Origin of the sequence: Shewanella sp. DNRA4 (assembly GCF_012843185.1) — a bacterium.
GTDB classification, from domain to species: domain Bacteria; phylum Pseudomonadota; class Gammaproteobacteria; order Enterobacterales; family Shewanellaceae; genus Shewanella; species Shewanella xiamenensis.
This window is the reverse complement of record NZ_JABAIP010000006.1, coordinates 1-115,343: the sequence shown is the minus strand read 5'-3', so window position 1 is coordinate 115,343 and position 115,343 is coordinate 1. Positions and strand designations below refer to the sequence as shown.

Here is a 115,343-nt window from a genome sequence, read left to right as displayed (position 1 = left end):
GCAGAACGCTCTGCAGCGGGTTGTACTATCAAGTTAGACAAAGAGCCAATCATCGAGTACCTGAACTCGAACATCATTATGCTGAAGTGGATGATCGCTGAAGGTTACGGTGACCGTCGCACGATAGAGCGTCGTATCAAAGGCATGGAAGAGTGGTTAGCGAATCCTGAGCTGATGAGTGCTGACAAGGATGCTGAGTACGCAGCAGTGATCGAAATCGATCTGAACGAGATCAAAGAGCCAATCCTGTGTGCGCCAAACGATCCAGACGATGCCGTGTTACTGTCATCTGTTGCGCAAACTAAGATTGACGAAGTGTTCGTGGGTTCTTGTATGACTAACATCGGTCACTTCCGTGCGACCGGTAAGATGTTAGACAAGTTCGCTAAGACGCTACCAACACGTCTGTGGATTGCACCACCGACTAAAATGGACAAAGACCAACTGACCGAGGAAGGCTACTACGGTATTTTCGGCCGCGTTGGTGCGCGTATCGAGATCCCAGGTTGTTCACTGTGTATGGGTAACCAAGCACGAGTGGCTGAAGGTGCAACTGTAGTATCGACTTCTACCCGTAACTTCCCGAACCGTTTAGGTACAGGTGCTAACGTATACTTAGCGTCTGCGGAATTAGCGGCAGTGGCAGCACTGTTAGGTCGCCTGCCTACGGTTGAAGAATACCAAGAATACGCGAAAGAGTTAGACGCAACTGCAGCTGACACTTACCGTTACTTGAACTTCGATCAAATCGATTCTTACACTAAGAAAGCATCACAAGTGATCTTTCAATCAGCTGTATAATCGATTGATATGATAATGAAAAAGCCAGCGAAAGCTGGCTTTTTTGTTTCTATTGAATGCTTTGCTGTACTGTTAATGCGCAAACAATCACATAGCAACTTAACGAAAGATAGAGGATAAATTGATTATTTATCGGTCAGGTATCTCTTTAGCGCAGTGTTCAGCGTGGCTTATCATGCCGTATTAAGCTTGCTGGGCGTGCTCTGAGTATTTGCTGTGCAGCACTTCGAGGAGTTTATCCTCTAACTCGAAACGCGTTTCCATGGTATGCGCCAGTTCGGAGAGATCTTTATCGAGCTGATACATCACTTGATCGTCCTGCGTTTCAGCATACTTATCGTTAAAGTCTAGCGCTGCGTTGGTCGTTGGGGTGATTTTAGGCAAAACCTGTTGAATAGCCGCTTTGCAAGGGGCGCCAAATTTTTCGCAGGCGTTAATCACTTGGTCATACACTTCGAAATGACCTTCAGAAACGTAATCCACTAATAAATCACAAAATGACTTTACGTTCTCAAAAGAGGGAAGCGATTTTTCCGCATTAGTGTAGGGCGGCAGCCCAGCAATTTGGCAATAATGCACCAAGAGTTTGCGACGATTTTCTAGCCATTGATCTATAAGCTTATTTGAACCGCCCCACTTTTGTTCTGCTTTTTCGAGTTCTCTCAGCATGATGCATTCCATTTAAGTGCTAGGACATAACTCTAATGTAGGGGAGAAATAGCTCTTCGATCAACCCTTTTTATCGGGATTTGCGATAATTGGTAAATGGACAAACCAGCTGTTTTGTATAAAAAAATGTGGAAATAAAAAGCCCAACGATAGAAACCTATCGTTGGGCGAGTAATGTATATAGCAGGCTCGATGCGACGAGCTTCTTGATTGTTCTTGCTAGCGCAGACTTTTTATACCAAAGGCGGGGAACTGGTGCAACTTTTTTCTGTCTGACTGTGACTTTGAGTTCGATTAATAAACAGTATGTTATCTGGCTAGCATTTTGAGGATAACTGCTTAAATGGACAGCAATGATGGGGAATAGCTCACATAAATTATCTCATATTGGTTACATTATTCGCGTAAATGCTAAACTACCGACCCAGCGGATCTCAATAAAAGTCTAGGAATCAAGCCAAATGGCAGAATTAAAGAATGATCGTTATTTACGCGCCCTATTAAAACAGCCTGTCGATATGACTCCGGTTTGGATGATGCGTCAAGCAGGCCGCTACCTTCCTGAATATAAAGCGACTCGCGCTCAAGCGGGTGATTTCATGTCTTTATGTAAAAACCATGAATTGGCCTGTGAAGTGACACTACAACCGCTGCGTCGTTATGAGCTGGATGCGGCGATTCTGTTTTCCGACATTTTGACTGTTCCCGATGCAATGGGATTAGGTCTGTATTTTGAGGCGGGTGAAGGCCCACGTTTTGAGCGCCCAACAGATACTATCGATGCCATCAAAAAATTATCAATCCCTGATCCAGAAGATGAGCTGGGTTATGTGATGAAGGCCGTTAGCACGATTCGTCGTGAACTGAATGGCCAAGTGCCATTAATCGGCTTCTCTGGTTCGCCTTGGACTCTAGCCACTTACATGGTTGAAGGCGGTTCGAGCAAAACCTTCGAAAAAATTAAGAAAATGGCCTACGCCGAGCCTGCTGCATTGCATATGTTGCTTGATAAGCTTGCAGATTCAGTGACCTTATATTTAAACGCACAGGTGGCTAATGGTGCGCAATCTTTAATGATTTTCGACTCTTGGGGCGGCGCGTTATCGCACACTGCTTACCGTGAGTTCTCACTGCGTTATATGCAGAAAATTGTTGATGGCTTAACTCGCTTTGCTGATGGCCGCCAAGTGCCAGTGACCTTATTCACTAAGGGCGGTGGTTTATGGTTAGAAGCGATGGCTGAAACGGGCTGTGATGCTTTAGGTTTAGACTGGACTGTCGATATTGCTGACGCCCGTCGCCGTGTTGGTCATAAAGTTGCTCTGCAAGGCAACATGGATCCATCCATGTTATATGCACCAATCCCACGTATCGAAGAAGAAGTGGCTCAAATTCTGGCTGGCTACGGTGAAGGTACAGGCCATGTGTTTAATTTAGGCCATGGTATTCACCAGCATGTGGACCCAGAGCATGCAGGTGCCTTTATTAAGGCGGTTCACGCTCAATCTAAGCAGTACCATAAATAAGCTGCACTAAATAACAAACGGACCTGAGGGTCCGTTTTTTATGGCGTTTATTACAGCGTCAGAAACTTCCACTTGGGTGTTGTTAATTGGGTATTAACTTGTGGTTTAGCGAGTGCATTAATTAATCGCGTGCTTTATAGCGTATGTCTCCGCGGTGTTAGTGCATTGGAGCTCGGTTACCATCTAACTTTTTAAAACTTTTTATCGAATAGCTGCGTTAAATCAAAGGCGTTTAAAGCAATTAAATGCATGCTATTGCCTACTTTAGCAACGGATAAAGCAAAGTGATATTTAATACTATTTGCAAATGAGATATGTTGCATGGCGCTATAAGGGACTAAATAAAGCCGTTTGTTAATTTAATTACGTAAGCCGTGGTAAAAGATGCGCATAGGCAACAAAATATTGGTATTTATTGCAGGGTTCTGTTTACCAGCCGTTGTGCTTGTCTCCTATTGCCTCGGGGTTTGGTTTGACCATAGGGTCGAATTGTTACGTCAGGATAATGTACAGCGCGAGCTAGCGAATATTCAGCAGCAGTTCCGCATCGATGTCGATCGGTTAGGGTTTCTCACTAATATTTATGCCTCCCCATTAGCTCATCTCGATAGCGAGCAGTTAAAATCCCTCGAGTCTTCGTGGCTTGAGAGCTCCATGTCTGCCAATTTAAGTTGGTTTATTCTGCGAGATGGAAATTTGCAGAGTGTTTTTCAAAATGAGCAATCAATAGCTGATGTGAATCGGCAGGAAATCGCCAAGGCGATAACGACGCAGGCTAAGCCTGAGTTTGCCAGCGCCTATTTAATTGGCGATAAAGGATATGTCGTCACTGCGGTCGCTTCACATTTGGGTGAGTATGTGCTGTTAGTGCGGCAACTTACTGAGCGCGATCTACTGGAATACGCCCAAACCTCCCTTGTCGCGCGGATCAGCATGTCTAATGCTGTAACAACACATAATACCTTACATCCAAGTTCGGTTGCGCTGCCGAGTCTCATTAGTCAACAACCAATCTATCTTCAGGTTGAATTTTCTGATGATCCTTTTCGAGATGTAAAGCTTAGTCTCGACTGGGTGTCGCTTGCGGTGATATTGCTGGGGGTATTCATTGTCGCCTTGGGTTATGTTTGGTTGCGTTCAGGCCTGTTACAGCCCCTTAATAGCTTGATGCAGCAATTAGCGCTCGTTGATCCTATGGCGAGTGTATATCGGCCTGTGACCAGCGAGGGTAATGAAGAGTTATCTGTATTGGCGAATCGCGTAAACAGCTTACTCGCGAGGATTTATCAGCAGAAAGAGCGCGGTAAAATAACCTTAGAGTCGATTGCTGAAGCCGTTATCTTGACCGACATCGATGCAAACGTCATTTACATGAATCCAAAGGCTGAAACACTGCTTGATGTGGCCAGTTGTGATGCCGTTGGTGAGAGTCTTGCTAGCTTATTAAAGGCTGGAGAGCAGTTAAATCAAGCGGTATTTCACTGTATTCGCCTTGGCGAAACGACACCTCAAGTCGCTAAAATCAAACTGCTAACCACAACGCCACGGATTATTGAACGTAGCATTAGTAATGTGCTTAATCATGAAAAAGAGATTGTCGGTACTGTAGTGGTACTGCGGGATATCACCCAAGAAGAACGCCTTAAGCACCAGCTACAAAAACGTGCAAACTTTGACGGTATTACCGGGTTACTTAATCGCCAAGCGTTTGAAGAACAACTGCCCGAGTTCGCCGGTCAAACGAGGAGCCTTGCGGTATGTTATTTGGATTTAGAGCAGTTTAAGTTGATCAATGATAGTTGTGGCCATACTGCAGGTGATCGCATGCTGGCCATGGTCGCTAAGGCAATCCAATCATGTCTTGGGCCTCAGGAGTTATTCGCTCGCTTAGGTGGGGATGAGTTCGGACTGGTGATCTGCGATCGCTCGGCGTTAGCCGTTGTGCAGTTGCTAAAACACATTATTACCCAGGTATCGTTGCAAGTGTTACACGATAAAAATTGCAACTACAAAGTCGGCTTAAGTATTGGTGTTGCCTTTGGGCGTGCGCCCTATATCAATGCGCAGGAATTACTCAAGGATGCGGATATCGCTTGTATTGCCGCTAAAGCTAAGGGCGCCAATCAAATCCATATTTATGATGATAAAGATAAAGAACTGACCTACCAGCGTAATGCGCCTAAATGGGCGATGCGTATTGCCCAAGCAATTGAGGAAAATGAACTCTTGCTCTACTACCAGCCCATCCGAGGATTAGGTGCGAGTTCTAAACGCCAACGGATGGAGATTTTGCTCAGGATCCAAGAGCCTTGTGGTCGCATTTTGGCGCCTGCCCAGTTTATTGCTGCCGCGGAGCGTTTTAAGTTGATGCCTGAAATTGATAAAGAAGTGATACGTAAAGCCTTTTTATGGCTGTCGCTAAATTCGCAGCTTTGGCCGGATCACTGCATTTCAATCAACCTTTCGGGCAATAGTCTCGGCGCCGAAGGCATGGTGGAATATATTGCTAAGCAGCAGCAGATTTTTGATATTCCTAGCCAATGCGTTTGCTTTGAAATAACCGAAACGACTGCGATTCAAAACCGTCACCGCGGCATGGAAATGCTCAGGCAATTGCGCAAACTCGGTTTTTCCTTTGCATTGGATGATTTTGGCAGTGGCTTTGCTTCCTACGGCTATTTACGCGAACTGCCCGTGGACTACGTCAAAATCGACGGCTGCTTTGTTAAAAACCTTGCCGTCAATGCCAAGGACTATGCCATCGTGAAATCTATTCAAGACGTTTGCCGAGTAATGGGAATTGAGACGGTTGCCGAATTTGTAGAAAACCAAGAGATTATCGAGAGATTACAAGCGATTGGTATCAACTATGCTCAAGGTTATGCGATAGGACGGCCGCAACCTCTAGCAAGTTATTGTGAGCAGTTTGAGATGAGCTTAGCGCAACGCGCATAGGGGATTGCGCTTTTTAGGTGATTATGCCAATTTACCCTTAACCAAAGTTAACATATTAGTAACAAGGATATGGTTATGGATGGACTGACGGGTAAAGTGGTTATTATTACAGGGGCTTCTGAAGGTATTGGTCGTGCGCTGGCGATTGCCATGGCGCGGGTAGGATGCCAACTTGTATTGAGTGCTCGCAATGAAACGCGTCTTGCCTCACTTGCCCTCGAAATTGCTAACTATGGTCCTACTCCCTTTGTTTTTGCCGCTGATGTTAGCAGTGCCTCCCAGTGTGAAGACTTAATTCAAGCCACGATTGCCCATTATGGCCGTCTCGATATTTTGGTTAATAATGCGGGCATGACGATGTGGTCGCGTTTTGATGAGTTAACCCAACTAGCGGTTCTTGAAGATATCATGCGCGTTAATTACTTAGGCCCTGCCTATTTGACCCATGCCGCCTTACCCTATTTAAAGTCGAGCCAAGGTCAGGTAGTGGTGGTGGCTTCGGTGGCTGGGTTAACAGGCGTACCGACTCGTAGTGGTTATGCGGCGTCTAAGCATGCAGTTATCGGTTTTTTTGATTCGCTGCGGATTGAGCTTGCTGACGATAATGTGGCCGTGACGGTGATTTGCCCTGATTTTGTCGTCTCGCAAATCCATAAGCGAGCCTTAGATGGTGCGGGTAAGCCACTCGGTAAATCGCCAATGCAGGAAGCTAAAATTATTTCCGCAGAGCAATGTGCCGACATGATGCTACCCGTGATAGCAACCCGAGGCCGGCAGCTTATCACTTCTCTTCGCGGCCGGCTCGGGCGTTGGCTTAAGCTGATTGCACCGGGCTTAATCGATAAAATAGCCCGTAAAGCAATTGCCTCAGGCCATTAGCTTTTATTGAGGTGTTTAACGATGGCTTGTTCAGCTTCATTTTGGGTTGCCTTATCACCATCAGCTTGGATGTTGGCTGTTGCCTTATGGCCTGTGAGATCCTCGGCAATATGAAGCCAGTCAGGATGCCAGTAAAAATTCTGTCCCGACAGTGTTTGCCAATTATGCACGCCGGACTTTTCGCCTTGATAAATAATGTCTTTGATTGAATAACCCATAGAAAACCCCTGATTTATTATTGGATATCATTATAGAGGTCAAATAGTGCGCTATCCACTTCGCAACTTGTGTGCGTTAGATCACGCTTTTAGGCAAAAATAAACCTCGCATTTGCGAGGTTTATTTTTTATTGCACTTAATTTTCAGTGTCTTAACGTCTAGTGTTTTAACGTCTAGGGTATTAAGGTTTCGCGCATTGGTTAGGTGAGCCTGTGCCTTTCCAAAGTGTGCTGCTATCGCTCAGTGACAGTGGGATAAAGGTTAAGCCTTGGCTCATATTAGCGGGTGGTAAATCAGTTTCGAGCTCATACATACCCATTGGTACCGTGCCAAGGGTGGCGTTTGCTGTGACTTGCATGGCTGCAAGACTAGAGTAACGCAGTCCTAGCATATCGAAATGGCTGCGCCAATCTTTGCCTGTGAGTTTGCTTAAGGAAACCAACATAAAGTCATTGCCAGGAATATCTCTGACCGTTTTACCACCGTAGACGCTATGGCCATCGAAGGGGAACAAGTCAAAACCGAGTTTATTGCGGTTTGCCTCCCAATCGCTGGCGTTATTAGCGTATTTACCGAAAATACGGCTGTGCTGATACAGCAAGGTAAAGAGATTAAAGCCATTACTTAAGGTTGTGCCATCACTTAGCGTCATGCCATGGGCCTTGAGGGCCATTTGGATATAAAACCCCATGCGATAGCCATTATGTACCGCATAATCATTACTTGCCCAAGGTGCGGTATATCGGTCTTCGCCGATATCTAACACTTTACAGTTAGCGCCAAAGACTACACGTTTGCCACTGGTATCCTTAGTGCCTATGGCATCGGACATAAACACATAAAAGAGATCTTTGTGATTCATATGACCATCATTGATGGTGTTGGTATTACCATCACGCAAATAATGGGTCTTCCATAGCACCACATAGGGGAAGATATTGTTGGAGTTTTCTCCTGCACGGCTGCCATAACCTGTCCAATTATCGCTATTGGCGACAGTGGCATATTGCACATTGAGGCGGTTGGTTTGCAGATTATGGCCAAGTTCATGGTTATCTCCCCAACCCGTGGGTGAAATATTCCAGGCGGCATCCCAAGGATTGCCACTGCAACCCGATCCACATTGGGCATTCTGGTCATAGTTAGCGTGTTGGATGATGCTGCGGGTATGCAGACTGGCATCGGTGCAATCGGCGCCAAACTGCGCCTGACAGCTTGATAGCACCTCGGCGGGTAACGACTCACTTAAGCTTTTACCTTGGATCTTAAGTCCTGCTAAGGTGTAAACACTATTGATATGGTCCTCGACGATGCTTTTGAGCAAGGCGGTAACATCGGGGATCTTACCGCCAATGGCATTCATAAAACGGTCGCGGCGTAAATGCTGTTCAGCGCCATCGGTGCGCAGATCCACATGGGGCAGCTCAGTGTTTTGAATTTTGTCATTGAAGGCTGTGATTTCAGCAGGATTAGAAAAATCCATGATGCTCGGGTGCTTAGCCACATTTTTTGCTTGCACATCGACACTGAGCGCGCCTTCGCCGCCACTGATATAGAAATAAATCGGGCCGCCATAGGGGGTTGAAAACTCGATGCTTTGCCCTTTGGCGAGCTTAAGGCGCTGCTGCGCTAACTCAAGCGGCGCGCGATAAACCTTTTGTTCAAAGGCGCGGTTGGTATTGCGTCTATGATAATTGAGCTTAATTTCGACGTTGGCATTGGTGCTATCCAAACGACTGAGCGTGATGGTTTGTCCCGGTAAGGCGTACCAGCCTGAGCTGGTCCATTGACCCGTATAAGGTACGCTAATGGTTTTGCGCTCTGATACTGTGGCCGGATAAGCGTAGTGAGCATTAGTGCCTTTACTTAGATTGGCTCTGTCGGTGACATATTCCCCTAAATCGGCTTGGGCAAGGTTATGGGCGCGGGCGTAGCTCACTGTCCAATCGGCAAATAGTGCTTGCTGCCATTGGGTGAACTCGCTGTAGGCGATGGGATAATCAATTTCACTACGGTATTTATCGGCGAGCAGTAAACCGGCCTTTATCAGTGGGAAGTTAGTGCGACTAAACACATCAATGCCATTGATATCTAAGGTTTCAGCGCTGCTGCGATACCAGTCGGCACCCGCTTTAAAGGTCTCAACAAAGGCGCTGCTATTACAGCTTAAGTAATTGCCTGTGCAGTCATTTAATACCTGCGTGTCAAAGCGCTGCTCCCGCAGATTTGCCAGTAGTTTTTTAACATCTTCAAGAGCTTTATCTTCAGCCAGAATGCTACTTACACTCAGATTGTCGGCGTTGAGTTTCGACCAATAGTTGCCCGCAGTCGATAGCCCCATTTCAAGGTAAAGGGGAGAGAGCATTGGGCTCTGTTCGCGTCGATAATTTGAGAGTAGCAGGGGAATACCCGCAGCCTTGGCTTTGGCAATCGCCGCTTGAATGCCCGCGTAACCTAGGTTGTCGCGGTCAATATCGCTGATAACGATTAAATCGGGTTTTAAGGTATCGATACAGCTGGCGAGGGCGCTGTAGTCGCAGCTATTGGCGGTATTGATACTGTGAGCATCGGGATAGTACTTGCTTAGCCAAGTGCGGATCCCTTCGTTATGGGGGAAATACCAACTGTCGGCACGGCTCGGCATTTGGGCCGTGACTATGCTGAGTCCATCCTGTTGATCGCCACCTTTAGTCAGCCATGAGATGAGATTTTTCAACAGTATATCTGTCTGCGCAGAAGTGTTGACGCTAAATAAGTTGCCGCCCATAGCGGCATAACGTTGTCCCTGTTGCTCGCCCGCCATCACTAGGCCGCGAACAGCACTGGCACCACTGCCATCCACATTTGATGGCAGTAGGGTAAAAGTGTTTTCCGGCATAAAGCTCGAAAAGGTAATGGAGTCGTGGGTCGGATGCCAGCTAATGCTGCTACCTACACCTTGATAGAGCTGGGTGATTTGCGTTTTACGCACGGTATCAATTCTGGCCAGTTCAGCAGTGCTGAAGTCAATCAGCTCAATAGCGCTGGCAAGGGTATGATCTTGATGCCGAATGGCATTTTCAGCATTGCTGATAAAGGCTGGAGTAATCGTGCAATCCGCCGACATCTCCGCTGTGGTATAAGTTAACTCGGCTAATGAACCGCCACAGCCACTAATATTTTCTAGTACAAAGCCTGCGTCCGCTTGAACACTAAAGCTGGCTCTTTTGCCCGAATCGACTTTTTGGCTTGCGGGAGTGAGTTTGCCGCCCGATACCTGACTTGCACTGGCGGTATATTGGGTGATAGTCGGTGGCTGAACGGGTGGTGTGGTGGTGCTCGCATCCTCAGAGCCGCCCCCGCAACCGCCAATCAGTAAGGCGATGGCGGTAGATATAAGTCTAATCTCCATAGGGAGTCCTTATTATTTTTGGAATTAACAATTATGCAGCATTGTAGCGGAATAATACGGGCTAAAGTAGATAATATCTTAATAAAATTTATATAAATCATTACCTTAAATTTGACGATCGTCAAATTTAAGGCATAAAAATACCGGCATTACGCCGGTATTTTTAGTGGGATTAACCCTTAGCTCTGTTGTTCGCGGGCAATGGCGCGATAGCCGATATCGGTGCGGAAATACACGTCATCCCAGTGGATTTCATCAACCAGCAGATAAGCAGCTTTTTGTGCTTCGGTCACAGTGTGTCCTAGGGCTGTAGCGCATAACACGCGGCCGCCATTAGTGACTACATGGCCGCCTTTCATTTCAGTACCGGCGTGGAAGACCTTGGCATCGTGATTACCTAGGCTTAGGCCGTCAATCACATCGCCTTTGCGGTAGTCGTCTGGGTAACCGCCTGCGGCCAGTACTACGCCAACTGCGGCGCGCTCGTCGTACTCAGCGGTGACTTTATCTAGCTCGCCGCGGGTTGCGGCTAAACAGAGTTCAACCAGATCTGATTTTAAGCGCATCATAATAGGTTGGGTTTCTGGATCGCCAAAGCGGCAGTTGTATTCCAGTACCTTGGCGCTACCGTCTGGTGCGATCATTAGACCTGCATACAGGAAGCCTGTGTAAACATTGCCTTCGGCGGCCATGCCATCAACCGTTGGGCGGATAACATTGGCAATCGTCCAATCGTGTACGCTTTGGGTGACCACGGGCGCAGGGGAGTAAGCGCCCATGCCGCCAGTGTTTGGACCGTGATCGGCATTATCGCGAGCTTTATGATCTTGGCTAGTCGCCATGGCAAGGATATTTTTGCCATCGACCATCACGATAAAGCTGGCTTCTTCGCCTTTTAAGAACTCTTCGATGACCACGCGTGAGCCGGCATCACCAAACTTGTTGCCCGCGAGCATATCATCAATTGCAGCATCAGCTTCGGCTTGGTCTTGGGCGATAATAACGCCTTTACCTGCGGCTAAACCGTCGGCCTTGATCACTACTGGATAGCCTGTCTTGCCCGTCAGTTCACGCACGAAGGCTTTAGCGTCTTGGATTTCGGTACAGTTTTTATAACCGGCGGTAGGAATATTGTGGCGCGCTAAAAAGTCCTTAGTGAAGGCTTTTGAACCTTCGAGCTGAGCTGCCGCCTTCGTTGGGCCGAAAATAGGTAAACCCGCAGCGTTAAAGGCATCGACCACGCCTAATACCAGTGGCGCTTCCGGGCCGACGATGGTGAGTTCGATTTGATTAGTTTTTGCAAAATCGAGCAGTGCAGGAATATCCGTCGCGCTGATGGCGACGTTTTCGATGTTGGGTTCAAGGGCTGTGCCCGCGTTACCCGGTGCAACATAGACTGTGTCTACCTGAGCCGACTGTGCCGCTTTCCAAGCTAGGGCATGTTCGCGGCCGCCGCCACCAATAACTAATACTTTCATGTTAAGTCATCCCTTTGAGTTTTAAATTCTTGTGGTTAGATTCTTAGCGCTACAGAGTGCGATAAACGAAACAGCCAGCACATGGCGTGCTGGCTGTAGGTGGCATTAGTGACGGAAGTGGCGCATGCCCGTCATTACCATGGCCATGCCGTGCTCGTCGGCAGCAGCGATGATTTCAGCATCGCGCATTGAGCCACCTGGCTGGATGATGCAGCTGATGCCCGCCGCCGCTGCGGCATCGATACCGTCGCGGAATGGGAAGAAGGCATCGGACGCCATCACAGAGTTAACCACTTCTAAGCCTTCATCGGCAGCCTTGATACCCGCAATCTTAGCGCTGTAGACGCGGCTCATTTGGCCGGCGCCGACACCGATGGTCATGCCGTCTTTGGCGTAAACAATCGCGTTAGATTTAACAAACTTAGCCACTTTCCAGCAGAACATTAAGTCCTTCAGCTCGCTCTCGGTCGGTTGACGTTTAGTCACGACTTTAATGTCATCTAAGCCAACCATGCCCTGGTCGCGGTCTTGCACCAGCAGGCCACCGTTTACGCGCTTATAGTCTAAGGTCTTGGTCTTAGTATCCCATTGACCGCACTCTAACAGACGCACGTTGGTTTTCTTGGCCACTACATCGCGGGCTGCTTGGCTCACGACTGGCGCAATAATCACTTCAACGAATTGACGCTCAACGATAGCGCTAGCGGTTGCTGCATCTAACTCGCCGTTGAAGGCGATAATGCCGCCAAAGGCTGACGTTGGGTCAGTTTGATAGGCGCGGTTATAGGCATCGAGCAAGTCTTTACCCAGTGCAACACCACATGGGTTAGCGTGTTTAACGATAACGCAGGCGGGCTCGCTGAACTCTTTCACACACTCAAGGGCGGCATCGGTATCGGCGATGTTGTTGTAAGACAGTGCCTTACCTTGCAGTTGAACGGCAGTTGCGACTGAGGCTTCATCGATCTTAGTGTCAACATAGAAGGCAGCAGTTTGGTGGCTGTTTTCACCGTAACGCAGATCTTGCTTCTTCACTAATTGAGTGTTGAAGGTGCGTGGGAACTTTGAGTCTTCGAAGCACTCATCAGTGCTATGCGCTGGAACCATAGTGCCGAAGTAGTTGGCGATCATGCCATCGTAACTAGCGGTGTGTTCGAAGGCGGCAATCGCTAAATCGAAACGGGTTGCGTGAGTCGTGCTGCCATTGTTGGCGGCCATTTCAGCTAATACGCGGTTATAGTCGGCCGCATTTACCACGATAGTCACGTCTTTATGGTTTTTCGCCGCAGCGCGCACCATAGTCGGGCCACCGATGTCGATGTTTTCAATCGCATCTTCTAAGGTGCAACCGGCTTTAGCAACGGTATCGGCAAAAGGGTAGAGGTTAACCGCAACCAGATCGATTGCATTGATGTTGTTGGCAGCCATGACATTTTCATCAAGACCGCGACGCGCCAAAATGCCGCCATGCACTTTCGGGTGCAGGGTCTTAACGCGACCATCCATGATCTCAGGGTGTCCTGTATAGTCAGATACTTCGATAACAGGCACGCCGTTATCCGCTAACAAGCGAGCGGTACCGCCCGTTGACAGCAGTTCAACGCCTTGGGCGTGTAATGCTTTAGCGAATTCGAGAATTCCGGTTTTATCTGAAACGCTTAACAGCGCGCGACGAATGGGTGTGGCATGATTTGCAACAGTCATTTGGGTACAGGGTCCAGTTATTTTAGTTTCAAGGATCTTTCGGAAAATAGAACAACTTCAATCGGTTCTGCTTTCCAAAAGCCCCTTGGTCCTACTTATATTTTTTGTCCCAACGTCAGGCGCGCGTATTCTACCGTAAAACGGGATTTACGGGTGTTTTTTCTGCGCGATTTCACAATATTGATATCAGAACAAAGTGGAATGATTTTGGGGTGAAGTGTAAATTTGAAAATAGCCCTTGACCTTGGAGTAGGCTCTAAGGTTTATACTCGCTCCATCATATTGATTGTCAGTGTTGCTTGAGAAGATTCGAGTAAAACTGCAAAGGATTAACTATGTACCGAATTGGTGAGTTAGCCGATTTATGCGAGGTGAAGGCCGATACCCTCAGATTCTATGAGAAACACGGTCTACTTTCGCCTTCGAGCCGAACCGACTCTGGCTATCGGGTCTATACCGATGCCGACGCGGCGCGGCTGCGTTTTATTCTGCGGGCGAAGGCGGTGGGTTTTACCTTAAGTGAAATCAGTGAGCTGTTGTCTATCGATCTTGATAAATCCAATTGGGCCTGTGCCGATGTAAAGGGCATGGTGGATCTGAAGCTGGCGCAGGTACAGGCGAAGATTGCCGAGTTACTGCATTTTCAAACCAGTTTGCAGAGCTTGTCGGATGCCTGCTGCGGCGGGCCTCGTAGCGCCGAACATTGCTCGATTTTAGAGGCGCTAGAGTCGAGTACCGAGCGAGTACGCGTTGAGCATGATCATGGTGCAGTCCACAGCGCTACAACCCTAGATAAGTCAGGGAATTAATTATGTTACTGAAAAACTTTATCGATCTGTTTTTAGATTCCGCTCCTTGGCTGCTACTTGGCTTGATTCTGGCGGGTTTACTTAAAGTATTCGTGCCTATGGCCTGGATGCAAAAGCAGCTCGGCGGACATGGCTTTAAAACTGTGGTCAAGGCAGCGTTATTGGGCGCGCCTTTACCTCTGTGTTCCTGCGGTGTGATCCCCGCTGCCGTGGGGCTGCGCCGCTCTGGGGCATCGAAAGCGGCAACTACCTCCTTTTTAGTCTCCACCCCTGAAACTGGCGTCGATTCTGTGACCGTTTCCTACGTGTTACTCGGCCCTTTTATGGCAATAGTGCGCCCAATTGCGGCGATCACCAGTGCCATTGTTGCGGGCTTACTGGTGGGACGTGATGATGACGATGGCAAACCTGCGGTTAAGGCCGATTCCCAGTCAGACAAGGTTCAGTCAGACAAGGCATTAGCTAGCGCTGCGCCTGTCGCTTCATGCTGCGCCACAAAATCCCCGTCGCCAGAGACAGTGGTAAAAGCCGAAGCGGTAAAAAGCTGCTGCGCCTCGACTAAGGCGCCTGCAATTACGCCGGTCAAATCTTCCTGTTGCGGCAGTGATAACGCGAAAGCGCCATCAACCGAACCGAAAATCAAAATGACGCCGATGGCTAAGCCTAGTCTAATGGCGGCTGGCGGCCCAAGCATGGGGGCTGTCGGTATGGTTAATGCGGCTAAAGTCAGTGCGGTCAAGGTTGAAAATGCTGGTTCATGCTGTGGTACGCAAACTGCCGCGCCTGAAAAAATAGTCGTAGTGAAGAAGGGCGCTTGTTGTGGTAGCTCAAGCGCGAAAACGGCTGATAGCCATCAAGCCGAAGGCGAGAGCTGCTGTGCGTCGACTCAGGATATGGCGACTGAGTTGAAGTCTGAATCTGTGATTGCACGTATTGGTATTGGGCTTAAATATGCGGCGACGGATCTGGTGCGTGATACTACCCTCTGGCTGCTGGTGGGTTTATTCTTCGCAGCATTAGTACAAACCTATGTTCCTGCTGACTTTTTGGCTAAGTGGGGCGATGGGTTGCTGGCCATGCTGGTTATGGTGCTAGTGTCTGTCCCCATGTATATCTGCGCAACGGCTTCGACGCCGATTGCAGCGGGCTTGTTACTCGCTGGCGTGTCCCCCGGCGCCGTGCTGGTGTTTATGATGGCAGGCCCTGCAACCAATATCGCTACTTTAGGTGTAGTGACTAAGGAGCTGGGTAAGCGTGCGCTCTACGGCTATCTTGGCGGTGTGTTAGGTGTTGCCTTAGTAGCTGGTGCCTTAGTGAACTATCTAGTAGCGAACTTTGGCTTTGAGGTAATGCCACAGATTGGTCATGAACACCAAATGCTACCAAGTTGGTTAGTGGCCACCTCGGGCATAGTACTGGCGTTGTTGATGGCGAAAGTGGTGTTTGAGAAGATCCCAAGAAGCTGGTTACGCCGCAGCGATTGCTGCTCATAGCAATAGCGATAAATAAAAATCCCCAGCAATGACTGGGGATTTTTTATGGTAAAGCCTAATGCGTATCGCTAGTGGCAAACAACTGACTTGCGATGCTTAGTCGTTTGTTAGTTCGACTTCTTAGCATCGATAAAGGGCAGAGTGCCGGTTGGTAAGACTGTGGTTGGTAGTTTTCCATCCCATTTCTCGGCCTTGGTCAGTTCGACAAGGTTTTGATTTTGTGCGAGCGCTTCGGCGCGGCTCTTAATCGCAGAGGCTTCTGCATCCCCTTTAATGCGGATACTTTCAGCTTCAGCCTTCGCGCGGGCGAGTTGCGAGTCTGCTTCCGCTTGCGCTTGGGTCACGGCGATTTGGGCGCTGACTCTTTCTTTCTCTAAGTTTTGCAGTTGGGTTTGCACTTCAACCTCTGCGCGCATCCTGTCTTCAACAGATTTCTCATAAGCGTTGGAGAAATCGATATTTTCAATCTGTACCGAGGTGATCTCGATTGGCCCTTTCACCGATTGGGTGATGGCATTGGTCACATCGATACCAAATTTGATCCGCTCCTGTACCACTGAAATTGCGGTGTATTTACCAAAAATGTTTTCAACTTGCGTTGGCACTTGGCGGTCGAGTAAGCGCGCCACCATGGCATCGATACTTTTGAAGTTGGCATAGACTTCTTCGACCCGATCCGGCGGTACGCTAAAGGTGACTGAAGCGTTAAGTGTCGCGGGTTGTTGGTCACGGCTATAGGCTTGTAGTGAACTGTAGCTAGTCGTGTGGGTTTGGGTTGAGATTTTTACTACGGTGTCAAAAATGGGCAGTTTAAACCCAAGTCCCGGCTCTGCTGTACCAATGATCTTACCGTTACGTAGAATCACCCCGCGTTCACCTTGGTCAACCGTGTACCAACTGCCAAAGAGTGAGATAAATAGGATGAGTAAAATCACTAAAGGAATGATTTTAGATAGGCCAAAGGAACTTGGCAGGTTGAGTTCATTTTTTATCATTTAGCTTCCTTTGCTAGGGTCGTCGAGATGGGGTTGGAGTGAGCGCGGATCGTGTTGATGATTATTTATATCGAGACGAAACGGTTGCTGCAAAATGTATCTTAATGGTTAACGGCTGGCAACAATAGGGTATCTAGCTTATCAATATGTGACAGTAATATCACAACTCATCCTTACACTGTAAATCTTATTGCGAATTATTCTCACCATGGCTAGAGTCCTGAGATTCAAATTCTTCCATTGCTTTCATGCGTTTATCTTTTTATAGGATATACACCGAGCATAGGCAAATGGACTCGAATGCTAACGCTTTGTGGTGAGAGGAAAACATCCCGTGTTGCAACTTATATCTGTGTTAGCGACGCTGTTGGCCTGCTTGTTATTTTATTTGACCAACAAGCAGCAAAAACTATTGGCAAGCTCCCTTCCTAAGCGGCCTTGGCGTTTACTCGCCTACGGCATGGCTGTCGCTAGCCTTATCGGCTGGCTCAGCCTATTTACCCTAGGCGCGGCAATTTTTATCTGGATAGCCCTGTTGATGCTGCTCTCGGGTTTAGTGCCTTTTATCTCACTTATCGGGCGGAAATAAGCCATGTCTCGTTTAGCGGAAAACGACAAATTACAGCCAGACTGGTGGACTAAGTCACTGGCGGGATTGATTTTAGGATTTACCTTAGCGCTTGGATTGGTGGGGTTATTTGCTTGGTTTGGCCCGGGTGGAATCGATGCCGACACTAAGGTGCAATTCAACATGTGGATGATTACACCCATTTGGTTGCTGATATTAAGTTTTAGCTTTCTGTTTAAAACCGGACTCAGAGCAATCGGCTATTTGGGCCTGTTTAACATTTTGACTTATATAGTGTTATATACCTTTAGGTGACAAGGATGAAAGTTCGCAGTGATGTGTTACGGGTGTATCAGTCTATCCATATTTGGACTGGGATCATCGCCGGAATCGTATTGTTTATCGGCTTTTATGCTGGTTCGCTGACTATGTTTAAGGGGGCGATTGACGCTTGGTCAATGCCGCCTTCTGTGACTTTGCCGCAAGTCTCAAGCGATAGGCTCGATGATTTAGTATCGCAGGTGTTAGCGCAGGACGATAAGGCGAAAAACGGCTTTAGTTTGCATTTGAATGATGAGCATCAGTCGCCGATGACCTGGTATCAGCATGGCTCGGAGCGCGAACTTAGCATGAGTAATCAGCTTTGGCATGCTAGCCTCGACGAGCAGGGGCAAGTAGTCACCCAACTCAGTACGCCAAGCGAGTTGGCTGAACTGATTGACCAATTACACCGTACTGCGGGGATTGCCGGTGAGGTCGGCCACGATCAAGCGGGTGTCTATGTGCTGGGTGTTGCAGCCTTTCTATACTTCTTAGCACTCGTTTCTGGGGTGATTTTTTTATTGCCCACTTTAACCAAAAGCTTTTTTGCCCTGCGTAAAGATAAGGGCGAGAGCCGTTTCTGGCTCGATGCCCACAACTTAGTCGGCATTACTAGTTTGCCATTTCATATAGTGATCAGCCTGACTGTGATTGTGTTCGCCTTCCATGACCAGCTTTATGATGGGCTTAAACATGTGGTTTATGGCGAAAAACCACTGTTTACCCAACCTGCACCCGACAGAACGCCCTATACACTTGCCGATTTGCCAAAGATCACAAGCGTATTGGCCAAGGTGCAGGAGTTGGCACCTGACTATCAAGTGAATGAAATGACCTTTATGAACTTGGATAATCCCCGTGCGACCTTGCGCTTGGGGTTATATAACCCCAATGGTTTTATGCGTGGACCCGTTACCGATTTCTTATACCTGCATCCTTACAGTCTTAAGGTATCCAACAGCACTATTGACCAAAGTGATAAGGGGATTTGGGCCAGAACCGTTGCGGTATTCTTTGGATTACACTTTGGCAGTTATGGGGGCGATCTCGGGCGCTGGGTGTATTTCTTCTTAGGTTTGAGCGGCGCTTTTTTATTTTACAGTGGCAACTTGCTGTGGCTGGAAAAACGCCGTAAAAAGCAGGCCAGTGAACAAACCCGTGCTTGCCGTTTAATGGCCAGTGCCACAGTGGGGATTTGCTTAGGCTCCGTTGCCGCCTTAACGATAAGTATGTTGCTGGGTAAATGGTTTTACGCGCATGTGAGTAATATTAACCACGTCTATTTGTGGCTGTATTATCTGGTGTTTGGCTTGCTGGTGGCTTACGCCTTTTGGCGTGGTGCAGCCAAGGCGGCGCTGCTGATTTTGCCCCTATGCGGCTTGGCTACATTGGCGATGCCAATCACGTCTTTCGTTGCGGTATTCGCGCCAAGTTTAGGCTTATGGGCGCCTTATTCTTCAGCGACTTTGGGCGTTGATCTGGTGGCGTTGGCCTTTAGCGGGGTGTTCTTTTATGGTTACAAGCTGACTCGCCATCGGGTGCTTAATGGGCCGCAGGACAGTGTCTGGGCCATTTCCGCTACAGTGCCAGTGGCAGAACTCACCCAGCAAACATCGTAATACCAATGGGCGCCGTTATCGACGCCCATTACTATTTATCGGATGCAGATGACTCAACATTAACGGCCCTGGACTAAGCCTTCGCTGCGGGTAGGCGAGCTTTACTTCGGGCCAGTAAGTGCGCACTGAGGTAGCAAGCCGTGACTAAAAAACTTGCGGCTAAATACAGTGGTAAGCCATGTTCTACATCATCGAAACGACTGGCGGCAACCGGACCAATAACCGACCCCACAGAATAGCTGAGCAACATAATCTGAGTGGCGGAGACGATTTGGCTGCTGGGTAAATGATCGCACGCCAGACTGATGGCGATGGGATAGAGAGCAAAGGCGCAGGCACCGAGTAACACAAAACCCAACCATAATCCCACAAGCGATGTTTGCATCAGTAACAACAGCGCCGCGGCACCCACTAAGCAAAAGGCGGTCATCAACACACTCTTTTGAATGCGGGGAGATAAATAGCTCACTAAGGGCTGGACTATCATGCCGCCCAAGATAATTAGCGCCATAAATTGCCCCGTTTGCTGGGCAAAACCCATGTCCCGCGACACATAAACAGGTAATAAGCCGTAGATGGGGCCTAGTAATAATCCCGAGACTAAACAACCGACCACGGCGGGTTTACTTAAGGTTTTTAGGTCGGAAAGGGCAATTGCGTGTTGTTCACTGGACTGTGGTTGGCCACGTTTAACCAACAGTGCAGGCAAACTGGCGGCGGCTAGCAAACCTATTACTACCAAGTAGGGTAAATTACCCGTGGTACCTAAATAATCTACGGCGAGTTGACCAATGGCGGTGCCACCGTAGAGGGCGGTCATATATAAACCTAAACGTTTTGCCCGTTGTTTTTGGGTATCGGCCATTAGTAACCAGGATTCAACTACCACAAAAATCCCCGCCACGGCGATGCCTGCAATCAAGCGTGCTGCTAACCAAACACTGCTCTGTGGCAGCAAAATCATCACTACAACGCTGCACAGTAAGATATTTAAGAACAAAATAAAGGCCTTACTGTGCCCTATGCGGCTGACAATCGGTGCAATACAAGGTGCGCCCAGTAATAAGCCAAGGTAGAAAATACTCGCCAGCCAAGGAGCAAGATCAAGGCTCAAATCAAAGTAAGTGAGTGAGAGTGGGATCAAACTCATCAAGTAGCCTGACGCTAAAGCAAATAGACTAAGTCCTGCCACTGGAACAAAAAGCCCTGGCTTTTGATTGGGTTGAGCTAACAGCATATTTTCCACAAGCGGTACCAAAACAGGTAAAAAAATAAACAGAAGGCACGATTACGGTCGCGACTCTAGGCTGGATTGCTGACGGGGTAAAGTGAGTTAGATTGACTGAAATGGTGAATAATATTTGTGTTTATTATTCATATAGATATTGAAGTTTAAATGTTATTGGTTTGGGTGAAAAAGCAACATGCAACGCGTTGTTTGGTGATCACTTACTTATCAGAACGAACAAAATCTAATCTCGAAATATTAACACGCTCTAGTGCTCATAAGCTTTGTTATTAGCGATGAAAAGTCAGTGGGATGATTATCTGGATGTTATGCAATTAATTAGCATTTTATATTGTTAAAAATTAATATTAAATTAAGGCTTTTATCACTTTGAATTACGCCGTGATTTGATCTTTGTCACAGTTTTAAATATTTATTTAGTTACAGCTTTATCAAGCTTTTGCAGTATTTTTATCCGTTTGAAAGTTTTGTTCATCACTTAAGATCAAAAATAGGTGGTTTTTATCGCGAAAATGGTTTTTTTGCGTTTTAAGTCTTAGCATTTTGTTGTTGCTATGTAGCTAAAGTACAAAATAAACTGCTTTTACTAGTGTGACCTATGCCCTAAATTTGCTAGAAAAAATAATGGTATGAAGGTAGTAGTCACCATGTCCTTAACGCAATCAACGTCGGTTTCCCCTAATCATTCGCCCGCCAATACTGGGCTTGAAAAGAAAAATATGCTGGTCTTAATGGCGGATATTGTGCTGCTATTTGCACTGTATTACGGATTACCCTTTGAGCAGGGAGTGAATACGGGGCTTGCGATTTTAGTCTTTGCGGCCATTCTGTGGTTAACCGAAGCGATTCATATCAGTATTACTGCGATTTTAGTGCCTATTTTGGCGGTATTCTTTGGGGTATTTGAAACCAAAGAGGCCATGAGTAACTTTGCCAATCCAATTATCTATCTGTTTTTCGGTGGTTTTGTGCTTGCTGCTGCATTGCACAATCAAAAGATTGATACCTTAATCGCGCAAAAATTGCTGCTGGCCTCTAAAGGCAAGCTGAGTATTGCCTGCTTAATGTTGTTTGGGGTAACTGCGCTGCTGTCGATGTGGATCAGTAATACCGCAACCACGGCAATGATGCTGCCTCTGGCACTGGGAATTTTGCAGCAATTAGATCGTAAAACCTATCACAGTACCTATGTGTTCCTATTATTGGGGATTGCCTATTCCGCTAATATCGGCGGTATTGGTACTTTAGTCGGCAGTCCGCCCAACGCGATTGCCGCAGCGCAGGTGGGGTTAAGTTTTAGCGATTGGCTAAAATTTGGCATTCCAACCGTGATCTTAATGCTCCCTATGATGCTCATTGCGCTCTATTGGTACTTTAAGCCAGACTTGTCGGCTAAATGCGAGCTTGCACTTGAAGATCAAAAGCTCACGTTCCAAGGAAAACTGACGCTGGTTATTTTCCTTGCGACCGTATGTTGCTGGATTTTCAGTGTGCCGTTGGCAAAAGCACTTGGCGGAATAACTCAGTTTGATACCGTCGTTGCACTCGGTGCTGTGGTATTACTGGCGGGGCTCGGTTTAGTTGGTTGGAAGAAGATTGAATCGACCACTGACTGGGGCGTGTTGATTTTATTCGGTGGCGGTTTGACCTTGAGTGCCGTGCTCAAAACTACCGGTACCAGCGTGTTCCTCGCGCACTGGATGACGGATATTTTTGGCAGCACCCACATGTCGCTGTTTGTGTTTGCGGTGATCGCCTTTGTGGTAATGCTAACCGAATTTGCCAGTAATACCGCGAGTGCGGCGCTGTTAGTGCCTGTATTTGCGGCGATTGCCGAAGCATTGGGGGTATCTCCCGTCATGCTATCCGTGCTAATTGGTATTGCCGCATCCTGCGCCTTTATGTTGCCAGTGGCGACGCCGCCTAACGCTATTGTTTACGGCTCTGGCCATATCAAGCAGTCGGAAATGGTGCGAGTGGGCATGATAGTTAACTTCCTCAGCATGATAGTGCTGGGCATTATTGCTCACACCTTCTGGGAAGTGTAATCGCCTCTGATTCATCCAAATAAAAATACCCAGCTCAGCTGGGTATTTTTATGGGCGAAGCACACATTAACGATAACGTTTTAGCCATTGATCGAACGCTGGCTTAGGTAAGGCACCAGCTTGCTGCGCGAGGAGTTGTCCCTGCTTGAAAATCATTAAGGTAGGAATGGAGCGTATATTAAATTGAGCCGCAAGGGCTTGTTGTTCTTCAGTATTGATTTTACCGAAGCGGAATCTTGGCTCCCATACTTTTGCGGCCTCAGAAAATATAGGCGCAAAACTCTTACAGGGACCGCACCAGCTGGCCCAAAAATCAACAACTAAGGGCAACTCTGATTTATGGGCATGATTGATAAAATTGGCACTGGTGAGTTCAATCGGAGTCGCCGCAAACAGATTCTGTTTGCATTTGCCGCAGGTCGGCTGCTCAGTTAACCGCTCTTGGGGCACGCGGTTTAAGGTGTCACAGTGGGGGCAAGCAATAATCATAATCTGGCTCCTAAGCTCGGGGATGATCTAGATATGGGGTTGAATAAGTGGAATTTAAAGGAGGATAGGATCAAGCAAGATTGGTATAAGCCACAAAATCCCCACGGCACGCCGACAAGTAGGAGTGCCGATGTTAGAATAGACACTTTGAGAAATCACTGTGTTGAGTGAAGAGTAAGAGATTAATTAAATGACTGAATTAGAAATAATCGATCTGGTTGTCGGTGATGGAAAAGAGGCCGTAAAAGGCGCGTTGATCACTACCCAATACCGCGGTTTTTTGCAAGATGGTACGCAGTTCGATTCCTCCTACGACCGTGGTCAGGCATTTCAATGTGTGATTGGGACTGGCCGAGTGATTAAAGGTTGGGACCAAGGGATTATGGGGATGAAAGTGGGCGGCAAACGCAAGTTATTGGTGCCAGCTCATTTAGCCTACGGCGAGCGCCAAATCGGGGCTCATATCAAACCCAATTCTGATCTCACTTTTGAAATCGAATTGCTTGAAGTGCTGACTCGCGACTAAGTATGACAAGATAGTAAGAGTCTGTGTAAGCTCGATAGGGCGAGTATGATCTAGGGTTTTCTCGCCCTCCTCACTATGTCACTTCGGCATTGTTTGTTTTACACTGGACGAGGTTTCCCCACGTTAAGGAAAGAGATTTTTCTGTGGCATCGGATACGGCAGCAGAACAGATTAAGCAACTTCAGGCCGAAATTGCACAGCTTAAACGTGAAAACGCTCAATTAACGGCGTTGAATCGTCGTGCCGAAGAGAAACTATTCGCCGCCCTTGATGGCAATGGTTTGTGCTTATGGGAACAGCATATTCCAAGTGGGAATTTAACCATTTTCAATATGCGCTGGGGCGAAATGCTCGGTTTTAGCCCCGATGAGTTAGCAGCCCATGTTGATATCTGGAAAAGCAAATTACACCCAGAAGATAAAGACTGGGTAATTCAAGCCTTTGAAGATCATGTGAATGGCAAGGCCGATTATTACCAGGCCGTGCACCGAATGCTGCATAAAGATGGCAGCGTTACTTGGGTGTCGGATCGGGGCCGCATTGTAGAACGTTTACCTGATGGTACACCGCTGCGGATGATGGGCAGCCATATCGATATCACCCAAGAAAAGCGTTATGAACTCGATTTAGCGCTACTCGCCCATAGCGACCCACTTACCAACCTGATGAATCGCCAAGCTATAGCCAAGGCCTTCGATGAGTGCTTGCAGCCCGGCATGAGTGGTGCGTTATTTTTTATCGATCTTGATGGTTTTAAAGCCTTAAATGACCGTTACGGCCATAAATTTGGCGACAATTTATTAGTGCACGTTGCAGATTCTTTGGTCGCTCATTCGGGGGAGCAAGCGAAGATCGCACGGTTAGGTGGTGATGAGTTTGTGATCATACTGCCATCCACCGAAATTGAATCATTAAGCATGCTTGCACAATCCTTGCTTGATGTTTATCGACAGGTTTTTTTACTTGAAGGTCATGAAGTGGCGATTGGACTGAGCATCGGCATTGATATTTTTAGTGATGGTGATAGTTTTGCTGAAAGTTGCGAGCGTGCAGACGCCGCCATGTATCGCATTAAACATCAAGGGAAAAACGGCTACAGCTTCTCTCGTTAAGAGCATTATTGAGCGCTAATGGGCAGCATCGCGCTTTGCTTGCGCGCCTCTATAAAGTGATATTTCACTGCTCACAACTCCATACCTCAACAGCGGCATCTTGCTTATTTGGAGGGCCAAGCCAATGACTCATGGCTTGGCATTGCACTTTACCAGTGGCGTTGGCGAAACACAGCTCAAAATCTCCCGCTTCGGGGGTGCGACCTAAGCGTAATTTGGGCAGCACGGGCAGCTTGGGCTGATAATGCCAACTTCCATTGTTAAACACCGCATCATCAGGGATTTCCATACCCGCACCTGTGCCTTTCACTCTGGCTTCAACTAACACTAAGCCTTGCGGTGTGAGCAGATAATCTTCTTCCCAGCGGATTTTTTCGATGCTGTGGTTCCACGCGAGGGTGAACTGCTCTGTGGGCACTTGTGCCCACAGTGTGCCAGCTAGGCCTAAACATAGACCTAGCATGTTATTGCCTTACCTTCGCATAAAATTCCAAAACATTACCCCTGCTCGGCAAGACGTTTCAGTTTGCGGGCTCTGAGGCTGTGCTGCACGATAAACAGTAGCGCCAGTCCAAAGCCAATTTCATCACTGAGCGGGGTGGCAAGGATCAAACTGGCTCCCGCGAGGAAGCCGATAACCCGTTCCCACCAATAGAGTTTTTGCAGCAGGTAGCCGGTAAAGACCACTCCCCAAATCCCAATCGCGACAGTGACTTTGATCAGCACATAAATAGTGGCTAACCAGCTATCGCTTTGCAGCATTAGTGCGGGGTCATAAACCGCCATAAAGGGGATCACAAAGCCCGCGATAGCAATACGAATCGCCCACAGACTGATTTTCAGCCCCGACTCCTTTGCAATCGGCGCGGCCGCAAAACAGGCTAAGGCAACGGGTGGCGTTAAGTCAGCCATAATCCCAAAATAAAACACAAACATATGGGAGACGATCAGCGGCACGCCTAAATCCAGTAACGCCGGTGCGGCAATTGAGCTGGTAATAATGTAGTTAGGGATGGTGGGTATTCCCATGCCTAATACCAGACAAGTGAGCATAGTTAATACTAAGGATAAGAACAGGTTATCCTGCCCTACAGCGAGAATATAGCTGGCAAAAGTGGAGGCTATTCCCGTGAGCGAGACAATACCGATGATCACTCCCACTAAGGCGCACGCAATCCCAACTGGTACGGCATGGCGCGCACCTTCGACCAATGCATGTAAGCAAATGGTCAGAGTATCTTTACCGCCCTTGATAAACCAACAGATGGCCACGAGTATGGCAATGACTCCAAATACTACGCCAATCCCCATCTGGAAGAAGCCCGCGCACAGCACGCCAAGGGCAATCCAAAAGGCAAAACGCAGGGCATTAGAAGGCAGGCGCAGCACAATGGCTGAGCCTAAGATCACTATCGAGGTCAGCGCTAAACCGACCATGCCCGAGAACAGCGGTGTTCTGCCGGAAAACAGTAAATAAACCAAAATAAACAACGGAATAAGAAGATACCAACGCGCTTTAACCGCCGCCCAAGGATCGGGACACTGATCTTTGGGCAAGCCACAAAGATTGGCGCGTTTAGCTTCTAAATGCACCATCCAAAAAACGGAGCAAAAATACAGTAACGCTGGCAGCAAGGCGGCTTTGGCGATTTCAATAAACGGCACGTTAATTGTTTCGGCCATGATAAAGGCCACTGCGCCCATAATCGGCGGCATGATTTGGCTACCCATACTGGAGGTGGCTTCAACACCACCGGCAAAGGCGGGGCGGTAACCAAAGCGTTTCATCAGAGGAATGGTAAATTGTCCAGTGGTCACCACGTTGGCGACGCCCGAGCCTGTGATTGTCCCCATCATCGCCGAGGAAACCACGGCAACTTTGGCCGGGCCACCCAGTTTATGGCCGAATAAGCCCATCGCAAAATCGGTAAACAAACGGATCATGCCTGCTTGTTCTAAAAAGGCACCAAACAAAATAAACAGGAAGATATAAGTGGCCGACACATAAGTTGGAGTGCCATAAAGCCCCTCGGTGCCAAAGGATAACTGGTTGATAATTTGGTCAACGCCATAGCCGCGGTGCATTAAGTCGCCGGGGAGGTATTGGCCGAATAAGCCATAGGCTAAGAAAATACAGCAAATGATCGGTAATGCCCAACCCATCACTCGTCGCGCGGCCTCAAACACTAAGACAATCAACACCACGCCAATCACCATATCGGCATCGGTTAATTCACCCGAACGTTGGATCAGATCGGCCTCAAAAATCCATTGATAGGCGGCCGTTGCCATGCCCGCAAGGCCAAGCAACCAAGCTAAGGGTTGCCAAGGTCGAGCTTTGCCCACGGCGGGATAACTTAAAAAAACCACTAAAAGTAAAAAACCAACGTGGGTTGCCCGCAGCACTTGAGTCGATACGGGGTGAAATGCGGCGGTAATGATTTGAAAAATAGAGAAAATAAGTGCCGTATAAAACAGCGCTTTGGGCCAGTCACTGGTGCTTGCACCTAGGCCTTGTTCGGAATCGCTCATATTTATGCCTCACAGCATTAGACAACAGAGGGCGACGCAGCACTTGGGGAATCACCCAAGTGCTTAGTTGGAAAAGGGTCGCTCAGATTGAGGTTACACCCTTAGAGTGCGCCAACTTCTTTGAAATAACGCTCCGCACCTGGGTGCAGCGGCGCTGGCAGATTTTTGGTCGCTTTGTCTAATTGAATCGCTTTTGCCGCTGAGTGCGCATTACCGAGACGATCTAAATGTTCAAACATCAGTTTGGTCATCTGATAGGCTAAATCGTCCGACACTCCCGCTTGAGTGACAAATAGGTTTTGAATCGCAACCGTTGAGACATCAGCAGTTTGACCTTCGTAGGTCGATGCGGGGATGACTCCATGCTGATAGGCAGGATTATTAATTTTGAGGATCACATCTTCGGGGACTTCAACAAAGTTGATTGGCATCGTCGCAGCTAAATCACGGATCGCCGCCATCCCTAAGCCCGAGGACTGTAAGGTTGCATCTAACTGACGGTTTTTAATCAGCTCAACGGATTCGGCGTAAGGTAAAAACTCAACCTTGCCCATATCCTCATAGCTTAAGCCAGCCGCTTTGAAGATGGCGCGAGCATTGAGTTCAGTACCCGACTTAGGTGCACCGACAGAAATACGTTTACCTTTTAAATCAGCTAAGGTTTTAATGCCAGATTCTTTACTCGCCACTATTTGAATATAGTTAGGATAAGCGGCTGCGAGTACACGCACTTTATCTAACGGTTTTTTAAAGCCTGCATCGGCATCGCCCTGATAGGCCGCAGCCACTGAATCACCTAAGGCTAAGGCCAGCTCACCACGACCGGCTTGCAGCAAGTTGAGGTTTTCAACCGAGGCTTTTGTGGCTTGTACTGAGGTCTTCGCGCCTTCAATACCTGTACCATAAAGTTGCGACAGTGCCACACCAATCGGGTAATACACACCACTGGTACCACCGGTCAGAATATTGATAAAGGCTGGTGCGGCCGCCATCGTGGCTGCACTGAGTGAGAGGGTTAAAGCGGCGCCCACGGCGATAAAACGTTTGTTGATTTTCATGCTTAAATATCCTTATTTTTTATTGTGTTATATAGGGTAAGAACAATAGATATCATTGATTATTTATTTTAGTATCAGACCTTATATACCCAAAACTGTTCAAAATACAAGCTTTAACACGCCTTTCGATACAAGCTAGATGGTGATTTTTTACGGCTAATGTGCCGAGTTAATCAGTGTAACCATGAGTCGATAATGCGTAGATTACATCTGCATCTAGGAATATATCGGTAAGTGTGTTGCGTTCAGAATGTGTGGATTTGGGTGAAGAAAACCATAGCAAAATGCTCAAGCATTGTAGATATTGCTTTAGTCTAGGTAAGGTCCTAAATAAAGGCGTTCTAGCTTATTAATATTAAAAAAATCATTATGTTAGATTTTTTGTGTTTGCGGAATAAATTATCGTTAAGTGGGTGAGAATAAAAAACGGGCTAATAAAAAGGGCTAACCGTAGTTAACCCTTAATCAAGATATTGGAAGCGCACCCTAAGGTGTCACAATATTACTTAACGTTATCGAGGAGGCCTTTAGTCGCGTTTTTGGCGTGCTTTGCAGCGCGTTTTTCCTTGATCGACATTAACGGCTTTTTCTTGGCCTCTTTGCGATTTTTTTGCTCTTTACTCATAGTTAACTCCATGTACTTTCAGTGGTTGTTCATCAGGCTAATCATGTAAGCCATTTGCATAAAACCCGTTCCATGATGTCCTGATTAAAGCGAAACGTTTAAACTCGAATTACACCATTTTTAAATCACAACTATTTAAAACGATTGGTAATTTATTTGAATTTGTTTGCCTCTCTGAGCTGCACTCGCAAAATAATCTTATCACCGAAATCCTAAGGAAGATCCACTCGCTGCTTAGAATAATTCACGCTAATGCTAGTGCTAATCTGTATATAAAATATGCGGTTCAGAACACGGTATTTACACATTTCATTACCTTACCTGCGCGTCGATTTTCCGAGTATACCGCCGAGTAATCCGCGTAAAATTTGTTTTCCGAGTTGATTACCAACGGTTCTCGCTGCTTGTTTCGACAAGGTTTCGGCTAATCCTTGGCGGCGTTTATTACCAAAGATAAGCTCGCTAAACCAGCCTTGCTCAGCTGCTTTGGTCGTTGACGTACTGGTTGTTTGCGCAGTACCGCTGCCATTCGTTTGTTCGGTATGACGTTGATTCAGTCGCTCATAGGCGGATTCGCGATTGACTAAAGTATCGTATTTACCACCAATCGGACTCTGATGACGGATAGCGGTTAACTCCTCGGTCGTGGCTGGCCCCATCCGGCAGCGTGGTGGTGCTATTAAGGTGCGCTCAACCATAGTCGGCACACCTTTCTCGGCAAGGGTTGACACTAAGGCTTCGCCCACGGCGAGTTGTGAAATTACCTCGCTGACCACCAATTTAGGATTCGATACAAAGGTTTCGGCTGCGGTTTTAACGGCTTTTTGATCCCTTGGGGTATACGCCCTGAGGGCATGCTGAATGCGATTGCCGAGTTGACCGAGAATTTCATTGGGAATGTCGTCGGGGAATTGCGAGCAGAAATACACCCCGACGCCCTTGGAGCGGATAAGCCGCATAATTTGCTCTATGCGTTTAAGCAAACTTGCAGGGCAGCCCTCAAATAATAAATGTGCTTCATCAATAAAGAAGACTAATTTTGGCTTATCGAGATCGCCGACTTCGGGTAGGTTTTCAAAGAGTTCAGATAGCAGCCAGAGTAAGAAGCTGGAATAGAGGTTAGGGGTCAGGATTAACTTATTAGCGGCTAACAGATTGATAATGCCGCGCCCTTGTAAATTAGTGCGCATTAAATCTTCAAGCTGTAACGCGGGTTCGCCAAAAAAGTCTTTGCCGCCATCGCGCTCTAGCCCTAGTACCGAGCGTTGAATCGCTGCGAGGGATTGGGCGCTGATTAACCCATATTTGGCGGAGATGTCTTTACGCCCATCGGCCACTAAGTTCAGCATCGCGCGCAGATCGTCAAGGTCGAGTAACAATAAACCTTGGTCGTCAGCCAGTTGAAACACTATGTCTAAAATACTGCTTTGGGTGTCATTGAGCTCGAGAATGCGCCCGAGTAAGGTCGGCCCCATTTCACTCACGGTTGTGCGTAATGGATGACCTTGCTCTCCTGCCAAATCCCAGCAAACGACGGGGTTTGCCTCGGTTTGATAATCTACTATCCCGATTTCTGCCGCCCGCTTCAATAGCTTATCGTTTGGAGTGCCCGCTACACCGAGTCCTGAAATATCGCCTTTGATATCAGTAAGAAAGACGGGTACACCTTGGCGGGAAAAGCCTTCGGCTAGCGTCATCAGCGAAACGGTTTTGCCTGTACCTGTAGCGCCAGCGATCAGTCCGTGGCGGTTGGCATATTTAAGATTTAAGTGAACCTGTTGCTCACCTTTACCTAAGAGTAGAGTATTCAAGCGCAGTCCTTGTCTTAATTAACACCCCAAGGTGAATCAAGGGGGAGTTGGTCATGGGTGGATAAAAAAACATCACTCAGTGTTTGCCTTTCGTGGATCTGTGTCAATATCGTTGAGCACATAATCGATACAGCTCAAGTAAAGCTTGGCAATGTTAGTTTGGCTAAGTGTAGTTATTTTGTAGCATTTGTTGGGAGCCGAAGATGAAAACCCCATTGATTATGTTAGTCTTGTCCACATTATTATTGACCTCTGGCTGTGCTGAGCTAGCCTGTTCCGCTCGGACGGATGTCGACCCCTATGAACCCATGCTAGATAAACAGCGCTGCGTGGATGAGGCGGATAAGCAGTTAACTGCCCATGAAAAGGCCAAAAAGGCTGAAGAGGAACAACAGCTTAAACAAGCTGTAGATCGGGCGATTCAACAACGTCAATAGCAAGGATTGGTATGAAGGGAGCGGGAGGAACACAGGGCGGTATTGGCCAGTTTTTTATTGGACTTGCCATGATGTGTGCAGGATTCTATCTGTTATTCAATGCGATACAGGTAAGTTCCAGTTTTGGGCTAGGTTACGGCCTCTACCGCATGAATGCCTTTGGACAGGGATTATCGATCACCACAGGTATGGTGATGCTGCCGTTTATCCTCGGGATAGTGATGGTGTTTTTTGATGCCAAGACTAAGCTCGGTTGGCTGCTTACCTTAGGCTCCTTAGTCGCCTTAATTGTAGGCGTGATCAGCTCGATTCAGTTTCACTTTAAAGCCATGTCGGCCTTCGATTTGATCGTGATTTTAGTGTTAGCCTTTGGTGGGCTTGGCTTGTTTTTGCGCTCGTTAAAAGCGGCTCCTACTGAGCAGAATGATCCCAAATAACAGCTAAACTGAAATGTCTATTGCATACCCATAGCCGAGGAAATCCAATGCGTTGGCGTGACAGTGATCGCAGCTCCAATATCGAAGATAGGCGGGACCAACAGATGGCGTCGGCGGGTGTGCCCAGCGCGCTCCTGCTTAGGTTATTGCCTTTTCTGCTGCAAACTAAAATCGGCCGAGTGGTATTACTGCTGGGCGGGTTATATTTTACGTTTCAATATTTTACCGGCGGATTATCCCTCGAACCGAGTAATCAAGCGGGGTTTAGTCAGTCACAATCGGCCAGTAATACCGCGGCTCAAGATGAAAATGCCCAGTTTGTGGCGGCGATCCTCGGCACGACTGAAACCGTTTGGAATCAATTGCTACAAGGGCGATATATCGAACCTAAGCTAGTGCTTTATCGCAATATGACCTCAACCGGATGCGGTATGGGGCAGGCGCAATCTGGGCCTTTCTATTGCCCCGCTGACAGCAAAGTCTATATCGACTTGAGTTTTCTCGAGGAGTTGAAAAAACTCGGAGCGCCCGGTGATTTCGCCTTTGCCTATGTGATTGCCCACGAGGTGGGCCACCATGTACAGAACCTACTCGGCACCAGCACTAAAGTGCGTCAGGCGCAGCAAGCCGCTGGCAAGGCGCAGGCCAATCAACTGAGTGTCGCCCTCGAATTGCAAGCCGACTGTTACGCTGGCGTGTGGGGGCATTATGTCGATAGACAGCTCAATTTGCTTGAGCCTGGCGATGTAGAAGAAGGCATTGCCGCCGCCAGTGCTGTGGGTGATGATCGCCTGCAAAAAATGGCGGGTCGCGCCGTGCAACCCGAAGCCTTTACCCATGGAAGCTCTACGGACAGAGTGAAATGGTTTAATATCGGCTTTGCCTCCGGCAAACCTGCCAGCTGCAATACTTTTAATAGCAAATAGCGAGCTGGTAATCGCGCCAACGTAGGATGGGTAGATGGCATTTGAAGATAGGTTTCGGCTCAGTAGTCATGCAGTTATCACCAATGAATTAGGGCAAGTGCTGCTGCTCAAAGCGAACTATGGCAATTTTGCTTGGGGTTTACCCGGCGGCGCCTTAGAGCTTGGAGAGACCATTCACGAGGCCTTGCTGCGCGAATGCCAAGAGGAGTTGGGATTAGAGGTGAACATTCACTATCTTAGCGGCGTTTATTATCACAGCGCCTATCAATCCCAAGCCTTTATTTTTCGTTGTGAGTTTGCATCTGCCGATGCGCTGATTCGCTTAAGCCATGAGCACTCAGAGTTTGCCTTCCATGATATCGACACGCTTAGCGCGGTTCAGCAGCAAAGAATCAAAGATTGCCTTAATTTCAACGGTGTTGTGATAAGTGCGAAGTTTTAAGGCTTTGCCAGTAAACTTGGAGTTAATCGGCTTAGGTTTGCGCGATTGGATTTTTAAGCAGTTATCCCTGATGCCGAATTTGGTTCGCCATTTGTAAAATTAAAGCTTGCTGAGTTATGCCATGCTCACGGCATAACTCAGGGATGGGGGCGCCATCTTCTGCTTGTTCGAGGATTGCAGTTCAAACTCTTTTAGTGTTCTTTAATAAAATCAAAGTCGTGGGGCTTCACCCCACACCCGACCAAGGAGGACTGCTCGTCCTATCCTCCTTGGATGCTCCAAGACGCCCCTAGCGAAGTTACATGCATTGGTTAGTGGCTTCGTGCTTATTCGAAAATCACTAACGCTTCCGATGGTACATCCTGTACCCCGAAAGCTAGCGAGGCATCCATGCCTCGCTCACGCGATTTTCTTCAACGCCCTTCAGCAACTTCGCAGGGGAAGGTGAACTTCTGAAGCTTTTGCGTTGTTCGTTAGTATTTACAAAGAGTACCAACACTCCACCTTTCTAAAATTTAACTATGGGTGTCTCGTTAAACTATCTGTTTCTGTTGAAACAACTTAAGATTAATGTAATCCTCTAAAAGTAAAGGACTAACTTAGAGGAAATTGATGATGAGTAGCACAAGTGAAACTAATTTAGATGAAATGTCTAAAGCCGAAATTGATATCCTCATCAAACGAATTTGTACAGGAAATTCGGTATTGTTCACTGGTGCTGGATTTTCAAAGAGCACTATTAATATTTCAGACAAAGAGCCACCAATGGCATCTGGTCTTTCGCAAATGCTAGCTGATATTGCGGGTATAACTGACGAACGTGATGATCTTTACTACACTTCGGATCTTTGTCTCTCGCGAGGGTTAACGAGAGAAATAATAAATACTTTGAGAGAAAGTTTTGTAATCAAAAAAGTTAGTGACGCACATAAAATAGTAGCAAATTTTAACTATAGAAGAATTTATACAACAAATTATGATAATGCTTTTGAGCTGGCGAGTAGAGAGGTTGGGCATGACCGACTTGCGGTTTGCTTAGATGATCGGCCTAGTCAGTATGTTAATCAAGATATTTGTGTTCATCTGAATGGTTATATAGATAAATGCAATGAATCTGACTTGCAATCTAAGATAAGGCTTACTGATTCATCATATTTGTCCCCTGATTACTTTATAAACTCTGATTGGCGAAGAACATTTTTACACGATCTTGATTGTAGTTCAGCAATAATATTTGTTGGTTACTCACTATATGATGTTCAAATTAGATCTATTCTGCATAATTCTCAACATCTAATAGATAAAACATATTTTATTACTTAGGATGGGGCTTCTGATAAAGAAGTTTACAGTCTTTCTAAGTATGGCAGAGTGTTCAAGATTGGCGTGGGTGGTTTTGCCGACATATTGAGTTCAGTTCAGTGTGATGAGCCAAACACCTCGATTGAAATTTTTCCAAAGTCATTTGATAAATATGACTTGTGTAAGACACCTCCAGTGGTAACTGAGGAAGACTCACGAAATTTGCTGCTGTTTGGTTATTATAAAAAAGAAATGATTGATTCTGTTATTTCAAATGATTTTATAGATCCTTTTATATTTAAGAGATGTTCGGTTGAAATTATAAAGAGACAACTGATAAGTGGAAATAATATATTAATACACAGTGACCTTGGTAATGGTAAATCTATGCTGGTTGATGTCCTTGCCAAGTCTCTTACAAGGGAAGGGTATAATTGTTGGAACTTGGCCTCAGAAGATTTTAATCCGACGCAAGACTTAGATTACTTCATCGCGGATAACAAAGAAAGACATTATCTGTTTATTGATAATGCTCACAGGTTCACAGATTTTTTAAATATTTTTTTAACAATAAAGCCAGAGAATGTAAATTTAGTTCTTTGCGATAGAACTCCAAATATAGCTTTTATTGACGAAAAATTTAAATGGTCAGAATTGGACATTCATGACTTTTCGGTTGATCTTTTAGAAGAAGATGAACGCACGAATCTTATAAGAATGATAGATGACTCAAACCTTTGGAGAGAATTCTCTGCTGAGAGTCATGCAAAAAAAGATGAATTAATACGGGAAATATATAGCAATCAATTATCAGGGGTGCTAGTTGGGTTGCTCAAAAGTCCGGATATATCTAAAAGGATTGAGTCTTTAGTAAATGACCTAAAGTCCAATAGCAATTTTAAAACAACTTTATTCGCATTATGTTTGTGTGATGCGTTCGGTGTTGAAAAAAGCAACAGTATTGTTGCTGAAGTTGCAGATGACGAAAGTATTTACAAATCTGAGTTTAGGAATAATGCATCTTTCAAATTAATGTATAAGTCTGAACGCGGCATAATTAAAGCAAATTCTAGTGTGTTGTCACTTTTTATAATAAACTCATTTTTCTCTGAGAATTACATTGTTGAGTTCTGTCTTGGTTTGGCGGAGAGGTTGAACAGTAGGGCGGATCTTGATCGCGATTTAAATGAAGTCTTTAAAAAGTTGCTCCGTTTTAATCAGGTTGAAAAACTGATTCCCCAGAAACAAAGAGCTATTGATGGTTATTATATGGAGCTTAAAAGGAGATGCACTTGGCTTTTGAATCATCCACACTACTGGGTTCAATATGCTATGTGTAAATTAAGCTTTAACAATCTTGAAGATGCTCAGGTCTGTCTTGATACTGCATATCTGCATGCCGAAAAAAAACACGACTATCACACACAGAATATTGATACTCAACAGGCTAGATTGTATATTTTGAAGTCCTTGGTACATAAGAGGAACTCTCAGGAATCATATTCATATTTTGCAAAAGCGCACTCCATTTTGATGTCCATAGATGAAGATGGTTTTATGTTTAGGCAAGTGTTGAAGTATGAGGATGTTTATCAACAGGTTTATCCTAATTTTAATAGGGGTAACAAAGTTAATTTTGAACATGCGTGTAATGAGTTGTATACAAAAGCATTGAGATCAAAAGAAAAGTTTATAGGCGAAATAGAGTATATTCGCAGAAATGAAGCCGTTAGAAAGGGCGTAGATGTTTTGGAAAGAATCATTTCTAGTATTAAAAAGGGTAGAGAAACTTATTAGATTAAAATTAATCATTATGATTGGTTGAGTCGGTTGTTAATTTAATCTATCGGTACTTAATTTTGGATTGTCTCTGAACTTGTGCTGTTCGAGGAGTTAACGACCCACCCATTGTTAAATTTTCAGAGTGCATGCTTGTAAGAAGGGGTCAGATTACTGTAGGGGTTGGCAAGATTAAGTGCTGGCATGTAAGTGACCGTCCGTGACATGGTCGCTCTTTCACATCCATGTGATCGCGACATTCGTAAATCCTTTTACATCAGATGCCGTCGTCGAGCCTATAGGGACATATTCACGGCGTGTCACTGAAATGGTAGTGCTTAATCGTTGAAACAGAATGATGAACACCCTTTCTATGAGTAATTAATACCGCTGTGTCTTTGTTTAATTCCTACTCGAGACAAAGATCTGCTACCGAAAAGCTGGATTCCCGCTCACAAGCATTGCGGCAATGACAGTGCTTAAGAATGGACTGTGCCATACCGATCATCTTATGGCTACTGTCTCGTGGTTCTTGGCTTATGCCTCTTGTCTTATGGATCAGGCGCGCAGGTGGGATTTCTTCTGTTATAATGCCCCCTCGATTTTTTGGAGGCGAGAATGGACGTATCTTCTTTACTAGACGGCCTAAATGATAAACAGCGCGAGGCTGTCGCGGCACCGCAATCTAGCATGTTAGTGCTTGCGGGCGCAGGCAGTGGTAAAACGCGGGTATTAACCCACCGTATCGCGTGGTTAATGCAGGTTGAACAGCAGAGTCCTTACTCGATTTTAGCCGTGACGTTTACCAATAAAGCTGCGGCCGAGATGCGCGAGCGGGTAGAAAAAGTCGCGGGTACCAATATGGGGCGGATGTGGATTGGCACCTTCCACGGGCTGGCGCATCGTTTATTACGCACTCACTTCCAAGATGCGGGCTTACCGCAAAGCTTCCAAATTCTTGATTCGGACGATCAGCTGCGTTTGCTGAAACGCATCCTTAAAAGTTTGAATCTGGATGAAAAACAATATCCACCTCGCCAAGCGCAGGGTTATATCAATGGCAAGAAAGACCAAGGATTACGGCCTAAGCATATCGATGCGGGTGGTTTTCCGATTGAGCAGAATCTTTTAAAAATTTATCAGGTTTATCAAGAATCTTGCGATCGCGCAGGCCTTGTCGATTTTGCCGAAATCCTGCTGCGTGCCCACGAGCTTTGGCTCAATAAGCCGCATTTGCTGGCGCATTATCAAGAACGTTTTAAACATATTTTGGTGGACGAGTTCCAAGATACCAACGCCATTCAATATGCTTGGATTAGAGTGCTCGCCGGTCAAACGGCTAACGTGATGATAGTGGGTGACGACGACCAATCCATTTACGGTTGGCGCGGCGCTCAGGTTGAAAACTTGCACCGCTTCCTGCGGGATTTCCCGACGGCGACTACGATTCGCCTCGAACAAAACTACCGCTCCAAGGGCAATATTTTGAAGGCGTCGAACGCCCTTATTGCCAATAACCCCGAGCGTTTAGGTAAAGAGCTGTGGACCGACGAAGCCGATGGTGAGCCGATTTCCCTCTACTGTGCCTTTAACGAAATGGACGAGGCGCGCTTTATTGTCGGCCGTATCAATGACTGGTACGAAAAAGGCGGCAATTTAAGTGATTGCGCGATTCTCTATCGCTCAAACGCCCAGTCGCGCGTGCTCGAAGAAGCCTTATTGCACAAAGGTTTAGCTTATCGTATTTACGGTGGCCTGCGCTTCTTCGAACGCCAAGAGATTAAAGACGCTATGGGTTATATGCGGCTTATCAGCAATAAAAATGATGATGCCGCCTTCGAGCGGGTGGTTAATACACCGCCCCGTGGCATTGGCGATCGCACTCTAGATATTTTACGCACTACCGCGCGTCAGCAAGAGCTCACGTTATGGCAGGCCTGTTTACGGCTGCTGGATGAAAAAGTGCTTGCGGGCCGCGCAGCCTCTGCGGTACGTGGTTTTATGGATCTTATCGTCACCCTACAGGAAGAAACCCAGGATATGGCGCTGTACCGGATGACGGACACAGTGATCCAAGCTTCGGGCCTCAAAGCCATGTACGAAGCTGAAAAGGGCGAAAAGGCCCACGCTCGTATCGAAAACTTAGAGGAACTCGTCACCGCCGCGCGCACCTTCGAAATGCCAGAGGAACTTGAGGATATGGGCGAGCTTAACGCCTTCTTATCCCATGCGGCCCTAGAGGCGGGCGAAGGTCAGGCCGACGCCTTTACCGATGCAGTACAGCTGATGACACTGCACTCGGCCAAGGGGCTGGAGTTTACTATGGTGTTTATGGCGGGTGTCGAGGAGGGGATTTTCCCGAGTAAGATGGCGCTCGAAGAGGGCGACAGACTCGATGAGGAACGCCGCCTCTGTTACGTGGGCATGACCCGCGCGATGGAAAAACTCTATATCACCTATGCCGAGTCCCGCCGTATTTATGGCCGTGAAGATTACGCCCGTCCATCGCGCTTTATTAAGGAAATCCCGCCGCAATATGTGGACGAAATTCGCTTAAAGGCGCAGGTGTCGACGCCGATGGCCAATAATCGCTTCAGTGCGCAAAAGTCGGCGGTCGCCAACGATACTGGCTTTAGCGTCGGCCAAAGAGTGCATCATCCAAAGTTTGGTGACGGCAAAGTAACAAACTTTGAAGGCAGTGGCGCACAGGCGCGGGTACAGGTGAATTTTAGTGATTTTGGCAGCAAGTGGCTGGTGGTCGCTTACGCGCGCTTAGAGGCGCGTTGATTGGTATGAATGTCATGATTTTGTGACAGTTTCAGCCTATGCAAATTCGCTTAAAAGGGGGCTAGGGTATATGATGTTTACCCTAGCAACCGAGATAAAAAATTAGGTTTGGGAGTAGTTAGTTAATGAATCTAAAGCAGAAGTGGGACGTGTATTCCCGCCTGACTCGACTCGACCGCCCTATCGGCACCTTGTTATTACTCTGGCCGTGTTTGATGGCGCTGGTGCTAGCAGCAGGTGGTATGCCCGATCTTAAGGTACTCATTATCTTCATTATTGGTGTGGTGATTATGCGTGCCTGTGGCTGCATTATTAACGACTATGCCGATCGCGATCTCGACTCCCACGTTGAACGTACTAAATCCCGCCCCCTCGCCAGCGGCGAAATTAGCACCAAAGAAGCGTTATTACTGTTTGTGATCTTAGGTTTAGCCGCTTTTGGTTTAGTCTTACTGCTCAATGGTTTAGTGGTTAAATTATCCGTCGTGGGCATTATCCTCACCATTATTTACCCCTTTACTAAGCGGGTAACAAACATGCCGCAGATGTTTTTGGGTGTGGTATGGAGCTGGTCTATCCCCATGGCCTATGCGGCGCAAACCGGTGAAGTGCCCATCGAAGCCTGGTGGTTATTTGCGGCGAATTGGTTTTGGACCGTGGCCTACGACACTATGTACGCCATGGTCGATAGGGATGATGATTTAAAAGTCGGTATCAAATCAACCGCCATTCTTTTTGGCCAATACGACCGTCAAATCATTGGATTATTTCAAATTGCCGCGCTTTTATGCTTTGTTGCCGCGGGTTGGAGCGCCGACCGTGGTTTGCTCTATGGCTTAGGATTGCTCACCTTTGTTGGCTTTAGCACCTACCAGCAGATGCTGATTTTTGGCCGTGAAAGAGCCCCTTGCTTTAAAGCCTTCCTCAATAATAATTGGGCGGGTTTAGCATTGTTTGTCAGCTTAGGTGCCGATTACCTGTTCTAACAGCGTTACCCAATATTGTTATTGTTCCAATAAGAAGCCCGCACATTGGCGGGCTATTTTACGCTTACGCTTTTTAGCGACTTAAAAGCGCGTGCTTATTGCTTTGGCGCTTCGCTTATTTCGCTAGAATTGGCTGCTGCATCTGGCTCAGACGCTGGCTTGTCTATCAGCGGAACCTGTGAGCAATCGTAGGCATTACCCATTAAAGTGACTGAACTTAAAAATCCAAAATTTTCATATAGATAAACAGTATCTGCATTCAGTTTATGTGCTTTGATGCGCATTTCATTCAATGTTCCCCACACCATATCTTGGTCACTGTGGAGCCAATAGTCATAAAAATGCCCTTCCGAGCCGAAAATAGTGCCCTTATGGACACAGTTATTTAGCGCTGCAGGATTATTCCAAATCACTTTAACATGGCTAGATTCTGCCGTTGGAAAGGTAATACAGCCGCTTAACCCTAATGTCATTAAGGTGACTAGCGTAAATAAACGCAAATGTTTCAATTTAAGCTCCTAATGGATATTTAATTTTTAAGGTAATAGGTTATTTACGTCCTAATACTTTAATCCCTGCTTTACTACGATCTGAGTTTCCATATACTTCAATTTTTTTAACACAGCGGCGGGTGCCTAATGATTTCCATTCCGAGTGTTCATCTTTCTCGATATCGGTATCAAATTTGATGGTGCGGGTTTTATCATCCCCATAGGTGACGACAACGCGATCGATACTCACATCTCTTTCGGCCTTGATTTTGATGTATTTTGCCTGTCGGCAAATAACTAACGGAATGGTTGCAGGATGATCGCCAATGCCGAGTAATATGGTGCGGCCAAGGGTGATTTCATCGTCATTATCATCTTTTTTTGCATAGGCAACGGATGTGGTAAACATCAAGAGTAAGCAGATAATTATTCGATTAATATTGAACGTCGAAAATAGACTGGATTTTATTAACATATGGCCTCCAAAAAATGGGGGCGAATCATAAAGTATTTAATGTAACCTAAATAGTTTTTTTATCGCTTAGTGCGGTTGATATCACGGGTTTTATTTTAATAAGGTCAATATGTGTTTTGCATTATGATACAAATGTAATTTAAATTATGCCGATATTATTTTTACTTTTAATTAGACTTAAATATCCCTTAACGCATGACATTTTATGATCTAACCCAATTTACCGATTTTCAATATTTGGCAAATACTATAAGTTGCGTGCAGTTTTCTGGTAGATTGTGATAAATACCACTCAGTTTGGTGGTAATCGTTGTTTAAGCTGGCGGTCTCGGAGTGAGTAACTGCTGCGGAGTGAGTGACAGCAGGATTAAGTTCAAAGGAGGTGAAGTATGCCGTGTCGACTTACACGATTATTTGGGATTGAATTTCCGATTATTCAAGCGCCTATGGCTGGAGTGCAAGGCAGTACACTTGCTATCGCCGTGTCTGAGACGGGGGGTTTAGGTTCATTACCTTGCGCCATGTTATCCCTCGAGGCGCTTGAAGCTGAGTTAACCGAAATTCGAGCTAACACGACTAAACCTATCAATGTGAACTTCTTTTGCCATAGCGAGCCTCTGCCACAGGCGACCAAGCAAGCGAGTTGGCTCGAACAGTTAGCACCCTATTTTGCGGAATTTAAGCTCGATCCAAACGCGCAGCCTGCTGGCGCGCAGCGAACACCCTACAGCAAGGCGCAGGCCGAAGTGTTAGCCAAATTTAAGCCCGAGGTGGTGAGTTTTCATTTTGGGCTGCCCGATGAAGAATTGCTGCTGGAAATCAAATCCTGGGGCTCAAAAGTTATCTCTACGGCGACTACTGTCGAGGAGGCACTTTGGCTTGAGGCCCACGGCGCCGATGCGATTATTGCCCAAGGTCTAGAGGCGGGTGGGCACAGAGGACACTTTTTATCCGAGGATTTAACCGAGCAGCAAGGGACTTTTAGTCTATTACCGCAGGTGATTGCGGCGGTGGATATTCCTGTGATTGCCGCCGGCGGCATTGTCGATGTCACCACAGTGCGCGCCGCCATGGCGATGGGCGCCTCGGCGGTGCAAGTGGGAACAGCCTATTTACTCTGCCCCGAGTGCAATACCAGTGCAATCCATCGTGAAGCGTTGCAAAGTGAGGCGGCGCAACATACGGCGCTGACGAACTTATTTTCTGGCCGCCCCGCCCGCGGCATAGTAAACCGTTTTATGGCTGAAATGGGGCCGATAAATGAGGCTGTACCGGATTTCCCCTTGGCATCTTCAGCGGTTGCAGGCTTAAGGACGGCGGCGGAGCGACAAGGATTTGGCGATTTTAGTCCGCTGTGGTGCGGGCAAAATGCCAGTGGTTGCCGAACGATTCCCGCAGCCGAACTGACACGGCAATTGGCTTTAGGCTTTGGGTTTAATATCCAATAAATAGTTACAGGCGCAAAGCCTGCATCTACTGTTAATTCCAAGGCTCAAGGCCGCGCCATAAGGATTTTCAGCCATTTGGCCTTCGAGACATTTGAATACCTTTGGGGATGCAAGCACCACTGATACACTACTCACGCTTTTGTTAAATGTCGTTGCCCATGGAAAGCACTGCGCAATAAACTGGCTAACAAAATGGGGAACACCCAAAGGCTGGTTGTTGCTTGGCACTCTGCCGAGTTTTCCACCTTGTTGTTGGATTCTATTGTGGGAGTATGTGGATGGCACAGATTATCAGTAATGCTGCGGTGGGTCGTACCCTATTGATTTTATTGCTGTGTGCTGGTGTTTTCTTTTTTATCGATTTTTTAGTTCCCGCCTTGGCCGCCCTGATCGTCTGCTTCTCCAGTTGGCCGCTGTATCAAAAATTATTGGTTAAATGCGGTGGTCGCTCGGCGCTGTCTGCCACTATCGCGTTAGTTTTGATTATTGTCGGGCTAATTACGCCGCTGATATTTGTTTTTTCCTATGCTTTACAAGAGATTAGGATATGGGCTGAATGGTTGGTGTATGCTAACCAGCATGGCGCGCCCGTTCCCCTTTGGATTAAGGATTTACCTTGGGTTGGTGCGTGGTTTACCCAGCAATGGCAACAGTTTATCGGTGAACCCCATGAACTGGGCAAGATAGTCAGTGCAATTAGCGGCCAGAATTTGACAGGCATTTCCCGTTGGGTGCTGCAATTGGGCTGGAATACTTTAGGCTTGCTGCTGACCTTGTTGTTTATGCTGATCACCTTATTTTTCTTATATAAAGATGGCGCGTCGGTGGCGAAGCAGATTGATATTGTCGGTGAGCGTATTCTACCCGCCCGCTGGTATCGCTTTTCCCGCGTGGTGCCCGCGACGGTAAGTTCAACCGTTATCGGCATGACGCTTATCGCCATCGGTGAGGGCATAGTGCTGGGGATTGCCTACTGGATTGCGGGTGTGCCTTCGGCCGTGGCCTTTGGGGTGTTGACCGCGTTTATGGCCTTAGTGCCCGGCGGCGCGCCAACCATGTTCACCCTGATCTCACTATACTTAGTCGGCACTGGCGATATGACCGCTGGGGTCGGCTTATTCCTCTGGGGCAGTATCGAGCTGTTTATCGTCGATAAAACCCTGCGCCCTAATCTGGTTGGTGGGCCTATTAAGCTGCCTTTCTTACCGACTTTTTTCGGCTTGATTGGTGGGGTGAAAACCATGGGCTTTGTGGGTCTGTTTGTCGGCCCCGTGTTGATGGCGCTGTTAGTCGCTATCTGGCGCGAATGGTTAAGGGATGACCCTGATAGTTCGGTTGTAACTGCATCCCTTGAATCACCGCAGGAACAAGGCCATTCAAATTAAGGACGAGTGAGTGCCTGTTTGCGCTCCTCGGTATAAAACCACCAAGGTTGAGGATCGTCGCCCGCCATAAAGCGGGTAATCGAAATAAACACATCGAGCATGCAGGGATCGTGGATTTGCCCCGTTTTGTCACACAGGGTTTGATACATTTCATAGGGATTTCTCCCAAGCAATTGCACTGGCGTCTCTATGCCGAGCAGACGTAGATCCGCCGCGCTCGCTTTACCAATATTCGGTAAATCCGTTAATTGTTTTACTTGGGTTCTGACAACCTTTGCTGGATTCATTATTTATCCCTAACCAACTGAAATATTTCATCTTTAAGTATAGATTGTTGCGGTTTTCTGCTCGTTATCCGGCATGATCTTGAGGGCTGAAGGTGAGCTTATGTATAAAATCTAGGCTAGTTTGCCGCCTTTCTCTTCCTTGGTAAAGGCGGCAAAAGTTTAGAGCTTACTGATATCGACGTTCAAGCTGTCTAAGTGTTTTAGAATTTCAGGATCCACATTGGTGTCGACACGCCCACCTAAATGCTCAGCAAAAAACTGTTCGGTGGCGACAATCGAGGCTAGCTTGTTGGCACGTTTACTAAAGCCATGTCCTTCGTCTTTTGCCAGTACGTACTTAACGGGTAAAGACTTTTGATACATCTTCTTGGCGATATTATCCGACTCAATTTGCGTGACGCGTGGATCGTTCGCCCCTTGGATCAGCATCAATGGCGCCTTGATATTATCGACATAGTTAATTGGTGAGCGATTTTCCATATCTTGCTTCTGCTCGGCAATTTGCGGGTCGCCAACCGACTCAAACCATTGGCCTAAATAGGGACGCCAGTAGTCGGGGAAGGAATTCATCAGTGTCACTAGGCTCGATGGCCCTACATAGGCGATCACAGCATGGTACAAGTCAGGTGTAAAAGTCGCGCCAGACAGTGCCGCATAACCACCGTAGGAGGCGCCGAAGATCCCTAAACGCTGTTTATCGGCAATACCCTGTTCGACTAAGTAATTGGCACCATCGGTGAGATCGTGCTGCATGCTGCCAATCCCCCAGTTACGGTTGCCTAAGTTTAAGAACTTCTTACCGAAACCCGTCGAGGCACGGAAGTTAGGTTGTAATACGGCATAACCACGGTTGGCATAGAACTGGGCAATCGCGTGGAAGTAGCCCGAGTCGAGCGTCCAAAAATCCCGTGCCCAAGGGCCGCCATGGGGCAGGATAATGGTCGGTAGCTGAGTCTGTTTGCCTTTCGGTAGCGTTAAATAAGCTTGGATTTTCACGCCATCCCGAGCGGTATACACAATCGATTGGCGTGGCGAGAGTTGATCAGCTGGAATGCTGGCCGGAATATCCACTAACAGGTGGATATCCCCCGTGGTGGCATTGTATTGATAGTCAGCGCCTGCGGCTCGGTCGCTGGCGACATGAATTTGCCACAGATGGGTTTTCTCGTTCATCTCGCCAATCGTGATTTCAACATCTTGATTAAAATGACGATTTATCACATCCCAATGACGGGCAAACTCGGCATTTAAGGGATAAACCCGTAAGCGTCCACCATAGTAACCAACTGCTAAGGGCTCACCTGCGTCGCTAAACTGTACCCCAAAGACGTCGGCCTCGTTATCGGGATCCTTGTGAATGGTTTCATATTTACCCGTCATCAGATCGACTTTCAGCAATTCCTGCTTATCGCGATCGCCGATATTGGCGCTGATATAGGCGAGTTTTTGGGCATCATTCACTTTAAGAATATCGATGCTCTCACCCTTGGCACTTTGAATGATCTTGCGCCACTTACCGTCGATCAGCACATACAAGGCATTGGTGTTATCGAGATTACTGCTGCTGGCAATCACAGGTTGACCCTGCTTGTTAAATTTCACCTGAGTAAAGCTCTGCTCGTTCTTCAGGATAGGGGTTAACTTGCCGTCGTTGATATTGAGCAGATAAATATCCATGCGGCTCGAATCGTCGTGGTTGGCTTGAACAACCAACAAATCGGGATTGTCTTTTACCTGCTCGAGAACGCTATATTGCACATCGTCCTTATGGGTTAAGCGCTGCTCTTTGGCGGTGATCTTGCCAGCTTTTTCCTCAAAACTCAGCTTATAAATTTGCGTATTTTCGTTACCGCCTTTGTCCTTCATAAAGAATAAGTCATTACCCTTGGCGGACCATTCGAAGGCGCGGATGGGTTCTACCGATTTGGTCAGTGGTGTGGCACTGGCAAGGTCGGCCTTATCTTCCATCAGGAAGATATTGCTGGCTCCTTGGTACTCCTTCACAAAGGCAAGCCACTTGCCATCGTCGGACATTTTTAGATGGCGAATGCTTTGCTCATTGAAGAAGTTTTCGATAGGAATGAGCGGCGCCTCGGTTTGCTGCGTCGCGGCAACTTGAGGTTGCTCGTTGCGAACATCCGCCGTAGTGCAACCCGTCAGCAGCAGTGCGGCGGCAATGGCAGCACTGCATAACTGACTCGTAAAAGGAAATTTTTGCATTGTCGTAACCTTAGTTTAGGAAAATTGACATTATGCTAATACGAAAATTAATTATCGTAAAACAATAAAATTATATTTCTTTGTAATATTTTTTGTCGAAGGATTATACTGGTATTCGTTCGCTATGAACGGCTTGGGATGATGTTTGGGTGAGTGGATGAATCAAAATTTTAAAAAATTAATAAAAATCAGTGGCTTTTGTCGCTGGCTGGTGCTCTTGTCTGCTGTGGCGATTATCGCCCATCTGCTTTATAGCTATTGGGCCTATGATGAAATCCGCTTCAATACCAGTAATTCCCTGTTCCTCGAACTGTGGAACTTGCCGAACGCTAACCGAAACCTGTTGCTCGTCATGCTAACCCCATTATTTATATCATTTTTAGTCGGTGTTTATTGGCTACAACGGCTCTTATCCTGCTATCAACGGGGGTTATTTTTCAGTGATGAGAGTATGAAATGTTACTTGTGGCTCGTATGGCTGAAAGCCGCCGCTTTAGTGTTTGAAATGCTACAAAACTTAGGCATAGGCTATTATCATCAGTCATTTTTTGAGAATGGTCGCATCGAATTAGTGCTTGATTTTGGCAATATCACCACGATTTTATTGATGTTGCTTATCGTGTATTTGCTTAAAGCCGCCCGCGATTATGAGGCGGAAAACAAAGAGTTTGTTTGATCTTGAATATTATCGTTAATTTAGACGTCATGATGGCGATGCGAAAGGTGAGTTCTAAAGAGCTTGCCAAGGCCGTAGGCATTACCGAGGCTAACTTGTCCTTGCTTAAGCGGGGCAAAGTCAAAGGGGTGCGTTTTGATACCTTGGCGAGTATCTGTGAATACTTAGCCTGTCAGCCGGGGGATATTTTGGAATACCGAAAGGATGCTGAGCAAGATACGTCGGACTAAGGGAAGATGCCTAGGCTGCATGCTGTGCAGCCTAGGTTTGCGGTTTTACGCTTTTACTAACTGAGTTAAATCCGCTGGGCGATAGTACACCGACTTTAATACCTTGCCTTGGCGCACGACTTTACCGGCCATTTCTACATCTTTAGCGCATTTGGCGATGATAAATTCGCCCTTTTTACTGCCGACGATGTCAACGCCTTGCTCGGCATAAAAAGCAATGGTTTCGGCTAGCTCTTGCTCGTTGCGGCACACTTTGCTCATATTGCTCGAATGGACTTCGTCCCAGCAGGCGATAAAGTCAATTTCACGGTTTTTGGCGACACACAGCAGCAAGTCGATAAGGTAGCTGATTTCTAATTTGTCATGCATGTGCTCGGCGCCTAAGTGCACTAAACGCCCCATCAATACATACACTGAATCGACAATGGCATCGGCTTGTTCGATACGGCTATCGGCTTCGGCAAGTTCAGTTAACTCTTCAATAATCAGCGAAGTATGTAAGGTGTCAGCCTTATCATCCAATGAGCTGGCATCGTTGACGGCGAGGTCGAAGGTACTGCGAAACTCACTGATATCACGATACAAGTGGTCATAAATAGGTTGAGTTAAACAGCTGAGTTTCATCGGAGTGCCTTAGATTTTATCAATAGGTTTTACAAATAGATTGGTGAAATCGATTCATGGATAACTGCGGCAATTCTAAAGAAAGGTGGCGCAGAATACAAAGTGTGCTGGCCTTGAAGTAAAAAATACCCGCTGCCAAATCGGGGAGCAGCGGGTTTCGGCAAAGATTAGGGTGGACACCGAATGGAGATTTGATTAACTGGCACGGACTAAGTCACTAAAGACCTCGTCATTGACCGCTGGGTTAACGGCTTATTGCGCGTATTTGGCGATCAGCTTATCCAAATAAGGGGCAACCTCTTTGTCAGACCAATCTAAATAGCCACGAACAAACCCAACAAGATTACCTTTTGCATCAAATAAATAAGTCGCAGGAACCACATTGGCAGGAATGATCTGCTCGATATTTTTGTTGGGGTCGAGCCAAGTGCTGTATTGATTAAAACCATGCTGATTAAGAAACGGGCGTACTTCTTTTATCTCTTCATCAATTGAAATTGGCACAATAGCGATTTTTTTATCGGCAAATTGCTGTTGTAGTTTTTGCAGCTCGGGGATTTCCCTTAAACAAGGGACACACCAGGTTGCCCAGAGATTGACTAGCGTAAGCTTACCTTGATGTTGCTTGAGGCTTTGTGCTTGCCCTGCTTCATCCATAAAAGGCACTTCGGGTATCCCGCGGGCATGTTGCATCTCAATAAAGCCCGTCATGACTCGTGGTTTTGGAATTGCTTCGCCAGTGTCATAGAGTTTGTTTTGCAGAGAATGGGCCTGCACGACGCAGCTCAGCAGCAATGAAGTGCAAAGGAGGGTGAGCTTGGCTGTGGATGATTTCATGGGTTTATCCTTATATTCAAACTGAGCGAGTCGCGTTGTTAGCGGAAGGTGACTTGCGTTTTATCAGGGTAAGACCTAAGCCTAACCCTATGATTAATAACGCCAGCGGACCTAGCCAAAGCGCCAGTGTTGAGGGTTTTAATTCCGGCTGATAACGAATTTTTTCACCGTAGCGCTGCACCATAAAATCGAGGATCTCATCCCGTTTATAGCCTTGTTCTAGCAGCGAAAAAATTTGCCCCTTGAGCTCATGGGCGATAGGTGCCTGCGACTCGAATAAGGTTTGGTTGGTCGCCATCGGGCAACGCAGCACTTTGCTGATCGCTATTGCCTGTTGCTGATAGGATGTGCCCATATCCGAGCTTTCCTGTGCCGTCGCGAGAAAGGTTGTCCCGCCAAAACAGAGGATGAGTGACAACAACCAAAACAATAAACTCAAATAGGGGGAGCGAAATAATGGATTCATGGGGTTATAGTCTCCCTAGCTGAGGGGTACCTGCTGCCCTCAGTGCTTCTGTGTGTTCGACATGGCGAACTTGTCTGACGGGCCACGCAGCGATTGCTCCTGCGAGCATCATCAACATGGCGCCTAGCCAAATCCAAGTTGCCAATGGTTTATAGCTAATGCGGATCAGGTACTCAGTGTTGCTCAGTTGCAGTCCCATTGAGACGTAAATATCGCGCCAAAAACCGTGGTCGATGCCCGCGTGGGACATCTCCATACCATTGCTTTTAAAGGTTTGTCTTTGTGGTTGGATATAGCCCAGTACTCGATCGTCCTGCTTGGCATCGCGTACACTGATATTGGCCTGAATAGCAGTAAAACTTTGGCTCTCAACTTGCTCGGTACTCTCATACACCAGCACATAATCCGCTAACGGTTTACCTTGGCCTGGCCCCATTCGTAGCAGGGCTTCCTGTTCGAAAAAAGACACCGATGTTGCGCCGATAATCGTCACTACAACCCCGAAGTGTCCGAGCATCATGGCGACCCTTGCGCGCTTTGATGCTGACGGCTGGATTGGTCGTGCTGTGGGTAAGCGTTCTGGAGCGCCGCGTGGTGGCTTGAGTATCATCTTTAGACTCAAACCAAGGCATAACAATAAAAATAACGCGCTGGCACTGCCAAGGACGAGGAATAATGCGCCATCGCCTTTCGTTTGATAACCCAGCACTGCTGCAATAATGGCAATGGCTACAGTGGGGACGGCCAATACCTTGAGTGGTTTGTGGGTGGATTGTCCCCAATTGAGTAGCGGGGCGAGGCCCATTAAGACGACAGCGATAAAGGTCAATGGGACAAAAATCGCATTAAAATAAGGTGCGCCCACCGACAAAGTACCTAGGTTTAACAGCTCATATATCAGGGGGTAAAAGGTGCCAAGTAGTACGGAAAAAGCCGCGACTACCAGCACGATCACCCCAAGCAGTAAAAAGGTCTCTTTGCTTAATAGCGCATGGGTGACTTCTCGTCTCAGTGCGGGGGCTTTTATCGCAAAAATAAATAGGGCCGCACCAACAAAAAGCACTAATAAACATAGGATTGACATACCTCTGGTTGGGTCAGCAGCAAAGGCATGTACTGATTGCACGATACCGGAACGCACCAAAAAGCTGCCTAACAAACTGAGGGAGAATGCTAATAAACATAAAAACAGTGTGGTAATGGTAAAGCCCTGTGTTTTTCGGGTGAGCACTAAAGAATGCACCAGCGCGGTCGCGACCAGCCAAGGAATAAATGACGCGTTTTCAACGGGATCCCAAAACCACCAACCGCCCCAGCCCAGTTCGTTATAAGCCCACCAAGAACCAAAGGCATTGCCCCCTGTGAGGAAAATCCACGCCAATAGCACCCAAGGGCGCATGTATTCGAGGTGGCGAGTCGGTAACTTTCCTCCCAGTAACGATGTCAGTGCTGCGGCAAAGCAAACCGTTAGCCCGACATAACCCAAAAACAGCATAGGTGGATGCAGTATTAAGCCTATGTCCTGCAATATGGGGTTAAGGTCGCGCCCTTCGACTGGAATATTCGGTAGCAAGCGGGCAAAGGGATTGGAGGTAAAGAGTAAAAACAAATTAAAGCCGAGGATCACTAAGGCCAAAATAGCGAGGACTCTGCCAAAGTAAGCCTTATCAGCCTGTAAACTGGCACTATCGAGATTAACCTTATTTGTTGCTTGGCGCCAATTGATCACTGCGCCCCACAGGGCAATGGCGAATACCCAAAATAACATTGAGCCTTCATGGCTGCCCCACACGGCCGCAATTTTATAGCCCACAGCGAGTTGACTATTAGAATGGTTGGCAACATAGGCGACTGAAAAATCATCGCTAATAAAGCTAAATATTAAGCTACACAGTGCGGCAAATAAGGTAATAAATAGTGCGTAAAATAATTTATTGCCAAAGTGGATTAGGTAGAAATTATTCCGGTAACTACCAATTAAATGATTCGTCGCCGACAATAATGCAAAAACAGTACTCATGATTAGCAATATGTGCCCTATTTCTGGAATCATATTTATCATTGATATTTCCTGCATGGCATTAGTTATCGATTTACATTAATACTGAAATTAATGAGAGGTTATTTTTTTAGCGGTTAATCGGTACAGACTTATTTGTTTTTATCTAGGTAAGTTAGATGTGAAGTCTTTACCCATTCCACGATTGGCTTGCAGGGTAACTGAGTTTTAACGGAAGGAATGTGATCTGTCTCGGTATTAAAATTGTCATATTTGGCTTTGGTTCTTTTTGAAAAATCAAAGCTGTTTTTAGGTTTTTTTAGATGTAAAAAAACAGATTTAAAATCTAAAAAATCACTAATAAAATTTTATCAAATTTATGATTTATATGTATTTTTTGATTTTTATCTCTATTGATTTCTGAATCAAAATTTAATGTGCTCTAGCGCAGATTTTTTGCTTTTTCTCTCATTCATTATGCCGTCACTGGTCAATTGTTTATGTCGTTCAGTGAACAGTTAGGTTCAGTGGAAAATATAAAACTAATGATAAATTAGGAGTGAATGATGAAGCGATGGAAAACCAAAACAGCCTTAGGCGTGCTGTTTTGTTTAGGTTCTGCCGTAAGCGCTACCACAATCGCATCCGATGCTAAATCGGATGGTAAAGTGGTCCCTGGTGTGGGTAATAAACAACAAACTCACTATACTCAAGATATCTTGGCTAACCCCAATTTAAATGAAAATTTAATGGAGAAATCCCGTGGTGTTAAAACACTGCAGGATTATATTGTTCAAGAGCAAGAATTGTTTGATTTTCTATTTGAAAATCACCCAGTTTTTAAATATGACGCAGAAGGTCGTTTAAAAGGCACTTATAAAGTCAGTGACCGTGGTGAAGAATATTTACACGGTGGTGACAGTGTTGCTTACAGTAAACACAGTAAAGAAGTGAACTCAACCGATGGCACCGCTGTACGTTATAGCTCTTATAACGATGGTCAGCGTCCAAAAGCACTGCAATACCGTTTAGGGGCAAAATCGATTTTAGATTTCCCTAACAAGTTTGTGGGCCCAGAAAAATGCGGTGAGTGTCATGGCCCGCAATACGAAAAATGGAGACGTTCACGTCACTCTAAGACGATTCGCTTCCCTGGCGAACATCCAGAAGTCGATAACGACCTGAAAAAAACCATGTATACCACCAAAGATACCACGATTCTGCCATCGGGTATTACGCCAGACGCTATCTACGCGACTGTGGGTACGCCACGGACTAAATATGGTTTTATCGACGCCTACCTAGTGCGCGGTACTTACCATGTGAAAGACGGTCTGTTGAAAGATGGCACTGGTACTATGGTCGCTGGTGGTAACCAATTCTCCCGCGGTTGGGCTGAGTGGTTAACTCCTGAAATGGCTGCAAAAATTAACAAAGCTATTCCAAGTTTCCCCGTCAAAATGGAAGATTTTGGTACCAGCGGTTCACACCAATGGGGCATGAGCTCATACGGTGCTAAGTATGAGAAGGAATTCCTATTCCAACCTGCTAGCTCCTATTGCGAAATGTGCCATAGCTTCAAGTTTGACTTCCAAACGAAAGATGAATTCTTTGCTGCTTTAGGTAACCCGAAAGAGCTGCAAAAACACACGATTTCTAAAGGGATTACCTGTGAAGAGTGTCATGGCGCAGGCGGCCACTTAGACGGCGGTATTGGTGGCGGTATGCCATCTAACTGTGAACGTTGTCACCAACGCTTCAACTTTGTTGAAGAGTTAGCTGAAACGCCACAGGGTAAAGAGAAGCTGGAATATGCCTTCAACGTGAAGATGAAATCTTCTTGCCCATCTTGTGGTACTGAAGGTTCACAAATGTTTGCCTCTGCTCACTATGACAAAGGTATGCGTTGTTCAACCTGTCACGATCCTCACGAAGTGACCGATGGTGATTGGAAGTCAGGCATTACTAAACCAAAAATCATCAAAGAGTGTACTGAGTGTCATACGGCTCAAGCCGAGATTGCTAAGAACACCAACACCCACAGCAACCAAACTTGTCAAAGCTGTCACATGCCAAACATGGGAAGCTGTGAAAACTTCACTGCGATCCAATTCCCAGATATGGCGGGCTTCGACAACGTTCGTAAGTCACACATGTGGAAGATTGATGTCGATCCACTGCGTAAGACCCTTAACCCACCAGAAGGTAAGTCTCGCGATGCGACGACCAAAGGTTGGACTGTGGCGAAAGATGAAAACGGCTACAACTACCTCGACTTGATGTGGACCTGTGCTCGTACTTCGGCTTCAGACCACGATGTAGTGGAAAACAAAGGTTGTCACAGCCAGTTCCAATCTGAACTTGAAGTGGGTCTGCACTTTGAAGACCAGATGGAAATCTACGGCGAAGTTCAAAAGTGGCAAAAACCAGTTAAAGAAACTTTTGCCCAAGTAGAACAAGCCCTTGCCCGTATCGACAAGCTGTTAGAAGTCACCAAGCTGTCGGTAGAAGACAAGACGCAAGTGCTGATGTTGACCGACAAAGCCCAAGATGTTGTTCGCCTGATCAAGGCTGACGGCTCATGGGGTGCGCACGGCCCAACTTACTCACTGAAACGTCTCGATGCAGCCTTAACCTATGTCACTCAAGCCCAAGCCATTATCGATGGTAAAGGTCTGAGCGCACAGAAAATCTAGTTCGACTCGAGTCTAACTTGTCCCCGGCACATCCGTGCCGGGGAATATACGAGGCCAAATAATGAATAACGTGATCCGACAAAGCCTGATAGGCGGCTTAATGGCACTGAGCTTGGGTGGCATCAGCCTTCCAGCCATTGCAGGGGGCGGTTCTGATATTTCTGAAGCACCCTATAACGAAATTCAGTTGAATCCTATTTCCATGCGGGAAGCAGAGACCTTAGTCGGTAAGCAAGGGGTTTATTTTTTCGACGTAAACACGCTGGAAATCTGGGCGGAAGGTTTTATCCCCGGGGCGGTTTTTTTCAATGTTCAAAATTGGAGAGAGTTACTTCCAAAGAATAAAGATGCGGTGATGGTGTTCTATTGCGCTAACCGCCTTTGTACCGCCAGCAACATGGCTGCACGGGAAACCATGAAGCTAGGTTACACCGGTGTACGCCATATGGCCGATGGCATTTTCGGTTGGCGCATGTCTGGAAGAGCAACAGAAAAACCCTAGTAATCAAATAAATATATTAATCGGTTATGGGCAATGTCCATACGTTTTCGGCTAACGCACCAAGCCCCAGGGCTAAATTGTAGAGAACATAAAATGAAAACATCTATGCCAACGTCTTTTATCCCAAAAACCATCACAGTGGCGACCTGCGCTGCACTGTTTGTGTCTATGGCGAGCTTTGCCGCCCCAAGCCTTAAAACCGATGCAGATAAAGCGTCTTACAGTATCGGTGCCTCTGTCGGTAACTACATTTCTGGCCAGGTTTATAACCAAGTGGAACTGGGCGCAGAAGTGAATGTGGACTTAGTGGTTCAAGGTTTTGTGGACGCGCTGAAAAAACAACAGCAATTAACCGATGAAGAAGTGGTGACGTATCTCAATCAACGCGCCGAAGAATTAAATCAAGTGAGAAAAGCCAACGCTGAAAAATTAGCTGCTGAAAATACCAAGGCGGGTGAAGCCTTTCTTGCTGAAAACAAAAAGAAAGCTGGCGTGATTGTGACTGAATCTGGCCTGCAATATGAAGTGTTAACCCAAGGTACCGGTAACAAACCTAATCCTGAGGACGTGGTCACCGTTGAATACGTTGGCAAGCTTATCGATGGTACTGAATTTGAAAATACCGTTGGCCGCAAAGACCCTACGCGTTTTGCCTTAATGACGGTAATCCCTGGTTGGGAAGAAGGCTTAAAACTGATGCCTATGGGCTCTAAATACCGCTTTGTTATCCCAGCAAACTTAGCCTATGGCAATGAATTTGTGGGTGAAATTCCACCGCAATCTACCTTGATCTTTGAAATCGAACTGAAAAATATCGAAAAGCCAAGTGAGAAAAAAGAAGCCCGCATGATGGGCATGATGCCTGCTCACTAAGAGCAAACATCGGGGACTGAGCGTTCGGTTTTGTTCGCTCAGTCATAAGCTTGGAGCGGCAAGCAAAGAGGTTAGGTATGGCAAGTTTAGGGTTCACCATCGCACTCCTATTAAGCGGATTTGTTGCTTGGATATTTTGGCAACACGCACGCTTAAATCAACAGCAAACCGTTGCGGGGCTGCCTTTAGTCTCCCCTGGGTTGCCAGTGCTGTGCAGTGGTGTATTGCTTGCCATGACGCTCGCTATCTACAGCCAAACGGGGCGTTATCAGGATTGGGATAAGGGCATAGTCAATGAACATATTGACTACTTAGTGGCAGCCGACATTACCAAAGCCGTTCGCCTAGTTGACGATCAACCACAAAACCCGCTGGCATTGATGTCACTTGCCCAGGCCTATAGCGCGGGTGGTTTATATAGCGATGCGGTGCAGACCTGGGACAAGTTGCTTGCGTTGGTGGGAGAGGATGCCGAGGTGCTCGGTGCTAAAGCGAATGCACTCTATTACCGCGATGGTCGCCAAATGACGCCGCAAACCCAAGCGCTGATTGCACAGATCTTGGCGTTTGCGCCCTTTGAGCCGCAGACCCGCATGTTACAGGCCACCGATGCGTATCTTCATGGGCGTTACCAAGAGGCGATAGACCATTGGCAGGCACTACTGTCACAGCCAACGGCAGAGATTAATCGTGAGGCCATTTTAAACGCCATTGGCAAGGCTCAAAGCAAATTGAATGAAAGTGGATATTAATCAAGTCGCTAGCCATTTTCAGGCATGTAGGAACGATAACGATATAAATAAAAACGTCGGTATAAAACCGATAGATGGAGGATGTTGTGAGTGAAAATATAGAGAGACGGAGGTTCCTTAAAAGCGCTGGCATGTGCTCTTTGATGTTAACACCTTTAGCGGGTTGTTCGGTCAAAGAAGATGCTGACAGCGCCCATAAGTCCCATTACGTCATGGTCTTTGACCAAAATAAATGTGTCGGTTGTGGTGATTGTAAAACCGCCTGTAACCAAGCAAACAACTTACCCGCGGGTGTTTCTCGGGTGATCCTTGAGCAGCAAAGTGGTCGTGTTGAAGGTCAAGCCTGCCCTCATTGCGGCAAGATGAGTTGCGACTGTGAGCGTAAGTTTGTGCGGGTTTCCTGCCAGCAGTGTAAAAACGCCCCCTGTGTCACGGTTTGTCCAACGGGCGCGGCGCACCGCGACGCGAAAACGGGCATCGTGACTATGGATGCGAGCAAATGTGCGGGTTGTAAGTACTGTATTGGTGCTTGCCCTTACAACGCTCGTTACATCAACAAAGAGACGGATGTGGCGGATAACTGTGACTTCTGTTTGCATAGCAAGCTGTCTAAGGGCGAGCTACCGGCATGCGTGCAGAGCTGTAAGTACGACGCGCTGATCTTTGGTGATGCCAATGATCCTCAGTCCTATGTGAGTAAGTTATTGGCGGTAAAAGACTCAGTGCGGATTAAACCGCAGTTTGGTACTGAGCCGAGCTTACGTTACATACCAATCGTCAAACTGGGAGTGTAAATATGGATACCAGTATGGAATTTACCCTCGGCTTATCCCAAGGCGTTGCTTGGCCTTGGCCGATTGCAGTGTATTTATTTTTTGCGGGGATTTCGGGCGGGGCGTTAACCATTGCGCTGGCGCTGCGTTTTTACCTAGGCCAGGTTGAAAATACCGCCTTCTTAAAAGCCGCGACTTTGCTGTCCTTTGTAACCATTAGCTTAGGGATGTTATGTCTGGTACTCGACTTGACTAACCCCTTATTCTTCTGGCGAATTTTGGTGTTTTATAACTTAAATTCTGTGATGTCGATTGGTGTTATTGCGCTGTCGGTGTATATCCCGTTAGTGGCAGTGGTGGCACTTTTAGCCCTCGAAAAAGAGCTGATGGCCATCCCACAATTGAAGTTTTTAGCGCCGATTATTGCCAAGTTAAAAGGCTTTAGACGCCCAATGGAAGCGCTCGTTTTAATACTGGCGTTATCAGTGTGTGCTTACACAGGCTTCTTGATTTCTGCGCTGATCCGCTTCCCGCTGATCAACACCTCGGTACTCCCTGCGCTGTTTATTGCCTCGGGTCTATCCGCGGGTGGCGCTTCAGCCAAAATGCTGGCGGTGTGGTTATTTAAAGAGCCCTTGCACAGCGGCGAAATGAAGATTCTGCACGGCGCTGAGTGGCCGATTATGTTCGCCGAAGCCATGTTTATTTTTATGATCGCGACAGCACTATTAACGGGTAATGCCGGTGGTCAATTTGCTTTTGCCGCCTTCCATGAAGGTGTGTGGGCAAGCGTATTTTGGATTGGTGTTGTGGGTATCGGCTTTGCCGCGCCACTGCTACTGAACTTTGCGACGGGTAAACATTTTAGCCATTCGGCCAAAGCGTTTTATATGTCGGGAATGTGTGCGGTAGTAGGGATGATGTGTCTACGACTCTTTATCCTGTTAGCGGGCCAAAACTACGCGATTTAACGATGTACTAAGGCCTCGGCCTTTGATGAACCATTTTTTTATCAACCCTCGTCGCAAGAGGTCTGTCCCTGCAAGGTGCCTTGGCGAGGCGTTGATATTTTTCAAAGGATTAACAGCATGAAAAAGTTCTTTGGGTTGTTACTACTCGCTCCTTTGTTATTAGGCTGCAATAAGAGCGAAGCGACCGATCACCAACACAAAGCCGAGATGATCCACGAGCATGATCGTTGCCACCTATGCGGTATGGTGATCACTAAATACCCTGGACCAAAGGGTCAAGTACACCTTAAGGCCGAGAAGATGGTGCCTAAGTTTTGCTCTAGCCGCGATATGTTTAACTTTGCCTTACAGCCTGAAAATAAAAGACAAATTGCTTACATGATGGTGCATGACGCCGCGACAACCGATTGGGAACAGCCTGACGATGGCGCCTTTATCGATGCCGCCAGCGCATTTTATGTTTATGGCACCAGTAAAAAAGCCGTGATGGGGCCAGCAGTCGCACCTTTTAGCACTAAAGCCGCCGCCGAAGCCTTTGCAAAGGAATACGGTGGACGCGTATTAACCTTTGAAGATATCACTCTCGAATTACTCGCTGGCGATAAGTAGGCGATTGATCATGCTGCGTTTATTGCTCCTCTGTTGGCTCTGCACCTTATCCTTTATCGGTGTGACGCAGGAGTTAAGGGTTAAAGATACTACCTCTTTAACCCAAGCATTGGCGCAGGCGCAGGACGGTGACACACTCGTACTTGATACCGCAGTGTATGAAGGTAATTTCAGTGTCACCCGCTCCATTCATATTAAGGCCGAAGCGGGCGCGACCCTCGATGCCCTACGCCAAGGCAGCGCCCTCACCATTACTGCACCCAAAGTGATTGTCGAAGGACTCAATATCCGCCATTGGGGGCGGGATCTTTATTACCATGATGCAGGCATTTTATTGCAGCCAGGGGCAGACGAGGTGCTTATTAAGGGCAATCGGCTGGTGGGGGATGGCTTTGGGATTTATGGTGAGCAACTTGCTGCGCCCCGTATTCTTGAAAATAGCATCAGTGGCAATGGCGCTATCTATGTATTAGACCGAGGCGATGGGATTTTCCTTAAGCATGTGACCGCGCCCGATGTGCAACAAAATCATGTTATCTTTGTCCGTGATGGGGTATATCTCGAGTCGGTGACGGACAGCAAAATTCTCCATAATCAATTCACTAAGCTTCAATACGGCATCCACTACATGTATACCCGAGGTGATGAAGCCTCAAACAATCAAGCGATTAGCGTCGACGGCGGCTACGCATTGATGAATTCACAACAAATCTACCTGCACCATAATCGCGTCAGCCAAGCGCGGGACTTTGGCATTCTGCTCAATATCACCAACGACTCTCATATTCAGGCGAATATCGCCACAGACGTGAAGCATCCCCAAGGTTCGGTAGAACTCGGTAACGAAGGCAAGGGCATTTTTATCTACGCCGCGCAGAATAATCGCATTCAAGATAATGAATTTAGTCACAGTGATACTGGGATCAGCATGGCGATGGGCGGCGAAGCAAACCGCCTTTGGCATAATCGTATTTTAGCCAATCAGACCCAAGTTAAGTACGTCGGTGAAGTGCAGCTGGAGTGGAGTTATCAGGGGCAGGGCAATTATTGGTCTGAATACCGCGGCTGGGATGCTAATGGCGACGGAGTGGGGGATGTTACCCACAGACCTAACGACAATTTAGACAAGCTATTTTGGCTCTATCCCGAGGCGAAACTACTGATGGAAAGCCCAGTGGTATTGCTGCTGCGTTGGGTAGAGCGGCAGTTTCAGCCAACGAGTGTCAGCGGTGTGAGTGATAGTTTCCCCTTAATGCGACTGACCACAGAGGGAGATGGAATATGAGCCATTTTACCAACAACGCCATCAATCCACAGGCGCTGACATTAATGACAAAGCAAGCTGCCGCCCAAGGGCAAGTGGCTGTTAAGGCCGTGGGATTGAGTAAGCGATATGCCGAATTTGAAGCGGTAAAAGATCTTAATTTTGAGGTGTGTACAGGCCAAACCTTAGCGCTGCTTGGCCATAATGGTGCCGGTAAATCTACCCTGATAAAAATGATTTTAGGCTTGGTATCCCCAAGCGCGGGCCAGTTATTTGTGCAGGGGCAAGAGGTACAAGCCAAACGGGTGAATGCGAATTTATCTTTAGGCTATTTGCCTGAAAATGTTAGCTTTTATGACAATATGACGGCGCATGAACTCTTAAGCTACTTTGCCAAGCTTAAGGGCGTTGCACCTGTGCGAGTTAACCTTTTACTGGAAGAGTTTGGTCTGATGGCGGCTAAGGATAAACGGCTGCGCACCTTTTCCAAGGGGATGCGCCAACGTTTAGGCTTAGCGCAGGCGGTGCTTGCTGATCCTAAAGTGTTGCTGCTGGATGAACCGACTGTCGGGCTCGACCCTCTGGCATCGGCCTTTTTGTATCAAAAAATGGCGCAACTTAAGGCCCAAGGCTGCGCGATCATTATCAGTACCCACGAGTTAGGTTTAGTGCAAGATCAAATGGATAGCGCGCTGATTTTAGGCCAAGGCCAGATGCTTGCCTCAGGGAATTTGCTCAGTCTTAGGGCTGCAACCTCGCTACCCAGCCTGATTGAATTGCATCACTTTACGCCGCTGCAATATCAGCAGTTGCTAAGCCAAGCGTTGTTCGCCTCACTGTTAGAACCCTCAGCCTCAGACCGAGTGTGCTTAAGGGTGCCTGATGCGCTAAAAGCCAAGGTGATACAGCAATTACACTCCCTGAATATCCATGAGTTTTCTATTGTGCCGCCGAGTTTACAGGATATTTTTCATTGTTATATGGCGAATCTTCACCCCCAGAGCGCGTCCAGTTGCAACACCTTTGCGGGTACAGAAAACCTTAATTCGGAGTTAGTGGCATGAGCCAAATCTGTCAGTTAGAAAAGCAGCAAGGCTTGTCGAGTTTTCGTCCTCCTATGGCGCTGACATTGATTCAAGCCGTTGCGGTAAAAGAATTTAAAGACAATCTGCGTAACCGTTGGTTATGGCTTATGGCGGGTATGTTATTGATTCTTTCGCTGTGTGTGAGTTTTATGGGCAGCGCAGTATCGGGCAGTTTAGTGGTATTTGAGAGCGCGCAAATTTTTTCTGGTTTAGTCACGCTCGCGGTGTTTATTTTACCTTTGGGTGCCATTTTACTTAGCTACGATAGCTTTGTTGGTGAGCGGGAATCGGGCACCTTGCTGTTGTTGCTGACTTACCCCTTGGCTCGTTGGCATTTGGTTTGTGGCAAATTACTCGGCCACGCCTATGTGATGGCCACTGCCTGTTTATTGGGATTTGGCTTAACGGCCTTGTTGCTGCTTGTCCTTGGAGCCGAACACGCACGGCTGGCCTTAGTGATTGGCTTTATTCATCTGATGGGTAGCGGAATTTTATTGTCCTTAGTGTTTGTACTCTTAGGTTACTGCGTGAGCCTATGTGTGCGGGAAAAAGCCAAAGCCTTAGGTGTATTACTGCTGCTCTGGTTTGTGTTGGTGTTGGTCTACGATTTGGTACTATTAACAGCCCTCGTCAGTATGGCTGAAGTACTCAATCGTCAACTATTTAACCTATTGATTTTAATCAATCCTACCGATCTTTTCCGGGCTTTAAACTTACTCGCAAACCCTGCCGATACCTTATCGGCAAAGAGTACTCTCGCCCTAATTTCCCAAACGGGTATAGGCTTGCCCTTAATGTATGGTGTATTTGTGGGCTGGTTGACTGTTTTGCTACTGGTTTGTTGCGTTATTTTTAATCGCCAAGAAGTTTAGATACCCCTGCATTAGTTTAAATTTACGCTTAAAAAACAATAGGTAAACTGAGTGTAGAGTCACAGTATTTTATGTTGTTAAAAGGTAAAATAAGCCATCTTGATTTGGTAGCCACAAGTCACGGTTGCTCTCGGGTGAAACTGAGTTTCACTGTGTTTGCCCGTTGTTAGCGCAATCATAGTCTATTGTTTTGGCTTAGTTTTGGGCGCTTAACATGCATAAAATTACTTCATACCTCATGCTAGATGAACAGGCCAAGCTGCTTGTTGACCATGTTCATGGAACCGAGATCGGCCTGACTTTTTCAGAAGCCGCTGTACTCGTGTTGCTGCTGTCATCGCCGAATGCCATTTTTACCAAGGAAGAATTGCTGCAAGTAGGCTGGCCAGATCGCGTGGTCGCACCAACCTCTTTGACCCAATGCATCAGCACATTACGTAAAAAATTAGAGCCTTATACCGAGGTACAGCTCAAAACTGTGGCGCGCCGCGGTTATCAATTGCACGTCTCAGAACAGTCCCATGTAAAAATGTTGGCGATTAACGATGCCGATGCTATCCGCGATGCGATTGTGGGTGTCTCTGCTTGGACTAAGGTTGCTGGTATCGTCATGCTGGGGATGATCCTCACCTTGATCTGGTACTGGAGCGATCACCATGCTGTGGTGAAGCATGTCGCGAAATGGAATGCCGATAAATATATCAGCCTGAATATTGGTGGCACCTTAGGTACGGCGCAGGTGTTGTATATCGATGATGAAGAGCATTTACACCCCTCATGGTGGCAAAAACATTTAGCCCCAGAAGGCAATCATATCGATGGCTTACCTTATTTCAGTGCCTTTGCGTCAACGGATGGTAAAAACTATTCGATGGCAATATGCCCTGCGTTAGATGCCAAGGATTGTACTGGCAAAGGCATCATCAATATCACTTCGATTGATGCTAAACCCGCTGGCCTGAGTATGGCGGAATTTATTCCACTTAGTAAAAAGATGGAAGAGCGGATCCGCTACAACCGCGTAGTCTTACCCGTTGATGATAAAGGGGTTGGGGAGCTACTGGAGCATAACTACCATGCGGATATTTATTTTCCGGTGGCTGGTGAGTTATTGGTTCGCACGGATCTCAGCATGTCGCTGGTGTACGAGGGGCAAAGTCGAGGCAAGTTTTACTCCACCTCATGCATTACCGATCAGGACTGTTTAACCACACCGATTAAGTACACCATTCGGGGCGATTTTGAGCAATATCAAACCCAGATAGGTGATCTCAATGTGGATGTTTTTCATGTCAAAGTATCACAAAAAGAGCTGACCAAACCCGATGAGGTGAGCCACTCGGCCATGCAGTTTTACCGCGCGATTCGTAAGCACGATATTCGCGATGAAGATCTGTTCTATTATCGGGTTTATCAAAATAAGGACACAGCCGTTTGGATAGTCCCGCAAATGGGGCAACTGCTGGCGTGGACTCAGTACACCCAAGTCAAACTCTAACTTCGCATGTTATTAAAACAGCCGATAGTCATCGGCTGTTTTGTTTTGGGCTCGCCGCTCAAAAGCGTGTATTAAAGACTTTGCATTAACTTTCTATCATAAAGTGTGAGTTTCTTTTACATCCCACCATATCGCCAGTTACACTGCCAGACCATGCTAGCAAGCATCTAGATTAGCCAAAATACCAAAAATACAAGAATAACAACGGAAGGAGTCTCTTATGTCGGACCGCCTGATCCCCGCCTTATTACTGTCAACAACAGTACTGACGGGATTAACTGCCTGTGGTGATAACACCAATCAAACCGTCGCCAGCGATAATACAGCAAAAGTACAAACCAGTGCAGCGCCCGCCGCCAGCCAACCCGCCATGCCGATTGGCATTAACCTCGCGGCCATGTCGCTCAAGGTGAAACCCGGTGATGACTTTTATACCTACGCCAATGGCGAATGGATGAAAACCACTGAGATCCCCGCCGATCGCTCAAGCACGGGCGCCTTTTTAGTGGCTTTCCAAGAGACGGAAAAGCATAAAACCAGCCTGATCGCCGACTTAGTCAAGGCCGAACACGCCGCTGGCAGCGATGATGCGCGCATTGCCGATTTCTACAAGGCGTACACTAACACCGCAGCAATCGATGCGGCGGGCATAAAGCCAATGGAAGCCGATTTAGCCCGTTATCAAGCCATTACGGATAAACACACCTTATCGGCGGCGCTTGGTGCTAACCTGCGCGCCGATGTGGACCCGCTCAATGCCACCGACTTTTTCACCGAAAACCTCTTCGGTATTTTCGTCACCCAAGGTCTGGCGACTCCGGGTGAAGTATTACCTTATTTTCTCCAAGGCGGTTTAGGTTTACCCGAGCGCGAATACTATCTGTCGGACGATCCTAAAATGGTCGAGATCCGCACCGCTTACCGCGCTTATATCGAGACCCTGCTGACCGATGCGGGTATTAGCGATGCTGCTAGCCGTGCAGATCGTATTTTTGCCCTAGAACACAAGATCGCTAGCGCCCACGCCAGCCGTGAAGACAGTGAAGATTTCACTAAGGCATCGGGTGTGTGGAGCCGCGCCGACTTTGACGCTAAAGCCCCTGGCATCGACTGGACAGCATTTTTAGATGCCGCACAGCTTGGCAAGCAAGACAGATTTGCCGCTTACCATGCCAGTGCTATTACTGGCCTGTCGGCGCTGGTGGCCTCTGAGCCGTTGGATGCGTGGAAAGACTGGCTGGTGTTCCACCATATCAACAGCCACGCCGATGTATTGCCATCGGCTATCGATAACGCTTCCTTTGCCTTTAATGGCACTAAGCTGTCGGGCACGCCAGAGCAGCGCAGCCGTGATAAACGCGCCTTGAGCGCCTTGGATCAATACCTTGGAGATGCCGTGGGCCGCGCCTACGCCGAGCATTATTTCCCGGTCTCGGCCAAGGCCGAAGTTAGCACTATGGTGGATAACATCGTCAGTGCCTTTGGTAAGCGGGTCGAAAAACTCGAGTGGATGGACCCTACAACCAAGAAGGAAGCTTTAGCTAAGGTCGCGACCATCGCCGTTGGCGTGGGTTACCCCGATAAGTGGCGCAATTACGATGCCTATGCCGTATCGCCAACCAATGCCTATGCCAATGCTATCAATGGTGAAAAGGTGGAATATGCCCATCAACTCGCCAAAATCGGCAAACCAATGGACAAGGGCGAGTGGTGGATGACACCGCAAGTGGTTAACGCGGTTAACCTGCCAGTGCAAAACGCGCTTAACTTCCCAGCGGGGATTTTGCAGCCACCATTCTTCGATGCTAAGGCCGATGCCGCCTATAACTATGGTGCGATTGGCGCTGTGATTGGCCATGAGATCAGCCATAGCTTCGATAACAATGGTGCGGCGTTCGACTCGACTGGCGCTATGCGTAATTGGTGGACACCGGCGGACTTTGCCCAATTTGCTAAACAGGGTGAGGCACTGGCGAAACAGTTTGATGCCTATGCGCCATTCCCAGATCTGCATGTAAACGGCAAGCTGACCTTAGGTGAAAACATTGCCGACGTGGCGGGCTTAGCGGCAGCGCTCGATGCCTACCATGCCTCGCTTAACGGTAAACCTGCACCGGTTATCGATGGCTTTACCGGCGACCAACGCTTCTTTATCGGCTTCGCGCAAACTTGGGCAACCAAGATGCGTGACGAAGCCCTGCGTGCCCGCGTGGCGACCGATGGTCATGCCCCTGGCATGTACCGCGCGCTGACCGTGCGTAACTTAGACGCTTGGTACACCGCATTCGATGTGAAGCCCGGCGATAAGCTGTACTTAGCGCCAGAGGATCGTGTGAAGATCTGGTAAGTTCATCGTCTTAACCAACATCAACTAAGGGGAACATATTGTTCCCCTTATACTTTGCGCTATTCAGCTATTAGAATATTTAGCGGTTCGCCGAAGTCCTGTAAGATGATGCTTTAGTATTTACATTGTGATTAAGGGATGAGGCATGAGTGTAGAAAACCGCTATTTTTACGAGCCGAGTAAGGGACATGGGTTATCGCACGATCCCTTAAATGCCATTATTGCCCCTAGGCCCATAGGTTGGATCTCCTCCCGCAATGCACAGGGACAACGCAATCTTGCGCCCTATAGTTTTTTCAATTGTTTCAACTACAAACCACCTATCATCGGCTTTGCCAGCACGGGCTGGAAGGACAGTGTTGCTAATATCGTCGACACTGGCGAATTTGTCTGGAATCTCACTACCCGCAGCCTTGCCGAGAAAATGAATCAAACTTCCGCCATGTTACCCCGTGGGGAGGACGAGTTTGCCTTTGCCGGACTTACCCCAAAGGCTGGCACTATCGTTCAAGCCGAGCTGGTGGCCGAAAGCCCAGTGAACTTTGAATGTAAGCTTTCTCAATGTATTCAATTAACTGCTGCCAATGGCGACAAGATTGATACTTGGCTAGTCTTAGGAGAAGTGGTTGCCGTACATATCGCCAAGCATTTACTCGATAGTGAAGGGGTGTATCAAACCGCCCTCGCCGAACCCGTGCTGCGCGCCGGCGGCCCATCGGCCTATTATGGGATTTCGGAAGCGTTACGGTTTGATTTACATAGACCACAGGTGTAGGTGGTGGTACTCAAACTTCGTTTGAGTTTTTAAAGCTAAATCAACGTCGTGGGGCTTCACCCCCCTGATTTTTTATAATGAATCGACCAAGGAGGGATCAACAGCAATTCCCTCTTGCCCCTTCGTTAACAAGAGTCCTCGCCGAACAACGTCCATGTTTAACTGCCAGTTCGCCGTCCATGGCTCTCGTTCGTATAGCTGCGTTGCAGCACTCACCCTAGCGAAGTTACATGCATTGACTCTTTATTTATAAAGCAGGGGGCTTCGTGCTTATTCGAAAATAGCTAACGCTTCCGATGGGTCCGCTTTACATCCCTGTAAAGCACTCCAGTTCGGCAGTCCCTGCCTCTCGCTCATAAGCTCGAAAATCACTGATTTTCATTCGCCCCTTCCCCGAAAGCTACGCAGACTTCCTGTCTGCGTTACGCGATTTTCTTCAACGCCCTTCAGCAACTTCGCAGGGGAGGTGAACTTCTGTAACCTTGGTGTATTGTTCATTCCCAAAGGATTATGCAAATCCTATTTTATTTCTGTTAGATCCTCTTGCCCCATCCAATCCAGAGGGGATGCCAACTCGACAAAGTCTTTATATTCATCCATATCGATATTTTCAAACTGATTTCTAATATATAAAAACTTAGCCCACAAGAGTCCAGATGTTTGGAGTAGGCTAATACCTTGAGTGTGAGGTTTTTGATATTCTTCGATAAGAGCCTTGCAAAGTTTCTGTAAAGGAGAGTCTTCTCTTTCTAGACGCCGGGTCATGCCACCTATAAGAAGAAAATCTGAAAGATATGTGGTTGAAGAGCCAAAGTGAGAAGAGAAAATTTCATTCAGATATTCAAGTAAGTTAAAACAATATGTGTCTGAGCGATAAGGTATGCTTGTTTGCCGAAAATATGGACCGTATGTGAATTGACTATCCTCATATTGTTGTGGGTCGAAGTTCATTTCAATAAGGCGGTTATGGGAACTTTTTGGTATATAACTTTCCATCCACTCCGATAAATAGATGATTTTAGTACTATCACCTTTCTGGATAACTCGTTCAAATTTACCATTTACGATTTCTTCAAAAAGTTTATTGTCCTTTTCTTTAATACAAAGCAAAGTCGTCAACATCAATATATCGAGCTTGGAACCTCTGGGCATGTTTGATATGGTCGCCAGTATTCTATCTGTGATTTGAATTGCTGTGCGCGGAGAGGCATTAAAGGCCTCAAGAACAATTGATATATTTTTAAGTGTTATTTTAGCATCACTATTAGGAGGGAATATTTCAATGTTGACTCTCTTTAAATAATCCTCTGAAAGCTTGTTGGCATCGCTGTGTACGTCTAAAAAATTTTCTAAATTAGGTGACTTGAGGCTATAACGACTATTGAAGAAGCGCCCGAGGTAAATTTTAGCGTCAAAACCCTCGCCGTATACCGCTTTAACGGCATGCTGCAACTGCTCTGTGTCAGTTGCAATCACAAATACAACCCCATCAATATCAAAAATATGTTTAATGGTTTCTAGCATTTCAACAGCATAGCTAGGCCTACAACGGTCTAGTTCATCAATAAAAATGAAAGCGGGATAGCTATTTTGTTTATGGCCTACAACAGCTCCAACCCATTCAGATACACTTTTTTTAAGGCTATCAATCGCTTTGGATTTTGCATCATGTTCATCAATTAGATACTTAACCGCTTCTGAAGCGGCAAAGCTCATATCAATAGGGTTGCCATTTTTATCTAATAGATCTTGGCCATCTTCCCCCTTGATGTGACCAATATTTTCATTGTCGTCATCTGCATTCATAATTTCGACAGGATCTATGCCTACATATCGCTTAAATAATCCTCGACCAATACCAGGGGCCGCTGCCTTTAATAAGCCGATCAACGTACGAGGAGCTTTGAATACTGGAGAATTTTTATCTTTTCCTGCTTGCTTTCTTAATTGGTCAATGATGGATGAAATAACTGTCATTAAAGGGTCATCTGAGTAGTCCTTTTTCCATGCATCTACATATACGACAGGATAATGCTCTTTTAGGTCTTCGGACCAGCGCTTGAGAAAGTAAGTTTTGCCTGCTCCCCACTCAGCATTGAGATTAAGCACATAATTCCGTTTTTTGTCATCATCAGTTCTCTGGTCATCATAACCTTGAGATGCTAGCAGTTTAGTTAGAAAAGTAGCGTACTTTTCTCTTCCTAGCTTATCTTCTGGAAAGAATTCATCATCAATAATTTTTCCTTGAGACCAATCCAAGATAACTTGCTTAACCATTTAATTATCCGAACGTTATTATTTAATAAGTTCGGAGTTTATGACTATTTATAACAGGCTGCAAAATATATTTTTGACAGTTGATTGATACATCTTTGATGTTAAATTTCGCGCATATATTAAAATGGTTTCGTCCAAAGAAAGATCGGACTGGCACAACTCTTTTGAGATTTAGAGCCAATGCCGAGATCACAAAAGTTCACCATCCCCTCTAAAGGCCGCAGGTACTGGTCCTGCTGTATTTCAAACAAACCTACTGCAAAAAAACGGTATATCTGCAATCTTTTTTAGTGAAATGTTGTATTGGGTGTTTTTTCATATGAAAGATGTTGTGTTAGCGCTATGGCACATACCTAGTTTACAGATAAATGCTTGCGCGACTTTCTAATCGCTAAAATCTACGTTATTACTATTCTATCAGTAAGATAAAGTGCTGAACCCGTTTGATAAAGTGAGTTCTGTTGTCACTGTTTGAGTCGTCGTTACGGGCTGCCTTGTCGTGTCCACTGTGGAAGGCTGTTGGTTGGAATATTACTTAGGAGAAGGCCTGCTTATCGCGGTGTTCATCCTGAAAACAAATTATTAATCAGTGCAGGAGCAAATATGAACAAAGTGGTGATGATTGCTATGGCGACGGTCTTACTGGGGATGGGAGGGTGCTCGGTAAAGGAAAGGGCTATGAGTGGGTTTCAGGTGGTGCCCTTTGATGCGTTCAAAACGAGCGAAAGCAATCCCAATCAGCGTATTTATAAGGAGCAGGGCGTTGACCTGCGCCAGTACAATCAAGTGTTGCTCGATCCATTACAATTTATTCGTCAAGAGAATGGCCAGTGGTATCTATTAACGGCCAATGAGCAGAATGAGATTGGTCGTTATTACCATGCTAAGTTCCAAAATGAGTTGATGAAAAATGGGGTCAAGGTTGCTACCGCGCCAGGGCCTGGAGTTATCAGAGTTCAGGCGGCGGTGACAAATTTCGATTTAACTCGACCAGAGCTTAAATTACGCGATCTATTACCCGCGAAGATTGCCATTGATGTGACTAAAGAGGTGATTGGTAAAGAGCCTTACTTGCTGAAGGTCGGCAGCATGTCGCAATTGCTCGACTCGCAAAGCGGTAAGTTACTAGTTCGAGTATTAGATGCTCGCGAGAGTGATGATACCATCCAAAAAGATTCTCCTATTACAGCAAGCGAACTGGAAAAGATGATTGATAAGTGGAGTGCAGGTCGCGCTAAACAGTTAGCTGATAATTTGGGAAAATAAGCACAAAAATCTGTTTGAGGTTGGCTAAAATACTTAGCCTTTACGCATCCGGTTATAAAAACAAAACCCCAGTTTTCACTGGGGTTTATTGTTTGAGCTTAGGTTGGCAAAGGTTATCCTGCCAAGCTAATCAATGCGTTATTTGATAAACGCGAAGGCATCGCCGTAGAGATGGGCTTCTTCAACACCCATTTCGCGGAAGATTTCGCGGGCGGCACCGACCATATCGAAACGTCCTGCGATATAGATGTCATAGCCATTGAGGCTAATAAAATCCTGTCTGATTTGCGCGAGCAGATTAGCGGTTTTACCCTGCCAGTTAGCTGGAGCCTCTTCTACTACAGGCACAAAGTGTAACCAAGGGTGAGCGTCGTGCCATTGGCGGGCGATGGTCTCAAAATACATGGCATCTTGGGTGCGGCAACCCCAATATAAGGTTGTTTCGACCTGTTGGCCGAGGGCGATTTGTTGCTCGACAATACTCTTTATGTAAGAGAAGCCTGTGCCACCGGCGATCAATAAACGTGGGCGCAGGCTGTCGTGGCGTAGGTGAGCGTTGCCACCTGGCGCTTCGATGTCGATATGCGTGCTATTACGCAATCTTTCAACCACTTGCATTGGATAACTTTCGCTGACGGCCGCACCAATATGAAGCTCAATCACTTCGGCATTAGGGGCGGACGCGATAGAGAAGGGACGTTTATCTTTTTCACCCATCACAACACACAGGTATTGTCCCGCTTGAAACTCCAAGGGGGCATCAGGCTTTAACCACACCTGATATACGGCGTCGTTAAAGGGGGTTACTTTCTCTATCTTACAACGTATGGTTTTCATCAAACTTCCTTTGCACCTTTTTATTTTGTTAGAGGTGTCGCATTAGGGCCATTCGCGGCCAATTCTCTTGGCTTAAGTGGGTACGTCGTGCTTAAGCTGAATTATAGGGTTGGGCTGTCGTCTATGCCTAACTCATCCCAGATTGAGTCGATCTTTTGCTTAACCTTAGGGTCCATCACAATCGGCGTGCCCCATTCGCGGGTGGTTTCGCCTTCCCACTTATTGGTGGCATCGAGGCCCATTTTGGAGCCGAGGCCTGCAACGGGAGAGGCAAAGTCGAGGTAATCGATAGGGGTATTATCGATCATCACGGTGTCGCGTTTCGGGTCCATACGGGTGGTAATGGCCCAAATCACATCGTTCCAGTCGCGGCAATTCACATCGTCATCGACCACCACAATAAACTTGGTGTACATAAATTGGCGCAGGAAGGACCAAGCGCCCATCATCACCCGTTTAGCGTGGCCGGGGTATTGTTTGCGAATCGAGATCACTGCCATCCGGTAAGAACAACCTTCAGGAGGCAGATAAAAATCAATAATTTCAGGATATTGCTTACGCAAAATCGGCACAAACACTTCGTTGAGTGCCACGCCTAACATGGCGGGTTCATCCGGTGGACGGCCAGTGTAGGTGCTGTGGTAAATCGGATCTTTACGGTGAGTAATATGGGTCACAGTAAAGACGGGGAATTTATCCGTCTCGTTGTAGTAACCCGTGTGGTCGCCGTAGGGGCCTTCTTCGGCCATTTCGTCAGGATCGATATAGCCTTCAAGGATAATCTCGCTGCTGGCGGGTACTTCTAAATCACAGCTTAAGGCTTTGCAGACTTCGGTGCGTTCACCGCGCAGCAATCCCGCAAAGGCGTATTCGCTCATCGCATCAGGTACTGGGGTGACTGCGCCTAAAATAGTCACAGGATCTGAGCCTAAGGCTACAACTACAGGGTAACGCTCACCGGGGAATTGCTCTTTAAAATCAGCAAAATCAAGTGCGCCACCACGGTGGGATAGCCAGCGCATAATGAGTTTATTCTTGCCGAGCAATTGTTGACGGTAAATCCCAAGGTTTTGGCGATTCTTACGCGGGCCTTTAGTAATGGTTAAGCCCCAAGTGACCAGTGGCGCGACATCGCCCGGCCAACAATGCTGAATCGGCAGCTGAGTTAAATCGACTTCATCACCGGTTTTAACCACTTGCTGACAGGCTGGATTACGCACTGTCTTGGGTGGCATATTCAAGGCTTGCTTGAACATAGGGATTTTTGCAATTGCGTCTTTAAAGCCGCGTGGTGGCTCGGGTTCTTTTAAAAACGCTAATAGCTCACCGACTTCGCGCAGCGCTAACGGGTCGTCTTTACCCAGCGCCATGGCGACACGTTTTGGAGTACCAAAGAGGTTGGCCAGCACTGGCATGGAATGATTAGTTGGATTTTCGAACAGAAGTGCAGGGCCTTTGGCACGCAGAACGCGATCGGCGATCTCTGTCATTTCTAAATGAGGATCAACGGGGTAGCTAATGCGTTTGAGTTCGCCATTGGCTTCCAGATGATCGATAAAGCTGCGTAAATCCTTAAAACTCATGTGGAAATAGCCTCTGCAGTGGAAATCCGTGTGGCGCGCACTATAGCATTTTTCTGTTTTAGGGTTAACCTATTCAGTGATCTTCCAGCTTTGGAAGCGTAAAATACTTGTCCTAGGTCGGTGTTTATTTGACCAACGCCCGGTATATCGAGGTTTATATGAGATTCTATTCATTCCTTGCTAATGATAAATGCCTTCAACATCAATCGGTTTGCTTAAGTAAGCACGCGGAGCCTTGGCATAAAACAGGCTTGGCTTTGTCTTTACTTGGCGCCTTGTTGATCGGTGGTCTTGCCGCGCCAGATTGGGCTATTGCGGGGGATCGAGGCACAAATGATCGCTATAGCGAGAGTTATGGGCGCCAAGATAATCACTATAAAAAGCATCATAAACATAGTGATAGCCATCGTTACTATCGCCCATATTACCGTCCCTATTATCCTTGGGGATTGGGTTTAGGAGTTGGCTTAGCGACGGGCTGGAACCTTGGCTATGGCTGGAATGATGGGATATGGAATGACGACTGGCGTTGGAATCGCGAGCGTTACTGGCATTCGCCTTATTCGGGCATCGGTTTGTCGATCCCTACGGGCTATGATGATACGCCAGTGGCCATTTCTGCGCCTGTGCGTGTTACCACCAGCATGCAATATTCGCCGAGCGAAGGTCGGATGGTGTCGAATATGCCAACCAATAGCGCAACTGTAATGTCGGCGGCCTCGACGGCGAGAGCTTCAACAGTCTCAGCGGAGCCAACTGCCGCAGTTCCCCGGGCGCGGGCGGCGCGCAGTGTGTCGAGTCTGCCGAGCAATGCCAGAATAGTGCAGCAAGATGGCCGTACCTTATATGAATGGCAAGGCACGCTTTATGCCTTTGATTGGAATAGCCAAACCTATCAAGAACAGTTAGTTAAGTAATCCATTTTTATCAACGCTTCTATCACTGGAGCCCCGAGTGGGCTCCTATTTTTTTCTTAGCCAGTTGTCGTTTTATAGAATCGCGGAGAAATCGTTTGCAAGCAGTTCAGCCCAACTCTCAGCCCCCAGCTCAAAGCAGCGCGCTTTGGGTGTTACTCGCCTTGGCATTAGGCACCTTTGCCCTAGGCACCACAGAATTTGCCGCCATGACCTTAGTGCCTTATATCGCTAGCGATTTAAGTGTCGATGTCGCCCATGTGAGTTATGCCATCAGCGCCTATGCCCTTGGGGTGGTGGTAGGCTCGCCCATCATCATGGTGCTGGGGGTGAAGATTAAGCGGCGCACGTTGTTAATCGCCTTGGCCGCCATGATGGCGGTTGCCAATGGCTTAAGCGCCTTGGCACCCAGCTTGAATTGGTTAGTTTTTTTCCGCTTTTTAAGTGGCTTGCCCCATGGTGCATATTTTGGGGTGGCTATGTTACTGGCAGCGTCCTTAGTGCCGCCAGAGATGAAGGCTCGAGCGGTTTCTCGGGTGATTATCGGCTTAACCTTGGCCACTATCGTTGGCGTGCCCTTCGCGACTTGGATGGGGCAAACCGTCGGTTGGCGCTCTGGTATCGGCATAGTGGCGATTATTGCCACCGTTACTGCCGTGATGCTGTATTTTCTCGCCCCGAACGTCGCCGTACCGCAAAATGCCAGCCCGAAAAAAGAGCTGCAAACCCTGAAGAACCGCGAAGTTTGGCTCACGCTCGGCATTGCGGCTATCGGTTTTGGCGGGATTTTCTGTGTGTATACCTATCTGGCCGAAACGCTGATCCAAGTCACCCAGGTCGAGCCCTTTAAAATCCCGGTGATGATGGCGGTCTTTGGGATTGGTGCCACCTTAGGCACCTTAGTCTGTGGCTGGGCGGCAGATAAGTCGGCGCTGGCGGCGGCATTTTGGTCGCTGGTGTTAAGCACCTTAGTATTGGCGCTGTATCCAAGTTTGACGGGATCTTACTGGGCATTAATGCCAATTGTATTCTTTGTGGGTTCGGGGATTGGTCTGGCAACCATAGTGCAGGCGCGATTAATGGATGTGGCTCCCGATGGGCAAGCCATGACGGGCGCTTTAGTACAATGTGCCTTTAACCTTGCTAATGCCATTGGCCCTTGGGTTGGCAGCTTAGTGATCTTATCTGGCCAAGGCATCGCCGCGACTGGCTATGCCGCAGCACTTTTATCCCTCGGTGGTTTAGTCATGTGGTGGTTAACCCATAGGGAGAGTCGCCGCGCTGATAACCTTTGTACTGCAAACTGTATTGATTAAGCCGACCATGACGGCGCAGATCTATATCTGCGCCGCTTTTAAGTAAACTTCCTAACCTCTTTGTATGGTGATATCGGCGATATAACCGTGCTCAGTGGCGAGTAGCGCTTGTTTTAGCATGCCTGCGGCCTCATCGGCGGACATAAAGCTTGAGGTATCTAGACTCTTACCACTGCTTGGCCAAAAGCCGGTATCCATACCGCCGGGATAAACCGCAATCAACTTCATTGGACTTTGCTTGAGCTCCAAACGTACCGATTCGATAAAGCCCCGCACCGCCCATTTGGCGGCGCAGTAGGTCGATTCACCCGCTTTGGCGGCGAGGGCGGCGGTGGACATAACGATCACCACCTTAACCGCTTGCTGCTTATAGCGTTTCACCAATTCACGCACCAGCAGAATCGTTGAGGTGACATTGTTATTCAGCAGCGCTTGGATTTCGCTCGCACCTTGGGTTTCCAGTGCGCCAAAGTAACCACTGCCAGCGCAGTGGATAACCGTATCGGGGGCATCGGTAAGGCCATCGAATAGCGCTTCGACACTCGCTTCGTCTGCTAAATTGGCACTGATGGCGCTAATGCTTTGATTCGAAAATGGGCTGAGGGCATTGGCCACGGTATGCAGACGGTTGGCATCGCGTCCCGTCAGTGTAAGTGCTTGGTTATCCTTGGCATACAGGGCGGCTAATGCTGCGCCTAAGCCACTGCTTGCGCCAGTAATCAGTATCATCTTTACCTCTAAATTCTATTTCGAAGTCTAGGTTTCGATCAGAGTGAACAGCGGCTGGTCGAAGGCGACCTCATCTCCGTCTTTCACCCAAATAGCGCCGACTATACCGTCACGCTCGGCCTCGATGGGATTTTGCATTCGCATGGCTTCGATAATGCAAAGCGTGTCGCCGCGAGCCACCCGTTGACCGATGCGCACCAAGGGCGCCTCGGTTTGGCCTTGCGAGGTATGGAAGCTGCCCACCATGGGCGATACTTGCACAAAGCCTTCAATCACAGGCAGGGCGTCACGGGCTTTCGCCAGCTTTGGGCTTGATGCAGTGGAAGGCGGAGGATTATGCGCGCCTTCAGGTGCGCTTGTGGGATGCGGGCCGTAGCGGGTGATGCGAATGGACTCTTCCCCTTCGGTAATCGCCAGTTCTGCAATCCCAGATTCCTGCACTAATTCAATCAGTTTTTTGATCTTTCGAAGGTCAACCGCCATGGCTTGTGGCTCCCTGTACTCACGCTAATCGCGTTTATGCCTTCAATCTCTTAATCGCCGCCGCGAGGGCAAACTCATAGCCCTGGGCGCCGAAACCACAAATCACCCCAATGGCCTTATCGGACAAATAGGAGTGGTGGCGGAATGGCTCGCGGGCATGGACATTGGATAAATGCACTTCAAAGAAGGGAATATCCACCCCGAGCAGTGCGTCACGCAGGGCCACACTGGTGTGGGTAAAGGCTGCGGGGTTGATAATAATCATCTGCGCATCGGTAGCATGGATCGCGTTGATCAGTTCAAATTCGGCATTCGATTGAATATGCTCAAGTTCAACACCTGCTGCTTGAGCTTGTTCACTCAAAATGGCAACGATATCGGCTAAGGTTTGATGACCGTAAACACTGGGTTCGCGGCGGCCAAGGAGGTTTAAATTGGGGCCATTGATGAGCAGAACTTTATGATTCATTACGCTTTCCTTTTACGACATGCCTTAACGGGTTGAATGCCATTAACTTAACCTGTTCGGGCGGATTTTGCATTATGAATGTCGTTACTGTGCAAGCTGGGTTAATCCAACTTAATCTGGCGCATAGCCTTAGTGGCACCACGTTGTTTTTTGGTGTCTAAGCGTTTGGTTTGGCTGCTTTTGGTCGCACGGGTGGGGATACGTTTTTTGGGCACTTCGGCCACGCTGGCAACTAGGGCGATAAATTGTTCCAATGCGGTTTGCCGATTCGCCTCTTGGCTGCGGCTCGCCTGACATTTGATAATGATTTTGCCGCTGGCGGTAATCCGATGATCGGCTTTTTGCAGCAGGTGCTGCTGATAAAACTCGGGTAATGACGAGTTTCTGATATCAAAAATCAATTGGGCGGCGGTGGAGACTTTATTGACATTCTGCCCGCCAGCCCCGCTTGAGCGGATAAATTGCCACTCGATTTCATTTTCCGGAAGTTCCACACGGTTTGAGATTTTTATCATGGCAGACTTAGGGTTTTGTCCAATTGCTTTGAGAAGCGAGCAATAACTGCTTATGGCTTTTCAATAGATTTGTTATCATCGGGCGCATTCTTGCAGGGCAGGCGTGGTTGCCCGTTCGCAAAATAGTGTTCTCGTTTCGGAGTGCCTTTATGTTATGCCAAATCCCCGATATTGCTAAGGGTGTTATCAGTCTTTTCGCCAGTGGTCGACTCTCTTCAACCGATTATCGTACCCGCTTACAGCCGGCCATTAAGAGTTACCGCAAGGATTGGGGACAGGTTTGCCTGTATATTGAGGCGGACGTCTTACTTGAAGGTTGGGAATTTGAGTCGCTAACGGGCAGTGGTGAAGTCCAACTTCCTAATTTTGAAGCTTTAGTATTTGTTGGCGGCCCAGATTGGGTGGGTAATGCTGTGCGCTTACTCGGCCCCTTTATGCAGGGCGAAGTGGCTTGGTTCCCCTTGGAGCAGAAAGCCAAAGCCATTGCGTGGATCGCTAAACGTTCAACTTTTTAATGACCCATGGTGGGTATAACTTATAGGGAATTAACTATGTCTTTGTTGAAAACTATGACTGCCAAACCGACCGCTAAATTAGGCGCTATCGCCCTAGTGTTGGCCTTTACCGCAGGCTTAAGTGCCTGTGCGCCAGAGGTAGGTAGTGATGCTTGGTGTAAGCAAATGAAGGAAAAACCTAAAGGTGATTGGACGGCGAACGAAGCGGCCGATTACGCCAAACACTGCGTGTTTAAGTAAGTTTTTCAAGCGAATAGTGTCACAGCTTGACAGATTAATCCTTGCAAGCTGTGAACTTATGCTTAAAATCCCTGTCTTAAGTTTGCACAAGCTATTGCTGAATTATGACTAAATCGTCCAAAGGTGATATTTGATTTCGACCGCTAAGCCATTCTTTAGCCGAATGGTGACCCTACTGATAGCCATTATCGTGCTGCAATTTGCGGGCGCGAATTTGGGTGCCCATCAGTTACATGCGGGCAATGGCGTCGAAGAAGCCGAGAATCATCCCCACCTACAATTTAGTGCTCCTGTGACCACCTTAGCTCAATGTGTGGATTGTGTGTGCCCCAACGAGCAGACTCCCAGATTCAGCACCGAGCCGTTTGGTGAAGCCGCATTCAATGCGGGCGTATCGACTACCAGTGCTAGTAGCCACTCACATTTAGTGCAAACTACTGAAATTCAAAACTTTGACCTTTGCCTTGATTGCCAATGCCATGGCGGTCATGTTGCTTTACTCTCCTATTCCGACAGCCAAACGCTTACGGCCTTTGAAGCGGCCTATGTGCCAACGGATTTAGCCTATTTCCCTCCAGATCAATTACCTAAGTACCGCCCACCCATCGCTTAACTCTCAATATCTGCTTATTTCTGGTTGCGTATCTATTGTTCTGGCGCGCCGCAATAAGCCCTTAATTTATCCCCAAAGCAAAGGTTTTATTAACCTCTAACGTGTTTGGCTCGCGCTAGCGCTTTGAGCTTATTCGACATTTTGCCTCTGGGGAGCATTCGATTGGTATCCGCACGTCGATAGCGTGGGGCCAATCCTATTTAGATATTGTTAGGAATTGCGATGAAGAAAACCATTATCGCCCAGACCTTGTTTGGCCTGTTGAGTACGCTAGTGCTCGTTGGTGGACAGGTGAACTACGCTGTTGCAGCAAGCTCAAGCCTAGACGTCAAAGAGCTAGATGCAGTAGCGCAAGGTGAACTATTAACCCAAGAAACTCAAACCTCGCTGAATCAGTGGCTGCCAGAGTTACTCAAGCAAATTAATCAGTTGCCAGAGGTGCAGGCGCAAATTGCTCGGCAGCAACAGGCTGAGCTGGTGATTGCCGCGGCGGATCGCGCCGTCTATAACCCTGAACTTGGACTCAATTATCAAAACGCCGACACAGATACCTACAGCCTAGGGCTGAGCCAAACCATAGATTGGGGCGATAAGCGTGGCGTAGCAACCCGCCTTGCCCAGCTCGAGGCGCAGATCCTGTTAGCGGATATACAGTTAGAACGCTGTCAGATGTTGGCCGAGCGTCTATTAGCGCTGGCCGAGCAGTCGCAAAGTCACAAGGCGCTTACTTTTGCCGAGCAGCAATTAAGATTTACTCAGGCACAGCTCAATATTGCCGAGCAGCGCTTTGCCGCGGGAGATTTGTCCGATGTTGAGTTGCAACTGCTTAAACTCGAACTGGCAAGCAATACCGCCGACTATGCGCTGGCCGAACAAGCGGCCTTAGTCGCCGAAGGTAAAGTGATTGAGTTACTTGGGGTTGATAAGCTCAAGTTTAGGGAGTTCATCTCTGACATTGGCCAATTTGTGTCGATGATTGCCCCGAAAGCGGAATTACCCGCATTGACCAGTGCCCATCAGCAGGTGTTATTGGCCAAGGCCAATGCCATGAAGGTTAAGGCTGATACAGCGGCGGATCCCACCATCAACCTTGGTCTCGAACGGGAAGGCTCTGACAACAAGTTTGGCGTCGGTGTGGCTATCCCCTTGCAGGTTCGTAATAACTACAGTGAGTTACAGTCGGTTGCAGATAAGGGCATCGCTATCGCAGAGCAGTCCTACTTAGCCCGTGAGCGAGTGCTTACTGCTAAACAGGCGCAATTTAACAATGCCTTACCCCGTTTACTGGCGCGTTACCAAGATTGGCGTGAGCGAGTCGCAGCCTCGGGGAGTAAAGCCGCTAAATCCTTAAGTGAACAGTGGCGCTCGGGCGATGTGAGCACCAGTGAGTATTTACAGAGTCGGCGACAACTTGCGGCCAGTTATTTGGTCGGTTTAAACCTCGAAACGGCGATTTATCAGAGCTGGTTAACCTGGATGGGGGACAGCGGTCAACTGCTGCCCTTTATCGATTCGTTAACAGCTACTTCTCCCACTAACGCCGTGCCAGCCAAGTCAATCGTGAGGTCACACTAATGAATTCAACTTTTCCTAAATCTGTTTTTCACTCTTTCGCCAATGTGTCTGCCGCAGGTTTCATATCGGTGTTTACGCCATCACGTTTAGCGTTGGCACTGATGCTCACCTCGTTAACCTTGATTACGCCAACGTCAGCATTTGCTGGTGACGGCCATGATCATGCTGGCGAAAAACAAGTTAACAACGCAGCGAAGAGTACTGCTGCCGAGCAAGCACCGGATGACCATGGTGAGCAAGCGTTAACCTTTACACCGGCGCAGTTGGATCTGGCGGGAATTCGTTTGTTACCCTTGAGCAGCGATAGCTTAAGTCTTGCCAATTTAAACCTCGATGTTCGAGCAACGGCTTCTTTAGTGGTTGACCGTGATAAAACCGCGACCTTAGCGCCACAGCTCGATGTTCGCGTACAAGCGCGCCATGTGGTACCAGGCCAAGAGGTGAAAAAGGGTGAGCCTTTACTTACCTTGGGTGGCGCAGCCGTTGCGCAGGCACAGGCGGACTACATTAATGCCGCTGCCGAGTGGAGCCGCGTGCGCCGCATGAGTGAAGGCGCTGTGAGCGTCAGTCGCAGAATGCAGGCTCAAGTCGATGCCGAACTGAAACGGGCGATTTTAGAGGCGATAAAAATGACCCCTGAGCAAATTCGTACCTTAGAGTCGAGCCCTGAAGCTATCGGTAGCTATCAACTGTTGGCGCCTATCGACGGCCGTGTGCAGCAAGATATCGCCATGCTAGGCCAAGTGTTTAGCGCAGGCACGCCATTAATGCAGTTGACCGATGAGTCGCACCTTTGGGTGGAAGCTCAGCTAACGCCTGCCCAGGCAGTCAATGTGAAGGTGGGTGCCCCAGCCTTGATCCAAGTGGGAGATAAAACCTTAGCAGGTAAGATTATCGGCCGCTCCCACGAGCTGGATAGCGTGACACGTACTGAGCAAGTGTTAGTCAGTATGCCTAATCCTGATCATGTGTTGCACGCAGGACAATTTGCCGAGCTTTACTTTGCCGATGCTTCTCAAAACACGGCAGCGGCGAGTAGCGGGTCAGGTATTTCATCGGGAATTGTATTACCCGATGCAGCGTTAACCCGAAGCAGTGATGGCGATTGGCAGATTTTTATTCAGGATGAGGATGGTTTTGAAGCCATTGAGGTCGAGCTGGTGCAGCGTCAGCGCGGCTTGAGTTTAGTGCGTGGCAGTGAGCTGGATAAAGCACGGCAGGCACAATTAAAGGTGGTAGTTGCAGGGGCATTTTTCTTGGCATCGGAGCAGGCGAAAGCTGGTTTTGATATTCATGCCCACTAATCGCGATGCCTATCACTGTGCCTATGATTCTCGCTTAAGGAATTCTTATGTTGCAAAAAGCAATCGAAGCCGCGATTAAAAATCGGCTATTAGTGGTGTTGGCGCTGCTGGCGGCGGTCGCTGCCAGTGTGGCCATGTTGCCCAAATTGAATCTCGATGCCTTTCCCGATGTCACCAACGTACAGGTGACCATCAATACCGAGGCTGAGGGCTTGGCCGCCGAAGAGGTAGAAAAACTCATCAGTTATCCGGTCGAATCGGCCATGTATGCTTTGCCAGCGGTGACTGAAGTGCGTTCGTTATCGCGCACTGGCTTGTCCATTGTGACGGTCGTCTTTGCTGAGGGCACCGATATTTACTTTGCCCGACAGCAAGTGTTTGAGCAGTTACAGGCGGCGCGGGAGATGATCCCAAGCGGGGTGGGTGTGCCAGAAATTGGCCCTAACACCTCTGGATTGGGGCAGATTTATCAATATATTTTGCGGGCAGATCCAAGTGCAGGCATCAATGCCGCCGAGCTGCGTAGTCTTAACGACTACCTCGTCAAACTTATCTTGATGCCCGTTGGCGGCGTGACCGATGTGTTATCTTTTGGCGGCGAAGTTCGCCAATATCAAGTGCAGGTCGACCCTAATAAGTTGCGTGCTTATGGCTTGTCGATGGCGCAGGTGAGTGAGGCGCTCGAAAGCAATAACCGTAATGCTGGTGGCTGGTTTATGGACCAAGGCCAAGAGCAATTAGTGGTGCGGGGTTATGGTATGTTGCCCGCCGGAGAGGCAGGGCTTGCCTCGATTGCTCAAATTCCACTCACTGAAGTACGTGGCACGCCTGTGCGAGTGGGGGATATTGCAAAGGTCGATTTTGGTAGTGAGATCCGTGTAGGCGCAGTGACTATGACGCGCCGTGATGAGGCGGGGCAGGCGCAAGCCTTGGGCGAAGTGGTCGCTGGCGTAGTGCTTAAGCGCATGGGCGCTAACACTAAGGCGACGATTGATGATATCGATGCGCGGATTAATCTGATTGAGCAGGCGCTGCCGAAGGGCGTGTCCTTTGAGGTGTTTTACGATCAAGCGGATTTAGTGGATAAGGCCGTTACCACAGTGCGCGATGCGCTGCTGATGGCTTTTGTGTTTATCGTGGTGATCTTAGCGCTGTTCCTTGTGAATATCCGCGCCACCCTGTTGGTGTTGCTGTCTATCCCTGTATCCATCGGTTTGGCGCTGATGGTGATGTCCTATTACGGACTGTCGGCCAACTTGATGTCCCTTGGTGGGTTAGCGGTGGCCATTGGTATGTTGGTCGATGGCTCAGTGGTGATGGTTGAGAATATTTTCAAACATTTAACCCAACCGGATCGCCGTCATTTAGCTGAGGCAAGGGCGCGTGCCGATGGTGAAACTGACCCGTACCATGGTGATGAGGATGGGGGTGTTAACGCTGATGATGACGAACATCAGGGGAATATGGCCGTGCGCATTATGCTGGCAGCGAAAGAAGTGTGCAGTCCTATCTTCTTCGCGACCGCCATCATCATTGTGGTGTTTGCGCCGCTATTTGCGCTGGAAGGAGTTGAGGGCAAGCTGTTCCAACCTATGGCCGTCAGCATTATTTTGGCGATGATTTCCGCCTTGCTGGTGGCATTAATTGCGGTGCCAGCCTTAGCGGTATATCTGTTTAAACGTGGAGTTGTGCTGAAAGAAAGTGTGATCTTAAGGCCGCTGGATAGTGCATATCGCAAACTGCTCAGTGCAACGCTAGCGCGTCCTAAAATGGTGGTACTCAGTGCGGCGCTGATGTTTGTCATGAGCATGACATTGCTGCCTAGACTCGGCACCGAGTTTGTGCCCGAGTTAGAGGAAGGCACGATTAACCTGAGGGTAACGTTAGCACCCACCGCCAGCCTTGGCACCTCTTTGGATGTCGCACCTAAGCTTGAGGCTTTGCTGCTGGAATTCCCCGAGGTGGAGTATGCCTTAAGCCGAATCGGTGCGCCCGAATTAGGCGGCGATCCTGAGCCTGTCAGCAATATTGAAGTCTATATCGGCCTAAAACCCATCGAAGAATGGCAATCGGCCAGTTCGCGTTTGGAGTTGCAACGGCTGATGGAGGAAAAGCTCAGTGTCTTCCCTGGGCTGCTACTCACCTTCTCACAACCGATTGCGACTCGGGTCGATGAGCTGCTTTCGGGGGTTAAGGCGCAGTTAGCGATTAAACTCTTTGGCCCCGATTTAGAAGTCTTATCTGAAAAAGGCCAAGTGCTGACCGATCTGGTGGCGAAAATCCCTGGTGCTGTGGATGTGTCCCTCGAACAGGTGAGTGGTGAGGCGCAGCTGGTAGTGCGGCCTGACCGTTCGCAGCTTGCCCGTTATGGCATCAGTGTTGATCAGGTGATGACACTCGTCAGCCAAGGTATTGGTGGCGCCAGCGCTGGCCAAGTCATCGACGGTAACGCCAGATACGACATTAATTTACGCCTTGCCGCCGAGTTTCGCAGCAGTCCAGATGTGATTAAGGATTTGCTCTTGAGTGGCACCAATGGCGCAATTGTGCGCTTAGGCGAAGTGGCCAGCGTTGCAGTGGAAATGGCGCCGCCGAATATTCGCCGTGACGATGTGCAGCGCCGCGTGGTAGTGCAAGCGAACGTGGCGGGGCGAGACATGGGCTCTGTGGTAAATGATATTTACGCGCTGGTGCCAAAGGCCGATCTACCTGCTGGATATACTGTGATTGTGGGTGGTCAGTATGAGAATCAGCAGCGGGCACAGCAAAAGCTGATGTTGGTAGTGCCAGTCTCAATCGCCTTGATTGCCTTGCTGTTGTACTTCTCCTTCGGCGCGGTTAAGCAGGTATTACTGATTATGGCGAACGTGCCGTTAGCACTCATCGGCGGTATTGTGGCGTTGTTTGTTAGTGGTACTTATCTGTCGGTGCCAAGCTCCATTGGCTTTATCACGCTGTTTGGGGTGGCGGTGCTCAACGGAGTGGTATTAGTGGATTCGATAAACCAACGCAGGCAGAGCGGCGAGTCGCTCTATGAATCGGTTTATGAAGGCACTGTGGGCCGCTTACGACCAGTATTGATGACGGCATTAACCTCTGCCTTAGGGTTAATTCCGATCTTAGTGTCATCGGGTGTGGGCAGTGAAATCCAAAAGCCGCTAGCGGTGGTGATCATTGGCGGTTTGTTTAGCTCAACGGCGTTGACCTTATTGGTATTACCGACCTTATACCGCTGGTTATATCGACACGATAAATTGCTTGACTAGTTGGGGCTGAGTCTTGGCATGATTTTGTGGTAAGTCTCAATGTTAAAGTTTAAAAATCAGCGAGCTATAGTGTGTGATATAGGCTAGGCTTAGCGCTGGTATTAAGGATAAGTATCTCTGGAGAGAGTATGATCGCAGTCATTTTTGAAGTCGTTCCCACGAAAGAAGGAAAGGAAGAGTATCTGCATGTGGCCGCTGAAATGCGCCAGTATTTAGAAGGCCGCAAGGGATTAATTTCGATTGAACGTTTTCAGAGCTTAACCGACGATGGTAAGGTGCTGAGCTTATCGTTTTGGGATGATATGGCCTCTATTACCCAATGGCGTAATCAAATGGCCCACAGCATTGCCGAGCAGACTGGCATAGTTCCTTGTTTGTTTAACGCTTATCGCATCCGTGTCGCCGAAGTGGTGCAAGATTATAGCGAAACCGTGCACGAAGCCGCAGAGTAATCGATACCTGACAGGTTAAAAACAAAACCCATCGAAATCGATGGGTTTTTTATGTTCAATACTCTGCCTAAGTGACTTTTGAGGCTTATTTTTCCTGTTGAGCTTTAAGCAGATCGCGGATCTCAGACAGTAGTTCTTGATCTTTGGTTGGTGCGGGCGGAGCAGAAGGCGCTTCTTCTTGTTTACGTTTTAAGCTGTTAATGGCTTTTAAGCCCATAAAAATCGCGAAGGCGATAATGGTAAAGTCGATAACGGTTTGGATGAATTTACCGTAAGCGATGACGACCGCAGGTGCATCACCTTGGGCAGCGAGGAGCACAACGCTCAGATCACTAAAATTCACCCCCCCTAAAATGATCCCAATCGGCGGCATAATGATGTCGGCCACAAAGGATGAGACTATCTTGCCAAAAGCGGCACCGATGATAATACCCACCGCCATATCGATTACATTGCCACGGGACGCAAAAGCCTTGAACTCTTTAAGTAAGCTCATTAGGTTTCCTCCGAAAATATGATTAAATGTTAAATTTTATTGTATTAACTGTATCAGGAAAACCTTAGGGTCTTTTGCTGCCTGTTACCTTGCCAAGCTTATAGGGGCTTAAGGATTAAGGCAATTCTGAGATTAAGGATTTATTCTGTACTGGCAGATTTCACACTCTCAAGGTTACAGTTGTTAATTTTGGTGTGAATGGGTCTATTTTTGCTGACCGATAAATTCTGGCACTTCTAATACTTGTGATCCCCAGCGTTTAAACAAAGAGGCGTAGATAAACTCGATAAAAACGCGGTATTTGCGCGGCAGATAGGCTCGCTTGGGATAGCTGAGTACCACCTTGGTTTGCACCATAGGATAATCGTCAAGGAGTCGCACTAAATAGCCTTTCTCTATCGCCTCTTGGGCAATAATCGACGGCACGGCCGTAATGCCAAGCCCTGCAATGGCAGCTTCGCGGGCAATGGTGACATTATTCACTGTTAATTGCGTGACGGGCTCAATGACTACCCAAGTTTTACCATCAAATAGCTTCCATGCCCCTTCAATATGGGCCGACTGTAAACGAATCGCTTTATGTTTAGCCAAATCCTGTGGCACTTTGGGCGTGCCATGTTCGGCCAAATATTTAGGGCTGGCCATTAAGGATTTATAGGCGTTAACTAAGGAATAACTTTGTAGGCGGGTATCACTCGAGTCAGCGATTTGGAATAGCAGATCCACACCTTCTTCTATCACATCCACTTTACGGTTAGTGAGCTCGGCTTCTATGGTGATATCGGGATAAAGGGTTAAAAACTGGGCGAAGATCGGCCCAAGAAACAGTTGACCTAATTCAATAGGGCATACGATTCTTAGGTTACCTTTGATTAATTGCTGGTGGGCACTGAGCTGATTTTCGGCGCTTTGAAGATCACTTAAGATCTTATTGATTCGATTGTAATAACTCGAACCCGCTTCTGTGAGTTTGAGTGCGCGAGTCGTTCGGAATAATAGCTGAGTACCCGTATCGGCTTCTAGTTCGGCAATTTTGCGACTGACTGTTGCCTTAGTGAGTCCGAGGGCTTTAGCTGCCCCAGTAAAACTACCTTGCTCTACCACTTGAGCAAATATTTGCACCCGATTGAGATCCATGATTGTTACACCTGTGAAACAGTGGGTTGATTTTTAACTACCTAATAAACTTGATGAGACAGTAGTACACTAGTACTCACTAATCAAGGAGTCATTCATGTCCAAAAGTAAGCTTATTATCGCCGTTCCACTTTTACTCGCCGCCGCTGCGGGTGGCGGCTATTACTGGTGGACGCAAGTACGTTTTATCGAAACCACTGATAATGCTTATGTTGAGGCCGATATCTCCCATGTGAGCGTAAAAGTACCAGGTTATGTGGTGTTATCCGATGTGACCGATAACCAGCATGTGCGTAAGGGCGAGTTATTGGCGCAACTTGAAGATAACCAGTTTAGCGCCAAAGTCAGCCAAGCTGAGGCTGCACTTGCCAGTGCCAAAGCCGATCTACAAACCTTAGCCGCTAAGGTGGATCTGCAACATGCGCTGATCAGCCAAGCGAGTGCGGGTGTGGTGGCGGCGCAGGCTGATAAAATTCGTGCCGAGCAACAATTAAGCCGAGCGAAAAAGTTAAAAGTCAGCAATTACAGCTCACAGGACGATGTCGACCAATTACAGGCGGGTTTTGATTCTGCTGCTGCGCGCGTCGATGAAGCCAAGGCGCTGTTAGTGGCTAAAGAACGTGAGCTTGCTGTGTTTAATGCTCAGCTTAATCAAGCCAGCTCTGTGGTTGAGCAGTCGAATGCGGCATTGGAGCTAGCTAACATTCAGCTCAATGATACCCGTGTGACCGCGCCCTTCTCTGGGGTGATTGGTAAACGCGGCGCTATGGTGGGGCAGTATGTGCAGCCCGGCCAAGCACTCTTTAGTTTGGTTCCGGACGGGGCTGTGTGGATCTCGGCGAACTTTAAAGAAACCCAAATCCAGCATATGCAACCCGGGCAGTCGGTGCAGGTCAGTCTCGATGCGTTTCCCGACAAAACCTTTACAGGTGTTATCGATAGTCTGTCGCCGGCGTCCGGAGCCAAATTTAGTCTGCTGCCCGCCGAAAATGCCACGGGTAACTTCACCAAAATCGTGCAGCGTATTCCGGTGCGGATCCGTTTAGAGCTCTCAGAAGCAGAGGCGCGAGTGGTCCCCGGGTTAAGTGCGGTGGTGAAGGTCGATACTGCGTCGCATCCGACGACAGCCATCGCTGCAAACGTCGGTCGCTAAGTAGGTCGTTAACATGAGCACAATTGCTGCTGCACCTGAGGCTATCGCCGCGGGGGCTACGCCGAGCGAATATGAGCGTGGTAGTCGCCGTTCGTGGATTGCCGTTTTTGGTGGTTTGATTGGCGCCTTTATGGCGATCCTCGATATTCAAATCACCAATGCCTCGATGAAGGAAATCCAAGGCAGCCTTGGGGCAACGCTTGAGGAAGGCAGCTGGATTTCAACGGCTTATCTGGTTGCCGAGATGATTGCGATTCCGCTCTCGGGCTGGTTAAGCACAGGGCTCTCGGTCAGGCGTTATCTGCTGTGGACCACCGCAGCCTTTATCTTTGCTTCTATCCTGTGTTCGATTTCGTGGAACCTCGAGGCCATGATCGCCTTTCGGGCGTTGCAGGGCTTCTTTGGTGGCGCGTTGATCCCGCTGGCTTTTCGGCTGATCTTAGAATTTTTACCCGAAAATAAACGTGCCGTGGGGATGGCGTTATTCGGGGTGACTGCGACATTTGCGCCCTCGATTGGCCCAACCTTAGGTGGTTGGTTAACTGAGCATTTTAGTTGGCATTACCTGTTTTATATCAACGTGCCGCCCGGATTGCTGGTAATGGCGATGTTGGCCTATGGTCTCGAAAAACGCCCTGTGGTATGGGACAAGCTGAAAAATGCCGATTTAGCGGGCATTGTCACCATGGCGCTGGGCATGGGTTGCCTCGAGGTGGTGCTTGAGGAGGGAAACCGTAAGGATTGGTTTGGCTCGGATTTGATCCGCAATCTCGCCATCATTGCCGCAGTGAATTTAGTGCTGTTTGTGTGGATCCAACTCAACCGTAAAGATCCTTTAGTGAATTTACGCTTACTCGGTAAACGTGATTTTGTGCTTTCAACCGTGGCGTATTTTTTACTGGGGATGGCGCTCTTTGGCGCGATCTATTTGATCCCACTTTATTTGTCTCAAGTGCATGATTACACACCACTGGAAATTGGTGAGGTGATTATGTGGATGGGATTCCCGCAGTTGTTAGTTTTGCCCTTAGTGCCACGTTTAATGCAACGATTCGACGGACGTTACTTAGCCGCCTTCGGCTTTTTTATGTTTGCCCTAAGTTATTACATGAATAGCCAAATGACCGCCGATTACGCTGGGCAGCAGATGATCGCCTCCCAAGTGGTGCGCGCCTTAGGCCAGCCGTTTATTTTAGTGCCTATCGGAATGCTCGCGACCGCGCATTTAAAACCCCATGAAAACCCATCGGCTTCGACCGTACTGAACGTGATGCGTAACTTAGGTGGGGCTTTTGGTATCGCCTTGGTGGCGACTTTAACCGATAACTTGGCTCGCAGCCATTTGGCCCATGTGAAGGAATCTTTGCCAGCGGTTAGCACACAGGCGCAGGACTATTTGAATCAGAGTGCCAGTATGTTGCAACAGGCAGGCTCGGATCCCTACACCGCCTCTATGCAGGCCAAGGCATTGTTAGGGCAAACCATGAGTCAGCAGGCCTATATTCAAGCCTATAACGATGTGTTTTTGATTATGGGGGCCCTGTTGTTAATTGCCGTGGTGGCTGTGCTGCTTATCCGTAAACCACAAGGCCCAGTCGCCCACGATGCGGTGATCGAATAACACTGAGTCAGTTTTCGCAATGCGTAACCCTTGCGCCTTAATTCCCCCCAGAATTAAGGCGCTTTTTTATGCGCAGAGCTGTGATAGACTCGAGCTCTTTTCCTGTCGTACGCAGAGCCTTTTTATGTCTATACAAGATTCAGTTGAGTGGCACATTCTTAAATTTAATCAATTAACTGCCAACACCTTATATGAAATCCTTAAACTGCGAGTCGATGTGTTTGTGGTCGAGCAGGCCTGTGCTTATCCAGAGCTTGATGATAAAGATAGACACCCTGAAACCCAGCATTTAATCGGCCTATCACCTGCGGGCGAGTTACTCACCTATGCCCGTATTTTGCCTCCGGGGCTGAGTTATCCCGAGGCCAGCATTGGCCGAGTGGTGGTGTCACCTGCTGGACGAGGTAAAGGATTGGCAATGCCGTTGATGCAGCGGGCGATCGAATCTGCACTCAGTACTTGGCCCAAGGCGGGGATCCAAATTGGTGCTCAGGATTATCTGAAAAACTTCTACCAAAAACTCGGGTTTAACATCTGTTCTGAAATGTATTTGGAAGATGGCATTCCTCATATCGACATGCGCTACCAGCCTAAGTAATCTAGTTTTAACTAGCTGAATTTACTCTTATTAAGGAAATCAAATGACTACTGTTGCGGACTATAAAATCAATCAACAACAACTCGTTTGCGTCGCGAGCTTTTTAGCTAAGGAAGGCAAAACCGAGGCCTTGATTGCGGCGCTCGCCTCGCTGATCCCCGATACACGCCGTGAAGCCGGTTGTATTCGGTATGAGCTCAACGTCAGCCGTGATGAACCGCGCCGCGTGACCTTTGTGGAGAAGTTTGTTGATATTACTGCCTTCGATGAGCACTGCACTAAAGAGGCTATTCAACATTATTTCCACCAAGTGATGCCTGAGTTGGTTGAGTCGTTCCAAGTCGAAACCTATCATCAGGTCATCGTCTAAGTGTTTTACCGTGTTATCGCTTAATAAACCTTATGTCGTCAGTAGAATGTATTAATTTACATTGTCTTTGCAGTTTATAGCATTGTATCAGGAGATTTTATTGGTTAGCTTACTGTCTTCGCTATTCAATGCCGCAACAAAATGTTAAAAACCAATTAACTCACGGATGTATACAATGCTAAAAACATGGACACTGAGCCTTATTCCCCTCGTATTTCTCGGTTTGAGCGGTTGTGCATCGACAAATGCTGATACTAACTCTAACTCGAAAGTTACAAATACTGCTGAAAAGAAAGTTGCCAAGGAGTGTGACAAAGTTGCATCTATTGGCTCCAATATTGGACGTTGCAAAAAATAACATCCTGAAGCTTTGGGTTATAAGCATTCTCAATTCAGCTAAATCTGCAATCAATTAGATCAAATTTGTGCGACTGTCTGGTTTGCGATCAGCAGCTACTGATTGACTCCTAAAACACCTGATGAACCCCATCGGGTGTTTTTATTTAAAAGTGTAATTCGGCGGTTAATCGCTCAAAGGAAATGGCAAAACCTGACACATTAACCAGCTTTATTTATTAAAAATCAATTGTTTAATTTTTTGTATGGTTGATGTTTAAGAGTATGGTGCAGAGAATTGAGCTTAACTTATTAGATAATACTGATATTGAGTTGATTCAATCAGTCGTCAAGAGTTGTAATGGAAGAATTTGGCATTACAGTAAGTAGGCTTATCAAACTGTAATGCCAAAATTTATCGCGGGCAGTACTAAGCGTTATTTTGCCGCTTGATATACCTTAATTCGATTTCTTTCAAACGACGATTAAAGTCTTCTAAATGTGCCAACATGGCGGCTTCGGCTTTGGCTTCATCTTTTTCGATAACGGCTTGAACGATAACATCGTGTAAGCCTAAGGGATGGATTTCATCCGTTGGTGGCTCAAACTTTATTGTTTGATTTTTAAGTAAAATCAATAGTGATTTTACAATTGCCTCTAAGAAACGGTTGCCTGACATTTCTGCTAATAAATAATGCACTTCAGAGCGTAAAGCGACAGTCTCGGGATATGCGTACGAGTCATTTTCATGTCGCAATGCTTCATGCAGCGCAATTGCTTGTGCTGGTGTGCAATTTTTAGCTGCCATTCTGGTGACTTGAGGTTCAATCAAAATGCGCGCTTGGCATAATTCGGGGAGTGATAACTTTCCCATCATAAACATGTCATGGCAGGCATCACTTAAACGCTCAAATGTCAGATGTTTAACAAATGCACCACCCGTTGCACCTTGGCGAATTTCTACCAAGCCGCTCGCTTCAAGGCTCTTAATGGCTTCCCTGACAACGGTTCGACTCACTTGGAATAATTCTATGAGTTCGCGTTCGGATGGTAGTTTATCACCAGCTTTATAATCGCCACCTAAAATAGCATTTTTTAGCTGTTGTCCAACTTCACTAGATGCTTTTATCTGCTTAATTGGCTTGAAGTTATGCACTAGTTTGCCCTCAATATGCTTAGTTCCGCCATCTTAACATAAAAGTACTTTTGAGGCAGAAAATGTACTCTCGCATTTCCTATATTAGTGATTAAAAAACATTCATTTTTGTTGATCGAAGTAACATCTCTATAAATTTCGCAACTAGTTTCTCATATTTGTTCAGTCTTCATTGTTAAGTAAGGTTATACGTCATACATTTCTCCAAAGTGGTTTGGAGTCTGTTTCTTAACCAGTATAGGCATGGCAAACATGTCAACTAATAACAGGAAGATGATGATGAAAATGAAAAGCCTATCTTTTTTTGTGCTGTCTGCTCTTTCTGTATCTGCGTTCGCAGATACAACGATTGATAAAATGTTTAGCGATGGAACTGTTAAAGGAGAATTGCGGTTATTTGATTTTACGCGTGATTATGATGGCGCAACGAATAAAAAACATGATACGTCATTAGGTGGGCTGTTTTATTATAATACTGCTAAAGTTAACGGAATTAGTTTTGGTACTAGCTTTGCCTCTGCTAATCCTATTTGGACTAATGATTCTGATAGTGTTTATGGTTTGGTTGCTCGAGATGAAAATGGCGACCATGATAGTGTCAATCGATTACAAGAATATTTTATTCAAGGTGATTGGTGGAATACTAAATTTAAACTTGGAGCTCAAGAATTAAGAACTCCGATGATGAATCCTCACGATATTAGAGCCATTCCAAGAACCTTTCGTGGTTTTTCTGTTGAAAATAATAGCGTAAATAATCTCACTCTTTCCGCATTGTATATTACGGATTCAATGGGATGGTCTGATAACAGCTTCATATCGGTTAAAGAAGCTGTACAAAGTGAGCTAGCCAGAGCGGGTGTGATTACTGAGGTGGCAGATAACCCTGTTTATGCTCTGGGTGCTAAATATCAGTTACCTTTCGAAGCGGTCAAAACCGAGGTTAATCTTTGGCATTACCGCATGGAAGATGTTTTTAATCAAACCTATGCAAAAGTAAAATTTTCCACTGACATCAGTGCAGTTAATTTTTATCTCACTCCATCTTACTTAACTCAGAAAGCAACGGGTGATGAAACTGGCGGCCCACTAGACACATATCAATATGGTTTCCATCTCGGTGCCAAGTTTGCTGGTGCTGATATCACTTATCTATATGCTAAAACTGGTGATGACACTGTGCTCACTCCATGGGGAGATGAAAAAGTGGTTATTCAACAGGTATATCAATCTGCGCGTGCTGATGAAGAAGTCAATGCATTAAAACTAGCCTATGATTTTGAGAAACTGGGCCTTAATGGATTAGAGGCCTATGCATATTATGGTCAATATGATGTGCCAGAAAATGCTGGTAGTGATTTTAGCGAAATGAACTATTCAATTAGTTATAAATTCTCTGGAGCACTTTCCGGTTTAGGGTTAAAAGCTCGTTATGCCACTATTGATTTTGATCAAGGTGAGAATTTCAATGATGTTCGGTTCTATATTAACTATAAATTTACTTTAGGTCATTAGTACTGAAAACTGCTCCCCTGCAACTTTTTAAGGGTATACCATTGTTTTGGGTATACCTATTTTTTCTTGTGAAATGAATTTTAAATTACTTTTTAATTAGATAATTAAAATTAGAGTATTTATCTATTAAATGGTGAGTTTGAAAATAGTCTGAAGTTGCTTATTAAATAAGGTTAGTTTTTCCATAAATTAAATATTTTGTGAAGTACTGCAAAGATGTTGCTAATACCTCTTTTTATGTATTGTCATATGTCATACATTTAATTGTCGATTGATTGGGTGTTCTTAAGTCAACGCAGCGGCTTTTAGCTTCTAAATACACGTAAAAAATCTGGGCACGAATAGACCCAGCACCATTGTGAGTGCAATACCACTCGCAATGAGGGCAAAGGAGTATCAAATGAGTAATAAATCGAAAGAAATTGATCAATACACAGCGAGTGTGCTTCAAAACGGGATCTCTCGAAGAAGTTTTCTGACTCGAGCGGCAATGGGCAGTGGTGGTTTAGCTTTTGCCTCTTTAGGAATGGGGTCTGCCAGTGCTGCACCACTGCAAGTGGGTGCTGAATGTGCCGAGATTGGCGGTGCTGCCTTAAGTTTTTTACCTAAACCTAAACCGATCGCAGATAAAGATATCGCAACGACTCAAACCTTTGACGTTGTTGTTGTTGGTGCCGGAGCTTCTGGTGTTCCAGCTGCATTATCTGCCAGAGAAAATGGCGCCACAGTTGCCTGTTTACAAAAACAAGCCATTCCTGTTTCACAGGGAAACACTGGTGCTGGTATCGATCTTAAAAACAGTGATAAAGCGGCTATTGAGGCGTTAGTAAGCCGTTTGATGGCTGATAATGCTCACCGCTCGCATCCTGGTTTATTAAGACAATGGGCTTACAACTCCGGTGAAGCAGTCACTTGGGTGATTGATCGAATGAAACAAAGTGGTGGCCAAGTGGTCGATCAGGGTACCAAGGTACAACATGGTATTCGTGGTATTGCGGACCAATCTGATCGTTTAAATTTTGTGACCTCATTTTGTGGCCCTAAACCCTACACAACCGGTGATGGTATTCGTGCACTGGCAAAAACAGCGGAAAAGGCAGGTGTAAAATTCTTCTTTAACACTCCTGCACAACAACTGATCCAAGACGAATCAGGCAAAGTGATCGGTGTTATTGCTCAAACTCGTGATGGTAAGTACCACAAATACATGGCGAAGAAAGGGGTCATTCTGTCTTCTGGTGATTACCAAAATAACAAGGCAATGTGTGATTTCTTTATTCCAGATTTGAAAAACTTTGAACGCAAACAAATGGACCGTACGGGTGATGGCTTTGCCATGGCGTATTGGGCCGGTGGGGTTATTGAACCTGTTGGTCATACCAAAATGTTGCATGACTTCGACGCGGGTCCTGCTTCAATGTGCGATATGCCTTTCTTAGCCGTTAACCGTAAAGGCGAACGCTTCGTTAATGAAACAGTTGAAATGTCATTAATGAATAACTACCTGAAAGATGAGTATAACGCGGGACATTACTCCCAGGTATTTGATTCGGATTACATGACACAAGCGAAGGATTGGCCTGGTCATCTTTATTCTCCAGAGGAGCTTAAGGTTTATATGCCTGAAGTGCCCGGCGAGAAAAAAGGTGTATTCCCTTCTTTGACCAATACCTACGCCGCCAACACCTTAGAAGAATTAGCTGTGAAGCTGAAATGTGATCCCAAAACCTTTGTCGCAAGCGTGAATCGTTACAACGAATTGTGCAAAAAAGGTAAAGACGAAGATTTTGGTAAACCAGCCAGCAAAATGGTTCCAGTGCTTAAACCGCCGTTTTACGGCATTCATCGTCGTATGAGAATTTCAACCTTATGTTCAGGAATTCTGGTGAACGAAAATCATCAAGTACTGGATGCGGATGGTAAAGAAATTCCTGGCCTGTTTATTGTCGGCAACTTGGGTGCGGGCTTCTATGGTGGTGTTGATTACCCATTAACAGTATTCGGTCTGTCTCTGGGACGTTGCTACACCTTTGGCTACTTAGCGGGCAAATACGTCGCGAAACTTTAAACGCCAAATTATCAATAGCGGCTGCTTTTAGTTGGCATCCAGTGACATGAATGATGGAATTTAAAAATGAAAAATCTCACAATTATTTTGGCTCTTGTCTTGGGCATTTTCGCAGCAAGTGCGATAGCAAAAGACAATGTTTTACTCGATCAAACCCATGCTGCAAAAGGGATTAAATGTAACAGTTGCCATGGAACAGGAGAGCGTCAAGCTGTGCCTATGCTTAAGTGTGTGCAATGCCATAACACTGAAAAGCTAGCGTTAAAAACCGAAAACCTGAAACCGACTAACCCCCATAACAACCGTCACTTTGCTACCGAGACGGATTGTGCTAAATGTCACCACGTACACCAAAAGTCAGAAAATTTATGTGTAAGTTGTCACCCAAGGTTTGATTTGGTTACTCCCTAGAACCTTATCAGCATTAACTTGATATAAAGTATTGCAAATCGAAAATGCCAGTTAATGCTAACTGGCATTTCTTTTGGTAGGGTTTCACGACTTTATGCCTGAGTAACCATTTTTTAATAGCCTTTCCATTGGGTTATTTTCGTACCTACATCATCATCTTCAACGGTTAAGGTATTTATTTTTACGTTTGTTTTATTAAGCCAGTGAGTGGTTTCTACAAAAACAACTATACATATATGTTTTTTCATATATATTAAATTCCATATGTAAATTTATCTACCTTTGGACTAAACCATGCAACCTGTCGCATTTTTTAAGGCACTTGCCGATGAAACTCGGTTGAAATGTCTGCTGCTGATCCAGCGGGAAGGGGAATTATGCGTGTGTGAACTGATGGCTGCGCTGTCTGAAAGTCAGCCCAAGGTTTCGCGCCACTTGGCTCAGTTAAAAAAAGCCCGGCTGTTAGTCGATCGACGTCAAGGACAATGGGTGTTTTATCGGATTAATACTGAGATCGCGCCTTGGTGCCAGCAGGTACTTGCCCAAACCTGTGATGATAACGACATCTTTTTGCAGGAGAACCTGCGTAATCTCTGTCAAATGGGTGGGCGGCCTGAGCGAGCAAAAGCGTGTTGTTAATATAACTTTTGAAACGTACTGGATTGGAGTTTGTCATGGCGGCTATAGAACAATATGTGGAGCTAACCCCCGATTTTAACGTGCTTTTTTTGTGCACACATAATGCTTGTCGGAGCATTTTAGCGGAGGCTATTGCTCGGCAACTGGCATTGGGGTTGCCACTGACTTTTATGAGTGCTGGCAGCGCTCCGTCGGGCAAGGTCCATCCTATGACCCTGAAACATCTTCAGCAACATGGGTATTCAACCGCAGGACTTCACAGTAAAAGTTGGGAGGCGTTAGCTGACTTCTCGCCGGATCTGGTTATCACCGTTTGTGATAGTGCAGCGGGCGAAACTTGCCCTTTATGGCTAGGAAATACCCCAAAATTGCACTGGGGATTACCCGATCCAAGCCAGCTGAATGTTGAAGATCAAGATGTCTTATTTTTTAAAATAATCAGATTGTTAGAGGGACGGATAGGTGGTTTGCTGCGTGTTGATTTAAAGGCCGAGCCTAGGGTTTTATCGGCAGCATTACAGCAAATTGTACTTGCCCACCCGTTAGTCGATTAAGAGGTTTATATGGGAATTTTTGAGCGTTATTTAAGTGTTTGGGTCGGGCTGAGCATTATTGCTGGGGTTGTGTTGGGGAATGTTGTCCCCGGTGTATTTGCTGCTGTAGCCGCGCTTGAATATGCCCATGTTAATTTAGTCATCGCCCTGTTTATCTGGGTAATGATTTATCCCATGATGGTGCAGATTGATTTTTCTGCGGTAAAAGATGTTGGCAAAGCGCCGAAGGGATTGATGTTAACGCTTTTCATCAACTGGCTCGTTAAACCTTTTACTATGGCATTGTTAGGCTGGTTATTTTTCAAGTTGCTATTTGCCGACTGGGTTGATCCACAAACCGCCAGTGAATATATCGCGGGAATGATATTACTCGGTGTGGCGCCTTGTACTGCAATGGTGTTTGTGTGGAGTCAACTGACTAAAGGTGACCCGAACTATACGTTAGTGCAAGTCTCTGTTAACGATATCATTATGGTGTTTTTATTTGCGCCACTCTCGGCATTATTACTCGGTGTGAGCGATATTCAAGTGCCATGGGAAACCCTGTTACTTTCGGTTGTCCTCTATGTGTTATTGCCTTTGATTGCAGGTGTCGCGACTCGAAAACGCCTTGAGACTCGCCATGATACGAGTGCTGTGCCGCAGTTACTGGCTAAACTCAAACCTTGGTCTGTGATTGGGCTACTCGCGACGGTTGTGCTGTTATTTGGTTTTCAAGCGAAGACCATTGTGAGTCAACCACAGAATATTTTACTCATAGCTATCCCTTTGATTATTCAAAGCTATGGCATTTTTATCTTGGCCTATTGGCTAGCCTTAAAACTAAAACTTACCCATGCGATTGCGGCGCCAGCGAGCATGATTGGCTCTTCTAACTTTTTTGAACTGGCGGTCGCTGTGGCTATTTCATTATTTGGTCTGCACTCGGGAGCGGCTCTCGCGACTGTGGTTGGGGTATTAGTTGAGGTGCCTGTGATGTTGTCGCTGGTGTATTTTGCGAATCGCACTCGGCACTGTTTTCAATCTTAATAAATCGCAGGGTGTAGGTCTGCATTGTTTTAAGGAGCGATATGTTCCAAATATTTACTGATTTTGCGACTTGGCTAGTGTTTGGCGTGTTTGGCCTCGATGCGGGGCCGGCCTTGGGCGACGCAGTGCATTTTTTTGTTGAAGATGTCAGTAAAATTTTCGTATTGCTGGTGGTGATGATTTATGTGATCGCCCTGCTGCGGGCGTCCTTAGATGTTGAGCGAGTCCGCAATTATTTAGCGAGCAAGAATAAGGGCGTGGGTTATTTGCTGGGGTCGATTTTTGGCGCCATCACGCCTTTTTGTTCTTGCTCGAGTATCCCCGTCTTTTTAGGTTTTACCTCGGCGGGTATTCCCCTTGGGATCACTATGGCCTTTTTGATCACTTCACCTTTGATCAATGAAGTCGCTGTCCTATTACTCATGAGTTTACTCGGTTGGAAATTTACCTTGCTCTATGTGGCTGTGGGGATGGCAGTGGGTATGCTCGGCGGATTATTGCTAGATGCGATGAAGGCTGAGCGTTGGTTGCAATCCTTCGCCGCCGAAGCCCTCGTTCGTGGGCGTCAGATGACAGCATCAAATGCTGTTTCAACGACTCAGCGAGCCCTCTCTTTTTCTGAACGTCACCAATTTGCCAAAGCTGAGGCGATTGATATTTTTGGCCGCGTCTGGAAGTGGGTCATTATCGGCGTAGGTCTTGGCGCTGCCCTGCACGGTTTTGTACCTGAGGGGTGGGTTGAAACCCACTTAGGCCAAGGTCAATGGTGGTCAGTGCCCGCGGCTGTATTAATCGGCATTCCCCTTTATTCGAATGCGACAGGCATTATTCCTGTCATGGAAAGCTTGCTAGCAAACGGTCTGCCAATTGGCACTACGCTAGCATTTTGTATGAGCACTGTGGCAGCCAGTTTCCCCGAATTTATTTTACTCAAACAAGTTATGCAGTGGCGCCTGTTGGCGCTGCTGTTGATTGTGCTATTAACGGCATTTACGTTAGTAGGTTGGATGTTTAATTTTGCAGCACCGTATCTTTAAGGAAATAACATGAAACAAGTCAAAGTATTAGGTAGTGGTTGCGCTAAATGTAGTAAAACCGCTGAAATGATTGCGGATATATCTGAAGAAATGGGCATAGATGTGATTGTGAAAAAGGATGCCGATCCGCAAACCCTATTGAAATTTAACGTAATGAAAACCCCAGCGGTTGTGATCGATGGTGAGTTAATCCACAGCGGCTCAGTACCGACCCGAGATGAAATTGAAGGATGGCTAAGGGAGTAAATTAGAACCCATTTTAGCCAATCAAGGCTTGCTTTGGCCTAGCAATAATCGTTGTTAACAAGATGCGCCATTGTCATCTATTAGGGGTGGCAATGGCGATGTAATCGCTTAAGTAAAAAGTCCGTCATACTCATAACATATTAAAAATTAAAAATATAAAATTTTAAATCAACATATTGGAATATCAGCATGGCAATCAAAATCGGCATTAATGGCTTCGGCCGTATGGGGCGTTTAGCCCTGCGCGCGGCATGGGACTGGGATGAGGTGGAGTTTGTGCAGATTAACGATCCCGCGGGGGATGCGGCTACCTTGGCCCACTTGCTTGAGTTCGATTCTGTCCATGGTCGCTGGTGTTATCCCGTGACGGCGAGTAATGATCAGATCCACATTCAAGATAAAAGCATTCGCACCACACGTAATAAAACGATTGCCGAGACCGATTGGTCTGGATGCGATGTAGTGATTGAAGCCTCTGGGGTGATGAAAACCAAAGCCTTATTACAAGCCTATTTAGATCAAGGTGTTAAACGGGTTGTAGTAACTGCACCAGTCAAAGAGGAAGGAGTGTTAAATGTGGTGATGGGTGTGAATCACCAGTTGTACGATCCGGCTATTCATCCGATTGTGACCGCGGCTTCCTGTACCACCAATTGCCTTGCGCCTGTGGTGAAAGTGATCCACGAGCAGATCGGCATCAAACACGGTTCTATGACTACGATCCACGATATTACTAACACTCAAACTATTCTCGATGCGCCACATAAAGATTTACGCCGCGCCCGCGCCTGTGGCTTGAGTTTAATCCCCACCACTACTGGCAGCGCGACGGCGATTACCCATATTTTCCCCGAGCTTAAGGGCAAGCTAAATGGCCACGCCGTGCGGGTGCCGCTCGCCAATGCCTCTCTAACCGATTGTGTATTTGAGCTTGAACGCAGCGTGACCGAAGAAGAAGTGAATGCGCTGCTACAAACCGCCGCTGAGGGCGAGCTTAAGGGGATTTTAGGCTATGAAGAGCGGCCGCTGGTGTCGGTGGATTACAAAACCGATCCGCGTTCGAGCATTGTCGATGCGCTCTCGACCATGGTGGTGAATGGTACTCAGCTAAAACTCTACGTGTGGTACGACAATGAATGGGGATATGCCAACCGTACGGCAGAGCTCGCCCGTTTAGTCGGTCAGCTTGATGTGCCACTTTAGGAGAGCATAGTGCCTGCTGCCAAGCTATTTGAACAACTGATGCAATTGCCCGCCGCCGTGCGGCAATATTTGCTGATCACCTTCAATTATTGGAGTTTTACCTTAACCGACGGCGCGCTGCGGATGTTGGTGGTGCTGCATTTTCACGATCTCGGTTATACGCCATTCGCGATTGCAATGTTGTTCTTGTTCTATGAGATTTTTGGCGTCGTAACCAATCTGGTGGGCGGCTATCTCGGTGCGCGTTTAGGGTTAAATCGCACCATGAATCTCGGTCTTGGCATGCAGGTGTTGGCATTAGGAATGTTATTGGTACCTGCCGCCAGTTTACCGCTGTGGCTCGCGGGCGTGCCCTGGGTGATGGCGGCGCAGGCGCTTTCTGGAGTTGCTAAAGATCTCAATAAGATGAGTGCTAAAAGCGCGATCAAACTGCTAGTACCAAAAGGCGAGCAGGGCAAGCTTTATAAGTGGGTTGCCTTGTTAACGGGTTCTAAAAATGCCCTCAAGGGCGCGGGATTTTTCCTCGGTGGTGTTTTGCTTGCCTTACTTGGATTTGAGCTGGCGATCGCCACTATGGCGAGCATGCTCGGACTCGTATGGCTACTTAGCTTAGTGATGCTGAAGAAGGATTTAGGTAAAGCCAAGAATAAGCCTAAATTTACGGAGATTTTCTCTAAGAGTCGCAGTGTGAACATTCTCTCGGCGGCTCGATTATTCCTGTTTGCCGCCAGGGATGTGTGGTTTGTGGTGGCGCTGCCTGTGTATCTAGCGAGTAAATTTGGCTGGGATCATTGGGCGGTGGGCGGCTTTTTAGCTGTGTGGGTTATCGGCTACGGTATAGTACAAACCTTGGCGCCTAAGATCACTGGGAATCACCAACACCAAAGCTTAGCAGTCGGTGCTGTACCCGATGGTCGCAGCGCGTTAATTTGGGCCAGTATCTTGGCCTTTATCCCAGCATTGATTGCCAGCGCGATACAGTTCAGTTTTTACCCTGAAGCCAGTTTGTTGCTGGGCTTAATGCTATTTGGTGCTCTGTTTGCGGTGAACTCGTCGCTGCACAGTTATTTGATTGTGAGTTATGCCAGCGAGGAGGCGGTATCCCTCGATGTTGGATTTTATTATATGGCCAACGCTATGGGGCGTTTGGTGGGAACCGTGCTTTCTGGCTGGGTGTATCAGAGTCATGGGCTGGTGGCCTGCTTATGGATGTCGACAGCCTTTATCGCGACTACGGCCTTGATTTCTATTAAGTTGCCTCGACAAGCGAAGGAATAACAACATGTTAATCTGGCGAAAGCACTTAAAGGGGAAGAGTTCGATTGGCTTAGCCTGTATTGTTTCGCTACTTGCAGCCTTTGTTACGCCACTCTGTGCATCGGTTTCCCCAACGTTAAGTCCCAAAGAGGTCGACATGCCCAATCTCGCTTCAACATCCATTCGAGATTGGAAAAATCCAGCCTACATCACCCAAGCTTTCGATGAGATAGCCCTTAAAAATGAATACGATAAAGATAAGCACCGAGTACGAAAATGGCAAAAACCCGTGCGCGTCTTTGTTGAGCACCAAGTTGGCGACAATGCACTGCATGCGCAATTGGTGCAGATGCATCTAAGTCATCTTGCGCAAATCACGGGTCACAGTATTTTGCAGGTAGATAAGCTCGAAGAGGCTAATTTACATTTAGTCTTTACCCGCCAATCCCAATGGGCCGATGAGGTGATGCGCCTCATGGGCGCGAGTGCCGCCAGTAATATTCATGGCTCTGTTTGTATGGGCAAATTTGCCCTCAACTCTCAGAATGAGATTGAGCGCGCCTGGGTAATTATTCCCGTGGATCAGGCAAAAATGCATGGTAAGTTAGTGGCTTGTATCGTCGAAGAAATCACTCAAGTACTTGGGTTACCCAATGATTCTGAAAAAGTATTTCCGTCCATCTTTAACGATAAAACCCCGCAGGACTTACTCACTGGGCTCGATTATATTTTGCTGAAATTACTCTACAGTCGCCAGATTAACGCGGGGATGACGGCAAAAGAAGTGCAACCCATCATTCAAGATCAACTCGCTCAATGGCAGCGTGATGGCACCTTAATCAATGCCGATAAAACCGTGCGCCAAGGTGAGTTGTACCCGCTATTAGGTTATTGATGCTTGAGTGTTACGGCAAAAGTTGACATTGCTCGCATGCGACTAATTATTGCTTTTTGTTTTAGGAATAAGGGCATAGTCTAGCTTTATACGAGGTAATCACGTTGGAGGCACACCATGCGGATGACACTGCAGTTTTTAGGGGCGACAGAGGAAGTGACCGGCTCATGCCATTTGCTCTCGGTCGATCATGAACACTTATTACTCGATTGTGGTTTAATCCAAGGTGGTAAAGCGGATGAATTGCGTAACCATGAGCCCTTCACCTTCGATCCTGAGTCTATTTCCGCGGTTGTGCTCAGCCATGCCCATATCGACCATTCAGGACGTTTACCACTCTTAGTCAAAGCGGGTTTTGATGGGCCAATCTATACCCATAAAGCCACAGCAGAGCTGTGCGCGATCATGCTTAAAGATGCGGCGATGCTGCAGGTGCGCGACACTGAAAGAACCAATAAAAAGCGCGCTAAACATGATCTTGACCCCCTAGAGCCACTATTCACCGTCGAAGATGCCGAACAGGCCATTAGTCAATTTGTGTCGCTGGAATACGGCCAAGTGACTCGGGTTATTCCCCATGTGGATATTTGCCTCTCAGATGCGGGGCATATTTTAGGTTCTGCCTTAGTCGAGTTATGGTTAGGCGAAGGTAAGTCCCAGAAGAAAATCGTCTTTAGTGGTGATCTTGGCCGGGCTGGTATGCCGATATTACGTAATCCCACCTTAGTCGACACCGCAGATTTAGTGTTAATGGAAAGCACCTACGGCGATCGTTTCCACCGAAGCTGGACTGATACTCTGGCCGAATTAAAGGCGATTTTTGCTAAGGCAGTCACCGAGAGCCGCGGTAATATTCTTTTGCCAGCCTTCTCAGTAGGGCGAGCGCAGGAGCTTTTATATCTATTTCATTTATATGCTAAAGATTGGGATTTATCTCGCTGGAAAGTCTGCCTCGATAGTCCAATGGCGATTGAGGCAACACAGGTATATGTTAATAACTATCCGTTAATGGATGATGATTTTAAGCGTTTTACTCGCCAGCATCCGGGGCAACATCCCTTATTATCGAATGTCGAATTTATTCAAACTACTGAAGAGTCTATCGCATTAAACGATGTGCATCAGGGCTTGATCATTATTGCGGGTAGCGGCATGTGTAATGGTGGCCGTATCCGTAGTCATTTGGAACATAATCTGTGGCGGCCAGAATGTGATGTGATTATCTGTGGTTTCCAAGCGCTTGGCACGCCTGGACGAGCCTTGGTCGATGGCGCGGAGGAGCTCACTATCCATGGTAATAGCGTCAAAGTTGCCGCCAAGTTACATACCGTCGGAGGCTTATCCGCCCATGCGGATCAGGCAGAGTTGCTACGTTGGTATCGGCACTTTGAAGATCAACCACCTTTAGTGCTAGTGCATGGCGAGGCCCAAGCACAACAGGGATTAGTGACCGTCATGAATCAAGATCCGAAAACTAAACCTAAGGCACTGGCTATTGCCACCTGTGGCGATAAGTTGGATTTGAACGCCTTACCCAAACTGATGTGGATAACAACTTAAGCGATAGGCCACAGCCCTAAGAGGGCTGTGGCAAAATGACTTGATTAGTCTGAGTTATTATCAAACTCTGTATCGTCGAATAACTCTAAGCTTGGATCGATACTAGGCACATCTTTAAATAGGCGAGTGAAATGACGTTGCACCCCTTTCAGATCGATACCTGCCAATCCTGAGGCGAAACCAAACCAAGCATACAAACCGCTGAAGTTGTCGAACATGGGCGGTAAATATTTTGGTGGCGTAATTATGCCTTCTTGGCAGGCTTGATAGAGAACGGGAATATCCTCAATGGCGAGTTTGCCTAAAAACAGCATAGGGATAAGTTCGGGTAAACCCGATGTGATGGCGCTGCGGATAAAGTTGATGTTCTCAACATAACCACGCACATAGGAAATATCTTTGGTAAAAAAGCTGCCGCCTTCGACCATACCGCCACGAAACACCCTTTGTGTGACTCGATAACTATCCTTAGCGCTAAGATTTAACTCTCTAAAATAGTTAAATACTTCAATAAAGTTGGCCCCATTTTCCGCCATATCTACCGCTGCGACACGGTCGCTAATACGGCGGGCACGGCCTGGGTTTGAGCTTAGGGTGAGCATTTCGAGTAATACAGCAAGCCCTTCTTGGGTGGCAGCTACGCGGGGAGAGCCGACGCTGAGCCAAGTAGCATGGGGTTGAGCCCGACCATTGAGGGTGGTGCCCACATGCACCCAACCTTCATGAACTTCGTACACATTGAGATCTGACTCGCTGAACATGGCCTTACTATTGAGTTTGACCGTATCGCCACCCACCGCGGCGTCAGACACAATCCCGTCACTCAAACGCACCCGCATATCATCGCTATGGAAGTATTTTTCCAATCGCTGGCTCAGCACATTCACGGCTTCGGGGGCACTGATGATTTTAGGGTGATGCTTATTCATATGCCGCGCAGCGGGCAATGAGAAGATATAACTGAGTTTATCGCCCAATTGACGTAGAGTGTGGCGATCGCCATGTAATCTGTGGCTGGCGCTGCCGTAGAGTTCTTGGCTAAGCTGACCAAAGACAGGGGTCCCTCGATGACCCAGCATATCGACCACCAGACGATACTGGTCTACGTTAGCGACTAATATCTTGCCCAGCTTGTCTTTTTTGCCTAAACGTCGATGAATGTCTTGTTTGAGCGAAAGTAATTCAGCCTGTGTTTTTACGGGATCGAAGGGCAGAGCAATTTTTTGATAAAAATCCTGTGTAATTGCTGGCAGAACCGTGCCTTTACTAGAAATAAAACGCTCCTCCATTTCCCGCGGCCATTTGATGGCGTCTAAAATCTTGATCGGGGTTTGAATGCGGATCAGCTCATCGGAAAAGCGACGTAAATCTTCTTGGTACTGGGCTAATGACTCTGACATTCCCGAAATCCTGTTGCTACTTAGGCGCTAAAATTAGTTCAATCATAGCGGTAAAGTCGTTGTTTTTATAGGTTTCTTACCCAGAACAATTAAATCTTGTCGATTAAGTATCTTATCTGCTATCGATTTAGTGAATCATTTTGGTGCAATATGAATTGTTTTAGCCTGAAAATGGCGAAGATTTTTTATGCAAGTAACTGTTAAATATTGTGTTATCCCAATGAGATTAAGACTAATTAGTTTATGCTAAAAGGTTATAAAGTCTGTGTGAGATGATTATGGCTGCACTGTGCTATTTGAGAAACGATGCAGCAGTGCATGCGTTGGTGGTGCCGATTTAACGGTAGCTGATAAAACTAGGCTGACACAGGTTTATAAAATGAGGAAAAGTCGGCTTGGTAAATCAGTGTTAACGTTTGCACCCAGCCCCAAGGAGCTGGGTGAAGGTTTGGATAACAGTCGTGAACTTAAACGACCATAATGCCTTATGGGAGTAGGAAGTTTAGAAAAAGTCATCATCTCCTAATGCGCGTCGTAATTCGGCACGTTCGAGATAATCTTCTAAGCGTTTCTTGATTTCACGCTTGTGCTGCATTGCCTCTGCTGCTTTGCTATTTCTAGGGGTGGTCATTGCCTCAATTTCAGTATCGTTGGGCACGACTTCAGTAATATGAGCCATAACGAATTCCTCATGTTGTTCCTAACGCCTTTCTATCTAAAAAGAGTGTGGCAGAAAAGCAAAAAATTTTACTCATAAACGCAAATTTTTTTTCCCATACGACAGTGTGTTACTCCTATGGCATTACTGAATTTTTAGGGGAGTTAAGGCTATTTAAGTTTTTGCTGAATTTTGTGATTTAGCGCATAACACTTTCTTTTTATATTGATGTTAAGTCCTACTTAAATAGTCGGATAAACTTGAATTTGCATAAAAATCGAACAACACTTGGGGAAGACACTCAAATGTAACTTTGCTAGGGAAGCTAATATGGACACGGACCGTTTTCCTGAATCTTTCGGCCCCCCAAAAAGTTTTTTCGTTAGTGTGATTCGTTCAAGTTGGCTGATGTTATTTGCCGCGCTGACTTTTATGGGTATTTCTTGGTTTGTTTTAGAGGAATATTTAAGAGATCGAGGCGAAGAGCGGTTTAATAATAATGTGCAGGATTTGTCCGAAGCCGTTACCCGAAGAATGACGGCCTATGAGCAAGTTTTACGTGGTGGAGTAGGGCTTTTTTTGTCCTCCAACGGCGTCACTCGCAGTGAGTGGCATACCTATGTAACCAATGCTCGTTTATCTGATTATTACCCAGGTATTCAAGGTATTGGTTTTGCTGAGTTAGTTACGCCTACTCTCTTGGATCAATTTACCCAGCAAGTCCGAGAGGAGGGATTTACTGATTTTCGCGTCACTCCCACAGGTAATAGAGAGCTTTACTGTGTTATCAAATATTTAGAACCATTCGACTGGCGAAATCAACGGGCATTTGGTTTTGACATGTGTTCCGAATCAACTCGTCGCACTGCAATTCTAAACGCTATTGCTTCGGGACAAGTTAAGGTGTCTGGCAAAGTTACCTTAGTGCAGGAAACGCCCGATAATTCTCAGGCTGGTGTATTGATGTATGTTCCTTTTTATCATGGTCAACCCGTGACAGAAGCGGAGCGTATACAACAGGCTATAGGTGTTATTTTTGCACCTTTTCGAATGGATGATCTAATGCAAGGGATTATGGGAAAACGTTTTTCTGGCCTAAAACTCGCCATTTATGATGGTTCAGAGGCAAATCATGCCAGTTTAATGTTTAGTTCCCACAAAGCGCTTCCCTCTCCGAAGGATGTTTTTTATCAATCAAAACTAGAAAACATGGAAGGGCAAGTTTGGCAAATAGATGTTTCATCTGAGTCGCGCTTTATTTCAAGTGCTGAGCAAACGCAGAGTATATGGCTGCAAGTGATTGGTTGCGCTTTTATTCTTGCCTTATTTTACGCTGTTATCAGTATGGCTCGTAACCGTTACCAAGAGTCAATGTTAACTGCCGAATTAATTGCCAATGAAAAACGCTTTCGTCTAGTCATCGAGGCATCTCCGAGTGCACTGTTTATGGTTGATAAAACAGGCGCGATTACCTTAGTCAATACCCATGCCGAAAGGCTTTTTGGTTATACGAGGGAGGAGTTACTTGGGCGTTCAATTAATATGTTACTACCTGAATCGCTGAGGGAAATCCATCAAAAACATCTATCTCATTATCTGCTTCATCCCATCGCGAAGAATATGTCGATGCGGGATGATCTGTTTGGTTGCTGCAAAGATGGTACACGTTTGGCGATCGAGGTCGGATTAACTCCTATTCACTTTAGTAATGGGATCTACATTTTAACGACGATCAATAATATTTCTGAACGTAAGCGGATTGAAGCGCAGCGTATCGAGCATACGACAGAGTTGGAGCGTATTAATCAAGAGCTAGATAGATTTGCCTATATTGCTTCCCATGACTTGAAGTCGCCCCTCAGAGGCATTGAGCAACTAACCCATTGGTTAAGTGAAGATCTTGCTGATAACACCAATGAAAATGTCCAAAAATACTTAGGCTTAATTCAGAATCGTATCCAGAGAATGGTGTTATTACTCGACGGGTTGTTAACGTTTTCACGCATTGGGCGTGTTGATATTGAAATGGTTGACACTGATTGTCGACAACTGGTCGAAGATATGTTCGCTTTGGTCGCTCCGCCTCAGGGATTTGAATTGGTCATCGAAGGTAATTTTCCACGATTTAAAACGGTTAAAACGCTCTTAGAACTAGTCGTTCGGAATTTAATTAGCAATGCCATTAAACACCATGATAGAGGTGGTGGTGTACTTAAGGTGCAATGTGAAACAAAAGGCCACTATTACTGGTTTAGCGTGATTGATGATGGACCTGGAATTTCTGCCCAGTTTCACCAGAAAGTATTTGAAATGTTTCAAACTCTTAGACCAAGAGATGAAGTCGAGGGAAGCGGTTTGGGATTGTCGCTTGTCAAAAAGACGGTTGAAAGTCTAGGGGGAGAAATTCTACTTGAATCAGCGGGGCGAGGTTGTTGCTTTAGGTTTAGCTGGCCGATGCACATAGTCAACAAGGAGGCGGTATGAGTAATAGCCATGACTATAAACAAGTGACCATTCTGTTGGTTGATGATGATGATGTGGATTATATGGCGGTGCAGAGGGCGATGAAGCAACTGCGTTTGCTTAATCCTCTTGTGCGAGCGAGGGACGGGCTTGAAGCACTTTCAATTCTGACGCATACCAACGCTATCAAGGGGTCATACTTGATCTTGCTCGATCTCAATATGCCCAGAATGAATGGTTTTGAATTTCTTGAACATATTCGTTCTGATCCGACGTTGTCTTCTTCCGTTGTGTTTATGCTGACGACTTCTAGTACCGATGAAGATCGGATGAGAGCCTACCGTCACCATGTGGCTGGTTACATGGTTAAAACAGATATTAAAGATGGTTTCCACAATATTTTTAATATGTTGGAAGGCTACTGGCGCATCGTTGAGCTTCCAAGCGTATAGGATGTGTATATGGATTTACTACTTATCGATGATGATGAAGTTGATAGAACCGCTATTATTCGAGCGCTACGACAGTCCAAGTTAGCTTTTAATGTGGTTGAGGCAAACTGTGCTTTTGATGGATTGAATCTTGCCTTGGAGCGTCATTTTGACGGGATTCTACTCGATTACCTATTGCCCGATGCTAATGGCTTAGAAGTGCTTATCAAGCTCAATTCTATGACTCAAGATCAAACTGTGGTGGTGATGTTGAGCCGTTACGAAGATGAAAAACTCGCTCAGCGTTGTATTGAGTTAGGTGCCCAAGATTTCTTACTTAAAGATGAAGTTAACTCAAGAATCCTGAGTCGTTCAATTCGTTACGCTAAACAGCGCGCCTCAATGGCACTTGCCCTACGAAATAGCCATCAGAAACTGAAAGAACTGGCGGAGCACGATTCACTCACCAAATTGATGAATCGTTATGGATTTGAGCTGTGTTTAAATCGCGCCATTGCAAGAGCAAAACGCAGTAATGATTTTTTAGCCGTGATTTTACTTGATCTTGATGATTTTAAAGCGATTAATGACACGTTAGGTCACCAGACGGGTGATATTTTGTTGGTGAAAGTCGCATCTAGACTCAGTGCCGTGTTACGGGATGGTGACGTCATTGCTCGTTTAGGCGGGGATGAATTTGTGGTGTTAGTGACTGACAATGACTACAAATATTTCCCCATGATAGTGGCTAACCGTCTACTTAAAGCTTTTGAAGAAGTGTTTTGCCTTGGAGATAACGATGTGATGATTGGCGCCAGTATTGGCGTGGCATTTTATAATGAAGCCGCCTCCGATAGCTCTGAGTTAATGAAATGCGCCGATATCGCCATGTATCGTGCTAAGAAAATGGGGCGTAATCAGATCCAATTTTATTCCGAGGCGCTAGATAAAGAAGTCCGCTACCGCAATCATATCGAGTCCAGCTTAAAAATGGCCTTAAGGCAGAATCAGTTTAAGGTTTATTATCAGGTGCAAGTTGACGCGCAAACACATCATATGGTGGGAATGGAGGCGTTAATTCGTTGGCTGCATCCCGAAGATGGTTTGATTTCTCCTGACCAATTTTTGCCCATAGCGGAAGAAATTGGGTTAATGGAAGAAATCGGTGACTGGGTATTGTATGAAGCCTGCCGACAGGCCCAATATTGGCTGAGCCAATTAGCATCAACAGGGCATCGCTTTACCATTGCCGTGAACTTATCTGCATCTCAAATTGGGCATATCAACTTATATGAGAAAATCGCCCATGTTCTTAACGTGACAGGGCTAGCGCCAAGTGCACTTGAGTTGGAAATTACTGAAAACTGTTTGATTGAAGAACCCCACGAACATGCCAAGATCCTCGATAAAATAGCCCAACTTGGAGTGCGATTTGCGTTGGACGATTTTGGTACCGGATTTTCATCCCTTGAACATATAAAGTTGTTCCCCATCAGCGTGTTAAAAATCGATAAAAGTTTTATTGCTTCCTACGATAAGGACGAAAAGGACACTCGTTTACTCACAGCGTTGCTTAACTTTGCCTATGGCTTTAACGTCACCTCTGTTGCCGAGGGAATTGAAACCCTCGAGCAAGCGGAGTTTTGTACAGTAAGACACTGCAATCTATTACAGGGATACTTCTTTTCTCGTCCTCTAGACGCAAGCGAATTTGAAGCAAGGTTCATTACACCGTTAGTCACTAAATTGTGAAGATTATCTTACGTTTGACTAAGGCTTAGGTTTTCGTCTGGTGAGGAATATTTTCTTGCTTTACACTGAGCAATAGACAAATATCAGCGCCCCTTTCTGATGCAATGTGCTCAGAGCTTCAATCACTGTGTTTAATTTGGTCATTTAGTAATGAAAATCGGTATTTTATCTCAGTTTCCAGAATTGTATTCCACCCGACGTTTAGTGGCCGCCTGCGAAAGCCGTGGTCATGAGGCTGTGGTGATTAATACCTTGAATTGCTACATGAATATTAATTCCGTTAAACCTAGCATTCATTATCAGGGAGAAGAATTAACAGGGTTTGATGCCATTATTCCGCGTATTCATGCCAGTGTGACCTTTTATGGCTGCGCAGTCGTGCGCCAGTTTGAAATGATGGGTGTGTTTGCCGCCAATGATTCAATTTCGATAGCACGCTCGCGGGATAAGTTACGTGCTCTGCAATTACTTTCACGCAAAGGCATTGGTATGCCTATCACTGGATTTGCCAATAAACCCAATGATATTCCTGATCTCATTAATATGGTGGGCGGTGCTCCTTTAGTGATCAAGTTACTCGAAGGTACGCAGGGGATTGGGGTGGTATTAGCGGAAACGAAAACCGCCGCTGAGAGCGTGATTGAAGCCTTTTTAGGGCTCAAAGCCAATATTTTGGTGCAAGAGTATATTCAAGAGTCCAACGGCAGTGATATTCGCTGTTTTGTGGTGGGTGATAAAGTGGTGGCCTCGATGAAGCGTCAGGGGCCAGAGGGCGATTTTCGTTCAAACTTACACTTAGGCGGCTGTGGTGAAAAAGTGAAAATTACGCCAGAAGAGCGCAAGATGGCCGTTGCCGCTGTTAAAGCGATGGGATTAGTCGTTGCAGGCGTGGATATTTTACGTTCGAATCGTGGCCCGTTGATCCTTGAGGTTAACTCAGCTCCTGGTATCGAAGGTATTGAGCAAACTACGGGTATTTCGGTAACTGAGCCTATTGTGGAATATATTGAGAAAATGGTGTTAGCGCGTAAGTCGAATCGGGCGGTGATCGCTTAATAAAATACGCCGCGATTAACGCGGCGTGTTTCTTAGTTCTTTGTTTTATAAATCAAAGCTATAGGAGTAACCTAAAGCGATTTTAGCATCGTCATCAGCCAGATCAGTATCTGATACCATAAAAGATACTGTGCCCATGCTGGTATCTGCACTAAGTGTTACGTTGTAATCGGCATAGTTATCCTCACCAAACCAAGCTTCAACCACATCGCCCGTGGAGTAGCCATAGTGGAATGACAGGGTAAGTTTCTCGGTTAAAGGGAAAGATGCTGTGGCGGCAAGATAACTCATATCTTTGTTATCGAGTGGTTCCGCCGCTACGTCATCACCCGCATTGATCACGTGGGAATAACTGAGTTCAACCCACTTCCAGGTAATAGCCCCGTGGAGCTCACCAAAATCGATGCTGCCTTCGGCATCGGGGTAGGCATAATAGAGATAGCCAAAATCATAGCTGAGATCGTCGGTGATGTTGCCACCGTAACCAGCATAGAGGTCTAACTCGTAGCTAGTGTCATTGCCAAAATCGACATTTGATGCCCACGTACCCGCATAAAATCCTGAGTCATGACTGTAGTCAAGACCGCCTTGGATCGCGACCGCATCATTGGTTTGAGTCACTCCGCGCCATAGATAGTTTGATGTGCCGCCAATATTGCCGGATACCGCCGCAAAGACGTTAGTGGTTAGTAATAATCCCGTCGATAATGCCAAAACGCTGTACAGTGATTTTCTCATACTCATCCCCTCGATTGACTTATTTATCGATTCACTCATGCCACTTAAATACGGCGGCATTGGTGCATCATGGTTTTTTCTGATAAGGGAGTTGCTAATCACATGCCATTATTTGAACCGTTTTAAAAACAATTGGTTACATAATTTATGTTAATTAAATGTTTTAAAATGCTCAAAAATGGAGCGATTGACGCACTGTGTTTGTGCAAAAAATCATCTTTCATGCTTTCGTTAGGGCAAAAAAACGCCTCACAGAGGAGGCGTTTTATAAAATCAATGTCGAGCGAATTAGTTCACACTATCACGCAGGGTTTTACCCGCTTTAAACTTAGGTACAGTCGCTTCCGCAATTTGGATTTCTTTGCCCGTTTGTGGGTTACGACCAGTACGAGCTGCACGAGTCGCTGTTTCAAAGGAGCCAAATCCGACGATAGAGATTTTGTCACCGTTTTTCATTGATTCAGTAATCGCCGCTTCGAAAGATTTCAATGCTCGTGCTGCTTCAGCTTTAGTGATATCGGCATTTTCTGCAATTTTGGCGATAAGTTCAGTTTTGTTCATTTTTATTGTCTCTTCTTTCCGTAGATTTATGTAAGTCAGCGAGCCTAACATGCCACAAGGTTAAAGCGTTGGAAAGCCCTTTGCTGCGGGCTTGTGTCATCGAAGTAACAAAATTGGAGGGTATTTGCGCCATTCGTGACTTAGGTTTTATTCTTCGAGCAACTGATATAAGAGTTGCTTAACTAATTTGGGTTCGAAGGGCTTGTCGCACAGGGCATTCACCCCTGCCTGAGATACATTACTTAAATGTGTATCGTTAGCCTCAGACGAGACCATTAAAATAGGCACGTGGGATTGTTGACTTTCATTACGGATAAATTGCGTTAATGCCAGTCCATCAACGCTGGGCATATTGTAATCAGTGATAATTAAATCAAACATATTATGACGCATTAACTCAATGGCTTGCGCACCATCTTCTGCTTCGGTAATCAGTTTTATCCCCAAATTACCAATAGTTCGCTTGATCACATTACGTGCCATGCGGCTGTCATCAACCACAAGCACGTGTACATCGTGCACATCGAAGTGGCTTAAGTCGAGTTCATCGTGGCTGAGCAAATCGATAGTTGCATTAAGCGCCTTGCCTAAGTGTTCGGCATTAAAAGGTTTTGGCAGAATCGCGACTACGCCAGACTGGCGGAAAATCTCCAATTGTTCACGGCGACATTCACTTGAGATCAGCATAAATTGAATATCTTTATATTCACTTTTGCTGCGCAGGTAGTTCAAAAACTCGGTCGCTGTTCCATCTTCAAAATGCATTGCACTGGCAATGAGATCGGGTTTGTGTCGAGCAATGAGTCCTTTAGCCTCTTCAATATTGGCAGCATTTTCGATGCTAACAATGCCTTCTTGTTGTAAGCGCTTGATGATAATGCGGCGCTGGGTTTCCGATGGCTCAATAATAAGCATCGATAATTCGTTAGGCGATAAATGAGTCATAGTCACAAGCTATTGGGCTTTTTAGAAAGGCGTTAACTTAGGCGAGAAATAACTGCTTCGCAACATATTAAATCAAGCTTTCAATTTTGCGGTTAAATAATCACGGGTTACCCGTGAAAATGCGATCCAGTACTGCACTAATAGCAGGGCAATTATGGATAACACCAGCGGCAACATCGGAATGTTGTGGCCTTCGATGACGACTTTGACATCTTGAGGGGTAATTCGATAGGCGATAATGGCAGTGACACCGAGTGCCGACAGGCCTAAGGTTTGTAATCCAAGGTAAATTTTGAGCACTAAGCTAGACCAAGGCGCTTGTGTCAGTATGCCAAACAACACGGGTAATACACCTAAGGTAAACAAATCGAAGGAGGCAGTGGCGACAGCCCGTAATAGGGCAACAATGGCAAACAGAGTATAAAGGGTTATCAATAGGATTAGGCGTTTAGGCATAAAGTTAGGGTTACTGGCTAATGTGAAGTGGAGCAAGTGTAGGAAATGCCCCGAACTGAGTCCAGCATAACCGTATTATCATGTAGAATACGCCTTTGCTTGGGCATTAAATTAGGTTAAGTGATGACAGAAGTAGAATTTTGGGACTTAGTGACCCGCAGTGAACCAGCGCAATCCCAAGAGTCTTTGGTTGAGGCATTAAAGCTGAAACTGAGTAAACTGAGTGATGAAGAGCTAAAAGTCTTTGATAAGCTGTTTGGTCAACAGATGCGCCGAAGTTATTTATGGTCGGTTTGGGGGGCGGCTTATATCATTACGGGGTGTGATTCTGATTATGCCTTTGCCGAATTTCGCGCTTTTCTGATTTCACTTGGACAAGCCCGTTATGAGGCTGTGATTGCCCAGCCTGATTCGTTAGCGAAGTTAACTGCATGGCCAGAAAAGGATGGTTATGCCTATCCCTTTATTGAAGATTACGATCTTATTGCAGGGCAATTATACGAAGACCGAACGGGTAAAGAGTTGCCTTTTATGCCTTCGGGTAAAGCGACTCCCGTAGGCAAAAAATTTAGCACTAAACCCAAAGACTTAAGACTGCAATATCCTGAGCTTAGTGCGCGTTTTCCGTTTTAATTCGCCCTAAGAGCGCAAACATGCGTTACTGGTAACGTCGAAAGTCATGCCGTATTGGGTACACGTTTGGCGCATGAACTGATGCTCCTCCTGTGCTAATTGGCGGGTAAATTCTTGACCGAGCTGCTCAGTCAGGCGTTGCTCTGCAACTTGCTGTGACTGGGCCAGTTTATCGAAGTGCGATTTTACAGCTTGTTGCTGTTCGGCCGTCAGTGTCGCAGCATGGCTGGATAAACTGATCAGTGTGCTGAGTGTGAGCAGAGTGCATAAGGTAAACTTTGTTATCACTACATGGCGTATGGGGGCCGTTTTTAGCTTCATAGATAAACTCCAAATTAAAATCACCAGAACTCGGTTGGTTTTTAAATCGTCGTTTGGCTTTCATCGTGCATATATGGACCCATCCGGTTTGCAAGACATTCGATAACGATTTTGAGAAGAGTTCATTGCACCCATATATCCGGCCTGTTATTGAGGGATCCCTCTG

Annotated in this window: 107 protein-coding genes and 1 pseudogene (1 of these 108 running past the window's edge); 68 read left to right on the top strand and 40 right to left on the bottom strand. The window is 46.8% G+C overall.

Going from position 1 to position 115,343, the window contains the following annotated elements:
* Positions 1–801, top strand: partial view of a bifunctional aconitate hydratase 2/2-methylisocitrate dehydratase gene (gene acnB / locus HG547_RS08230; protein ID WP_169547574.1) — the final stretch only. 1,797 nt of this gene lie to the left of the window's left edge; the window shows 801 of its 2,598 coding nt (coding positions 1,798–2,598); its start codon lies off the left edge, out of view; its stop codon occupies positions 799–801.
* Positions 802–984: 183 nt separating this feature from the next.
* Here acnB and rsd read toward each other — a convergent pair whose 3' ends face one another.
* Entirely contained in the window at positions 985–1,470 is a 486-nt protein-coding gene (gene rsd, locus HG547_RS08225) for a sigma D regulator (protein WP_086023981.1), read from the bottom strand.
* Positions 1,471–1,931: 461 nt separating this feature from the next.
* On the opposite strand from rsd, the gene hemE reads away from it, so the two are divergent.
* The 3 genes from hemE to HG547_RS08205 all read left to right on the top strand — a co-directional run bounded on the left by hemE (position 1,932) and on the right by HG547_RS08205 (position 6,830).
* Positions 1,932–2,996, top strand: coding sequence for a uroporphyrinogen decarboxylase (gene hemE / locus HG547_RS08215; protein ID WP_037413592.1), 1,065 nt, complete (start codon positions 1,932–1,934; stop codon positions 2,994–2,996).
* A gap of 384 nt (positions 2,997–3,380) precedes the next feature.
* Positions 3,381–5,951, top strand: coding sequence for a cyclic di-GMP phosphodiesterase PdeB (pdeB, locus tag HG547_RS08210; protein WP_169547573.1), 2,571 nt, complete (start codon positions 3,381–3,383; stop codon positions 5,949–5,951).
* A 75-nt stretch (positions 5,952–6,026) separates the two neighbouring features.
* A complete protein-coding gene (locus HG547_RS08205; RefSeq protein WP_055648707.1) occupies positions 6,027–6,830 on the top strand; it encodes an SDR family oxidoreductase in 804 nt (267 codons plus the stop codon).
* Here the strand turns inward: HG547_RS08205 and HG547_RS08200 are convergent.
* The 4 genes from HG547_RS08200 to purH all read right to left on the bottom strand — a co-directional run bounded on the left by HG547_RS08200 (position 6,827) and on the right by purH (position 13,622).
* Positions 6,827–7,048, bottom strand: coding sequence for a hypothetical protein (locus HG547_RS08200; RefSeq protein ID WP_037413589.1), 222 nt, complete (start codon positions 7,046–7,048; stop codon positions 6,827–6,829). The two genes, HG547_RS08205 and HG547_RS08200, sit on opposite strands and share 4 nt — an antisense overlap.
* A 182-nt stretch (positions 7,049–7,230) precedes the next feature.
* Positions 7,231–10,440 carry an ImpA family metalloprotease gene (locus HG547_RS08195; RefSeq protein WP_169547572.1) on the bottom strand — a complete coding sequence of 1,070 codons (3,210 nt, stop codon included), beginning with the start codon at positions 10,438–10,440 and terminating at the stop codon, positions 7,231–7,233.
* Between the two features lie 179 nt (positions 10,441–10,619).
* The gene (gene purD, locus HG547_RS08190; protein ID WP_169547571.1) at positions 10,620–11,918 is read right to left on the bottom strand and encodes a phosphoribosylamine--glycine ligase; all 1,299 of its coding nucleotides are present in this window, start codon (positions 11,916–11,918) and stop codon (positions 10,620–10,622) included.
* Between the two features lie 105 nt (positions 11,919–12,023).
* The gene (gene purH / locus HG547_RS08185; RefSeq protein ID WP_169547570.1) at positions 12,024–13,622 is read right to left on the bottom strand and encodes a bifunctional phosphoribosylaminoimidazolecarboxamide formyltransferase/IMP cyclohydrolase; all 1,599 of its coding nucleotides are present in this window, start codon (positions 13,620–13,622) and stop codon (positions 12,024–12,026) included.
* Positions 13,623–13,957: 335 nt separating this feature from the next.
* Between purH and zntR the strand changes: the two genes are divergently transcribed.
* Positions 13,958–14,431, top strand: a complete 474-nt coding sequence (gene zntR / locus HG547_RS08180) for a Zn(2+)-responsive transcriptional regulator (protein ID WP_047535147.1) — start codon at positions 13,958–13,960, stop codon at positions 14,429–14,431.
* Positions 14,432–14,433: 2 nt separating this feature from the next.
* Complete coding sequence (locus tag HG547_RS08175) at positions 14,434–15,924, top strand: permease (RefSeq protein WP_169547569.1); 1,491 nt, start codon at positions 14,434–14,436, stop codon at positions 15,922–15,924.
* Positions 15,925–16,031: 107 nt separating this feature from the next.
* Here the strand turns inward: HG547_RS08175 and HG547_RS08170 are convergent, their stop codons facing one another.
* On the bottom strand, positions 16,032–16,919 hold the full coding sequence (locus tag HG547_RS08170; protein ID WP_037427382.1) for an SPFH domain-containing protein: 888 nt from the start codon (positions 16,917–16,919) through the stop codon (positions 16,032–16,034).
* Between the two features lie 334 nt (positions 16,920–17,253).
* Between HG547_RS08170 and HG547_RS08165 the strand changes: the two genes are divergently transcribed.
* From HG547_RS08165 to HG547_RS08155, 3 genes are read left to right on the top strand one after another with little or no spacing between them, the layout of a single operon-like run.
* Positions 17,254–17,508: a hypothetical protein gene (locus HG547_RS08165; RefSeq protein WP_169547568.1), complete on the top strand. Its 255-nt coding sequence runs from the start codon at positions 17,254–17,256 to the stop codon at positions 17,506–17,508.
* A 3-nt stretch (positions 17,509–17,511) separates the two neighbouring features.
* Positions 17,512–17,802 (top strand): hypothetical protein, encoded by a 291-nt coding sequence (locus tag HG547_RS08160; protein ID WP_169547567.1) that lies wholly within the window; start codon positions 17,512–17,514, stop codon positions 17,800–17,802.
* Between the two features lie 5 nt (positions 17,803–17,807).
* Complete coding sequence (locus HG547_RS08155) at positions 17,808–19,427, top strand: PepSY-associated TM helix domain-containing protein (protein ID WP_169547566.1); 1,620 nt, start codon at positions 17,808–17,810, stop codon at positions 19,425–19,427.
* Positions 19,428–19,500: 73 nt separating this feature from the next.
* On the opposite strand, the gene HG547_RS08150 is transcribed toward HG547_RS08155, so the two are convergent.
* Positions 19,501–20,673, bottom strand: a complete 1,173-nt coding sequence (locus tag HG547_RS08150; protein WP_169547565.1) for an MFS transporter — start codon at positions 20,671–20,673, stop codon at positions 19,501–19,503.
* A 650-nt stretch (positions 20,674–21,323) separates the two neighbouring features.
* Between HG547_RS08150 and HG547_RS08145 the strand changes: the two genes are divergently transcribed.
* Entirely contained in the window at positions 21,324–22,724 is a 1,401-nt protein-coding gene (locus HG547_RS08145; RefSeq protein WP_169547564.1) for a DASS family sodium-coupled anion symporter, read from the top strand.
* Positions 22,725–22,790: 66 nt separating this feature from the next.
* On the opposite strand, the gene trxC is transcribed toward HG547_RS08145, so the two are convergent.
* Positions 22,791–23,213, bottom strand: coding sequence for a thioredoxin TrxC (trxC, locus tag HG547_RS08140; protein WP_169547563.1), 423 nt, complete (start codon positions 23,211–23,213; stop codon positions 22,791–22,793).
* 190 nt (positions 23,214–23,403) lie between these two features.
* On the opposite strand from trxC, the gene HG547_RS08135 reads away from it, so the two are divergent.
* Both HG547_RS08135 and HG547_RS08130 read left to right on the top strand, forming a co-directional pair.
* Complete coding sequence (locus HG547_RS08135; protein ID WP_169547562.1) at positions 23,404–23,739, top strand: FKBP-type peptidyl-prolyl cis-trans isomerase; 336 nt, start codon at positions 23,404–23,406, stop codon at positions 23,737–23,739.
* Positions 23,740–23,882: 143 nt separating this feature from the next.
* Complete coding sequence (locus HG547_RS08130) at positions 23,883–24,851, top strand: sensor domain-containing diguanylate cyclase (protein ID WP_037427374.1); 969 nt, start codon at positions 23,883–23,885, stop codon at positions 24,849–24,851.
* A gap of 64 nt (positions 24,852–24,915) precedes the next feature.
* Here HG547_RS08130 and HG547_RS08125 read toward each other — a convergent pair whose 3' ends face one another.
* The 5 genes from HG547_RS08125 to HG547_RS08110 all read right to left on the bottom strand — a co-directional run bounded on the left by HG547_RS08125 (position 24,916) and on the right by HG547_RS08110 (position 30,877).
* Complete coding sequence (locus tag HG547_RS08125) at positions 24,916–25,314, bottom strand: DUF1850 domain-containing protein (protein ID WP_169547561.1); 399 nt, start codon at positions 25,312–25,314, stop codon at positions 24,916–24,918.
* Between the two features lie 35 nt (positions 25,315–25,349).
* Positions 25,350–27,383: a TRAP transporter permease gene (locus HG547_RS08120; RefSeq protein ID WP_088586209.1), complete on the bottom strand. Its 2,034-nt coding sequence runs from the start codon at positions 27,381–27,383 to the stop codon at positions 25,350–25,352.
* Between the two features lie 101 nt (positions 27,384–27,484).
* Positions 27,485–28,441, bottom strand: coding sequence for a TAXI family TRAP transporter solute-binding subunit (locus tag HG547_RS08115; RefSeq protein ID WP_037413561.1), 957 nt, complete (start codon positions 28,439–28,441; stop codon positions 27,485–27,487).
* Positions 28,442–28,943: 502 nt separating this feature from the next.
* A complete protein-coding gene (locus tag HG547_RS20920) occupies positions 28,944–29,066 on the bottom strand; it encodes a hypothetical protein (RefSeq protein WP_037413559.1) in 123 nt (40 codons plus the stop codon).
* Between the two features lie 317 nt (positions 29,067–29,383).
* Complete coding sequence (locus HG547_RS08110; protein ID WP_169547560.1) at positions 29,384–30,877, bottom strand: helicase HerA-like domain-containing protein; 1,494 nt, start codon at positions 30,875–30,877, stop codon at positions 29,384–29,386.
* A 203-nt stretch (positions 30,878–31,080) separates the two neighbouring features.
* Here HG547_RS08110 and HG547_RS08105 point away from each other — a divergent pair, with 203 nt between their 5' ends.
* The 4 genes from HG547_RS08105 to HG547_RS08090 are packed head-to-tail and all read left to right on the top strand — an operon-like array spanning position 31,081 to position 33,119.
* On the top strand, positions 31,081–31,314 hold the full coding sequence (locus HG547_RS08105) for a hypothetical protein (RefSeq protein ID WP_037413552.1): 234 nt from the start codon (positions 31,081–31,083) through the stop codon (positions 31,312–31,314).
* 11 nt (positions 31,315–31,325) lie between these two features.
* Complete coding sequence (locus HG547_RS08100; RefSeq protein ID WP_144345881.1) at positions 31,326–31,751, top strand: hypothetical protein; 426 nt, start codon at positions 31,326–31,328, stop codon at positions 31,749–31,751.
* A 47-nt stretch (positions 31,752–31,798) separates the two neighbouring features.
* A complete protein-coding gene (locus HG547_RS08095; protein WP_169547559.1) occupies positions 31,799–32,677 on the top strand; it encodes a neutral zinc metallopeptidase in 879 nt (292 codons plus the stop codon).
* Positions 32,678–32,711: 34 nt separating this feature from the next.
* Complete coding sequence (locus HG547_RS08090) at positions 32,712–33,119, top strand: NUDIX domain-containing protein (protein ID WP_169547558.1); 408 nt, start codon at positions 32,712–32,714, stop codon at positions 33,117–33,119.
* A gap of 72 nt (positions 33,120–33,191) precedes the next feature.
* Here HG547_RS08090 and HG547_RS08085 read toward each other — a convergent pair.
* Positions 33,192–33,294: pseudogene (locus tag HG547_RS08085) on the bottom strand (transposase); the annotation flags it as partial.
* A 437-nt stretch (positions 33,295–33,731) separates the two neighbouring features.
* Between HG547_RS08085 and HG547_RS08080 the strand changes: the two are divergent.
* The 4 genes from HG547_RS08080 (at position 33,732) to ubiA (ending at position 39,973) form a co-directional block, all read left to right on the top strand.
* A complete protein-coding gene (locus HG547_RS08080; protein ID WP_169547557.1) occupies positions 33,732–34,442 on the top strand; it encodes an SIR2 family protein in 711 nt (236 codons plus the stop codon).
* 48 nt (positions 34,443–34,490) lie between these two features.
* Complete coding sequence (locus HG547_RS08075; protein ID WP_169547556.1) at positions 34,491–36,218, top strand: hypothetical protein; 1,728 nt, start codon at positions 34,491–34,493, stop codon at positions 36,216–36,218.
* A gap of 600 nt (positions 36,219–36,818) precedes the next feature.
* The gene (gene uvrD, locus HG547_RS08070) at positions 36,819–38,987 is read left to right on the top strand and encodes a DNA helicase II (RefSeq protein WP_169547555.1); all 2,169 of its coding nucleotides are present in this window, start codon (positions 36,819–36,821) and stop codon (positions 38,985–38,987) included.
* Positions 38,988–39,112: 125 nt separating this feature from the next.
* The gene (gene ubiA, locus HG547_RS08065; protein WP_169547554.1) at positions 39,113–39,973 is read left to right on the top strand and encodes a 4-hydroxybenzoate octaprenyltransferase; all 861 of its coding nucleotides are present in this window, start codon (positions 39,113–39,115) and stop codon (positions 39,971–39,973) included.
* Positions 39,974–40,068: 95 nt separating this feature from the next.
* Here the strand turns inward: ubiA and HG547_RS08060 are convergent, their stop codons facing one another.
* The gene (locus HG547_RS08060) at positions 40,069–40,482 is read right to left on the bottom strand and encodes a DUF4156 domain-containing protein (RefSeq protein ID WP_169547553.1); all 414 of its coding nucleotides are present in this window, start codon (positions 40,480–40,482) and stop codon (positions 40,069–40,071) included.
* A 40-nt stretch (positions 40,483–40,522) separates the two neighbouring features.
* Positions 40,523–40,939 (bottom strand): DUF2541 family protein, encoded by a 417-nt coding sequence (locus tag HG547_RS08055; RefSeq protein ID WP_169547552.1) that lies wholly within the window; start codon positions 40,937–40,939, stop codon positions 40,523–40,525.
* Positions 40,940–41,328: 389 nt separating this feature from the next.
* Here HG547_RS08055 and HG547_RS08050 point away from each other — a divergent pair, with 389 nt between their 5' ends.
* Positions 41,329–42,387 (top strand): nitronate monooxygenase, encoded by a 1,059-nt coding sequence (locus HG547_RS08050; RefSeq protein ID WP_169547551.1) that lies wholly within the window; start codon positions 41,329–41,331, stop codon positions 42,385–42,387.
* A gap of 278 nt (positions 42,388–42,665) precedes the next feature.
* On the top strand, positions 42,666–43,772 hold the full coding sequence (locus HG547_RS08045; RefSeq protein ID WP_069453719.1) for an AI-2E family transporter: 1,107 nt from the start codon (positions 42,666–42,668) through the stop codon (positions 43,770–43,772).
* Here HG547_RS08045 and HG547_RS08040 read toward each other — a convergent pair.
* Positions 43,769–44,059: a helix-hairpin-helix domain-containing protein gene (locus HG547_RS08040; RefSeq protein WP_069453718.1), complete on the bottom strand. Its 291-nt coding sequence runs from the start codon at positions 44,057–44,059 to the stop codon at positions 43,769–43,771. The two genes, HG547_RS08045 and HG547_RS08040, sit on opposite strands and share 4 nt — an antisense overlap.
* A gap of 159 nt (positions 44,060–44,218) precedes the next feature.
* The gene (locus HG547_RS08035) at positions 44,219–46,279 is read right to left on the bottom strand and encodes a prolyl oligopeptidase family serine peptidase (RefSeq protein WP_169547550.1); all 2,061 of its coding nucleotides are present in this window, start codon (positions 46,277–46,279) and stop codon (positions 44,219–44,221) included.
* Positions 46,280–46,436: 157 nt separating this feature from the next.
* On the opposite strand from HG547_RS08035, the gene HG547_RS08030 reads away from it, so the two are divergent.
* Both HG547_RS08030 and HG547_RS08025 read left to right on the top strand, forming a co-directional pair.
* Positions 46,437–46,955 (top strand): DUF2975 domain-containing protein, encoded by a 519-nt coding sequence (locus tag HG547_RS08030; protein ID WP_169547549.1) that lies wholly within the window; start codon positions 46,437–46,439, stop codon positions 46,953–46,955.
* A 2-nt stretch (positions 46,956–46,957) separates the two neighbouring features.
* The gene (locus tag HG547_RS08025; RefSeq protein ID WP_039978987.1) at positions 46,958–47,185 is read left to right on the top strand and encodes a helix-turn-helix transcriptional regulator; all 228 of its coding nucleotides are present in this window, start codon (positions 46,958–46,960) and stop codon (positions 47,183–47,185) included.
* Positions 47,186–47,230: 45 nt separating this feature from the next.
* Here HG547_RS08025 and HG547_RS08020 read toward each other — a convergent pair whose 3' ends face one another.
* From HG547_RS08020 to HG547_RS08005, 4 genes are all read right to left on the bottom strand, one after another.
* Complete coding sequence (locus HG547_RS08020; RefSeq protein WP_037413877.1) at positions 47,231–47,809, bottom strand: nucleoside triphosphate pyrophosphohydrolase family protein; 579 nt, start codon at positions 47,807–47,809, stop codon at positions 47,231–47,233.
* Positions 47,810–48,061: 252 nt separating this feature from the next.
* Positions 48,062–48,646, bottom strand: coding sequence for a TlpA disulfide reductase family protein (locus HG547_RS08015; protein WP_037413878.1), 585 nt, complete (start codon positions 48,644–48,646; stop codon positions 48,062–48,064).
* Positions 48,647–48,662: 16 nt separating this feature from the next.
* A complete protein-coding gene (locus HG547_RS08010) occupies positions 48,663–49,112 on the bottom strand; it encodes a cytochrome c-type biogenesis protein (RefSeq protein WP_037413880.1) in 450 nt (149 codons plus the stop codon).
* 4 nt (positions 49,113–49,116) lie between these two features.
* Positions 49,117–51,174, bottom strand: coding sequence for a heme lyase CcmF/NrfE family subunit (locus HG547_RS08005; protein ID WP_169547548.1), 2,058 nt, complete (start codon positions 51,172–51,174; stop codon positions 49,117–49,119).
* 503 nt (positions 51,175–51,677) lie between these two features.
* On the opposite strand from HG547_RS08005, the gene sirA reads away from it, so the two are divergent.
* From sirA to HG547_RS07940, 13 genes are all read left to right on the top strand, one after another.
* The gene (gene sirA, locus HG547_RS08000; RefSeq protein ID WP_037413884.1) at positions 51,678–53,807 is read left to right on the top strand and encodes a dissimilatory sulfite reductase SirA; all 2,130 of its coding nucleotides are present in this window, start codon (positions 51,678–51,680) and stop codon (positions 53,805–53,807) included.
* Positions 53,808–53,868: 61 nt separating this feature from the next.
* Positions 53,869–54,309 (top strand): rhodanese-like domain-containing protein, encoded by a 441-nt coding sequence (locus HG547_RS07995; RefSeq protein WP_037413886.1) that lies wholly within the window; start codon positions 53,869–53,871, stop codon positions 54,307–54,309.
* Positions 54,310–54,402: 93 nt separating this feature from the next.
* Positions 54,403–55,182, top strand: coding sequence for an FKBP-type peptidyl-prolyl cis-trans isomerase (locus HG547_RS07990; RefSeq protein WP_037413888.1), 780 nt, complete (start codon positions 54,403–54,405; stop codon positions 55,180–55,182).
* 77 nt (positions 55,183–55,259) lie between these two features.
* A complete protein-coding gene (locus HG547_RS07985; protein ID WP_169547547.1) occupies positions 55,260–55,934 on the top strand; it encodes a nitrite reductase in 675 nt (224 codons plus the stop codon).
* Positions 55,935–56,020: 86 nt separating this feature from the next.
* Entirely contained in the window at positions 56,021–56,728 is a 708-nt protein-coding gene (locus HG547_RS07980) for a 4Fe-4S dicluster domain-containing protein (RefSeq protein ID WP_037427340.1), read from the top strand.
* A gap of 2 nt (positions 56,729–56,730) precedes the next feature.
* Positions 56,731–57,678 carry an NrfD/PsrC family molybdoenzyme membrane anchor subunit gene (nrfD, locus tag HG547_RS07975; protein ID WP_037427338.1) on the top strand — a complete coding sequence of 316 codons (948 nt, stop codon included), beginning with the start codon at positions 56,731–56,733 and terminating at the stop codon, positions 57,676–57,678.
* A gap of 117 nt (positions 57,679–57,795) precedes the next feature.
* Positions 57,796–58,287, top strand: coding sequence for a nitrous oxide reductase accessory protein NosL (locus HG547_RS07970; RefSeq protein ID WP_037413896.1), 492 nt, complete (start codon positions 57,796–57,798; stop codon positions 58,285–58,287).
* 10 nt (positions 58,288–58,297) lie between these two features.
* A complete protein-coding gene (gene nosD / locus HG547_RS07965; protein ID WP_169547546.1) occupies positions 58,298–59,572 on the top strand; it encodes a nitrous oxide reductase family maturation protein NosD in 1,275 nt (424 codons plus the stop codon).
* Positions 59,569–60,615, top strand: a complete 1,047-nt coding sequence (locus HG547_RS07960; protein WP_169547545.1) for an ABC transporter ATP-binding protein — start codon at positions 59,569–59,571, stop codon at positions 60,613–60,615. The genes nosD and HG547_RS07960 overlap by 4 nt, the downstream gene beginning before the upstream one ends.
* Positions 60,612–61,508, top strand: a complete 897-nt coding sequence (locus HG547_RS07955; RefSeq protein WP_169547544.1) for an ABC transporter permease subunit — start codon at positions 60,612–60,614, stop codon at positions 61,506–61,508. Before HG547_RS07960 ends, HG547_RS07955 begins: the two co-directional genes overlap by 4 nt.
* A 214-nt stretch (positions 61,509–61,722) precedes the next feature.
* Positions 61,723–63,006 (top strand): helix-turn-helix domain-containing protein, encoded by a 1,284-nt coding sequence (locus HG547_RS07950; RefSeq protein WP_037413903.1) that lies wholly within the window; start codon positions 61,723–61,725, stop codon positions 63,004–63,006.
* 220 nt (positions 63,007–63,226) lie between these two features.
* Positions 63,227–65,353, top strand: a complete 2,127-nt coding sequence (locus HG547_RS07945) for a M13 family metallopeptidase (RefSeq protein WP_169547543.1) — start codon at positions 63,227–63,229, stop codon at positions 65,351–65,353.
* A 145-nt stretch (positions 65,354–65,498) separates the two neighbouring features.
* Positions 65,499–66,128, top strand: a complete 630-nt coding sequence (locus HG547_RS07940; RefSeq protein ID WP_169547542.1) for a flavin reductase family protein — start codon at positions 65,499–65,501, stop codon at positions 66,126–66,128.
* A gap of 519 nt (positions 66,129–66,647) precedes the next feature.
* Here HG547_RS07940 and HG547_RS07935 read toward each other — a convergent pair.
* Positions 66,648–68,405 carry a P-loop NTPase fold protein gene (locus HG547_RS07935; RefSeq protein WP_169547541.1) on the bottom strand — a complete coding sequence of 586 codons (1,758 nt, stop codon included), beginning with the start codon at positions 68,403–68,405 and terminating at the stop codon, positions 66,648–66,650.
* A gap of 678 nt (positions 68,406–69,083) precedes the next feature.
* Between HG547_RS07935 and HG547_RS07930 the strand changes: the two genes are divergently transcribed.
* Positions 69,084–69,671, top strand: a complete 588-nt coding sequence (locus HG547_RS07930) for a DUF3313 domain-containing protein (RefSeq protein ID WP_248278721.1) — start codon at positions 69,084–69,086, stop codon at positions 69,669–69,671.
* A gap of 138 nt (positions 69,672–69,809) precedes the next feature.
* Here HG547_RS07930 and fre read toward each other — a convergent pair whose 3' ends face one another.
* Together fre and ubiD are read right to left on the bottom strand one after the other, a co-directional pair.
* Complete coding sequence (gene fre, locus HG547_RS07925) at positions 69,810–70,508, bottom strand: NAD(P)H-flavin reductase (RefSeq protein ID WP_169547540.1); 699 nt, start codon at positions 70,506–70,508, stop codon at positions 69,810–69,812.
* A 101-nt stretch (positions 70,509–70,609) separates the two neighbouring features.
* Complete coding sequence (gene ubiD, locus HG547_RS07920; RefSeq protein WP_055648675.1) at positions 70,610–72,091, bottom strand: 4-hydroxy-3-polyprenylbenzoate decarboxylase; 1,482 nt, start codon at positions 72,089–72,091, stop codon at positions 70,610–70,612.
* A 158-nt stretch (positions 72,092–72,249) separates the two neighbouring features.
* Between ubiD and HG547_RS07915 the strand changes: the two genes are divergently transcribed.
* Both HG547_RS07915 and HG547_RS07910 read left to right on the top strand, forming a co-directional pair.
* On the top strand, positions 72,250–73,008 hold the full coding sequence (locus HG547_RS07915) for a hypothetical protein (protein WP_169547539.1): 759 nt from the start codon (positions 72,250–72,252) through the stop codon (positions 73,006–73,008).
* 95 nt (positions 73,009–73,103) lie between these two features.
* Positions 73,104–74,321, top strand: coding sequence for an MFS transporter (locus HG547_RS07910; RefSeq protein ID WP_169547538.1), 1,218 nt, complete (start codon positions 73,104–73,106; stop codon positions 74,319–74,321).
* Between the two features lie 51 nt (positions 74,322–74,372).
* On the opposite strand, the gene HG547_RS07905 is transcribed toward HG547_RS07910, so the two are convergent.
* The 4 genes from HG547_RS07905 to arfB all read right to left on the bottom strand — a co-directional run bounded on the left by HG547_RS07905 (position 74,373) and on the right by arfB (position 76,517).
* A complete protein-coding gene (locus HG547_RS07905) occupies positions 74,373–75,050 on the bottom strand; it encodes an SDR family NAD(P)-dependent oxidoreductase (RefSeq protein WP_037413948.1) in 678 nt (225 codons plus the stop codon).
* 27 nt (positions 75,051–75,077) lie between these two features.
* Positions 75,078–75,533, bottom strand: a complete 456-nt coding sequence (locus tag HG547_RS07900; RefSeq protein ID WP_169547537.1) for a biotin/lipoyl-containing protein — start codon at positions 75,531–75,533, stop codon at positions 75,078–75,080.
* 34 nt (positions 75,534–75,567) lie between these two features.
* Positions 75,568–76,002: a type II 3-dehydroquinate dehydratase gene (aroQ, locus tag HG547_RS07895; protein WP_037428701.1), complete on the bottom strand. Its 435-nt coding sequence runs from the start codon at positions 76,000–76,002 to the stop codon at positions 75,568–75,570.
* Positions 76,003–76,103: 101 nt separating this feature from the next.
* Positions 76,104–76,517 (bottom strand): alternative ribosome rescue aminoacyl-tRNA hydrolase ArfB, encoded by a 414-nt coding sequence (arfB, locus tag HG547_RS07890; RefSeq protein WP_037428698.1) that lies wholly within the window; start codon positions 76,515–76,517, stop codon positions 76,104–76,106.
* 149 nt (positions 76,518–76,666) lie between these two features.
* Here arfB and HG547_RS07885 point away from each other — a divergent pair, with 149 nt between their 5' ends.
* The 7 genes from HG547_RS07885 to HG547_RS07855 all read left to right on the top strand — a co-directional run bounded on the left by HG547_RS07885 (position 76,667) and on the right by HG547_RS07855 (position 84,482).
* Positions 76,667–77,032: an STAS/SEC14 domain-containing protein gene (locus HG547_RS07885; RefSeq protein WP_023268861.1), complete on the top strand. Its 366-nt coding sequence runs from the start codon at positions 76,667–76,669 to the stop codon at positions 77,030–77,032.
* A gap of 36 nt (positions 77,033–77,068) precedes the next feature.
* The gene (locus HG547_RS07880; protein WP_037428695.1) at positions 77,069–77,272 is read left to right on the top strand and encodes a DUF3012 domain-containing protein; all 204 of its coding nucleotides are present in this window, start codon (positions 77,069–77,071) and stop codon (positions 77,270–77,272) included.
* A 163-nt stretch (positions 77,273–77,435) separates the two neighbouring features.
* Positions 77,436–77,885, top strand: coding sequence for a hypothetical protein (locus HG547_RS07875; protein WP_055648734.1), 450 nt, complete (start codon positions 77,436–77,438; stop codon positions 77,883–77,885).
* Between the two features lie 222 nt (positions 77,886–78,107).
* On the top strand, positions 78,108–79,460 hold the full coding sequence (locus HG547_RS07870; protein WP_169547536.1) for a TolC family protein: 1,353 nt from the start codon (positions 78,108–78,110) through the stop codon (positions 79,458–79,460).
* Positions 79,460–80,764, top strand: coding sequence for an efflux RND transporter periplasmic adaptor subunit (locus HG547_RS07865; RefSeq protein ID WP_169547535.1), 1,305 nt, complete (start codon positions 79,460–79,462; stop codon positions 80,762–80,764). Before HG547_RS07870 ends, HG547_RS07865 begins: the two co-directional genes overlap by 1 nt.
* A gap of 47 nt (positions 80,765–80,811) precedes the next feature.
* A complete protein-coding gene (locus HG547_RS07860) occupies positions 80,812–84,030 on the top strand; it encodes an efflux RND transporter permease subunit (protein WP_088586196.1) in 3,219 nt (1,072 codons plus the stop codon).
* A gap of 128 nt (positions 84,031–84,158) precedes the next feature.
* Entirely contained in the window at positions 84,159–84,482 is a 324-nt protein-coding gene (locus tag HG547_RS07855) for an antibiotic biosynthesis monooxygenase (protein WP_037413966.1), read from the top strand.
* An 85-nt stretch (positions 84,483–84,567) separates the two neighbouring features.
* Here HG547_RS07855 and mscL read toward each other — a convergent pair whose 3' ends face one another.
* Positions 84,568–84,978, bottom strand: a complete 411-nt coding sequence (gene mscL / locus HG547_RS07850; RefSeq protein ID WP_037413967.1) for a large-conductance mechanosensitive channel protein MscL — start codon at positions 84,976–84,978, stop codon at positions 84,568–84,570.
* Between the two features lie 204 nt (positions 84,979–85,182).
* A complete protein-coding gene (locus HG547_RS07845) occupies positions 85,183–86,115 on the bottom strand; it encodes a LysR family transcriptional regulator (protein ID WP_088586195.1) in 933 nt (310 codons plus the stop codon).
* Between the two features lie 97 nt (positions 86,116–86,212).
* Here HG547_RS07845 and HG547_RS07840 point away from each other — a divergent pair, with 97 nt between their 5' ends.
* The 4 genes from HG547_RS07840 (at position 86,213) to HG547_RS07825 (ending at position 89,857) form a co-directional block, all read left to right on the top strand.
* Positions 86,213–87,268 (top strand): HlyD family secretion protein, encoded by a 1,056-nt coding sequence (locus HG547_RS07840; protein WP_169547534.1) that lies wholly within the window; start codon positions 86,213–86,215, stop codon positions 87,266–87,268.
* A 13-nt stretch (positions 87,269–87,281) separates the two neighbouring features.
* On the top strand, positions 87,282–88,889 hold the full coding sequence (locus HG547_RS07835) for a DHA2 family efflux MFS transporter permease subunit (protein WP_144345910.1): 1,608 nt from the start codon (positions 87,282–87,284) through the stop codon (positions 88,887–88,889).
* Between the two features lie 124 nt (positions 88,890–89,013).
* Positions 89,014–89,487, top strand: a complete 474-nt coding sequence (locus tag HG547_RS07830; RefSeq protein WP_169547533.1) for a GNAT family N-acetyltransferase — start codon at positions 89,014–89,016, stop codon at positions 89,485–89,487.
* Between the two features lie 43 nt (positions 89,488–89,530).
* Positions 89,531–89,857, top strand: coding sequence for a putative quinol monooxygenase (locus tag HG547_RS07825; RefSeq protein ID WP_169547532.1), 327 nt, complete (start codon positions 89,531–89,533; stop codon positions 89,855–89,857).
* A gap of 766 nt (positions 89,858–90,623) precedes the next feature.
* On the opposite strand, the gene HG547_RS07820 is transcribed toward HG547_RS07825, so the two are convergent.
* Entirely contained in the window at positions 90,624–91,349 is a 726-nt protein-coding gene (locus HG547_RS07820; protein ID WP_088586193.1) for a FadR/GntR family transcriptional regulator, read from the bottom strand.
* Between the two features lie 252 nt (positions 91,350–91,601).
* Here HG547_RS07820 and HG547_RS07815 point away from each other — a divergent pair, with 252 nt between their 5' ends.
* From HG547_RS07815 to HG547_RS07805, 3 genes are all read left to right on the top strand, one after another.
* Positions 91,602–92,864 carry an OprD family outer membrane porin gene (locus HG547_RS07815; protein WP_248278720.1) on the top strand — a complete coding sequence of 421 codons (1,263 nt, stop codon included), beginning with the start codon at positions 91,602–91,604 and terminating at the stop codon, positions 92,862–92,864.
* 400 nt (positions 92,865–93,264) lie between these two features.
* On the top strand, positions 93,265–94,932 hold the full coding sequence (locus HG547_RS07810; RefSeq protein ID WP_169547531.1) for an FAD-binding protein: 1,668 nt from the start codon (positions 93,265–93,267) through the stop codon (positions 94,930–94,932).
* A gap of 66 nt (positions 94,933–94,998) precedes the next feature.
* On the top strand, positions 94,999–95,343 hold the full coding sequence (locus HG547_RS07805; protein ID WP_037413986.1) for a cytochrome c3 family protein: 345 nt from the start codon (positions 94,999–95,001) through the stop codon (positions 95,341–95,343).
* A 113-nt stretch (positions 95,344–95,456) separates the two neighbouring features.
* Here the strand turns inward: HG547_RS07805 and HG547_RS20915 are convergent, their stop codons facing one another.
* A complete protein-coding gene (locus tag HG547_RS20915) occupies positions 95,457–95,591 on the bottom strand; it encodes a hypothetical protein (protein ID WP_259476062.1) in 135 nt (44 codons plus the stop codon).
* 46 nt (positions 95,592–95,637) lie between these two features.
* On the opposite strand from HG547_RS20915, the gene HG547_RS07800 reads away from it, so the two are divergent.
* The 9 genes from HG547_RS07800 to HG547_RS07760 all read left to right on the top strand — a co-directional run bounded on the left by HG547_RS07800 (position 95,638) and on the right by HG547_RS07760 (position 103,763).
* On the top strand, positions 95,638–95,982 hold the full coding sequence (locus HG547_RS07800; RefSeq protein WP_037413988.1) for a metalloregulator ArsR/SmtB family transcription factor: 345 nt from the start codon (positions 95,638–95,640) through the stop codon (positions 95,980–95,982).
* A gap of 35 nt (positions 95,983–96,017) precedes the next feature.
* Entirely contained in the window at positions 96,018–96,536 is a 519-nt protein-coding gene (locus tag HG547_RS07795; RefSeq protein ID WP_169547530.1) for an arsenate reductase ArsC, read from the top strand.
* Positions 96,537–96,545: 9 nt separating this feature from the next.
* On the top strand, positions 96,546–97,565 hold the full coding sequence (gene arsB, locus HG547_RS07790) for an ACR3 family arsenite efflux transporter (RefSeq protein WP_169547529.1): 1,020 nt from the start codon (positions 96,546–96,548) through the stop codon (positions 97,563–97,565).
* A 41-nt stretch (positions 97,566–97,606) separates the two neighbouring features.
* A complete protein-coding gene (locus HG547_RS07785) occupies positions 97,607–98,602 on the top strand; it encodes a permease (protein WP_169547528.1) in 996 nt (331 codons plus the stop codon).
* A gap of 9 nt (positions 98,603–98,611) precedes the next feature.
* Positions 98,612–98,848, top strand: coding sequence for a thioredoxin family protein (locus tag HG547_RS07780; protein WP_037413994.1), 237 nt, complete (start codon positions 98,612–98,614; stop codon positions 98,846–98,848).
* A 189-nt stretch (positions 98,849–99,037) separates the two neighbouring features.
* Positions 99,038–100,051 carry an ArsJ-associated glyceraldehyde-3-phosphate dehydrogenase gene (locus tag HG547_RS07775; RefSeq protein WP_169547527.1) on the top strand — a complete coding sequence of 338 codons (1,014 nt, stop codon included), beginning with the start codon at positions 99,038–99,040 and terminating at the stop codon, positions 100,049–100,051.
* 9 nt (positions 100,052–100,060) lie between these two features.
* The gene (gene arsJ, locus HG547_RS07770) at positions 100,061–101,329 is read left to right on the top strand and encodes an organoarsenical effux MFS transporter ArsJ (RefSeq protein ID WP_069453689.1); all 1,269 of its coding nucleotides are present in this window, start codon (positions 100,061–100,063) and stop codon (positions 101,327–101,329) included.
* A 136-nt stretch (positions 101,330–101,465) separates the two neighbouring features.
* Positions 101,466–102,203 carry a DUF2927 domain-containing protein gene (locus HG547_RS07765; protein ID WP_248278726.1) on the top strand — a complete coding sequence of 246 codons (738 nt, stop codon included), beginning with the start codon at positions 101,466–101,468 and terminating at the stop codon, positions 102,201–102,203.
* Positions 102,204–102,320: 117 nt separating this feature from the next.
* Positions 102,321–103,763 carry an MBL fold metallo-hydrolase gene (locus HG547_RS07760; RefSeq protein WP_169547525.1) on the top strand — a complete coding sequence of 481 codons (1,443 nt, stop codon included), beginning with the start codon at positions 102,321–102,323 and terminating at the stop codon, positions 103,761–103,763.
* Between the two features lie 44 nt (positions 103,764–103,807).
* On the opposite strand, the gene HG547_RS07755 is transcribed toward HG547_RS07760, so the two are convergent.
* A complete protein-coding gene (locus HG547_RS07755) occupies positions 103,808–105,163 on the bottom strand; it encodes a flavohemoglobin expression-modulating QEGLA motif protein (RefSeq protein ID WP_169547524.1) in 1,356 nt (451 codons plus the stop codon).
* A gap of 502 nt (positions 105,164–105,665) precedes the next feature.
* Complete coding sequence (locus HG547_RS07750) at positions 105,666–105,842, bottom strand: hypothetical protein (RefSeq protein ID WP_011621344.1); 177 nt, start codon at positions 105,840–105,842, stop codon at positions 105,666–105,668.
* Positions 105,843–106,151: 309 nt separating this feature from the next.
* Here HG547_RS07750 and HG547_RS07745 point away from each other — a divergent pair, with 309 nt between their 5' ends.
* The 4 genes from HG547_RS07745 (at position 106,152) to rimK (ending at position 111,523) form a co-directional block, all read left to right on the top strand.
* Positions 106,152–108,305: a CHASE domain-containing protein gene (locus HG547_RS07745; protein ID WP_169547523.1), complete on the top strand. Its 2,154-nt coding sequence runs from the start codon at positions 106,152–106,154 to the stop codon at positions 108,303–108,305.
* Positions 108,302–108,736, top strand: coding sequence for a response regulator (locus HG547_RS07740; RefSeq protein WP_144375758.1), 435 nt, complete (start codon positions 108,302–108,304; stop codon positions 108,734–108,736). The genes HG547_RS07745 and HG547_RS07740 overlap by 4 nt, the downstream gene beginning before the upstream one ends.
* Positions 108,737–108,745: 9 nt before the next feature.
* Positions 108,746–110,467: a GGDEF domain-containing response regulator gene (locus HG547_RS07735; RefSeq protein WP_169547522.1), complete on the top strand. Its 1,722-nt coding sequence runs from the start codon at positions 108,746–108,748 to the stop codon at positions 110,465–110,467.
* Between the two features lie 150 nt (positions 110,468–110,617).
* A complete protein-coding gene (rimK, locus tag HG547_RS07730; RefSeq protein WP_037414013.1) occupies positions 110,618–111,523 on the top strand; it encodes a 30S ribosomal protein S6--L-glutamate ligase in 906 nt (301 codons plus the stop codon).
* Between the two features lie 45 nt (positions 111,524–111,568).
* Here the strand turns inward: rimK and HG547_RS07725 are convergent, their stop codons facing one another.
* From HG547_RS07725 to HG547_RS07710, 4 genes are all read right to left on the bottom strand, one after another.
* A complete protein-coding gene (locus tag HG547_RS07725) occupies positions 111,569–112,261 on the bottom strand; it encodes a TorF family putative porin (protein WP_169547521.1) in 693 nt (230 codons plus the stop codon).
* A gap of 288 nt (positions 112,262–112,549) precedes the next feature.
* Positions 112,550–112,873, bottom strand: a complete 324-nt coding sequence (locus HG547_RS07720; protein WP_219848070.1) for an HU family DNA-binding protein — start codon at positions 112,871–112,873, stop codon at positions 112,550–112,552.
* Between the two features lie 96 nt (positions 112,874–112,969).
* On the bottom strand, positions 112,970–113,767 hold the full coding sequence (locus HG547_RS07715; protein WP_169547520.1) for a response regulator: 798 nt from the start codon (positions 113,765–113,767) through the stop codon (positions 112,970–112,972).
* A gap of 72 nt (positions 113,768–113,839) precedes the next feature.
* Positions 113,840–114,223 (bottom strand): hypothetical protein, encoded by a 384-nt coding sequence (locus HG547_RS07710; RefSeq protein ID WP_169547637.1) that lies wholly within the window; start codon positions 114,221–114,223, stop codon positions 113,840–113,842.
* A 123-nt stretch (positions 114,224–114,346) separates the two neighbouring features.
* Here HG547_RS07710 and HG547_RS07705 point away from each other — a divergent pair, with 123 nt between their 5' ends.
* A complete protein-coding gene (locus HG547_RS07705) occupies positions 114,347–114,856 on the top strand; it encodes a DUF4240 domain-containing protein (protein WP_169547519.1) in 510 nt (169 codons plus the stop codon).
* A gap of 6 nt (positions 114,857–114,862) precedes the next feature.
* On the opposite strand, the gene HG547_RS07700 is transcribed toward HG547_RS07705, so the two are convergent.
* A complete protein-coding gene (locus tag HG547_RS07700) occupies positions 114,863–115,177 on the bottom strand; it encodes a hypothetical protein (protein WP_169547518.1) in 315 nt (104 codons plus the stop codon).
* Between the last annotated feature and the right edge of the window lie 166 nt (positions 115,178–115,343).

Coding starts and splice junctions, on each gene's coding strand:
- HG547_RS07835 (WP_144345910.1), top strand. CDS start 87,282: ATGAGCACAATTGCTGCTGCACCTGAGGCTATCGCCGCGGGGGCTACG.
- pdeB (WP_169547573.1), top strand. CDS start 3,381: ATGCGCATAGGCAACAAAATATTGGTATTTATTGCAGGGTTCTGTTTA.
- HG547_RS07955 (WP_169547544.1), top strand. CDS start 60,612: ATGAGCCAAATCTGTCAGTTAGAAAAGCAGCAAGGCTTGTCGAGTTTT.
- HG547_RS08055 (WP_169547552.1), bottom strand. CDS start 40,939: ATGTTAATAAAATCCAGTCTATTTTCGACGTTCAATATTAATCGAATA.
- HG547_RS08005 (WP_169547548.1), bottom strand. CDS start 51,174: ATGATAAATATGATTCCAGAAATAGGGCACATATTGCTAATCATGAGT.
- HG547_RS08100 (WP_144345881.1), top strand. CDS start 31,326: ATGAAGGGAGCGGGAGGAACACAGGGCGGTATTGGCCAGTTTTTTATT.
- HG547_RS07930 (WP_248278721.1), top strand. CDS start 69,084: ATGAGTGGGTTTCAGGTGGTGCCCTTTGATGCGTTCAAAACGAGCGAA.
- zntR (WP_047535147.1), top strand. CDS start 13,958: ATGTACCGAATTGGTGAGTTAGCCGATTTATGCGAGGTGAAGGCCGAT.
- HG547_RS07900 (WP_169547537.1), bottom strand. CDS start 75,533: ATGGCGGTTGACCTTCGAAAGATCAAAAAACTGATTGAATTAGTGCAG.
- HG547_RS07830 (WP_169547533.1), top strand. CDS start 89,014: ATGTCTATACAAGATTCAGTTGAGTGGCACATTCTTAAATTTAATCAA.
- rimK (WP_037414013.1), top strand. CDS start 110,618: ATGAAAATCGGTATTTTATCTCAGTTTCCAGAATTGTATTCCACCCGA.
- HG547_RS07725 (WP_169547521.1), bottom strand. CDS start 112,261: ATGAGAAAATCACTGTACAGCGTTTTGGCATTATCGACGGGATTATTA.
- HG547_RS07815 (WP_248278720.1), top strand. CDS start 91,602: ATGTCAACTAATAACAGGAAGATGATGATGAAAATGAAAAGCCTATCT.
- HG547_RS07795 (WP_169547530.1), top strand. CDS start 96,018: ATGGCGGCTATAGAACAATATGTGGAGCTAACCCCCGATTTTAACGTG.
- HG547_RS07780 (WP_037413994.1), top strand. CDS start 98,612: ATGAAACAAGTCAAAGTATTAGGTAGTGGTTGCGCTAAATGTAGTAAA.
- HG547_RS07740 (WP_144375758.1), top strand. CDS start 108,302: ATGAGTAATAGCCATGACTATAAACAAGTGACCATTCTGTTGGTTGAT.
- HG547_RS07840 (WP_169547534.1), top strand. CDS start 86,213: ATGTCCAAAAGTAAGCTTATTATCGCCGTTCCACTTTTACTCGCCGCC.
- HG547_RS07715 (WP_169547520.1), bottom strand. CDS start 113,767: ATGACTCATTTATCGCCTAACGAATTATCGATGCTTATTATTGAGCCA.
- HG547_RS07710 (WP_169547637.1), bottom strand. CDS start 114,223: ATGCCTAAACGCCTAATCCTATTGATAACCCTTTATACTCTGTTTGCC.
- HG547_RS07905 (WP_037413948.1), bottom strand. CDS start 75,050: ATGATACTGATTACTGGCGCAAGCAGTGGCTTAGGCGCAGCATTAGCC.
- HG547_RS07940 (WP_169547542.1), top strand. CDS start 65,499: ATGAGTGTAGAAAACCGCTATTTTTACGAGCCGAGTAAGGGACATGGG.
- HG547_RS08175 (WP_169547569.1), top strand. CDS start 14,434: ATGTTACTGAAAAACTTTATCGATCTGTTTTTAGATTCCGCTCCTTGG.
- HG547_RS08030 (WP_169547549.1), top strand. CDS start 46,437: ATGAATCAAAATTTTAAAAAATTAATAAAAATCAGTGGCTTTTGTCGC.
- ubiA (WP_169547554.1), top strand. CDS start 39,113: ATGAATCTAAAGCAGAAGTGGGACGTGTATTCCCGCCTGACTCGACTC.
- HG547_RS08120 (WP_088586209.1), bottom strand. CDS start 27,383: ATGAGCGATTCCGAACAAGGCCTAGGTGCAAGCACCAGTGACTGGCCC.
- HG547_RS08010 (WP_037413880.1), bottom strand. CDS start 49,112: ATGAATCCATTATTTCGCTCCCCCTATTTGAGTTTATTGTTTTGGTTG.
- HG547_RS08125 (WP_169547561.1), bottom strand. CDS start 25,314: ATGCTAGGTCTATGTTTAGGCCTAGCTGGCACACTGTGGGCACAAGTG.
- HG547_RS08015 (WP_037413878.1), bottom strand. CDS start 48,646: ATGAAATCATCCACAGCCAAGCTCACCCTCCTTTGCACTTCATTGCTG.
- HG547_RS07885 (WP_023268861.1), top strand. CDS start 76,667: ATGTTATGCCAAATCCCCGATATTGCTAAGGGTGTTATCAGTCTTTTC.
- ubiD (WP_055648675.1), bottom strand. CDS start 72,091: ATGAGTTTTAAGGATTTACGCAGCTTTATCGATCATCTGGAAGCCAAT.
- HG547_RS08080 (WP_169547557.1), top strand. CDS start 33,732: ATGATGAGTAGCACAAGTGAAACTAATTTAGATGAAATGTCTAAAGCC.
- HG547_RS07865 (WP_169547535.1), top strand. CDS start 79,460: ATGAATTCAACTTTTCCTAAATCTGTTTTTCACTCTTTCGCCAATGTG.
- HG547_RS07970 (WP_037413896.1), top strand. CDS start 57,796: ATGAAAAAGTTCTTTGGGTTGTTACTACTCGCTCCTTTGTTATTAGGC.
- HG547_RS08115 (WP_037413561.1), bottom strand. CDS start 28,441: ATGAAAATCAACAAACGTTTTATCGCCGTGGGCGCCGCTTTAACCCTC.
- HG547_RS07775 (WP_169547527.1), top strand. CDS start 99,038: ATGGCAATCAAAATCGGCATTAATGGCTTCGGCCGTATGGGGCGTTTA.
- HG547_RS07950 (WP_037413903.1), top strand. CDS start 61,723: ATGCATAAAATTACTTCATACCTCATGCTAGATGAACAGGCCAAGCTG.
- HG547_RS08020 (WP_037413877.1), bottom strand. CDS start 47,809: ATGAAACTCAGCTGTTTAACTCAACCTATTTATGACCACTTGTATCGT.
- HG547_RS07990 (WP_037413888.1), top strand. CDS start 54,403: ATGAAAACATCTATGCCAACGTCTTTTATCCCAAAAACCATCACAGTG.
- HG547_RS07825 (WP_169547532.1), top strand. CDS start 89,531: ATGACTACTGTTGCGGACTATAAAATCAATCAACAACAACTCGTTTGC.
- HG547_RS08135 (WP_169547562.1), top strand. CDS start 23,404: ATGACTGAATTAGAAATAATCGATCTGGTTGTCGGTGATGGAAAAGAG.
- HG547_RS08145 (WP_169547564.1), top strand. CDS start 21,324: ATGTCCTTAACGCAATCAACGTCGGTTTCCCCTAATCATTCGCCCGCC.
- HG547_RS07855 (WP_037413966.1), top strand. CDS start 84,159: ATGATCGCAGTCATTTTTGAAGTCGTTCCCACGAAAGAAGGAAAGGAA.
- HG547_RS08090 (WP_169547558.1), top strand. CDS start 32,712: ATGGCATTTGAAGATAGGTTTCGGCTCAGTAGTCATGCAGTTATCACC.
- HG547_RS07700 (WP_169547518.1), bottom strand. CDS start 115,177: ATGAAGCTAAAAACGGCCCCCATACGCCATGTAGTGATAACAAAGTTT.
- arsB (WP_169547529.1), top strand. CDS start 96,546: ATGGGAATTTTTGAGCGTTATTTAAGTGTTTGGGTCGGGCTGAGCATT.
- HG547_RS08040 (WP_069453718.1), bottom strand. CDS start 44,059: ATGAATCCAGCAAAGGTTGTCAGAACCCAAGTAAAACAATTAACGGAT.
- HG547_RS07750 (WP_011621344.1), bottom strand. CDS start 105,842: ATGGCTCATATTACTGAAGTCGTGCCCAACGATACTGAAATTGAGGCA.
- HG547_RS07745 (WP_169547523.1), top strand. CDS start 106,152: ATGGACACGGACCGTTTTCCTGAATCTTTCGGCCCCCCAAAAAGTTTT.
- HG547_RS07870 (WP_169547536.1), top strand. CDS start 78,108: ATGAAGAAAACCATTATCGCCCAGACCTTGTTTGGCCTGTTGAGTACG.
- HG547_RS07755 (WP_169547524.1), bottom strand. CDS start 105,163: ATGTCAGAGTCATTAGCCCAGTACCAAGAAGATTTACGTCGCTTTTCC.
- HG547_RS08105 (WP_037413552.1), top strand. CDS start 31,081: ATGAAAACCCCATTGATTATGTTAGTCTTGTCCACATTATTATTGACC.
- HG547_RS08035 (WP_169547550.1), bottom strand. CDS start 46,279: ATGCAAAAATTTCCTTTTACGAGTCAGTTATGCAGTGCTGCCATTGCC.
- HG547_RS07845 (WP_088586195.1), bottom strand. CDS start 86,115: ATGGATCTCAATCGGGTGCAAATATTTGCTCAAGTGGTAGAGCAAGGT.
- HG547_RS07805 (WP_037413986.1), top strand. CDS start 94,999: ATGAAAAATCTCACAATTATTTTGGCTCTTGTCTTGGGCATTTTCGCA.
- HG547_RS20915 (WP_259476062.1), bottom strand. CDS start 95,591: ATGAAAAAACATATATGTATAGTTGTTTTTGTAGAAACCACTCACTGG.
- HG547_RS08205 (WP_055648707.1), top strand. CDS start 6,027: ATGGATGGACTGACGGGTAAAGTGGTTATTATTACAGGGGCTTCTGAA.
- HG547_RS07985 (WP_169547547.1), top strand. CDS start 55,260: ATGGCAAGTTTAGGGTTCACCATCGCACTCCTATTAAGCGGATTTGTT.
- HG547_RS07960 (WP_169547545.1), top strand. CDS start 59,569: ATGAGCCATTTTACCAACAACGCCATCAATCCACAGGCGCTGACATTA.
- HG547_RS07705 (WP_169547519.1), top strand. CDS start 114,347: ATGACAGAAGTAGAATTTTGGGACTTAGTGACCCGCAGTGAACCAGCG.
- aroQ (WP_037428701.1), bottom strand. CDS start 76,002: ATGAATCATAAAGTTCTGCTCATCAATGGCCCCAATTTAAACCTCCTT.
- HG547_RS08050 (WP_169547551.1), top strand. CDS start 41,329: ATGCCGTGTCGACTTACACGATTATTTGGGATTGAATTTCCGATTATT.
- HG547_RS07810 (WP_169547531.1), top strand. CDS start 93,265: ATGAGTAATAAATCGAAAGAAATTGATCAATACACAGCGAGTGTGCTT.
- HG547_RS07880 (WP_037428695.1), top strand. CDS start 77,069: ATGTCTTTGTTGAAAACTATGACTGCCAAACCGACCGCTAAATTAGGC.
- HG547_RS07935 (WP_169547541.1), bottom strand. CDS start 68,405: ATGGTTAAGCAAGTTATCTTGGATTGGTCTCAAGGAAAAATTATTGAT.
- HG547_RS07720 (WP_219848070.1), bottom strand. CDS start 112,873: ATGTTAGGCTCGCTGACTTACATAAATCTACGGAAAGAAGAGACAATA.
- HG547_RS08200 (WP_037413589.1), bottom strand. CDS start 7,048: ATGGGTTATTCAATCAAAGACATTATTTATCAAGGCGAAAAGTCCGGC.
- arfB (WP_037428698.1), bottom strand. CDS start 76,517: ATGATAAAAATCTCAAACCGTGTGGAACTTCCGGAAAATGAAATCGAG.
- HG547_RS07765 (WP_248278726.1), top strand. CDS start 101,466: ATGCCCAATCTCGCTTCAACATCCATTCGAGATTGGAAAAATCCAGCC.
- HG547_RS07860 (WP_088586196.1), top strand. CDS start 80,812: ATGTTGCAAAAAGCAATCGAAGCCGCGATTAAAAATCGGCTATTAGTG.
- HG547_RS20920 (WP_037413559.1), bottom strand. CDS start 29,066: ATGAGTAAAGAGCAAAAAAATCGCAAAGAGGCCAAGAAAAAGCCGTTA.
- HG547_RS07875 (WP_055648734.1), top strand. CDS start 77,436: ATGGTGACCCTACTGATAGCCATTATCGTGCTGCAATTTGCGGGCGCG.
- HG547_RS08195 (WP_169547572.1), bottom strand. CDS start 10,440: ATGGAGATTAGACTTATATCTACCGCCATCGCCTTACTGATTGGCGGT.
- HG547_RS07945 (WP_169547543.1), top strand. CDS start 63,227: ATGTCGGACCGCCTGATCCCCGCCTTATTACTGTCAACAACAGTACTG.
- HG547_RS07995 (WP_037413886.1), top strand. CDS start 53,869: ATGAATAACGTGATCCGACAAAGCCTGATAGGCGGCTTAATGGCACTG.
- HG547_RS07735 (WP_169547522.1), top strand. CDS start 108,746: ATGGATTTACTACTTATCGATGATGATGAAGTTGATAGAACCGCTATT.
- HG547_RS07800 (WP_037413988.1), top strand. CDS start 95,638: ATGCAACCTGTCGCATTTTTTAAGGCACTTGCCGATGAAACTCGGTTG.
- HG547_RS08095 (WP_169547559.1), top strand. CDS start 31,799: ATGCGTTGGCGTGACAGTGATCGCAGCTCCAATATCGAAGATAGGCGG.
- rsd (WP_086023981.1), bottom strand. CDS start 1,470: ATGCTGAGAGAACTCGAAAAAGCAGAACAAAAGTGGGGCGGTTCAAAT.
- HG547_RS07785 (WP_169547528.1), top strand. CDS start 97,607: ATGTTCCAAATATTTACTGATTTTGCGACTTGGCTAGTGTTTGGCGTG.
- purH (WP_169547570.1), bottom strand. CDS start 13,622: ATGACTGTTGCAAATCATGCCACACCCATTCGTCGCGCGCTGTTAAGC.
- hemE (WP_037413592.1), top strand. CDS start 1,932: ATGGCAGAATTAAAGAATGATCGTTATTTACGCGCCCTATTAAAACAG.
- HG547_RS08045 (WP_069453719.1), top strand. CDS start 42,666: ATGGCACAGATTATCAGTAATGCTGCGGTGGGTCGTACCCTATTGATT.
- mscL (WP_037413967.1), bottom strand. CDS start 84,978: ATGAGCTTACTTAAAGAGTTCAAGGCTTTTGCGTCCCGTGGCAATGTA.
- purD (WP_169547571.1), bottom strand. CDS start 11,918: ATGAAAGTATTAGTTATTGGTGGCGGCGGCCGCGAACATGCCCTAGCT.
- HG547_RS07915 (WP_169547539.1), top strand. CDS start 72,250: ATGAGATTCTATTCATTCCTTGCTAATGATAAATGCCTTCAACATCAA.
- nosD (WP_169547546.1), top strand. CDS start 58,298: ATGCTGCGTTTATTGCTCCTCTGTTGGCTCTGCACCTTATCCTTTATC.
- sirA (WP_037413884.1), top strand. CDS start 51,678: ATGAAGCGATGGAAAACCAAAACAGCCTTAGGCGTGCTGTTTTGTTTA.
- HG547_RS08160 (WP_169547567.1), top strand. CDS start 17,512: ATGTCTCGTTTAGCGGAAAACGACAAATTACAGCCAGACTGGTGGACT.
- trxC (WP_169547563.1), bottom strand. CDS start 23,213: ATGATTATTGCTTGCCCCCACTGTGACACCTTAAACCGCGTGCCCCAA.
- nrfD (WP_037427338.1), top strand. CDS start 56,731: ATGGATACCAGTATGGAATTTACCCTCGGCTTATCCCAAGGCGTTGCT.
- fre (WP_169547540.1), bottom strand. CDS start 70,508: ATGAAAACCATACGTTGTAAGATAGAGAAAGTAACCCCCTTTAACGAC.
- HG547_RS08170 (WP_037427382.1), bottom strand. CDS start 16,919: ATGATAAAAAATGAACTCAACCTGCCAAGTTCCTTTGGCCTATCTAAA.
- HG547_RS08155 (WP_169547566.1), top strand. CDS start 17,808: ATGAAAGTTCGCAGTGATGTGTTACGGGTGTATCAGTCTATCCATATT.
- uvrD (WP_169547555.1), top strand. CDS start 36,819: ATGGACGTATCTTCTTTACTAGACGGCCTAAATGATAAACAGCGCGAG.
- HG547_RS07760 (WP_169547525.1), top strand. CDS start 102,321: ATGCGGATGACACTGCAGTTTTTAGGGGCGACAGAGGAAGTGACCGGC.